A 114608-nucleotide genomic window follows, 5' to 3' on the forward strand; every position below is an offset into this window, starting at 1 on the left:
CGGTCGTACAGGATGTGCGCGAAAACAACCGCAGCTTCCTGGATGCTGTCGTCGCGGGCGCGTTCACCGTGCCTGGCGATGGTTGCATTGATTTTCAAGCCGTGGCGAATGCGTTGAAATCTATGGGTTATAGCGGCTGGATCGTGGTCGAGGCCGAACAGGACCCCGCCAAGGCCCCACCCCAAGAGTATTCCAAGATGGGCTACGACCACATTGTCGATGTCTGCGCTCAGGCAAGATTGGAGATCACCAACTAACAAACCGCCCCAAGGGGCAACACCAAGGCCATGAAGAAGGAGAAAATCATGGTAAGTCAAAGAATTGGATATGTCGGGTATTTTGACCGGGAATCCTGTGATCTGGACGAATTCAAGGTGTTGACCTCTCGGAAACTGACCTCGGACATGGTTCCGCAGGCCGCGATGATCGAAAAGAACGTCCCCGTCTATGACATGAATGCCCTGCGTCCCGCGCTGGAAGATACAGGGCAACGGCGCGCTTTGATGGCGGAATGGGGCCATGTGCTGAACCAATCCGCCGGGGTGATCGCGCTGAAAGGGGCCTATCAGGATCTGTCGGTGATCGACCGGGCGACCGAGGTTTTTCGGCAGATCATCGACGAGGAACGCCAAAGCGGCGAAGGCGAGGGTGATCATTTTGCCGCCTCGGGTGCGAATGACCGGATCTGGAATGCGCTGCAAAAGCACTGCCTGCGCGATCCGGAAGGTTTCTCAAAATACTTCGGCAACGCTGCTGTTGCCACCGCCTGCGAGGCATGGCTGGGGCCGAACTATCAGGTCACGGCTCAGGTCAATCAGGTCCGCCCCGGCGGCAAGGCACAGCAGGCGCATAGGGACTACCATCTGGGCTTTCAGACCGCTGAAAGCGCTGCCCGGTACCCGGTGCATGCACATCTGCTGACGGCGGCGCTGACCTTGCAGGGGGCAGTGGCACATTGTGACATGCCGGTGGAAAGCGGGCCCACCAAACTGTTGCCGTTTTCACAGCTATATCCAGCCGGATATATTGGCTTTCACGACCCCGCGCACAGGGACCACTTTGAGAAGAGCTATGTTCAGGTGCCGTTGAACAAAGGCGACGCGGTGTTCTTCAACCCCGCACTGTTCCACTCGGCCGGCGAGAACCGCAGCACGGATATCGACCGCATGGCGAACTTGTTGCAGATCTCATCCGCTTTTGGTCGTGCGATGGAGGCCATCGACCGCCGGTCCATGGCGCAGGCCGTGCTGCCGTCACTGGTGGCCCTGAAGCAAAGCGGCGAGCTGACTGGGTCCGAGCTGGACGCGGCCATCGCGGCGACGGCCGAAGGCTATCCGTTTCCGACAAATCTGGACACAGATCCCCCGATTGGTGGTAATGCGCCGGAAAGCCAGGCGGATATCTTGCGGCGTGCGGTCGCCGAAGAATGGACGCCAGAGCAACTGACCTCGGCACTTTCGGCGTTGAAAACCCGACAATCCGCCTGACGTTACGAACCGGGCCGGCGCGCCCAGAAAGGAGGCCCCATGGCCAACCTGCTCAGGAAACCACGCGGCCCCCATGGCAAGGTGCATGACATCACCCCTGCCTCTGCGGGATGGCGCTATGTCGGGTTCGGTCTTTACCACCTACGCGCAGGCGACAGGGCGGCCGAAGAAACCGGTGACAATGAGGTCATCCTGGTCATGGTCGAGGGCAAGGCGCATATCACCGGGGCCGGGCAGGATTGGGGTGTGCTGGGTGACCGCATGGATGTCTTTGAAAAGACGCCGCCGCATTGTCTGTACCTGCCCAACGGCACCGAATGGCAGGCCGTGGCGGAAACCGATTGCGTTGTGGCCGTGTGTTTGGCCCCCGGCAACGGCGGCCATCCGGCGCGTCGGATCGGGCCGGATGGCATCACGCTGACCGAGCGTGGAAAGGGTGTGAATACGCGCTATATCAACAATATCGCTATGGAGGCCGAAGACGTCGCCGACAGCCTGCTGGTGACCGAGGTCTTCACGCCCAACGGCCATTGGTCCTCCTACCCCAGCCACCGCCATGATGAGGATGACTATCCCCGCATTACCTATCTGGAAGAGACCTATTATCACCGTCTGAACCCCTCGAACGGGTTTGGCATCCAACGGGTCTATACCGATGATGGTGATCTGGACGAGGCTATGGCCGTGTCGGATGGTGATGTCGTGCTTGTGCCTCGGGGGCATCATCCCTGTGGCGCACCATATGGGTTTGAAATGTACTACCTGAACGTCATGGCCGGCCCGTTGCGGAAATGGCGCTTTGTAGCCGCCCCCGAAGTAGAATGGATCATGGAGCGCGACGCATGAGCACGAATTTCGCCAATTACCCGGGTCTTGCGGGAAAAACAGTTTTTATCACCGGTGGGGCCGGGGGGATCGGCGCCGAAACGGTTCGCGCCTTCGCCGCCCAGGGGGCCAGGGTCGGGTATGTGGATCTGAACGCAGACGCGGGCCAAGCGCTATTAGCGGAACTGGACGGGCAGCATGCCTTTGCCCAATGCGATCTGCGCGACATTGAGGCACTGCAGACCGCGTTCGAGCGGCTGGTCGCCACGCTGGGCGAGGCGGATGTTCTGGTCAACAACGCTGCCCATGACGAACGCCACGACTGGCGCGAGGTAACGCCGGAGTATTGGGATGACCGAATGGCTACCAATATCCGCCATATGTTCTTTGCCATCCAGTCGGTGGCCCCGGGCATGATCGCTAAGGGCAAGGGGGCCATCGTCAACCTAGGCTCGAATTCCTGGTGGGAATGCGGGGCAGGATTCCCGGCCTATGCCACCGCCAAATCAGCCGTTCACGGCCTGACCCGCACCATGGCACGCGAGTTGGGCGGCCATCGCATCAGGGTGAACACGGTAGTTCCGGGCTGGATCATGACGGAGAGGCAAAAAGTGTTATGGGTGACACCCGAGGCGCTGGCCAAGCAGGTGGATCGTCAATGTCTCCCGGACCCGATTGAGCCGGTCTATGTGGCGCGCATGGTCCTGTTTCTGGCCTCGGACGACGCGGCCATGTGCAGCGCGGGGAATTTCATGGTCGAAGGCGGCTCGATCTGAGGGGATGCCGCTTGGCGATGCGCTCCCAGTCGACTGGGAGCATGACGACCTAGCGCTGCGGCGGGGCGCCAAAGGCACGGATCACGGTGCGGGCAGCGGCCTCAACCGGGTCGTGCGTTTCCTTCAGGATCGTGACGCGGTCAAACCGTTCAGGATCACGATTGACGGCTTCACGCATGGCATTTCCGAATGCCATACGCAGCTCGGTTCCTATGTTGAACTTGCAGATCGAGGTCTCGCGCGCCAGCTTCATACGCTGCTCTACCGGCACACCGGACCCGCCATGAATGACCAAAGGCACTTCGGTCACGGCATCGATTTCGGCGATACGCGCCTCATCCAGGCCACCTTCTTTGTTTTGCTGCAAGTGAACATTGCCAACTGAAATCGCCATCGCGTCGACGCCGCTTTCGCGTGCAAACTTCGCGGCTTCCTCGGGGTCGGTGCCATTTGAGCCTTCGCCACCGGAATACCCCACAAAGCCGATCTCCCCCTCGCATGAAATCCCTGCCGCATGGGCCATTTCGGCAATGGCCGCGGTCTCATCGATGTTTTGCTGCAATGGCTTGCGCGACCCGTCGAACATCAGCGAGGTAAAGCCGCTGTCCAACGCGATTTTGCAGTCCTCGAACGTGTACCCATGGTCCAGGTGGGCGACGACGGGGACAGAGGCGTTTTCGGCCAGATAGCGGAACATCTTGCCCAGAATGGGCAGGGGTGTGTGCTCGCGACAACTGGGACCGGCCTGCAGGATCACGGGAGCGTTCTCAGCTTCGGCAGCGGCCACATAAGCGCGCATGTCTTCCCAGCCCAGGGTCACCAGACCACCGACGGCATAGCCCTGATCATAGGCAGGTTGCAGAACGTCTTTCAGTGTGGCGAGGGTCATTTGAATTTTGCAATCATGTCTTTGATGCCCGGTATGGTTTCGATCTGATAGGCATGGGTGGGCTGGAAATACTGGACCAGCGAGCGTTGGGTCAGGCCGCCGAGGATCGTGAAATAGTACATCTCATACCCCGGCAGGACGCAGCAGGGGTGATAACCCTTGTCGATACAGACGGTCGATCCGTCCATGATATGATAGGCGTCGCCCGGTTCGTTATCCTCGCGCTGCAGCATCTGCAGGCCCGAGCCCCAGTTGGGTTTGAAACGGAAATTATAGGTCTCGTCATGGCGGGTTTCATCCGGCAACCGGTTGGTATCGTGTTTGTGGCTGGGAAACCCCGACCATCCCCCCTGACCCACGGTGAACAACTCACTCACCAGCAGACGGCCCACCTTGTCATGCTGTTTCTGGCCCAGGATGTGCTTGATCTTGCGGTGGGTTTTGGTGTCGTCGCTGCCGTACTGCACCAGATCGTGCTGGCGGACATCGAACGGGTCCAGCACCTTGTCGTATCTGGCGCCCGCGATGAAGACTTCGGTGTGGTCCGAGGCGCAGACGATCTGCACCTTGGCGCCAACGGGTGCATAAACGCCCTCTGGCTCTCCATCCCAGACATCCTCTCCTCGGTTGCCCAGCTTGGCAAATTGCACGCCTTCGACATCCACATCGACCGTACCTGTGGCCGGGACGATGCAGGTCTCATACCCCGGCACTTGATATTCGAACGCCTCGCCCTGTTTCAGTTTGACGATGTTGAAATAGTTCAGGGGCACCATTGGGTCATCGGCATCCACGATGGGTTTGTTCTGGTTCTCATAGGGGGCGATATGCATTGGGATCTCCTATGCCGTGGGGCCGGGATGGGTGGCCAGAAACGTGTCTAGCTGTTCGGTAGTCGGCATAGCGGGCGCACAGCCGGGTTGAGACACGACGATCGAGGCGCAGGCCGATCCGCGCATCACCGCGTCCTTCAGCGAGTACCCCGCTGCAACCGAGGCCAGTAACCCGGCCATGAAACTGTCACCTGCGCCATTCGGCTTGACGGCAGTCACCGGATAGATGCCTGTCTGAAATTCCTGCCCGTCCATCAGCGTGATGGCGCCTTTTTCACCCATTTTATATATCACCACGCGGCCTGGTTTGGCCGCCAGTTCCTGCGCCTTGGCAAACCCTTTGTTTATCCCGCCCGCCATGAAACCGAATTCTTCGTCATTGCCTACGATCAGATCACTGGCGTCACCGGCGCGGGACAGGACCTCGGACGCGACTTCGGGTGAGGGCCAACTGTAAGGGCGATAGTCTATGTCAAATATTACGGGCACACCGGCCTTGCGGGCCGTGTCGATGGCCCGGAATGTTGCGCTGCGCGAAGGCTCGGCCGCAAAGACGGTTCCGGCCGAGATCACAGCCGAGAAGGAGCTGAATTCGACCTGGTCCATATCCTCTTCGGTGACTTGGAAATCGACTGCGCCATTGCGGTAGATGACATTCTGGAAATCTTCTGTCCGGCTTTCGTAGATTGCCAGCGACATGCGGTATTCGCCCCTTACAACCCGTATATTGGACGTATCGACGCCGTAATGCGCCAGCCGGTTCAAGCAGAACCGCGCGACCGCGTCGTCAGATACCGAGGTGATCAGCGACGCTTGACTGCCCAGCTTGACCAGACCCACACATATATTTGCCGATGAACCGCCCAGATCGGCCCGGAACGCGTCGGCATCCTCACTTTTCTCGCCGATGGGATCGGCAAACAGGTCCATGCCCGCACGACCCAAGACGCCAAAGCGGTTTCCTTTGATACCGTCCATCAAAGCGGTCACGTCATTTCCTCCGGCGAAAAGGGTCGGCAAGGTGTGTTGATCCTTGCGTTGAATCGATTCACACGATACTGATTTTGCAACCGGTTGCAAATGATATGTGCGAGGCCGCGGCAGATGCCTGAAATTGGAATTGGAATTGTTGGCGGCGGCTATATGGGCAAGGCCCACTCCGTCGCGATGTCAGCGGTAGGTGCGGTGTTCGACACCGCGCTGCGCCCGCGGCTTGAGGTGATCTGTGCCTCGACATCTGCAAGCGCGGAAGTCTATCGCGCCGCCTACGGGTTCCAGCGCGCCACCGATGACTGGCGCATGCTGGTCGAGGATCCAAAGGTCGAGGCCATTGTGATCGCCTCACCTCAATCGACACACCGTCAAATCGCTGAGGCGGCGTTTGCCCTTGGTAAACCGGTGCTGTGCGAAAAACCCTTGGGGGCGTCCTTGGACGACAGCCGCGCGATGGTGGCGGCAGCCGAGGCCACAGGTGCAATCAACATGGTCGGGTTCAACTATATCCGTACGCCCGCTAGCCAATATGCGCGTCAGCTTATTGCTGAAGGGGAAATCGGTCAGGTCACATGGTTCCGTGGCGAACATACCGAGGATTTCTATGCCGACCCCGAGGCCCCGGCAACCTGGCGCACAACGGGAATGGCCAATGGAACCATCGGCGATCTTGCTCCGCATATGGTGAATGGTGCGTTGGCGCTGATCGGGCCGATCACTCAGGTTATGGCCGATGTGGAGACGGTGCACCGGCATCGCCCCGGCGGCGAAGTTACCAATGATGATCACGCGCAGATGATGTGCCGTTTTGAAAGCGGGGTCATGGGCAACCTCTATTTCAGCCGTGTCGCAACGGGTCGCAAGATGGGCTACGCCTATGAAGTCTCGGGTACCAAAGGTGCGATCCGGTTCGATCAGGAGGACCAGAATGCCTTGTGGCTGTACCGCCGCGAAGGTCCCGAAGCTGCACGCGGTTTTACCAAGATCCTGACAGGCCCTGCGCACCCGGATTACGAACCTTTTTGCCAGGGTCCGGGGCACGGCACAGGTTATCAGGATCAGATCATTATCGAGGCCAAGGATTTCCTGCAGGCCATCCATTCCGGACAGAATACCTGGCCCACCTTCCGCGATGGGCACGAGGTGAACCGCGTTCTGGCGGCTGCATTGGCATCGTCAGACGGGCGGCAATGGACAGATATCAGCGATTTCTGAAAGCTCACCACCCAATTTCCAAAGAGAGACTAAGACCATGACAAAGCTGAAATGGGGCATGATCGGTGGCGGTGAAGGCAGCCAGATTGGCCCCGCGCACCGCCTTGGCGCACAGGCCGATGGGCTGTTTGAGTTCGCTGCCGGAGCGTTGGACCACCGCCCCGACGTGGGACGTGAATATGCACAGCGTCTGGGCGTTGCAACTGATCGCGCCTATGGCGACTGGCAAGAGATGCTAGCCGGTGAAAAAGACCGTAGCGACCGCATCGATCTGGTTACAATCGCGACACCGAACTCGACCCATTTTGAAATTGCCAAGGCCTATCTCGAGGCGGGTTTTAACGTTCTGTGCGAAAAGCCGATGACGATGACCGTGGAAGAAGGCGAAGAGATCGTGCGCATCGCCGAAGCATCGGGCAAGCTATGCGCCGTGAATTATTGCTATTCGGCTTATCCGATGGTGCGCCAGGCACGTGCAATGGTGAGAGTCGGGGATATCGGCAAGGTGCGTCTGGTCGTGACGAATTTCAGCCACGGCCACCACGGGGATGCCACTGACGCCGACAATCCACGCGTGCGCTGGCGGTATGATCCGGCGATGGCCGGTGTCTCGGGGCAGTTCGCGGATTGCGGTATACACGCGCTGCATATGGCCAGCTTCATTTGCGATGATGAGGTCACGTTGCTGTCCGCCGACATGGCCTCGACCATCTCAAGCCGCGTGCTGGAGGATGATGCCATGGTCAACTTCCGCACAGAGTGTGGCACCGTCGGGCGCTTGTGGACTTCGTCCGTTGCGATCGGACGCCAACATGGGTTCGACATTCAGGTCTTTGGTGAAACCGGCGGTCTGCGATGGACCTCGGAACAGCCCAACCAGTTGCTCTATACACCGGTCGGCGGCCGCACACAGATCATTGAAAAGGGCGAAGGTGGCTTGTACGAGGACGCCCAGCGCCTGTCGCGGGTAGCCATCGCACATCCTGAAGGGTTTCCCTTGGCTGTAGCCAACATCTATTGCGATCTGGCCGATGCCATTCGTGGCGAAACCCGCGACGGGTTGCCAGGCGCAGCGGATGGGGTACGGTCTATCGCAGCGGTCCATGCTGCCGTTGCGTCGGGCAATGAAGACGGAGCCTGGAAGGATGCGCGCCCCCCTATGTTCCGCTGACTAGGTGCGGGGGCGCAGCGTGCCCCTTTCGACTACGCGGCAGGGGAAAATGCGGGCCTCGGGATAACGCTCGGGGTCTTTCAGCATCTCTTCCACCAGATCCACAGACGAGGTGATGATTTGCTTGATCGGTTGGTGGATGGTTGTCAGATTTACGCTTTCCCAACGCGACATCTCCATGTCATTCAAGCCGATGATCCCGATATCCTTGCCCGGTTTCAGCCCGTGATCCGACAGGGCGGACAGCGCACCGACGGACAGAATGTCATCGCCGCAGAAATAGCTTTCGGCTGGTTGACCCTTTAGCAGATCCAGCATTTCCGCGCGCCCCGCCTCAAATGAATAGGCCCCAGCGAAAGAGTATGTCACCTCAAGATCGGAGTGCTTTTCCGCCTCTTCCATAAAGCCCTGATATCGATCCATGGCGGAGGTAGCATCTTTTGGCCCGCCCAGATATCCAACGCGCCGATAGCCCCGCGCCTGCAGCTCGCGGGCGGCCATGCGACCACATTCAACATTGTCGATCCCGACGACATGTACCTCTGGTGAGGTCGCAGAGCGCCCAAACGTATGCACAACCGGAACACCGGCATCGTGAAACGCCTTGGCGAAACTAGGCGGCAGGGTCGAAGAGGCCACGATCGCTGCGTCGACCGAATACTGGCGCAGCATCCGAACGGAATTGGCAGGCTCGGTCTCATCCGTCAGATTCACGATCAACGGGCGTAATCCACGTTCTTGCAAGGCACGTGTGAACTGATCGAACACTTCAAGGAAAATCGGGTTGTGAAAGTTGTTCGAGATCAACCCAATCAGTTTTGTCCGCCCCGTGGTCAGGGACGAGGCCAGGGCGTTTGGGCTGTAACCCAGTTCCGCCGCGGCCTTTTCCACCTTGCTTCGGGTTTTTGCCGAAACCGAGGCACCCTCGGTAAAGGTGCGCGACACGGCAGAGCGCGACACCCCGGCCAGAGCTGCGACGTCTTTTAGGGTGACGCTCATGTTTCGTACCTGCAGAAGAAAGGTGGGATGACAGACATTTTCATGTCGTGATACTAAGCCAGTTAGTCTGGCGGCTGCAATCGGTTGCAAATGATTGCTCGTTTGACGCGGGGCCCGGTTTATTGACCCCGAGCAGCTTCTCAACAGTCGATTCTTTCTGACGGGAGATCAGGTAAATCTGCCGCCGCGCACCGTAAATCGGTCCGCGATTTGACACATTTCCGCCCAAAATGATCGAAAATTCGCCCTAAGCGGGAATTTCTTTTCGTTTGTGGGGAGGTTTCGGCACCGCCTCATCGGTAACGATTTAGTTAACGGGGGTGTGTTCCTCGTGTCAGTGCGGGATTTCGCACTTTGGTAAAACAGTCTGGAGTTCAAGTAATGTTGAATGGAATTCGCAAAGTATTTCTGAAGCTGCGCAAAGACGAGCGTGGCGCCACCCTGGTTGAATATGGCATCGCGCTGTTTGTTGCGATTGTCGTCGGCGGGACAATTCTGACCAATTTGGCTGGCACGACCAGCAGCAACTTTAGTGATGCAAACTCGGCAGCCAAGCGGACAACAACCCCTTAAACGGCGGGCCGATTTTTCTAGCATTAAAAATCTGACTTCCCACTCGCAAGCGTGGGGCGTCAGTTTCCTACCAGACCACCTTTGATTTGCATAAGCGGTCGGTTTGGCCATTCAGGCCCAATTAAGTAATTATCCTGAGTTTTCCCGGGAATTGGAGGATACCATGCGTATTAAATCATTTTTGATGACTTTCTTGGGAATAGGTTTGGCGGGTGGCGCAGTCATTCTGGCACAGGATCAGATCCGACGGAATCAGTCAGCGGGTGAACCAACCATAGTTCGTGTTGTGGCCGTGGCCGAAGATATCGCATTCGGAACGCCGATCGAAGGGCACAAGCTGACGACCATTGATTGGCCTACTGCATCTGTGCCTGCAGGTGTTTTTACAAGCTTTGATGATGTCTTGCCTGCCGCCGGCATAGAACCTCGCCGGGCCAAGCGCGCTTTGGCGCAGGGTGAAATTCTTTTGACCTCGAAAGTTTCCGATTTTGGTGAAAAAGTGACAATCGTTCAGACGATTGGCGAGAATAACCGCGCGATGGCGATCAATGTCGACGCGCAGACAGGGGTAGGCGGATTTGTAACGCCTGGCGACTTTGTCGACATTGTTCTGACCCGCGGCACCAATGATACACTGCGTGCAGTGACGATCCTGCAGAATATCCGGGTCATCGGCGTGGACCAAACCGCGGATGAAGAGCTTGACCAACCGGGCATTGCCCGCACGGTTACGATCGAGGTCACCCCGGATGAAGGTCAGAAGTTGGCTCTGGCGCAGAAGGCTGGGCAGCTCAGCCTGTCTCTGCGGTCTCTGCAAACAGAAGAGGATAAGCCGCTGGAAGCGGTTCGCCTCAGCGACATCCTCCTTGAAAAATCACCGCTAGAAGAGGGCACGCCCAGGCCGATTGTGAAAGTTCGCCGTGGGGCAACCGACGTTCAGGAAATTCAGGTCTTTGGGAACACCAGTGCAACAACTGAGCCGGTGAACTGAGGTCAGGTTGGTCTTTCGAGGGAGGTTGATATGACTTCGCTACGCAAAATCAGGGACAAAGAAGACGGCACAATTCTGGTTTTTGTCGGCATGTTCATGGTCGTCATGATCGGAATGGCTGCACTGACTTTTGATCTGGGGCGTATCGCCTCTACCCAAACTGACCTGCAAGCCTATACCGACCACGTGGCGCTTGCCGCCGCAGGTGAGCTGGATGGCAATGCTGACGCCATTACACGTGCAACAGCTGCGGCATCCGGCATGATCGACGACGAACAGTTTTTCGCGGATGGCAGCCAAAGCCTTGGAACTTCTGCGGATTTTTCGCTTCGCTTTCTGACCGGATTGCCTACTCCGGTGGCAGACCCAGACGATAACGACTCGGTTACGCCCTTTGTGACGACAGACCCGGCGCGTGCCGTCTTGGTCGAGGTGACCGCGACACCACGGACTGTTTTCCTGCCTTTTGGCCGATCGCTGGCCAGCTTGCTGGGTGTCGCCGGCCCGTCTGGAGAGGTGAATTCAGTCTCGATCGCTGGGTATTCAGCATACGCCTGTGACGTAACGCCGTTGATGTTCTGCATCCCGTCGGGCTGGACCTCCAGCGCCAATATCGGCGCTTCCATCAAATTGCGTACTGGCGGCAACAACTCGGCCTGGGGGCCGGGGAATTTCGGATTTCTGGATCCAACGGATATCGGGATCAATCCAAACGGGCCATGCGCCGGTCTAACCGGCTCAAAGCTGTATATCTGCCTCATTGCTGCGAATGGGAACCTGACTAAATGCGTGTCTCAGCGCGGTGTCGACACCGAACCCGGTCAGCGTAACGGGATTGGCAGCGCGATCTACAATTCGCGGTTCGATATGTTCCAGGCGACCATGAACCAACTGAAGAACGATCCAGACTATGCGCCGGGTCCAAATGTGATTTCAGGCTGGGACCATTCTGGCGGGGGCTGTGTGAAAAACAACCCGGACCTGTCGACCAATACTATTCCAATGCCGCCGGATGATTGCTTTGACCCGGTGAGTGGTCTTTGTAATGGCAGCCGTTTTGGCAATGGCAACTGGACGTCAGGGCAAGCGGCTTACAATCTTATGAATTATGGAGTTGGACCGGACGGTACGCTGACACCGCATGCGCAGGGCGCACCGACAGGAAACACCCGGTATCAGGTATATCTGGACGAGGTCAGCCGGGCCGGGTCGGGCGATATCGTCACCGGACGGGACGAGACCGGCCGCGCCCAATGTTCAGGCCAACCCAGCACCGATCCCGAGCGGCGTACGTTCATCGCCGCAGCGATTGACTGCACCGCGAACCCGGTTTCCGGGCGGGCCACCGATGTGCCGGTGAAGGAATTCGTAAAAGTATTTCTGTTTCAGCCACTTGAAGAATCCACAGGCTCAGATTTCGACATCTTCGTCGAGGTGGTCAAACAGGTTGGCGGCGGAGTTGGTGGCAGTGCCGTTGATGGCATTTTCCGCGATGTCGTGAGGCTGTACCGATGAAGCCGCTGGGTCGCTTCCTCTCACGCTTTCAGCGCTGCGAGTCTGGCGCGCCGATGGTCGAGTTTGCCATGGTTCTGCCGGTTATCTTGCTGTTCTTTGTTGTGATCATCGAGGGCAGCCGGATCACCTGGATACATCAGGCGACATCTGCCGGCGTACGGGATGCGTCACGTATGATCGCTCGCATCGCACCGCTGGATCTATGCAGCGCGGGCGGCGTCGCAAGCTATGATGCAATGGCCACAGATATTGTCGCCAACCGACTGGGCGGTGGGGCGCATTTGCCGGTCGGAACAACGCTGGTGGATGTAACCCCGACCTGCATATCGCGGTCTGGCAGCTATCGTATTGACCCGACCTCAGTGGTCGAAGTGACCGCGAAAATCCAGATTGATTTTATCCTGGGCAATGTTCTGGGCCTGTTCGGCGGGGCTGTTAGCACGCTTGACACGGTGATTTCGGATCAGAGCCGGGTGTTCGGCGTATGACCCGGTTGTCGCATATCCTGCGGACCTTCCGGCGTCAGGAGCGTGGCGCCGCCCTGGTCGAATTGGGGATGGTCATTCCACTGTTCCTGTTGCTGATGTTCGGCATTGTGGATTATGGCCGGTTGTTCTGGTCGACTACCATGGCGCAGAAGGCGATGCAAAAAGCATCCAGGCTGGCAACTCTTGGGCCTCCGCTTTGCGGTGCGTTGCCGACCGAGCACACGCTGGCAAGCGGCGCTCCTACAAGTACGAAATTTGGGGTGCTCTGCCGCAGTGGCAATGTCTGTGCCGTGCCTGCCCTGCCTGCGCCTTGCCCTTTGAATACCGCGACGGATTACGGCGCACGTGTCTGGAATGATATCCGCATGTTGCTGCCACCGGGAACGACTGCCGCCAACGTACAGATCGGATATTCGCATGACGCGCGCCTTGGATTTTTAGGGGGGCCATATACGCCGGTCGTTACCGCCGAACTTGTTAACGTAAACTTTAACTTCATGATGCCAATCGCCGGTCTGGCCGCTCTTGCCTCGAACGGCACAACACCTGCGTCAAATACCCCCAACAGTATTTCTCTTCCCGCGATGAGCACATCGGTTCCCGCCGAAGATCTGGCGGCCGGGGCGAGTGAGTAAGGAGAAACATAATGAGTGCCAAGCAGATTTCAGTATTGTTGATTTCACCGGACGAGCAGATTTACTCGGCCATAGAAGGCTCGTTACGGGGGCAGGCGAACTGCCGGTTCACCGGTCGTCAGGACACCGTTGCGGGGGTAAACGGCTCTGCGATCTCGCTGACTGCAGAGCATGATGTTGTTCTGTTCGATGTGGATGAGAATTCCGGGGACCTACTGCAAACCGCACGGAAAATCTGTGATGCCCGTATGCCAAATGCGATCATCATTGCGTTGGCCCACGAGGATTTGCCCTTGGAAAAGGCGCGCCAGCTGAAAAAGCTTGGTGTCGATGACGTTCTTCCGAGAAAGTGGATCGACGAGGAAATTGTGCCGCAGGTGGACGCAATCCGGGCCCGCCGTCAGGCGCAGTTGCCGGCCGTGTGGGGCGGTCAGGCAACCCTGGGCAAAGTGATCGCCGTGGCCAAATCCCGTGGTGGGGTTGGATCGTCTATCGTCGCTGCCAATCTGGCCAACGAGCTACAGGCCAAGGAAGGGTTCTTCAAGAAGAAAGCCGCCAATGAGGTCGCGGTTGTCGATTTGGATTTTCAGTTCGGATCTATTGCCGCCCTGATGGATGTTGAGGAAAGTGACGCCATGTGGCGGATGGCGATGGATGAGAGCATTCCCGATGGCGCCTTTCTGGAACAGGCCATGACCAAGTCCCCCTGCGGGGTTGATGTTCTGGCTGCACCGTCGCGCTTTGGTCCTCTCAGTGCCATTAATGAAGAACAGATCTCGGCCATTTTGGACAGCCTCAAGCGCAGCCATGATTATGTGATTATTGATCTGCCGCGAGCTCTGGTCGAGTGGATCACGCCGGTGTTGTCGCAAGCCGACCGGCTGCTTTTGGTAACGGATGTCGCAGTGCCTTCGATCCGGTCAGCGCGGAAATTGATGGATTTCTATCACGCCGAAAACCCGGCCTTGGAAATCCAGCTGGTTGCGAGCCTGGAAAAGAAACCCCTGATCCCGGCCGCGCACCACCGTGCAGCAGCAAAGCTGTTGGAACAGGATTTCGCCCATTGGGTTCCCAAGGATGAGCGAACCGTTCGTGAATGCGTGGACCGGGGCGTACCTCTGCAAGAGGTCTCAAATCGGGCGCCTCTGACACGGGCCATCCGCCGCATCGCGCAGGAAACCACAGTTTCTCTGCCGCCACGCGTGGGCAAACTGTAAATCGAAGTCCGAAGATGTGAAGATCAGTTAAGTAAAAGGTAAAGCAGAATGTTTCGTGAATTTGACAGAACGGGTCGCACTACATCCCAATCCCCAAAAGTTGTGCCGTTGGACACGAAACAGCCGAACGGAAATGTTGCTGATATCGAGGTCAAGAACGCCGAACGCCGTGCCATGGAGCGCGAGCGCGAGATGGACCGTATTGACCTCAAGGCCCGGATGCACAACTCGTTGCTTGATAAGCTGAATCTGGCTGTGATCGACAAGGTCGAAGAAGACACATTGCGGGGCGAAATCGGCAAACACGCAACTGATCTGTTGCGGACCGAGGGCCGGGCCATGCGGTCTGAGGAAATCAAGCTTTTGGTCGAAGAACTGATGCACGAGGTGCTTGGGCTTGGGCCACTGGAGCCTTTGCTGGCCGACCCTTCGATCAACGATATTCTGGTGAACGGTCACAAGCAGATTTTCGTCGAACGTTCAGGTATTCTGGAAAAAACCTCGGCGCGTTTTCGGGATGAACGCCATTTGCTGCGGATCATCGACAAGATTGTCAGCCGTGTTGGCCGTCGTATCGATGAACGCCAGCCTTGGGTGGATGCGCGGCTTGAGGATGGCAGCCGTGTAAACGCGATCATTCGGCCCTGCGCGCTGGACGGGCCGGCCTTGTCGATCCGTAAATTCGCGCGCGTACCGCTGACGATGGAGCGGTTGGTTAAGAACGATGCATTGAATGACAGTGCCGCGGCGTTGTTGCGCGGTCTGGTCGAGGCAAAGATGAATGTCCTGATTTCCGGAGGAACCGGATCAGGTAAAACGACGATGCTGAATGCCTTGTCTTCCTATATCGGCGGCAACGAACGGGTCGTGACCATCGAAGACGCTGCTGAACTGCAACTGCAGCAGGAACATGTTCTCCGCATGGAGACCCGCCCAGCCGGTTTGGACGGGACCGGCGCTGTGGCCCAGCGTGATCTTGTCCGCAATGCGCTGCGGATGCGCCCTGACCGTATTGTGGTCGGCGAGGTGCGCGGATCAGAGGCCTTCGACATGCTGCAGGCGATGAATACTGGCCATGACGGTTCGATGACGACCGTTCATGCCAACAGTCCACGCGATGCGCTGTCTCGGGTCGAGCAGATGGTACAGATGGGCGGGATGGAGCTGCCGCATTCGGCGATCCGGGCCACCATCGCTTCGGCAATCCACTTTGTGCTTCAGTTGAACCGACTGTCAGACGGGACGCGCCGGGTTACTTCGATCTCGGAAGTGACTGGAATGGAAGGCGACATCATCACCATGCAGGACATCTTTGTCTTCAAGCGCGAAGGCAAGGATGAAAACGGCAAGGTTCTGGGCCGGTTCATGCCCACGGGAATTCGACCAAAATCCAGTGATGCACTGGCGGCTGCCGGGGTCGACCTGTCCACCGTCAAGTTCAACTAAGGAGGTCTGGGATGTTCGAGAAAATCAGGTCATATCTGGCCAATTTGAACATCAACAACCTGATCGGCCCGGAAATGGAAGTTGCCGGGTTCGATGTCAGGTTTGTTCTTGCGCTTGCGGTTTTCCTGGGTGCGCTGATTGCTTTTGAAGGGCTGCGTCAGTTTATGCGGCGTGGCGAAAACCGCGAAGAGGCGATCAACCGCCGAATTCAGATGCTGTCCGAGGGGAAGTCGGGTGAGGATGTCCTCAGCCTGTTGAAACCGCAGGAAGCCAAGCCACTGTTGCGGAGTTTCCCGCTGGTGGGGGATTTGCCTCTGGCGTTGAAGGTTTCGGGCCTGAACATGGTTCCCGAAATGTTTCTGGCCGGTTGTGGCGCAGCCTTTCTGATCTCGGCCATTGGTGGGTCTATGGTGGCTGATCCGTTGAAAGTGGTCCCCACCTGCGCCCTTGTTTTCCTGATTGCGCCACTGGTTGCGTTGGGGGTGACGTTGCGCAAGCGCAAGGCGGCGTTGATCAAGCAGTTGCCCGATGCGCTGGACCTGATGTCCCGTGGATTGAAGGTGGGGCACCCACTGAACACAACCTTACAAAGTGTCGCCGAAGAAATGCCTGACCCGATTGGAACCGAGTTTGGGCTGGTCGTTGATCAGGTCTCTTATGGCGAAGAACTGACAACTGCGATCAAAAGCATGGCTGACCGCATCGATGAAGAAGATATCCAATATCTAGCTGTTGCACTGATGATGCAGCACGGCACAGGTGGCGACCTGGCCGGCATCCTGCGCACGCTGGCTCGCGTGATCCGAGCGCGCATGTCATTGCGTCGCAAGGTCAAGGCCATCTCGGCCGAAGGCCGCATGACAGCATATATCCTGTCATCCATTCCCGTTGGCATTGCCGTGTTCATGACCATCATGACGCCCACATATTATGGCGATGTCGCGGACTCTCCGGCCTTTGTGCCAGTCATGAGCGTTATCGCCGTGACCATCGTCCTGAACGCGATTGTGATGTTCAAGCTTGTGAATTTCCGGATTTGAAGAGGCGTATTCGATGGAGTATTTGAGTTCGATTTTTGATAGCGAATTATCAACGCAGATCCTGGTTCTGGGTTGTGTGCTGATAGGTGCGGTCGTAGCGTTTCTTGGTATCTCGTCCTCGCTTAGCGAACGGTCCACAGCCGCAGAGCGCATGGTGTCAAGCCGACCACGTCAGGCTTTGTCACGGGCAGTTCCAGAAAAAGTCGAGGGCGAAGCGCCGACAGGTTTGAGTGCGGCCCTGATACCCAGCGATGCCAGTGTACGTTTCGAAGTTGGGCAGGTGTTGGCGCGTTCCGGATTTCGCAGCAAAAACGCAATCGTGAATTTCTATCTTATCCGTTTGGGGCTGGCGACGTTCCTGCCGCTGGCCTTCCTCTTCCTGATGTCCTGGCAACCGGCAAACAACTTGGGTGCGCGGATCGCGGAATATACGTCCAGCCTGAACGCGTTCGAGATTATCCGGAATGTCGGCGTATTGTGCGGGATCGGGTATCTCATACCGCAGTTATGGATGGGCGCCCGGATCAAAGAGCGCAAGCGTCTGATGGAAAATGCGTTTCCGAACATGCTGGATCTGCTCCAGATCGGTATCGAAGCTGGCCTCGGTTTTGATCAGGCCTTACTGAAAGTGGCGGTCGAAATGCAGCTTGTCGCGCCGGAAATGTCCGAAGAGATGCTGATTGCGCTTTCCGAGATTCAGGCAGGGCGTGACCGAGATACCGCGCTGATGCGTATGGCGCGTCGAACAGGTATCGAGGAAATGAGCTCATTCGTAAGCGTTGTGCTGCAATCGACCCGGTTTGGCGTTCCCCTGGCTGCGGCTTTGAACACCTATGCCGAAGAAATGCGTGAACTGCGCGAGGTGCGGGCACAGGAAAAGGCCAACAAGTTGCCTGTCCAAATGTCGGCGGTTATGGCCAGCTTTATGCTGCCTGCAATCGCCGGGCTGATCCTGGCCCCGATCGTGATCCGTTATATGGATGCGTTTGGCCCCTAAGACGCTGACATGGTCAGAACCAAAGCGCAGTAGCCGAGCAGATTGCTAGGATCACCCCGGATGATCCGATAGCGATTCCAAGAGGAAATTCGCGCGACTGGGCGGTCGACTTGATATGCGGGGAAGTTTGTCGGGCGAGGCGCCGAAACAGCGACATTCCGATCAGCCCCGCTGCCATGCAGCCTGCCAGTATTAGCAGATAGGTCGATACGACTGGGATCGGAATTGCGGCAAATACGATTGGCAGTATCTTGGCGTCGCCGCCGCCCAGCCAACCCGCAGCAAACAGACCGAAACAAATCGCAAAACACGCTGCGGCCACAAGAAGGCGCAGCAGCAGTTGGTTCCAATCCGGAAACGGCGCGGTCATAAGCACGACTGCACCGCCCAGCAGGCAGTACAGGTTAGGGATGCGCATTTGGGTGAAATCCGTCCAGGCGATCATTACGAACAGCGGTGTGAATACCCACAATGTCAGCCAGGACTGCCAGTCCAGTTCAGGCATCAGGCACGTGCCTGGCCAGGTTTCCCAAAAAGGGCCTCGCGCTCTTCTACCGATACCAAGCGCCGGGCCAGCATGTGGAAGGTGTCCAGCGCCGTTTTTGAATAGATATGCTTGAGATGCGTGCGAACTGTCGCTGGTCCGATCTCAAGTTCGGCACCAATGGACTGAGGCGACAGCCCGCGTGAAACAAGAACGCAAACACGCCATTCGGCACGGGTCAGGCCCGTTGGGTTCTCGGTGCTGAGAATAGGTGCTTCACTGTATGATTTTCTGAGTGCGGTGACTGATTGCCGAGACAATGATTCAGTGATCAGTCCGGCTCGGCGGGCCTGATAGGTCTCGGATAGTTGCGGAGCCACTTGTTCAATAGCTTCGCGGTAACCGGGTTCGGAACTCTGCCCGAAATGAAGTTCCAGAAAGTCGATTTCGCCGCCGTTATGGTCCAGGCATATGAACAGAATGTCATCCAGCTTGCGGTGCGACATCCAATCCAACAAAACTGCGGAGATATCACTGGGGTCTGCCCCGTCATCTCGCAGACTAAACACCGAGGCGCGTTTTGGTTTGTTCCGAAACGGGCCGAGGGCGTCGTTGGCGAAAGAATGAAACAACGGTCTTTGGAATTTTGGATTCCGTGTGTCAGCCCGTGCGGCAACACGATGGGCCCCCTTGTTCAGCCACACACGGCTGATGACAGCACAATCGGCGCCAAATGCTTTGACGATACCTTCAAGCGCGGCATCAAGAACGACGCCTGCCTGGCTCCAATGAATGAAATTAATGATGGCTCTGGCATGAAGCGCGTTTGGCAACCACGCAGCGCTCTGAGCATTCCCCCGGACCATAGATAACAACCTGTACTCGAACAAACATAAACGCGCATTTGCAATATAAGAGTGCGCAACCTCCTACCGATTCTTTACATTCCTATAGTTCTATATAGTCGTTTAAAACTCATCTAAAAAATCATTAACCTAATTATGTACGATCAATTCGTCGCCTTTCAGTAAACAAACTGCGCAAAATCCGCGGACTATTTCTTTGACCTATTCGCGGAATACGGGGCGAAGCGTAGTGGTTTATGCCTTTTTTGTAAGGTTATTGCGCTTGTTTGGTCGTCGGTTGGTCGGGCGGTTGCCTGTATTCACCGATGCAGCCGTGGAGGGATTGACCGTTTTTCAATTTGTCACAATTCTTGATTTGCACGATGCTTCGGGTTTGAAAACCCAGGTTCAAACGGCTTGATCTGCAGGGGAAGTCAGCTCATCCCGGTGACCATCTGAGCTGTATCATACGGCCCGGGCTCTCCTTTAGATTTAGCAACAACTTCTTGCTTGCCGAGCAGAGCGGCACTGCCTGTATGGCGATCACCGGCTTGTTTTCAAATAATACCTTTTAATTTCAATTCTTAAGAAGCATAAGTTGTTTGAAAATTTACAAGAATCCGCACCTAGGTGTTCATTTGTTTACATAACATAGCTGCTTTTTGAATAGGTTATTGAGAAATTTTCAGAACCCCCGCCATACTCGCGGTGCGTAAACCTGCGCAATCGTTTGCTGGAAGAGGAGCCAACAGACGTGAAACAGGGAACTGGGAGGAATGAATGACTAATAAATCTGTCACACGCCGCGGCGTGCTGAAGTCTGGTGCTGTTGCCGGTACCGGTCTGGCCCTACCTACGATTTTTACCGCATCGTCGGCTGCTGCATATACTAACGAACCTTCTGGGTCGTCTGTCACATTGGGTTTCAATGTTCCGCAGACCGGGCCTTATGCAGAAGAGGGTAATGATGAACTGCTGGCACAGCAGCTTGCAGTCGAGCATCTGAACGGTGAGGGCGATGGCGGTTGCCTGAACACCTTTACGTCCAAGGCCCTGAAAGGGAACGGGATTCTTGGTAAAAAGGTCGGGTTCGTAACCGGCGACACCCAGACCAAATCGGACGCCGCACGCGCATCGGCCAAGTCGATGATCGAAAAAGACGGTGCGATCATGATCAACGGCGGCTCGTCCTCGGGCGTGGCTGTCGCAGTTCAGGGTCTGTGTCAGGAAGCGGGCGTGATCTTCATGGCTGGCCTGACCCATGCCAACGACACGACCGGTAAGGACAAGAAGGCGAACGGTTTCCGCCATTTCTTCAATGCTTACATGTCGGGCGCTGCTCTGGCGCCGGTTCTTGCTGCCGAAATGGGCAGTGAACGCCGGGCCTATCATCTGACCGCTGACTACAACTGGGGCTGGACTCAGGAAGAGTCGATTGTGGCCTCGACCGAAGCCCTGGGATGGGAAACGGTCAACACGGTCAAAACACCGCTCGCGTCGACGGACTTCTCGTCCTATATCGCGCCGGTTCTGAACTCGGGCGCGGATGTGCTGGTTCTGAACCACTATGGCGGTAACATGGTGAACTCGCTGACCAATGCGATTCAGTTCGGTCTACTCGACAAGGTGGCCAACGGCAAAGACTTTAAGATTGTCGTGCCGCTGTATTCCGAATTGATGGCTGCTGGTGCTGGCGAGAACATCAAGGGCGTGCTGGGTTCGATGAACTGGAACTGGCAGCTGCAAGACGAAGGCACCAAGGCCTTTGTGAAATCCTTTGGTGAGAAATACGGCAAGCCGCCGTCCAATTCGGCTCAGACCTGCTATGCGCAGGTTCTGCTCTATGCGGATGCGTGTGAACGGGCGGGTACCTTCAACCCCTGTGGTGTCGCCGAAGCGCTGGAAGACTTTGAGTTCGACGGTCTGGGCAACGGACCGACATGGTATCGTGGCGCGGATCATCAGTGCTTCAAGGATGTGCTGGTGGTGCGGGGCAACGAGAACCCGACCAACGCCTATGACACGCTGGAGATCGTCGAGATCACCCCACGCGCGCAGGTCGAATACGATCCCGAGCACCCGATGTTTGCCGGTGGCGAACTGGGTAAATGCAATCCGGGCGCGTAACACAAGCGCGAGAATTTTCGACGAAAATTCTCTGACCTAGAAAACGGGCTCTCCCGCCTATGGGGGAGTCCACTGGACAGGCCAAAGGTGGGGACTATGGACGCCATTCTTCTGCAAATTCTGAACGGGTTGGACAAGGGGTCGGCTTATGCGCTGATCGCGCTTGGCCTGACGCTGATTTTCGGAACGCTTGGAGTTGTGAACTTTGCCCATGGGGCGCTGTTCATGATTGGCGCGTTCTGCGCGGTGTCTTTGCAAAAACTCTTTAACTTGAGCTACGTGACCCTTGATGAAAGTCAGAAAGATTTTCTGGGCAACCCGCTGAAGGTTGAAACCCCGTATATTGAGGCCTGGTTCGGCCCCGAGATTGGCGCGTCAATCATAGATTGGTCCGTTCCTCTGGCTGTCCTGTTCGCGATCCCGATCATGTTGTTTGTCGGCTATGTGATGGAGCGCGGGCTGATCAAACATTTTTACAAGCGCCCTCATGCGGATCAGATCCTTGTGACTTTTGGCCTGGCGATCGTGCTGCAGGAGATCATCAAATATTTCTTCGGTGCCAATCCGATCCAGACCCCGCCCCCCGATATGCTGAGTGGGTCTGTTGATCTTGGCATCATGGTTGGATTCGATCCCAACGCCATCATCTATCCGATCTGGCGGCTGGTCTATTTCGGGTTTGCCGTTGGCATTATCGGAGCGGTGTTCTCGTTCCTGCAATTCACAACCTTTGGCATGGTCGTGCGGGCTGGCATGGCAGATCGTGAAACGGTGGGCCTGCTGGGGATAAATATCGACAGGCGGTTTACCATCATGTTCGGGATTGCGGCCGCGGTCGCGGGTCTTGCCGGGGTGATGTACGGGCCGCTCAACCCCCCAAATTATCACATGGGCATGGACTTTCTGGTTCTCAGCTTTGTGGTTGTGGTTGTGGGGGGGATGGGCTCATTGCCGGGCGCGGTTCTGGCCGGGTTCCTGCTGGGCGTGCTCGAAAGCTTTGCGTCGACCACCTGGGCCACGACCACGATCCCCGGCATCAACCAGATCATCATCTACCTTGTCGCCATCATCGTGCTTTTGACCCGTCCACGCGGGTTGATGGGGCGCAAAGGCGTGATGGAGGAATAAGCCATGTTGGGACTGAACAAGAGAGATACCAGCCTGCTGATCATCGTCGCCATGCTGACCCTGTTGGCGCCCTTTATCCTGAACCCGTTCCCCGAAGGCAGCGCCATGGCGCAGTTCAACGCGGGCTATCCCGATTTGATGCAGCGGTTCGTGATCTTTGGGATCTTTGCGATCGGCTTCAACATTCTGTTTGGATTGACCGGATACCTGTCCTTTGGCCATGCGGCCTTTCTTGGGGTGGGGTCGTACTCCGCTGTGTGGATGTTCAAACTGCTCAGCTATAACGTCATTCCGGCCATCGCACTCAGCGTTCTGGTTGCTGGATTGTTTTCGCTGCTGATCGGATTTGTCAGCCTGCGTCGGTCGGGCATCTATTTCTCGATCCTGACGCTGGCTTTTGCACAGATGAGCTTTGCGCTGGCCTATTCGGTGCTTTCGAACCCAAAATTCAACCTGACAAATGGTGAGACCGGCTTGCAGGTCTATGCGGACGATCCGCAGATCCTGCAATCGGCCAGCGCGCCAAACCTACCGCATCTGTTCGGCATTCCCATGCGCGCGACCTATACGTTGGATGTGGGTGCCTGGAGCTTTGACTTTAACGCGGGCTATTACCTGTGTGCGGTGATCATGATGGCGGTGTTCTATCTCTCTATCCGCATCTTCCGCTCGCCCTTTGGCATGATGCTGCGGGCGGTGAAATCCAACCAGCAGCGGATGAATTATACCGGTCTAAATTCGAAACCCTACACTCTGGCAGCCTTTGTGATTTCAGGCATGTATGCCGGTCTGGCGGGGGGGCTGATGGCCGCAATGGACCCGCTGGCCGGGGCCGAACGGATGCAGTGGACTGCCTCGGGCGAGGTGGTACTGATGACAATTCTGGGCGGTACAGGGACCCTGATCGGGCCGGTACTGGGAGCAGGCTTTATCAAGTATTTCGAAAACATCTTCTCGAAGATCAACGACAATGTTCTGCACAGCTGGTTCGCTTTCCTGCCCGATGGGCTTGAGGACGCGGTTGTGTTCCTGATCCATCCGTTCATCGGCAAGGGTTGGCATCTGACGCTGGGTATCCTGTTCATGCTGGTGGTGATCTATCTGCCGGGTGGGCTGGTTGAAGGTGGTCAGCGGCTGATGGGTTGGTTCAAGCGTAAGAAACCAGGCGCCGATGATGCCCCGAAGGGCAAAACCGAGCCAGCGGAATAAGGGGGCACCATGGCAATTCTACGAGTCAAAGACGTCAGCAAACGCTTCGGTGGCCTCAAGGCGCTGTCGGATGTGAACCTCAACGTCGAAGAAAACTCGGTCCACGCGATCATCGGCCCGAACGGTGCGGGCAAGTCAACCTTGCTGAACTGTTTGGTGGGAAAGCTGATGCCGGATACCGGTTCTGTTTTGTTCGACAACAATTCTGTTCTGGGGTTGGAACCCTATCAGATCAACCAGATGGGTATCAGCCGTGTGTTCCAGACGCCCGAGATTTTCGGCGATTTGACTGTGATGGAGAACATGTTGATCCCGATCTTTGCGATGCGGGACGGCGCGTTTCGGATGCACGCCTATGAAACCATCTCCAGTGAAAGGGCGATTGTCGAGCAGGCCGAGGCGATGCTGTTAGAGATGAACATGGCTGACAAACGCGAGATGCACGCGGCATCGCTGTCACGCGGGGACAAGCGACGACTTGAGATCGGCATGTGCCTCAGCCAGAACCCGCGCCTGCTTTTGCTGGACGAACCCACCGCCGGGATGGCCCGGGCAGATACCAACAACACGATCGACCTGCTCAAACAGATCAAGGACGAGCGTGACATTACCATCGCCATCATTGAACATGACATGCATGTGGTGTTCAGCCTGGCCGAGCGCATCACCGTTCTGGCGCAGGGAACACCTCTGGTCGAAGATACGCCAGAAAACATCCGCGGGCATCCCAAGGTTCGCGAAGCTTATCTGGGTGAGGCCGCGTAAGGAAAAGCAATGAACGAGAAACCTGACTTTTCGAAAAACGCCAATATGGCCAGCACCGCCCCTGCGTTTTTGTCCGTATGGGACATGCATTCATACTATGGCGAAAGCTATATCGTGCAGGGCGTCAGCTTTAACGTGCACGAAGGTGAAATTCTGGCCCTGCTGGGCCGGAATGGTGCTGGCAAGACCTCGACGCTCAGATCCATCGCGCGGGTCAGTGACCCCGAGGTGCGTCATGGTGAAATCTGGCTGGATCACAAGCCGCTGCACAAAATGACCAGCTATGAGGCCGCCGCTGCAGGCCTTGGCCTTGTGCCCGAGGATCGTCGTATCATCCCCGGTCTGACGGTCGAAGAGAACCTGCAACTCGCCCAGATCGCTCCACCTGTCGGCTGGTCGCTGGAACGGCTTTATGAGCTGTTCCCAAGGCTGGGTGAGCGCCGCAAGCAAGAAGGCATTACCCTGTCGGGCGGAGAGCAGCAGATGCTGTCGATTGCGCGGGCTTTGGCACGGGACATCAAGGTGTTGCTTCTGGATGAACCCTATGAAGGGCTTGCCCCGGTGATCGTGGATGAGATCGAAAAGACTCTGCTTCACGTCAAACAGCAGGGTATGACCACGATCATTGTCGAGCAGAACGCGGTGCGCGCCCTGGAATTGGCGGACCGTGCGATCATTCTGGATACGGGCAGCATCGTGTTTGATGGAGCCGCCAGCGAGGTGTTAGAGAATCCACAGCTGCGCGAGGAATATCTGGCAATCTGAACATGCGGATTCAGCAATTGTTCTGAACCGTCGGGCGGGGTGTTCATCCCCGCCCTTTTTCGTTGTTCAGCTTTCGATTGGCGGTGTCCTGGGTCCGGGTCACCAACGGAAAATGACAATATTCAACGAATTTTTAGAATTTACGGATAATTTATTATGTAATTTCAACACCCTGTCTAGGGCTACGGGAAACCCCCTATATCTTTGATTGGAGCGATTCGTTAGCTTCAAATCATCCAAGGAGTTTCCAAGGACCTACCACTTTTCCCCCTTGAGGGGCTGGCTACTTACCCCCTCGGCCGGCCCCTCACTAGTTGGGGGACATCAACCCAATTCCCCCAAAAGCTCACTTACAAGCGCAGGCACTTCGTGCCAGTCGGCGAAGTTACGGGTATGATACAGTTCAGAAACCGGGCTTTTCCGATAACCTTCCGTGAATAGCAAAAAGGGCACCTGGGCCCGTTCAGCGGTTTCTGCATCGACCTCACTGTCACCCACGAACAGGCGCGGACCTATAGCGGCCACTGCATTAAAACTTGCCTCAAGATGGGCTGGGTCTGGTTTGCGCGTGGCCAGGCTGTCACCACCCAAGGTGGCATCGAAATGATGGGTCAGGCCCATCGACTTCAGAACATGGTCAGCCGGTGCTTTGGGTTTGTTTGTACAAACACCCAGAACACAACCCATCTGGCGCAGCTGTTCAAGCGCTTCGGCCACGCCAGGGTAAACGACGGTTTTGTCGCTGGAGGCTGCGTTGTAGTGGGTCAGCGTCAGTTCCGATAGCTCGGCATGGCGATCCATAGGCAGGTCGCAATGAAACATCATACGTTCTACCAATTTCGGGAGGCCATTGCCGACGAATTGTTTGATCGTGTCCTGGGGCAGGGGCGGGACACCAGTGTCCCGCAGCATTGCATTCGCAGCGGCGGTGATGTCCGGAAGGCTGTCGACCAGTGTTCCGTCCAAATCGAACATAATTGTAGCGCTCATTGAAATCCTTGCCTCTGAAGCTGCACCGCAAGTCCTAACTGGTGTGTTCAGGCAGTGCAATTCAACCCGGTTGCGAGAGTGGGATATTGAGGCTTGACATACCTGACTAAAATAATCAGATTATATTTTAAGCCGTCAGCAACCCCGGAATCGGGCCAGCCAGATACCCGAAAAGTAAACCGATAAGGCGCATTGCCCGAAACCCTCCGGAGTGATCCTGATGAATGTTCAGAACCCGAATCCCAGCCAGTCTTTTGCCGTATCAATGCTGCCTGCACATAAGGCTGAAGATCTGACCAAAGGGGGCAATCTGGCCCATATCGAGCTGGGCGATCAGCTGTACACCCTGCGCATCACGCGCGCGGGTAAACTGATCCTGACGAAATGAGCGCGCCTGCAGCCCGGGGTGGCGCGACCGTTGGTCGTCTGTCCGACCTAAGCCCTGTCGAGGCCGGTGCGGTCATGTACCTGCGCCTCTGGGGGGACGGAATGCAAACGCGTATGGATGCGGCGCAGGACTTTCAGATCGCCCTGGGCACGGATCAGGGTCGGGCAGCGATGTTGACGCTGGACCGGCTGTGCTCGCTTTGTGCCCATCACGGGCGACGCCCGCTGATCCGGCATGGGTTGGGCTGTGCCTGCCTTGGCGCGGATGAAAACTGTTTCGCCCAGATGATTGCGGCGGCATCAGAAGGCGCGCGCGAAGACGCTATGATGATGGCGTCCCTGATCGTCCGTCCCGATTTTGCCCCCGCATTGGCCGCTTTGTCTGAGGATTTAGGGCTGGCTTTGCGACGCATGACGGTCTCGATCCCGATGCCAACCTCAAGACATCAGAACCCCACTGCCACGCTGCACTAAGCAGCAGGGCAGGTGCAGAACCCCGGCGAATGCGTGCCGGGGTTCCGTGCATTCAGCAGCAGCCACACCCAGCGTGGTGATGGTCATGATCACACGAAGGTGGCGGGCTGAAATCGCCAACCTCAGCCAGTACCTCCCGCAATGCCCATAGGATCATGTCCACATCTTCCGCCTCGATCGTCAGCGGCGGGCGAATTTTCAGGATGTTGTCCTTTGGTCCTTCGCTGCCAATCAGAATGCGGTGGTCGCGCATCCGGTTTTTGACATATTGGCAGATCTCACGGCCTTCAGAGCCATCGGGATTGATCAGTTCGACTCCAACGAACAGGCCCATGCCGCGCACATCACCGACAGATCCGAAATCGGTCTCGATCTGACGCAGGCCTGTCATCAACCTGTCGCCCATCAGGCGGGCATTGTCCTGCAAGCCTTCATCATCGACGATATCCAGAACTTCTTTGCCGATGCGGCAGGACAGGGTCGACCCGCCAAAGGTCGAAAAGAACTCGATCCCGTTGTCAAAGCTGCGGGCGATCTCTTTGGTGGTAACCAGAACGCCCAATGGATGACCGTTGCCAATGGGTTTGCCCATGACCACGATATCCGGCAGCGCGCCTTGATGCTCAAAGCCGAAATAATATTTGCCCAGACGCCCCAGACCTGTCTGCACCTCGTCGGCGATGCAGACACCACCAGCGGCGCGGATTTTCTCATAAACTGCGGGCAGATAGCCTTTGGGTGGTATGATCTGCCCGCCAACTGAAGGGAAGGTCTCGGCAATGAAACCGGCAACGTCCTGACCTTTGTCCTGTAGGGCTGCAATCGCTGGGTCCACTAGATCTGCAAACTTCTGGGCGCGATCGGGGTCGTCGCGCCGGAAAGACCCTCGGTAGTCATCCGCGACCTCAACCAGTTCCACCCAATCCGCCTGACCAACTCCGCCCGGTTTGTTGAACTTATAGGCCGAAATTGCCACCGCGGCGTTGGTATTGCCGTGATACCCATGATCGGGCGTCACGATCCCTTTGGCGCCGGTATGGGCGCGGGCCAGCCGCAGGGCGAGTTCATTGGCTTCGGTGCCGGAATTCACAAAGAAGCAGACCTCGAGGTGATCGGGCAGCTTGGACAGAACCTTATCGGCAAAAGCCGTCTGGGCCGGATGCAGATACCGAGTGTTGGAATTCATCCGCTTGAGCTGATCTGCTCCGACAGCCTGAATGCGCGGGTGGGCGTGGCCCACATGGGGTACATTGTTATACGCATCCAGATAAGGGCGACCCCATTCGTCAAACAGGTGATGCTTCCAACCGCGTACCAGCATGACTGGATCGTCATAGGTCAGGGACAGGTTGCCTCCGAAGTGGTCCTGCCGTCCCTGCAGGATCGCCTGTTTATCGGTCGGCCGATAGAACACCTTGTCATCGGGAAGGTTCAGCAGAGCCGCCGGATTCGGGCAGACGGCGTGCCACAGTTCAAGCTCGTCAGGGTCGCCAACACCCGGCCAGTTGGCCTGCATCCCGTTGGTAGTCAGGGCCAGCTGGAAATGTACATGTGGGGCCCAGCCCCCGTTCTGTGTGACATCCCCAAGCCGTGCAAACGCCGCTCCCTGTGCGACTGGATCGCCCGGGTTCAGCCTGTCGCAGACCTCGGGATCCAAATGTCCGTAGAGTGTATAGAACGGATCGCCTTGGGGTGTTTCGTGATGCAGGATCACCACCCCGCCATAGTCAAGGTGACTGTCGCGGTTCTCGACCGCCTCGACCCGGCCACTGATCGGGGCATTCAGGACAGTGCCGGCAGGCGCGAACACATCCACCGCCAGATGCACGGTGCGTCGGTCCGAAGCTTTCCATGGCCCTTTGCGGAACCCCGGCTCTGCGTAAATCAGGCGGGGTTCATTGTAATATCCCAACCAGAAGTCTGTGATATTTTCCTCGCCAACACGTGCCGCCTCGGCCAGGGGCATGTGGAATGGGTTTCGCGGCCACACGGAGTTTTCGACCGATAGCGAGCCAATGGGCACATCTTTTAGACCCTGTCCAAACATCTCGGCGAATTGACCACGATGCGCGGACAGATAGGCATGGATGCGTTCGGCCCCATCGGTGACCGGCAGACTACAGGCGACGCGCAGGCGCGCTGGCATCAATCCGCCATTGACGCTGTGGTCCTCAAGAAACCGCCAGGCCGGCGCCTGACTGATGGTGACATAAGGATCATCCGGGTTTTCAAGGGCCATCAGGGTCGAGTTCACAACCGACACAGCCAGTCGCATCCGCAAGAGAGGCCAGATCAGATCGACTTCGTCCGCGCGCAGGGGGTTTGCCGCCTGATAGCCGCGCACCAGTGCCGCCAATGCGCGTTCGGGTTGCGGATGATCCAATACGATATAGGCCCCGGCAATCGCCAGATCGCAAACGCGTGGCGCGGCACACATATCGCCAAGGTCAATCAAGCCCGACACCCCCGGGCGCTGGCCAAGCTCTGCTTCGACCAGAACGTTATAGTCATTGGCGTCATTATGAATCGCCTGACTGGGCAAGCCTGCCAACTTGTCTGATATCGCATTGAATTCGGAACATATCTCGGCCAGCACTGCCTGTCGCGCGGGGCTACTAACGGTGTCCAGATGCTGTTCGATCCACCCTGCCCGCGTCAGATTCCATTTGAAATCGCCCCGGGCCAAACCCTCATGCGTGAACCGCTCTAATGCGCGGTCTGTAGCACCCAGAACGCGACCCAGCTTTAGGATCAACTCTTCGGATTTGGGTGCCGATTTCGCATAGCATTGCCCAGGCAGGCATTCCAGCAACCAAACAAGGCGCGGTACCCCCTCGTGATCTTCGATTCGGGGCAGATAGCCCCCCTGCAAATCGGGAAACACTGTAGGAAATGGCAGCCCTGGTGCTTCTGAGGCGATATGTTCTAAGGCTTTGACCTGCAGGTCCACAAGCTCTGCTTCGCATCCGGGGCGCATGACTTTCAGAACATAATCCTGTCCGTTGGTTGCCCGGACCAGAAAATTAAGATCGTATTCGCCGTCCAATCGGGTCAGCCGCGCGTCCAGCCCCCAATTTTGCCGCAAAGCATCAGCCCAAAATGCGATGATGTCGTTCATTTGAAACCCTGTCCCAGTAAACCGGGGTCCTTTTCATCTGGCTAAAAATATCTTCGGGAGTGAATTGGCCCTGCGGGCCAAGAGGGGGGCAGACAGCCCCCTTTTCCCGTTACCCCAATGCGCGCAACCGTTTAATAAGCGAGGACGTATCCCACCGATTCCCGCCCATTTTCTGCACATCCTTATAGAACTGATCAACCAAAGCCGTCACCGGCAGGGATGCCCCTGTTTCATCTGCGGTATCCAAGCAAATTCCCAGATCCTTGCGCATCCAGTCCACCGCGAAACCGTGCTCGAAATGATCGTCCAACATGGTTTCATAGCGGTTCGCCATCTGCCAACTGCCTGCGGCCCCCTGACTGATCACTTCCACAACCGCCCGGCCATCCAGCCCGGCTTTTTCGGCAAAATGCAGCGCCTCGCTGAGGCCCTGAACCAGTCCGGCAATGGCGATCTGGTTGCACATCTTGGTCATCTGACCGGCGCCACTGTCCCCAATGCGGCGGCAGATTTTGGAATAGACCTGCATAATGGGCTCGGCCGCGTCATAGGCAGCCTGATCCCCCCCGCACATGATCGACAGAACGCCGTTTTCGGCACCGGCCTGTCCGCCCGAGATCGGCGCATCTACAAAAGCGATTCCTGCAGTTTTCCCGGCACCATAAAGCTCTCGGGTTACCTTTGCGGAGACGGTCGTATGGTCGACGAAAACCGCGCCGCTGGACATTGCGCCGAAGGCGCCATCGTCGCCGGTGCAGACCATGCGAAGGTCATCATCATTGCCCACACAAGCCATGACAAACTCGGCTCGCTCAGCCGCCTCGCGCGGGGTAGCGGCCATTGAGCCGCCATATTGGGCGACCCAAGCCTCGGCCTTAGCGGTGGTTCGGTTGAAAACCGTGACCTCATGACCTGCAGTCTGCAGGTGGCCGGCCATTGGATATCCCATGACACCCAAACCAAGGAACGCAACTTTTGCCATTTGGTGAACCTCTCTGCTGTCCGGGTCCGGTCAGACGCCGCAAGCCGGATTGTTTGGCAGAGACAAAGCAAAGCTGAAGACAAAGGGCAACCCCGTGTCAGGGTTGTCCGCCCAAATCCTTCAGGATCGGACAATCAGGCCTGTCGTCGCCGGCGCAGGCGTCAATTAAATGACCCAACGTATCGCGCATCGCATTAAGGTCGGCAATCTTCGCTTCGATCTGGACCATATGCGCGCGGGCAACCTTCTTCACATCTGCACTTGCGCGGGATTCATCCTCATACAAGGCCATCAGGGTCCGGCAATCTTCGATCGTAAATCCCAATGCGCGGGCCCGGCCCAAAAAGTTCAGTTTGTGCACATCCTGACTGCGGAACCGGCGATAGCCATTATCATCGCGCAGGGGTTTGATCAGTCCGATATCTTCGTAATAGCGGATGGTCTTGGTAGGGAGACCGGTTTGGTTGGAAACGTCGCCGATATTCATGACGTCACCATTTGTGGAGCCGCCGTATGTGATCCCTCGGGCAGGCTGGCGCGAACCCTGCGAAGACGCAGCGCGTTTGTGACGACAAAGACGCTGGACAAAGCCATGGCTCCGGCCGCCAGAACCGGGGAAAGAAGCGGGCCGCCAAAAGGATACAGCAGCCCGGCGGCGACAGGGATCAGCAAAACATTATATCCAAACGCCCAGCCCAGATTCTGTTGGATATTGCTCATGGTCCGGCGACTGATTTCAACTGCATTGGCAACCGCGCGCAGATCGCCCGACATCAGCACCACATCCGCCGTTTCAATCGCCACATCCGTGCCAGTTCCAATAGCAATGCCGACATCCGCCGCAGCCAATGCCGGGGCGTCGTTGATCCCGTCACCGACAAAGGCCAGCTCTCCGAACTGGTCGCGCAGGGCGTTGATTGTGGCGAGCTTTCCGTCCGGCAGGACCTCGGCTGTGACATGATCGATGCCCAGCTTGTCTGCCAAAGCAAGCGCTGTCAGGGCGTTGTCCCCGGTGACCATCGCCAATGTCAGGCCCATCGTGTGCAGCCTGCGCAATGCCTCGACCGTGCCGGGTTTGACCGGGTCTGAGACCGCAAGAAGTGTTGCGGCCTGACCGTCAATCGCGACGAATACGGGGGTCGCCCCTTCGGCGGCATGCTGGTCGGCCTGTCGGCTCAGCGCTGACAGATCAATTCCGTTCTGCGTCATCAATCTGGGTGAGCCGATCAGCAGATCATGCCCATCGACAGACGCGCGGGCGCCCAGCCCAGTCAGCGATTCAAAGCCGGAGATAGGGGGCAGGTCCGCCGGTCCGGCCCGCGTGATCGCCGTGGCAATCGGATGCTCGGACCGCGCCTCAACCGCAGCGGCCAGCCGCAGAACAGTATCGCGCTCAAACCCGTTCGTGGTCGTGACATTCGCCAGTTCGGGGCGCCCCATTGTCAGCGTCCCGGTCTTGTCCAGCGCGATGATTTTGACCTGTTGCAGTTGCTGTAACGCATCGCCTTTGCGGAACAGCACGCCCAGTTCAGCCGCGCGCCCCGTGCCCACCATGATCGACGTCGGAGTCGCCAGCCCCATGGCGCAGGGGCAGGCAATGATCAAAACCGAAACCCCTGCGACCAGCGCCATCGGCAAGGCAGGCGCAGGGCCAAAGATCAGCCAGATCGCAATGGTCAGTAGGGCAACGCCGATCACAACGGGAACAAACCACGCCGTGATCCGGTCGACTAGCCCCTGTATCGGCAACTTGGCACCCTGAGCTTGCTGAACCATCTGGATCACCTGCGCCAGCACCGTTTCGGACCCAACCCGCGTGGCGCGCACGCGCAGCGCGCCCGTGCCGTTGACCGTGCCCCCTATCACCTGATCTTCGGCCGATTTCCCTATAGGAACGGGTTCGCCGGTGATCATGCTTTCATCCACGTATGAGGTGCCGTCCAACACTTGAGCATCCACTGGGACGCGCTCTCCGGGTCGGATCTGCAGCACATCGCCAACCAGGATTTCGGATATGGGCCGATCGACCGTGCCCCCGTCCTGTTCTAGCCGGGCTGTTTTCGGTTGAAGCCCGACCAGTTTGCGAATAGCGGCCCCGGTCCGGCCTTTTGCCCGCGCCTCCATCGCGCGACCCAGCAGGATAAGGACCACGATGACCGAGGCGGCCTCGTAATACACATTTGCACTGCCTTGCGGCAGAACCTGAGGCGCAAAGGTGGCCAGGACGGAATACAGATAGGCGGCACCGGTTCCCATCGCGACCAGCGCATTCATATCAGGTGTCCCGCGCAGCAAGGCCGGGATACCCTTGGCATAGAACACCCTTCCGGGGCCGATCAGCAGAACTGACGTCAGGACAAACTGGATGATATGGCTGGTCTGAATCCCGATTATCGCCTGAACCCAGTGATGAAAGGCTGGGATCATGTGCCCGCCCATCTCGAGTATAAACACGGGCATAGCCAGCGCCGCAGCGATCAGGGTGGTGCGGATCAGCGCAGAGGCTTCGCCCGGTTTGTCATCGTTGCTTTCGGCCATCCTGGAAGGGTGCGCCGGATAGCCCGCTTTAGTGCTTAGCTGCGCCAGCTTCACAGGATCAGTTGCCCCGTCGGCAAAACGAATGGTCGCGGTTTCAGTGGCCAGGTTGACCCGAGCACTTATGACGGCCGGATCTGCGCAGAGTGCTCGTTCAATCCTTGCGACGCAAGAAGCACAACTCATTCCGTCAATCTGCAGAACAGCTTCTGCCACTGACACTGGATAACCAGCTTTGTCCAGCGCGCCGGTCAGGTCGCTGATCGGCCCGTCATAAGTGACCTGTGCAGTCTCGGTTGGGAAGTTGACCGAAGCCTCGGTAACCCCGGGAACATTGCGCAACGCAGATTCCACGCGGCCTACGCAGGATGCGCAGCTCATTCCGGTGACTTTCAGTCTGATAGCATGTGGGGTGGCCAATCGACTCATCCTGTCCTGTTTCCAACCCTAGATGGGGGTTCCAGTCACAGGAAGGTCAAGGGCAGAGATCATGATTCAGGCACAATCTCTTGTTTCGAGGGCCGTACGGTTCTTAGTCTTGGGCCAGTTTTTCCAGCAGCAGCGAATTATAAAGCGCGGGCGGGGATGTCCGAACAGCTTCGGGGGATGCGAAAAATCCCAGCATAAGAAAGGCAATCGACAGAGCGAAACCAAACAGGACTATGAAGGCTCGGTGTAGCGTTAACGTTATCATGGTGTCAGTCCTTGAATCACAAGTTGGGGAATGCTTGGCACTGGGGCTTATTTCTTATTTTCCAGTTCCCGTTTCAGCCGGTCATTTTCCGCCTGAAGTTGGGCCATCTGCTGGCCCAATTCGTTCAGGTGGGGGCGCAGCTCGGCCTCGGTGAATCGTGGGGTAATGTGACTTGGGCAATTCCAGTCCAGACCTTCGACCTTGATAATGACTGCGCGCTCGGCCGGGGTCTGGGTGCCTTCGGGGGAGAGGCTGGCAGCCGCCGCAGCGCCTTCGGCAATTTCGACACGCCCAAGTATTTTCAGGCGTCGCTGGTTGGCATAATCCATCAGGATCAGCGCAACCCGGTCATTGCCATCCAAATTCCCGCGCGAGATATACTGTTTGTTGCCCGAAAGATCAGCATACCCAATGGTCTGCGCATCAAGTACTCGTAAAAACCCTGCGGGTCCGCCACGATGCTGCACATATGGCCAGCCGGTCTCGGACACGGTTGATTGGTAGAACCCGTCGCGGGCCTCGATGAACACTTTTTCGGCGGCTCTGATTTCGTGGCCCTGCACAGGGCCGCTTTCCAGGAATTTCGCATAGGTTTTCGCCGATCCCATCCTTTCTTGATGGGTGAGAACGGCAGACGTGAAGGTTAGTTTGGAAAAAGCACGTGGCATAATAGGTCCTTTCTACAGGCCCAGATCAGACAGGCCGGGATGGTCGTCAGGGCGCGGACCAAGAGGCCAAAGGAAAACCCTATCCTGTTGCCTGATCGAAAGGTCGTTCAGCGAGGCATGACGTTTAGCCATCCGACCATCCCTATCGAATTCCCAGTTCTCGTTACCATATGAGCGGAACCACTGGCCGCTGTCGTTCCGCCATTCATACGCATAGCGCACGGCAATACGGTTTTCCGAATAGGCCCAGAGTTCTTTGATCAGCCGGTACTCCTGCTCATTTCTCCACTTGCGGGTCAAAAGCGCGTGAATTTCAGCATGGCCCGCGACAAACTCGGCCCGATTCCGCCATTGGCTGTCCTCGGTATAGGCGGGCGTCACGATATCCGGATCGCGGCTGTTCCAAGCATTTTCAGCCATGCGGACCTTTTGTGTAGCGGTCTCAGCAGTGAATGGCGGCAGAGGGGGGCGGCTCATGTCATGATCCTTCAGGTCAGCGATGCAGCGAGCAGCGCGAGGGTCAACAGAAATGGGATGTACTGGCGGTTGAAGGGGCTGGTACGGCGTTTCATGACGGCTCCATAGTTAACTGATCGGTACATCGTGTCGTTAAGGTGTACTGATCGGTACCTCTTTGCAAGGGGCGCCTGTAAAATATCTAAAATTTTTCTCTATCCAGGTGGAAAATAAAGAGAATTTCCTGAACATTGGTGGCCCTTGCGGATTATGGAGGGTACAATTATGTACAGATCGGTACGTATAGGAGGCGAATCATGCGCCCAAACAAAAGGGATGAGCTGGTCCGCAAGGCCCTGAAGGTCTTTTATCGTGACGGTTTTCATGCGACCGGCATGGACAAGCTGGTGGCTGAGACGGGTGTGTCGAAGACTTCGATGTACAAACATTTCCGCACCAAGGAAGATCTGATTCTGGCGGCTTTGCGTCTGCGGGACGAGAATTTCCGCAACTGGTTCATGCGTCGTGTCGAGGAATTGGCCCACACCCCTGCGGACCAGTTGATTTCAAGCTTTGATGCACTGGGCGAGTGGTTCGCCGAAGACGGGTTTCGCGGCTGCATGTTCATCAAGGCTGGCGCCGAGTTCCAGGAGAAAGAGCACCCGATCCACGTGCAGGCGGCGGAACACAAGCGGTTGTTGTTGGAATATTTCACGGATCTGGCCCGCAAAGCCGGTGCCTGCGACCCTGAAAGCCTGGGATGTCAGATTCTTCTGCTGAAAGAAGGGGCAATCGTGACGGCGGTTCTGTTGAAAAGCTGTGATCCCGCGCAAGATGCCAAAGCTGCAGCGCGGGTCTTGCTGGAAAACGCGTTGGCCGCACCGATCCCGTGACCCGGCGAAATCTTCCAAAAGACGTTGCGTAGCGTTTCATCCAACGCATTGGATTACTTGGCGGTCCAAATTACGCTGGCAGCAAGTTGATCTTGGAGGATGCGCAATGTCTCTTATTACCCCTACATCCAGCTGGGTGTCAGAAGAGCACCAGATGTTTGCCGAAATGGCGGACCGTTTCATGCAGGACGAACTGGTGCCCAATATCGAGCGCTGGACCGAAAACGGGGTTGTTGATCGTGCGTTCTGGCGCAAGGCCGGTGACATGGGACTGATGGCTGGCGCGATCACCGAAGAACACGGCGGTGTCGGTGGTGGCATGGTATTTGATGCTCTGACCATGTACGCCCAGACCTCGCACGGAGATTCCGGTTGGGGCTATGCGATCCAGTCGATTGTCATCCACTATATCACTGCTTATGGCAGCGAAGATCAAAAGTTGAATTGGCTGCCGAAACTCGCCTCGGGCGAGATGGTCGGCGCGCTGGCCATGACAGAGCCCGGAACCGGTTCGGATGTGCAGTCGATCCGCACAACTGCGGAAAAGAACGGTAACTCATACTGTCTGAACGGGTCCAAGATCTTTATCACCAATGGGCAATCTGCGGACTTGATCCTTGTGGCCGCAAAGACCGACAAGACCCAAGGGTCGAAAGGGGTATCGTTGGTCGCGGTCGAAACGCAGGGCGCAGATGGGTTCCGCAAGGGGCGGAACCTCAAGAAACTGGGCATGAAGTCCAATGACACGGCCGAGCTGTTCTTTGAGGACGTCAAGGTCCCGATGACAAACCTGATTGGTGCGGAAGAGGGGCAGGGTTTTTACCAGATGATGCGGCAACTTCCCTGGGAACGCCTGACGATTGCAATCGGTGCCCTAGGTGCGATTGATTTCGCGATTGCCGAAACAGTGAAATACACGCAGGAGCGCAAAGCCTTCGGTCAGCGCGTGATGGATTTCCAGAATACCCGCTTCAAGCTTGCCGAGTGTAAAACCAAGGCCGAAGTGCTGCGCAGTTTTGTCAACGACTGTATTGCCCGGCTTGAGGCTGGAACTTTGGATGCATCGACCGCGTCGATGGCCAAATACTGGGGGTCTGAGGTGCAGAATGAGATCATGCACGAATGTCTGCAGCTGTTTGGTGGCTATGGGTTCATGATGGAATATCCGATTGCTCGGCTTTACGCGGATGCGCGGGTTCAGATGATCTATGGCGGGACAAATGAGATCATGAAGGAACTCATTGCTCGGTCGTTGGACACATAATCCTGTTCGGAACGCTCACTCCCCGCAGTTTTCTAGGGTGGTCGGAATGGCCCGGTCACGAGATTTGGTCGACTTGGCCTTGCAGCCAAGAACAGAACGACTTCAGCGGCTCGGATGCCACCCGGGATTGCGGCCAGACCAGAAAGAAATCGCCCAGACTGACGCCTGGGCCTTTCCAGGCGGGAACGAGTCGCCCGGTTTTCAGGTCGTCTTCGACCAGATAGCTGGGCAGCAGCGCCACCCCAAGCCCATGAATTGTGGCTTGTCCCATAGTCGAGAATTGGTCGAACAACATGCCGCCAAGCCCTGATGCCACAAGCCCTTGTGCGGCAAACCATTGCTCCCAGGCATCAGGGCGCGTTTCCAGGTGCAGCAGCGGGGCATTCATTAGCCAGTCAATCTGTTCGGGGTTTTTTGGCAGAATTTCCGGAGCGCAGACCGGTACAACGTTTTCACGCATGATCGGCAGGTAGTTGACGCCGTGCCAATCTCGACGCCCGAAATGAATCGCGGCGTCGAAATGTTCCGTTTCGAAATCGAAGGGGCGAAGCCGGGTGTTTAGATTGACGGTCACCTCGGGATGTCGGCGGGCAAAGTCCTGAAGACGCGGCGCCAGCCAATGCATCCCAAACGCCGGCAGGATCGACAGGTTCAGCGATCCTCCGGTCGGATTGGCTCTGAGTTTTAGGGAGGCCTGCGCCAGTTGGTGCAAGCTTTTGCGCGCGACCTGAACGTATTCTTTTGCCGCCGGGGTAAGCTGCAGCCGCATCTGGGTTCGCTGGATCAGTTCGATGCCCAGCTGTTCCTCCATCGACTTGAGCTGTCGGCTGATGGCGCTTTGGGTCAGCGAAAGCTCTTCCGCTGCCGCCGAAGCACTGCCAAGGCGGTCAACGGCCTCGAGTGCCAGCAGAGAGGGGATAGACGGCAGAAAACGACGGGGGGCGATCATATGATAATTCCTCATACCTTTCGGATGGAATATCACTGGCTTTTAGGGCCCGCCAGCCCGATACCAAATGAATATTTTGGTCAAGAGAGACGTTGGCAGTGTCCAGGGAAATCGCAGCAGATAGTTTTAGGCGTGCAGACAGGCTGCGCGGGATTGAGTTGTCAGAGATTGTTCAGATCTCTGAGCAGGCTGCGCGCCTTAAGGCGCAGGGTGTCGATGTGGTCGCGCTCAGCACCGGTGAGCCTGATTTCCCGACCCCTGAACATGTGGTCGAAGCGGCCCATCAAGCGGCGCTGGCCGGGCAAACACGATACCCGGCGACGGTAGGGGCGCTGGACCTTCGGGCGGCTATCGCCGTCGGGGCCAGTGTCCAGCCGGAAAACGTGATCGTCTCGACCGGTGCTAAACAGGTTTTGTCCGGGGCGCTGATGGCCACGCTCGATCCCGGGGATGAAGTTATTACCGCGGCGCCGTTCTGGACCAGCTATGCGGATATGGTCAGGCTGTCCGGCGGTAATCCGGTTGTCCTGGACTGTCCGGTTTCTCAGGGGTTCAAGCTGACCCCAGCACAGCTTGAGGCCGCAATTACGCCGCGCACTCGCTGGCTTTTGCTGAACACGCCCTCAAACCCGACCGGCGCGGTCTATACTGAATCGGAAATGCAGGCCCTGGGTCGCGTTTTGGACAGGCATCCCAGTGTTTGGGTGATCTCGGATGAGATTTACCAACACCTGACCTATGTTCCCTTCACGCCATTTGTTCAGGCCGTGCCGCATCTGGCGGATAGAGTGCTGACCGTAAATGGAGTTTCCAAGGCCTATTCGATGACCGGGTGGCGGATCGGTTGGGGAATCGGGCCATCACCCTTGATCAAGGCGATGACCGCTGTTCAGGGGCAGATTACATCAGGCGCATGTTCCATCGCACAGGCGGCAGCATTGGCTGCGATTACCGGGCCGCAAACGCTATTGGGCGAACGCCTGCAGGCGATGCGGGCGCGCCGTGATCTTGTGGTTACTGGGTTGAATGCCGCGGGTCTGGAGTGTGCCGTTCCGGATGGCGCGTTCTATGTCTTTCCCAAAACACCGGCTGAAATGCCGGTCGATCACGAATTCTGCCGGTATCTGCTGGACGAAGTCGGGGTGGCACTGGTGCCGGGGCGTGCCTTTGGTTTGCCGGGCCACCTGCGGCTTTCTTTTGCTTACGCCACCGAAAGCCTGCAAGAAGGGTTGCGGCGCATTTCTGTTGCGACCGCCAGATTGAAGTAGAGGGGCCGCCATGGATCGCGCTCAGATCGTTCATGAGAATTTCCTGACACGCGTGGCGCAGCACCACCTGCCTGACGGCGCCGCACCGCGACCGGGATTAAGCAACGCCGATGCGGTGTCGCTGTACCGGTCTCAGGTTCTCAGCCGGGCACTGGACCGTACCAGCCGCGCAATGCAGAAGGCGGGGCAGGGGTTCTACACGATCGGCTCGTCCGGCCACGAAGGCATGGCGGCTGTCGCCCACGCGCTGCGGCCCACGGATATCGCGTTTCTGCACTACCGGGATGCCGCCTTTCAGATCGCACGTTCCGAACAAGTACCGGGCCAGCAAATCGCCTGGGATATGTTGCTGAGTTTCGCCTGCTCGAAAGAGGACCCGATCTCGGGTGGTCGGCACAAGGTACTGGGCTCGAAGGCACTGATGATCCCGCCGCAGACCTCGACAATCGCCAGTCATCTGCCGAAAGCTGTGGGTGCGGCCTATTCCCTGGGTGCAGCGCGGCGGCACCCGCCCGAACATCGCGAACTGCCACAGGACGGGATCGCGATGTGTTCGTTCGGGGATGCGTCGGCCAATCATTCCACTGCGCAGGGGGCGATCAATACGGCGGGGTGGACCAGCGTACAGTCGACCCCTTTGCCCCTGTTGTTCGTCTGTGAGGATAATGGGATCGGTATCTCGGTCAGAACGCCAAAGGGATGGATTCAAGCGTCGATGCAGCACCGGCCGGGGATCAAATATTTCCAGGCCAACGGTTTGGATATTTTCGAAACCTATGCGGTTGCGAAAGAGGCGGCGGAATACGTGCGCACTCGGCGCAAGCCGGCTTTCCTGCATCTAAGAACCGTTCGGCTTTATGGCCATGCGGGGGCGGACGTCCCGACGACCTATATGGCGAAATCCGAGGTCGAAGCTGATGAGGCTAATGATCCGCTTCTGCATTCGGTGCGGCTGTTGGATCAGGCCGGGGCGCTATCGCCGGATCAGGCGCTGAAGATCTATCAAGACACTTGCGCCCGCACCGACAGGGTCGCGGCACAGGCTGTGACCCGCCCGCATCTGACCACCGCGTCCGAGGTCATGGCCAGCCTGATCCCGCCGAAACGGACCTGCAAACCCACCAATGGTCCGGGGGCCGAGGCCCGTGCAGCCGCTTTTGGCGGCGACATGCGCGCGATGGATGATCCCCAGCCGATGAGCCGTCTGATCAACTGGGCACTGACCGATCTGATGCTGGAACACGCCGAGATCGTGTGCATGGGCGAAGATGTGGGACGCAAGGGTGGCGTCTATGGCGTGACCCAAAAGCTGCAACAGCGGTTCGGCCCGGATCGGGTGATCGACACGCTGTTGGACGAACAGTCCATCCTGGGGCTGGCCATCGGTATGGGGCATAACGGCTTTGTCCCGATCCCTGAAATTCAGTTTCTGGCCTATCTCCACAATGCCGAGGACCAGATCAGGGGCGAGGCCGCGACCTTGCCCTTTTTCTCGAACGGGCAATTTACCAATCCGATGGTCCTGCGGATCGCCGGGCTGGGATATCAGAAGGGTTTCGGGGGGCATTTCCACAACGACAACTCTCTGGCCGTTCTGCGCGATATTCCGGGTGTGATCATTGCCTGCCCCTCGACCGGTTCGGACGCGGTGCAGATGCTTCGAGAATGCGTAAGGCTGGCCCGCGAAGAGCAGCGCGTCGTGGTATTCCTGGAACCCATTGCGCTTTATCCGATGCGCGACCTCCATCAGGCACAAGATGCCGGATGGATGACGACCTATCCTTCGCCGGATCGCAGCATCCGCCTGGGCGAGGTCGGGGTACAGGGGGACGGCACCGATCTGGCGATTGTGACCTATGGCAACGGCCACTACCTGTCGCAGCAAGCCTTGCCCGAACTTGAGGCCGCAGGGATCCGAACCCGGATTATCGACATGCGATGGTTGGCTCCATTACCTGCAGAAGCGTTGCGCGAGGCCACCAAAACCTGTGCGCATATTCTGGTCGTTGACGAATGCCGCCGGACCGGAAGCCAGTCAGAGGCGTTGACAACTTTCTTCGTCGAAGAAAGCCCCGACACCCCAATCGCCCGCGTTGTTGCGGAAGACAGCTTAATCGCGACCGGGCCTGCATATGCTGCGCCATTGCCGTCAAAGGTTAATATCGTCGCCGCCGCGCTCAATCTGACTGGAAACAGCTCATGACCCGTACCGCCGTTGTGATCTGCCCGGGTCGGGGCACCTATAACAAAGCCGAGCTGGGTTATTTGCACCGTCATCACGCAAGCCGGATGCAGATGTTTGGCAATTTTGACGCTATCCGTGCCAATGCGGGGCAAGAGACGGTCACGGAGCTGGACGGTGCCGATCGGTTCACGGTCAGCAAGTATTCGCGTGGAGATGTGGCCTCACCTCTGATCTACGCGGCATCTCTGGCTGATGCTCAGGTGCTGGCCGATGACATTGAAGTGGTGGCTGTCACCGGCAACTCGATGGGCTGGTACATCGCCCTCGCCGTCGGAGGCGCGGCGTCGCCCGAGAATGGTTTTCGTGTGGTGAACACAATGGGGACGCTGATGCAGGACCACCTAATTGGTGGGCAGCTCGTATACCCGTTTTCAGACGATAGCTGGGTGGCTGATCCTCAGCGTAAGGCTGAATTGCTGGCGGATGTGGCGCGGATCAACGCGCAGGACGGTCAGGTTCTGGCATTGTCGATTGATCTGGGTGGAATGCTGGTTCTGGCGGGCAACGAAGAGGGCTTGCGAGCGTTCGAGGCATCGTGGCCGAGTGTGCAAGACAGGTTCCCCATGAGGTTGGCAAATCACGCCGCATTTCACACCCACCTTCAAGCTCCGGTGGCTGCGGAAGGGCGCACGCAACTTGGTGCGGAGCTGTTCAAACAGCCTGACCGGCCTCTGATCGACGGGCGTGGCAAAATCTGGTGGCCGGGTGCGACGGACACGCAGGCACTGTGGGATTACACCCTGGGACATCAGGTGACCGCGGCCTATGACTTCACCCGCGCAATCCAGACCGCCGCGCGCGAATTCGCGCCTGACCTGTTCATCGTGACAGGCCCCGGAGCGACTTTGGGCGGTGCCGTTGCGCAATCGCTGGTTCTGGCCGGGTGGCAGGGGATGTGCGATCGGGCAGCGTTTCAGTCGCAGCAAGAGGCGCGGCCTTTCCTGATCGCGATGGGGCGTGAGGATCAAAGGGCTCTTGCGACGACCTGATCCCGCGTCCTAATGGTTTTTGACACCGCAAGGAGCCCGCATTGAGCGACTATGATCAATCCCTTTGGCTACACACCTGCCGCGAGCATGTGGAGAGCGCCCCGCTGACCAGCGATTTGTCTGTGGACCTTGCGGTGATCGGCGGCGGTTATACTGGCTGTTCCGCGGCTTTGACGGCCGCACGGGCCGGAGCCTCGGTCTGTGTGCTTGAAGCGCAAGAGATCGGGCATGGCGGGTCTGGGCGCAATGTGGGGCTGGTTAATGCCGGGCTCTGGGTACGACCTGCGGAAATCTGCGCTCATCTGGGGGATGCGGTCGGAACACGTCTGATCGAAATCCTTGCGGCGGCCCCAAGTGAAGTATTCAGCGAGATCCAGACACATGGGATCGAGTGCGAGCCGATGCGCAAGGGCACGTTGCATTGTGCGCATTCTGGCTCTGGTCTTGCTGATCTGAAAATACGCCATGCACAGTTGCGTCAGGCAGGCGCTCCGGTCGAGTTGCTGTCGTCGGACAAGACGTACCAGCGCACGGGCAGCGCCACCTTTCGTGGAGCTCTGTTCGATCCGCGCGCCGGAACGATCCAGCCGATGGCATATGTGCGCGGTCTGGCCCGTGCGGCTGCCGCTTCGGGGGCACGCGTTCACACGCAAAGCCCGGTGACGACGATGCGCCATGTCGATGGCCAGTGGCTGTTGGAAACCCCGCAGGCCACGGTGCGCTCCAAATCAGTGATCCAGGCCACCAACGCGTATCATAAAAACCTGCCCGACACGTCGCCGGCCTATGTTCCTGTCTCGTATTTTCAATTCGCCACCGCGCCTTTGTCCGATAATCTGCGCGCCAGTATTTTGCCCGGAGCCGAAGGATGTTGGGATACCGGCCTGATCATGACCTCTTTCCGAATGGATCACGAAGGGCGCTTTATCCTCGGCGCAATGGGCAATCTAGAACATGCGGGCAGCGCCGCGCATACCGGATGGATCAAGCGCAAACTGTCAGAGCTTTATCCTCAGCTTGCGGATCAACCCTTGCAGCAGGGATGGCATGGCCGCATTGCGATGACCTCGGATCACATTCCCAAGATCACTCGGATCGGACCGGATGCGGTTTCGATCCATGGCTATTCAGGCCGGGGTATCGGGCCGGGCACGGTGTTTGGCCGTATGGCGGCTGAGAGCCTTTTGGCAGGGGATCCGGCGTTGCTGCCAGTTCCCGCTGTGGCGGAACATACTGAACGCTGGACCCGCCTGCGTCACGCCTACTTTGAAACCGGTGCTGCACTGACCCATTTGATCAAGGCGCGCTGATGTCAGCTGCTATGGCTTCGATCCTTCTGCGCAGCCAACGATGCGCCGGGTCATTGGCCGACCTTTGGTGCCAGACCATGTAAAGCGGAACCGGGGTGCATTCGAAGGGCAAATGCGCACAGTCCAACCCGGCCAGAGGACCTTGTCTCATCAAGGCGGTATCGGTCGAGATCAACGAGCTGCCCCGCACAAAGGCCGGTATCGCGTTGAAATGGGGCAGGGTAACAATCGGCGCTCTGATCTGGCTTTGATCAACACCCCGCATGACGGCACGGGCGTTGCGACCATCGGAAAAGCGCACCTCGATATGGTCGCTCTCGCAGTAGGTCTGCCAACTGTTTGGCGGGGTGCAATGGCCGGCATCATAAAACATCATCAGCGGGCTTTCGAGCAGCCGTTTCTGATAAATGTCCGGCCCATCCGGCGGCAGAGGGGTGACCATCAACTGACACCGGTCGCTGCGCAACAGGTCCGGATCGGGAACGCCCGATGGGATGAACTCCAACCGTAGCCGTGCACCCTCGGCGCGTGTGTCGCGCAACAGCCTTGGGAATATCACTTCGCGTGGCATGTCATTTGTGGCGATGCGAATGTCGATCTGTTCGGATAACGGGTCAAAGGGGCGACCGTCGGTCAAGGCACGCATCCCGTCCAGCACCGTTTGAATAGGGTCCTTCAGGGACAAGGCCCGTTCGGTCGGGGTCAGGCCCTGACCTGAACGTACAAACAACGGATCGCCCAGCACCTGCCGCAGTTTGGACAGCGTGTGGCTGATTGCCGATTGCGTGACCCCCAGCCGATCGGCTGCTTTCGAGACCGAGCTTTCCTCGAGTATTGTCAGAAAGACCCGCAGGACTTTGCCGTCCAAATCAGTGAAATCATTTTTATTCATATTATTTATGATTAAGTATGAATGGTATTGGTGTCTACCGGGCATTAAGGGTCAGACGGGCAAGGGGAGGCACGCTATGGGAATCCGTTTCTTTTCAGACCGGAACAGGCCAGTTCATATGGGCGGCTACCCGCTAGAGCGGTTGGCGCGGCAGGACACAATGCCGGACCTTTCGCAGGTGACGCCTATGGGCGATCTTAGCTTTCGCCGACCCGATCAGCCCCACAGCATCGTCAATGCGATGGGTGAGTTTCAGGCGATGATGGATGTGATCCGCGACGGGTTGATGAACCCGGCAATGGGCGATATCCCGTCAGATCCGAATGCGCGCGCCAACCATCTGAAAGCCTTTGGTTATTTCAACGATGCGTCGATGATTGGGTGCGGACCACTGCCGCCCGAAGCACTGTTGCCCGAGCCGCGCCGCAACCCTGATATCGACCGGCTGGCTGATGCCCTGAGGACACGGCAAACCAAGACGTTGGCCTCGGGCATTGATGTCATCATGGCGGATTTGAAGGACAGTATCGAGGCTGCGCCAAAGCCAATCGACAGCCACCGCCATGCAATCGTGTTCCTATATGAACACAACCGTGACCCGGACCCGTCCGAGCCCGGAGCCGATTGGATCGCGGATGCGCAGGATCATCGCGCTTGTTTGTTGGCGACCGAAAATGCGGTGGTTATTGCCAACTACATCCGCCTGCTTGGCTTTGATGCGCGGGCGCATACGGCGATGTCGTCGGATGTTGATCTGGGCAAACTGGCGGTCGCTGTGGGTCTGGCCACGGTTGAAGGCGGAAAGCTTGTCGCCCCTTGGCTTGGGACTCGGTTCGGGCTGGCCGTAGTGACGACCGAGATGGAGATCGCCCATGACCGCCCGCTGTGCCCGATGGCCCAGCAACCGCGGTTTCGCACACAAGGGCCAGCATGGTGGTTGGGGGCGGGTTTTGCCAAGAATGCGCTGAACCGCGACTCCTATGCCAAACGGCGCTATGTCGACGGCGCGCATCCCTTCGAAAAGCTTAAGCGCGTCGAAACGCCGACAACTTATATTGATGAGGAAAACGTTGCACGCGTCCCCAAACGGGCTGACATGTTTGCCCGGGCGCAATTCGGCGACATGGGAAAGTCCATGCAGGACGCCGCCAAGGGAGGGCATTACGTGCGCAAGGCGGCCCCCAGTTTCGCGCAACGGCGCGCGCTGGGCGCGTTTGTTCTGCTGCAGGATGGCGACAGCGCCGAGACAGCGCCGCCGACAGATGCCGCCCGGAACGCCGCCAATATCAAGGCCGCGACCTATTTTCTGGGTGCGGATGCCGTCGGTCTCAGCCGGTGCCCTGATTGGGCGTGGTATTCACATGATGCCGCCGGAGAAGAGATCACGCCGCCGCATGATCAAGCCATCAGCATGATCATTGATCAGGGTTACGAGACCATGGAAGGGTCCAGTGGTGACGACTGGATTGCAGTGGCCCAATCCATGCGCGCCTATCTGCGGTTCTCGCTTTTGGGTGGGGTCGTTGCACAGCAGATCCGCAACCTTGGGTACAAGGCAAAGGCCCATACGGTGATGGATGGCGAGGTGCTGCAGCCTCCGCTTTTGCTGTTGTCGGGACTGGGAGAGGTCAGCCGGATTGGCGAGGTCATCCTGAACCCCTATCTGGGCCCGCGTCTGAAATCCGGTGCGGTCACAACAGATATGCCTCTAGTTCATGACAAGCCGATAGATTTCGGACTGCAGAGTTTTTGTGAAAGCTGCAACAAATGCGCGCGAGAATGCCCTTCGGGGGCGATCACCGCCGGGCCAAAACTGATGTTCAACGGCTATGAAATCTGGAAATCCGACAGCCAGAAATGCGCAACTTACCGTGTAACAACATCGGGTGGTGCGATGTGCGGGCGGTGCATGAAAACCTGCCCATGGAATCTGGAAGGCATCTTCAAGGAACGTCCCTTCCGCTGGGCCGCGATGAACTTCCCCCAAGCTGCGCCAGCGCTGGCGAAACTGGACGATGCGGTGGGCAATGGTGGCTTGAACGACACCAAGAAATGGTGGTGGGATATCGAATTGCAGCCCGACGGAGCGTATCGCCCGACCCAGCATCCGCTGAACCGGCGCAACCTGCAGACGGACCTTGCCTTGAAATATGAGGATCAGACGCTGGCGGTCTATCCCGCCTATCTGGCCCCGCATCCCTGGCCCTATCCTTTTGCCATGGACCGCGAAGCCGGGATTGCAGCTTATGAAGCGATGGTCACGGCAGAGGAGTACAAGGCACGCAAGGCCGCCGGGGACATGTCTGTTGTTCACAACTATTCGATCGCAGGTGATGCCCCTGTCATGCGGGTCGAGCTGAGCATGGTCGACCGGATGACGGATGATGTGACCAAATATGAGTTCGCGACGCTGGATGGCGCGCCGCTGCCTCAGTGGACCGCAGGCGCCCATCTGGACGTGCTGGTCGCGCCAGAGTTCCTGCGGCAATATTCAATGTCCGGCAATCCGGCGAACCCAGCGACCTATCAGATCGGTGTCTTGCGCGAGGATGAGGGGCGGGGCGGCTCGGCCCTGTTGCACCGGATTTTTACCGAAGGGCGCAAGGTTTTCATCTCGAAACCCATCAACCATTTCGAACTGGATGAGACCGCCACCAGGACATTCCTGATGGGCGGCGGGATCGGCATCACGCCGATGATCGCCTTTGCCCACCGCCTGCACAGTCTGGGCAAACCCTTTGACCTGCATTACTCGGCCAGTACCCGCGCCGGGGCGGGGTATCTGGACGATCTGGCCGCAATGCCCTGGGCCGATCACGTGCACTATCATTTCTCGGACGAAGGTACGCGCGCTGATTTACAGTCAATCCTGTCGGGATATCAGGCAGGTTGGCACGTCTATACCTGCGGCCCGGATCGGTACATGGAAGGCGTGATGCAGGCAGCGGAACGTCAGGGGTTCCCAGACGAGGCGCGGCATCTGGAGTATTTCTCGGTCCCCGAGCAGCCCGAATATGAGAACCATTCTTTCACGCTGAAACTGGCCAAATCGGGGCGAGAGCTGCAGGTTCCCGCCGACAAACACGCGGCGCAGGTGCTGAACGAAGCCGGAATTCAGGTCGATGTGAAATGTTCGGACGGAATTTGCGGCGTCTGTAAATGCGGTGTGATTTCGGGTGAAATCGAGCACAGGGATTTCGTGCTGTCGAACAAGCAGCGCGAAGGCGCAATCATCCTGTGCCAAAGCCGTGCTGCGGACCCGGACGGGGTGGTCGAGATCGACCTCTGATCCGAGGTCTGGAAACGACATTTCGGGATCGAAAAATAGGTCGTTCTTGCCATGGACGCCAGTGTGTTGCTGCACTAACGTCCCTGCGAACCCCAGTGGATCCTGACCAACAGGCGCGAGGTAAAATCATGGATTATCACAGCCCTGCCAGCTTTGCCGAGGCGTCGGCTCTGGCAGAAAATGCAAAAGGCGTTACACGGTTTCTTGCCGGTGGCACCGATGTTCTGGTGCAGTTGCGCTCGGAATTGGTGACGCCTGATACATTGATAGACATCAAGAAAATCAATGGCGTAAGCGATATCACCCGCAATGCTGACGGCAGCTGGACGCTGGGCGTGGCGGCGACGGGTGCGGAAATGAGCGAACATCCTGGGTTGGGCCTCGACTGGCCCGGCGTGGTCGAAGCGATGGATTTGATCGGATCGACTCAGGTGCAGGGGCGGGCGACGCTGACTGGCAACCTGTGCAATGGCTCGCCTGCGGCGGATTCGGTGCCAGCCATGGTGGCAGCGGGCGTGACCGTGACAGTCACCGGACCAAGTGGCACCCGTGAGGTTGCCGTCGAAGATATTCCGACCGGCCCGGGCAGAACGTCCTTGGCCAAGGGTGAACTGATCTCGGCGGTCAATATTCCTGCACGCGGCGAAAACGGAGGTGATGCCTATCTGCGGTTCATCCCAAGGACCGAGATGGATATTGCGGTGGTTGGCGTTGGTGTGAATCTCCGTCTGGACGGGGATACCATCACCGAGGCCCGAGTGTCTCTGGGTGCCGTGGCTCCGACTGTTCTGCTTGTCGAAGACTGCGCCAAGGCGATCATGGGCAGCACCCTTGACGATGCTGCATTGGACGCGCTTGCCGCTGCCGCATCTACTGCCTGTAACCCGATCGACGACAAGCGCGGCACAATCGCATTCCGTACCGAAGTGGCCGGGGTTCTGGCCAAACGCGCCGCGAAAATCGCCTATGCCCGCGCCAAGGGAGAGCAAGCATGAGCAAGTTCCACGTATCCACCACCGTCAATGGTGACACGGTCGAATACCTGTGTGACCCACGCGAGACCCTGCTGGACTGTCTGCGCGACAAGCTGAACCTGACCGGTGCGAAAGAAGGCTGCGGCACCGGCGATTGCGGTGCCTGCTCCGTAACTGTCGATGGCCGTTTGGTTTGTTCCTGCCTGATGCTTGGGATCGAAGCAGAGGGTAAACAGATCGAGACCGTCGAAGGTCTTGCAGACGGGGACGTTCTGCATCCGCTGCAGAAGAAGATGATTGAATATGCCGCTCTTCAATGCGGTATCTGTACCCCCGGTATTCTGGTCGCGGCCAAATCGTTGCTGGAAAAGAACCTGAACCCGACCGAGGAAGAGACACGGTATTGGTTGGCCGGTAACCTGTGTCGCTGTACCGGGTATGACAAGATCATTCGCGCCGTGATGGATACAGCGGCAGACCTGCGGGAGGCTTCGTAATGGCACTCGACGATCGCAAATCTGAATTCACTTTCGTTGGTACCCGACCGAACCGCCCTGACGGGCTGGACAAGGTCACGGGGCGCGCGAAATTTGGCGCTGACGCCACCGCGCCGGGCATGTTGCACGGGGCTATTCTGCGCTCGCCCCATGCCCATGCGCGGATCGTAAAGATCGATACCTCCAAGGCCCAAGCGCATAAAGACGTCAAAGCCGTTGTGACCCGTGACGATTTCGCTGAGGTGCCGTTTAAGCCCGGTCTTGAAGGTGAGTTCTGGAACGTGCTGGAAAACGTTATGGCAGGCGAGAAGGCCCTGTATGACGGCCACGCGGTGGCAGCTATTGCGGCAACTTCGGCGCTGTCGGCGCGTGACGCACTCAAACTGATTGAGGTCGAATATGAGGTGCTGCCCCATGTGACCGATGTCGACAAAGCGATGGCTCCGGACGCTCCGGTTATACGCGAGGGGGCGGCGGATTATTCCGTGCCCGAAGGGATGCACCCGAACGTCGTGCGCTATCACGAAAGCGGGCATGGCAATGTCGAAGCCGGTTTTGCCGAGGCGGATCTGGTCGTTGAAGACAGCTTCGTCACCGAGGCAACCCATCAGGGCTATATCGAACCTCATGCCTGTTTGGCGACGCTGGGAAATGACGGCAAGGGTGAGCTGTGGTGCACCACCCAAGGGCACTGGATCGCGCAGAAAACCTGTGCGGCTTTGCTGGGGATCGAAACATCGCAACTGCGGGTGACGGCGTCCGAGATTGGCGGCGGCTTTGGTGGCAAGACAACCGTATTCATCGAGCCGGTCGCGCTGGCGCTGAGCCGCAAGGCCAACCGCCCGGTCAAGCTGGTGATGACCCGATCCGAGGTATTCCGGGCCACCGGTCCGACGGCCTCCGCGTCGATGGATATCAAGATCGGGATGAAGAAAGACGGCACGATCACCGCAGCGCAAGGCGTGTTCCGCCTGCAGGGTGGGGCCTTCCCCGGCGCGCCGGGTGATATGACGGCCATGTGTGCCTTTGCTCCTTATAACCTGACTAACGTCAAGCAGGTGGGCTATGACGTCATGGCCAACCGCCCGAAACAAGCGGCCTACCGGGCGCCCGGTGCACCGATGGGAGCCTTTGCTGTTGAGTCGGTGATTGACGAGCTGTGCAAGAAACTGGGTCTGGACCCCGTGGACGTGCGTCTGAAAAACGCCGCCTATGAAGGTACGAAGGCCAGCTATGGCCCGCGCTACGAACGCATCGGTCTGGTCGAAACGCTTGAGGCCGCCAAGGCGCATCCGCACTATTCTGCGCCACTGAAACCAGGGCAGGGGCGTGGGATATCCTGTGGATTCTGGTTCAACCACGGCGGCGAGACATCGGTGTCGCTTGCCCTGTCCGAGGACGGCTCGGCCCAGCTGATGGTCGGCACGCCCGATATCGGCGGCTCGCGCGCGTCGATGGCGCTGATGGCAGCCGAGGTTCTGGGCATTCCCTACGAGAATATCCGCGTCACCATCGCGGACACGGCGACGCTGGGATACAATGACGTTAGCCACGGATCGCGCGTGACCTATGCCTCGGGGCTGGCCACGATCAAGGCGGCCCGGCACGCGGTCGAAAAGCTCAGCGAACGGGCGGCGGCCAAGTGGGGCATCCCGGTGGATGCGGTGAAATGGGAAAACGGCTGCGCGGTGCCCTCGGGCCCCAATGCAGGTGATTTCGACCCGATGCCGCTGGCTGATATCACCGCTGATATGGGCGCGACCGGCGGTCCGATCTCGGGCCATTTCGAAGCGACGCCCGAGGGCGCAGGCGTGTCGTTTGGCACCCATATCGTCGATGCCGAGGTCGATCCGGAAACCGGCAAGACCAGCATCACCCGCTATACGGTCATCCAGGACGCCGGTAAGGCGATCCACCCGACCTATGTCGAAGGCCAATATCAGGGCGGCGCGGCGCAAGGTATCGGCTGGGCGTTGAACGAGGAATATGTCTATGGTGAGGATGGCCGTCTGCAGAACTCGATCTTCCTCGACTATCGCATCCCGGTCGCCAGCGACTTGCCGATGATCGACACGGTGATCGTCGAAGTTCCCAACCCCGGCCACCCGTTTGGGGTGCGTGGTGTGGGTGAAACCGGTATCGTTCCGCCTCTGGCAGCTATCGCCAACGCGGTTTCGAACGCAGCGGGTGTGCGGATGAAACAACTGCCAATGTCACCGCCGCGCATTCTGGCGGCGCTCAAGGACAATGGTTGAGGTCCACCTGTGGTCCGGCCTCCGGTCTTTGACCGGGGGTCAACAGGTGGTCGAGGTTGAGGCCAAAACCACCGGCGAGTTGTTGCGGGCGCTCGCGCGGGTATATCCGCAACTTCAGGCGCCCATTGATGCAGGTGTATCCATCTCAATCAACGGGCGCGTGATCGCCAGCGGGCTGACCGAACCGATCCCCGAAGGCAGCGAAGTGTATCTTATGCAAAGGCTGCGCGGCGGTTAGTCTTTGGGTGACCAGGGTTCGCGTCCGACCATCCTGTCTGCTTCGGCAGTGATGTCGTTCATATGCGCTTCAAGGCTTAACCGCAGGGTCTCGAGTTCTTCTTCACTGGCCTTGCGGGGAACGTTTTCGGTCCATTCCCGGCACAAGAAGACGCCCTGATTGCGCCAAGGGCGTGGCATCAGCAGGCGGTCCCAGGTTCCGGCCTCGCTGCCGTGGCGAGCGGAAAAGGTGATCCCGAAGACCCGCTTGCCCGAGGTGCGTGCCCAAACCAGAGGCACTGTCGACAGCACCCGTTCCGGACCGCGCGGGCCGTCAGCGGCGATACCGATGGAAATGCCCCGCTTGATCTTGCCGATCACTTCGCGTGACACCGCGATGTTGTTGGCGTTTTTGCTGGTCATGGCGATGGTGTCCATGCCGAAGAGTTTCTGCACCCGACCAACCATGCTGCCAGCGCGTGCCGAGGATGTGATCGAGCAGATACGCCCCTTATCCAACGGAAAGAAATAGGGTGATTGTGCCAGTCGCTGATGCCAAAGGACAACGATGACCGGCTCGCCCTGATCGGCCAGTTGGTCCAGCTCTTCATAGCCGATGCGTTGCCATTGGGTGTTGCGGTTGACCATCCGAATATAGCTCGCGATGCGGCGGGCGGTCCAATTCAGGACGGCCTCGCTATCGGCGATTTTCTTGCGGATACTCACTAATGGTGACCCTCATATTGATCAAACCGTGTCTTATAGAACTCAACGCCATACGCAACTTGTTTGTCGTGCGCATAACTGAGGAGGAATCTGAAAAAGCCTCTTGAGTCCGCCGCGCGGCTGGCATATTTGAGGCGGACCTTAGGGGTATAGCTCAGTTGGTAGAGCGACGGTCTCCAAAACCGTAGGTCGCGGGTTCGAACCCTGCTGCCCCTGCCATTCTCTCCATTGCCAGAAGTTTGTGCCAGCTTGGGCGGAATGGGACACGAGTGACCCTTTGCGCAGCCTAGCTGTTACAACTTGGACCAGCAGAGCATTCGACCGATGCGATAAACCGCGTTCTGGTTGCTCAACAAATCACGGTCTAACCCAAAATCGGTGATATGCCACCGGCAAAAGCGGCCAAGATTGGGGCCGTCAGGGCGAAGCCGGCGCGGATGATGTCACCTGTGCCTTCTGTCAGCTTATGCGACGATCTCCAGTCATCAATGTCGAATGCCTGGTCTGTGCCGCCCTGATTTCGGGCAGCCAAAGCGAGGTTAGAAATTCTTCCGTCCAGAAGGACTGCCACGGGAAGAAAGTAGCTGAGCATTAGCAAGCAAAAATATGTGCCGGTGAACAAGGCCGATGCGTTGAGCAATGCGCTATAGGCGGCCCTTTCTGATTCAGCGATCATGGGCAAGGGCCAGTACATCCAGCTTGCGGCAAAGAACATGCCGAAGGTCAGCACCAGACTGGACAGGTAGAGCTGCTGCCGCATCTGCCGCAGGTTTTGCGCCAGCTCAGCTGCGGTTGCTTCGATGTCCTGAGATTCATGCCGACCAAGACACAATATCATTCCGACAATCAGAGACCCGATCGCAAGGCCGGCCATTGCATTCACCAGGTCCAGAATACGGTTGAACAGTGAAAGAACAGGGGCATGCCCGCATTTCCCAAACATCCAGCTATCTTCCGAACCGGAACATGCCGGCAAGGTGCCTTGCGACAATGCTGTTTCAAAAACGGCTTTGCCGATCTGGTGGTAAATCTGCGGGCTTTGGTCGGTCATATGCTTTTGAATGGTCGGCACAAGAGCCAGAAACACGATGGCGACTACAATCGCGATTGCCGCGATCCGGGTGCTTTTTTCGATCGGGCGTGACAGGGTCCGGAACAAGACTGCCACGGGCAACAAGGCCAGCGATAAAAAGAACCAGGACGCGGCAAGAAACCGAAATCGACCAACGGCTTCTTGCCAAGAGCTACCGCTCAACACAAAGTTTACTGGAACGTCCAGTTCATTGGCGATCATTTGGTTCTGGATCAGTTTATGGATTGCGAAAACACATACCGGCAGCAGGGCGATGGCAAAATAGCGCGGTTTTACTCGGCTTTTTGACACGTGATACCTTTCTTGCCGGGGCGTTGCACAGCACACAGTTTAGCACAAAACTCGTACATCGATGCCTGGAGTTTCAGGCGGGCTTTCTGATGGTGACAATCGAACGGCCGGTACGCTTGCCCATTTGCCCCAGCCAGACCGCCAGAAGTACGATACAGACACCGGCGATCTGCACAAAGGTCAGGTTTTGCCCAAGCATGACCCAACCAATAATTACGGCGGATAACGGGCTGAGAAAGCCAAGTGCCGAGACCGCAGAGGGTTCGATCCGGGCGAGGCCTCGGAACCACAGGATATAGGTCAGGGCAGCCCCGATGACGCTCAGATATCCAATTCCGAGAAGGCTGTTTGTTTCAAGCGCTGGTAAGGCGGGCTCAAATATCAGTGCAAGCGGCACCATCAACAGCCCGCCGGCGGTTAGTTGCCAAGCGGTAAATGTCAGCAGCGGCACTGGCGGTTGCCATTTGCGCGTCAGGACAGTTCCTGCCCCCATCGAAAGGGCGCCACCCAGTCCAGCGATCAGGCCAACCGTATCAAGATTGATAGCTGTTCCGAGGACAAGGCACCCGACGCCGATCACCCCCAGCAGCGCCGCGCCGACCGATCTCAGCCCAACCGGGGTGTTCAGCAGAAATGCCGACAGGAAGACTACAATAAGAGGTTGTACCGCGCCGACAGTGGCTGCGACCCCACCGGGGAGCCTGTAAGCCGCGACGAAAAGCAGGGTCCAGAACACGGTGAAATTGAGCCCGCCCAGAATGAATATGCGGCCCCACCAATGACCCCTTGGAAGTTGACGGGACAAAACTAGCAGCAGCAGTCCGGCAGGCAGCGCACGCAGCGCGGCCATCGTGATCGGATATCCGACGGGCAAAAATTCGGTCGTAACATAATAGGTGCTACCCCAGATCAAAGGGGCAACAGCAGTTAGGGCGATGTCGGATTGGTGTCTCATGGCGAATCCATTTATCTTGACGTCAAGATATATTGCAAAATCTTGACGTCAAGATAAAGTTGGGCTAGCCAGAACTCATGGATCATGTGGAGCGAATTATCGCGCAGTGGAACAGTGCCCGGCCCGACCTGGATGTGGGGCCGATGGAAACCGTTGGTCGACTGACGCGGTTGGCGGTTCAGTTGCGAAGGGCGATGGAGAATACTTGGGCTCTTCATGACATGAACGCTGCCAGCTTTGATGTCCTTGCCACGTTGCGAAGGTCTGGCAAGCCAGAGGGTCTTTCACCTGGCGAGCTTTTGGAGCTTACAATGGTGACGTCCGGCACAATGACGAATCGCGTCGATCAACTGGTTAAGGTGGGGATGGTCGAAAGAGTGCAAAACCCTGAGGATGGCCGGGGCTTCCTGATCCGTCTTACCCAAAATGGGTTCAAAGCGATCGAGGCCGCCGTTTCGGATCATGTAGAGACTCAGCAGCGCCTGGTTCAGGGTTTGTCCCTGCAACAGCGCGATCAGCTCAATCACCTGCTCAGATCGTTGTCTGAAACGCTGGACTGATCCAGGCAGGTAAGCATTCTGGACCGGGGTGCCAATTCCGATGTGGCATAAGCCGTTTTAGTGCGCACGGCTCAAATTCTATAATTCTTGGGCTATGCGGTTTCCTCGGTCAGGGGATTGGCATATTGTTCAAACGAATTTCAGGTAGCCGGATGAGGATACATGTCGCGCTTCGATGGATACTTCCTGCGGCAACTGCTGATTCTGTTCGGCTTTTTCACTCTGATTCTGGTGGGGGTTTTCTGGATCACCCGCTCGGTCAGCCTGTTTGACCGTGTCATCAGCGGTGGTCAATCGGCCATGGTGTTTCTTGAATTTACCGCTCTTACTTTGCCGACGCTGATCCGTACGGTGATGCCCATGGCCGTATTCGCAGCGGCCGTCTATGCCACCAACCGCCTGAGCCGTGAAAGCGAGCTTACGGTGATGCTGGCCACAGGTTCCAGCCCGTGGCGGCTGGCTCGCGCTGTGGTTCTGTTCGGTCTTGTTGCTGGTCTGATGATGGCCTCGATCAGTGTTTTCCTGCGCCCGGCCTCGGTCGATCTACTGGAAAAACGGCAGGCCGAAGTGGCGGGTGACGTCACAGCGCAGTTATTGAATGAAGGCGAATTCCTGCATCCTGCAAGTGACGTGACCGTCTATATTGGGGGGATTGATCTGGACGGGACTTTGCGCGAAGTCTTTGTTTCGGACCGGCGAGATAAAACCAGCCCGGTCAGCTATTCCAGCCAAACAGCTTATCTGGTCAATAACGGCTCGGGCATTCATCTGGTGATGGTTGACGGAGTTGCGCTGCGTCAGGACCGGCAGGGACGTACCCTGTCGTCTACACTGTTTCAGGACGCGTCCTATGACATCTCAGAATTGACGAGTACAGACAACGCGGCCGAGCGAAGCCTCGAGGCCATTCCCACCGCAGAGCTGTTGCGCGACCGGGCTGCGATCGCGGCAGCAGAAGGGTTCACTGAGGGCGCGTTGATCGACGAGCTGCATCAGCGATTTTCGTGGATCACCATTTGTATCGCGGTCGCAATGGCGGGCTATGCAACCCTTATGTTGGGCAGCTTTTCCAGATTTGGCCTGTGGCCACAGATTTTTGGAGCATTCATAATTCTGGTCCTTTTGGAAGGTATGCGTGGCTTTGTGTCCCCGTTGGTGATCGAAGACCCGAAATTGTGGCTATTGCTCTATTTGCCTGCCGTCATGGGCATATTGATCTCGTGCCTGTTTCTTTTGATTGCAGGTCGTCCGCTTCTGCGCGTGCGCGCAAGAAAACACTCGCGGGCATTGTCCCAAGCCTGAAGTTACGGCGCATTTCGGCGCAATGTTCTTCGGCCAAGCTAATTCGTTTTTTCGCTCAGGTTTTCTGCGTTAGGCTGCGGTTGGATGATCAGTCAAAAGGACCGGACCATGCTGGACAAAACCCACAAACCCACCTGGACCAGCTTTGAAGAGGCGACCAAGGCCGATTGGGACGCCGTCATGGAATACGAAGAGGCCTATAACGCCGCGTTGCCGGACAGGATACTGGATGCGATCCGTTCGCTGGACGAGGATTGGACGCCCTATCCCGTGAACCGCTATCAGCACAGCCTGCAGGCCGCGACGCGCGCCTATGAGGATGGGGCGGAAGAAGAGCTGGTCGTCGCAGCGCTGATCCACGACACCGGCGATATCCTGTCTCCCTATAACCATGGAGAGCTGTCAGCGGCGATGATGAAGCCCTATGTCAGCCAGAAAACCCATTGGATTCTCAAACATCACTGCGTGTTCCAGGGCTATTACTACAATCACCACCTGGGCGGAGACCGCAACGCCCGCGACAAGTACCGCGACAGTCCTTATTGGGAGGCCTGCCGCTATTTCTGCCATGAATACGACCAAAAGGCGTTCGATCCGGATTACCCGACCAAACCGTTGGAGTTCTTCGAGCCGATGCTGCGCCGTGTCCTAAGCCGCGGCGAGGGGCATATGGAGTTGAACGAAACCGCCGAAGGTTAGCAGGCGGCCATCAGACGGTAGACGATCTGTGCGGCGGTAAAGTCCCAGGCGGCATTGCCGTCCGGGGCCAGCTCGACTACATCGAACCCCACGCATTTGCGCCCCCGAAGGGCATGCTCGACCAGTTGCAGCGCCTGATAATAGCCCAAGCCGCCGGGCACGGGTGTTCCTGTGGCTGGCATTTGCGAAGGGTCCAGCCCGTCGACATCAAAGCTGACATAGACCAGTTCGGGGAAATCCTTAGGCAGATCGACCGCGTTGATGTTACCGGTGACCAGCTCCTCGGCATCAATGTGGAACACGTTGTTCTTCACCCGGCTCTGCGCCTCTTCGGTCGAAAAGGCCCGGACGCCGAATTGGGCCAGTCGGACGCCTTCTTGGGCCAGCAGGTGCATGACCGAGGCATGGCTGTGCTTTTCACCCTGATACGTGTCGCGCAGGTCCGCATGCGCATCAATCTGGACGATCCCGATCGGTTGGTTCAACGCGCGGGCCACGCCCATCACCGCACCGTAGCTCAGCGAATGCTCACCGCCCAGAGTGACTGGCACTTTACCAGCGCGAATGGCGGCTTCGGTGCGCAGGGCAAGGCGTTCCATCACTGCAGGCATAGGGCCGTCACAGTTCAAAGGTTCCTCAGTGAAAATACCCTTTGTGCAAGGCTCGGCAAGGCCGGTGATGCGCTCAAGCTCGTTGCTGGCCTCGATGATCGCCGCCGGGCCACCGGCAGTACCCGAGCCGTAGGATACCGTGCGCTCCAGCGGTACTGGGATTACACGAAACCGGGCGTTTTTGGTCCGTTCCGATGTGGTCAGTTCACTGTCGAGGAAAACGCTCATGAGAGCCTCTCTTTAAAGTCGTCATAGCCGAACTGTTTGATAATTTTCAACGCGCCGGTTTCGCTGTTCCACAGGGCGATTGTGGGCAGGGGGACACCGTTGAAGGTGTTGGTCTTGACCATCGAATAATGCGCCTGATCTAGGAAGGCAAAGCGTTGGCCGATCTCAAGCGGTTTGTCCCACGTATAGTCGCCGATCACATCCCCCGCCAGACAGGACGGGCCGCCCAGACGGTAGGTATGGCCTGCCTCGGCCTCGTCCATCAGGGCCGGGCGATAGGGGGCTTCGATCACGTCCGGCATGTGGCAGGTGGCCGAAATGTCGGTGATCGCAAGGGTCATGCCATTGGTCGGCAGGTCAAGGATTTCACCGACCAGAATCCCCGCATCCAGTGCCACAGCCTCGCCGGGTTCAAGATAGACGTCGACGTCATGGGTTTCGCGGATCTCCTTGATGAACGCGATCAACCCATCACGATCATAGTCGTCACGGGTGATATGGTGGCCACCGCCGAAGTTCAGCCATTTGAGATGACCCAGGAACGGGGCGAGTTTTGGTGCAACGGCTTCCCATGTGCGCATCAAGGGCTCGAACCCTTGTTCGCAAAGTGTATGCATATGAAGGCCGTCCACACCAACCATGATTTCATGGCTTAGTTGGCTGACCGGTGTGCCCAGACGCGAACAGGGCGCGCAGGGGTCGTATTTGGGGATTTCGCCTTCGGAATGTTCCGGATTGATGCGCAGGCCGGCTTGTACTTTGGCGGCCTGTGCCTTGGCTAGGAACCGGTCCTTTTGCGCGGGCGAGTTGAAGATGACATGGTTGGACAGCGACAGGATTTCATCCATGTCCGCTTCCTTGTAGCCCGCGCAGAAGGTGGCGACTTCGCCGCCATATTCTTCTCGGCCTAAACGCGCCTCATAGATACCGCTGGCGCAGGTACCGTCAAGATGTTGGCGGACCAGCGGAGCAAGCGAGAACATTGAGAACGCTTTGAGGGCACCGAGGACATGGGCGCCGGACCTGCTGCCGACGTCGGACAAGATCACCAGATTGCGCTCAACCGCCTTTTGGTCAACCACAAAGCAAGGCGTTGGCACGCGGTTGAGGTCGAAATTGCGGAAGGCTCCAGCATCCCCGGCTTGTGTGGTCATCATTTCTGCCATGATAATCCAGTCCCTTTCATTCTAACTGCGGCCCCTTAAAGTTCGACGCAGTTTCAGATGAGGCCCATCATCCAAAGTGGTATAATGAATGACAGGATATGAGCAGTGGTAGCGACAGGATTTTCTACTGCCACAAGAATGCTAGACTTTTCCAAGCGGAACATTTTGACCGTGTCTGTCCTGTACCGCTTCGATAAAATAAGAAGGAGCGCATAGGTTCCGAACATCGACCCGATCAGAATTGCCATTTGCTGATCTGACGACATTGCTTCTATTCGCTCCCTCTTTAATATGATGACGGTTGAGCTTTAGAATTCGACCGGACCATCCAGTTCGTGAACCTGCCATGGCAAGCCATGTGCGTTTAGCATGTCCATGAAATCATCCGGGTCGAGCTGTTCTATGTTCCACACACCCGGCTGCGTCCAGTTACCTTTGAGCACTTGTGCGGCACCGATCATTGCCGGGACACCAGTGGTGTAGCTGACGGCTTGGCTACCGACTTCGGCGTAGCATTCCTCGTGGTCACAGATGTTGTAGATGTAATAGGTCTTCTCGCCCGAGCCATCCTTGGCCTGACCTGTAGCGATGTCGCCAATGCAGGCCTTGCCCTTGGTTTCCGCACCCAGATCGCCGGGATCAGGCAGCAGGGTTTTCAAGAATTGGATCGGAATAATTTCCTTGCCGTCATGCATTACCGGGTCGATGCGGGTCATGCCGACATTTTCCAGCACTTTGGCATGGGTGATATAGGCGTCGCCGAAAGTCATCCAGAAGCGGGCGCGCTCGATCTCGGGGAAATGGGTGGAGAGGCTCTCCAGCTCCTCGTGATACATCAGGTACATGTTTTTGGGGCCGATGGCGGGGAAGTCGAACTCGACCTTATGGGTCATGGCGGGGGAGTGTTTCCATTCGCCAGCTTCCCAATGGCGCACTTCGGCCAACACTTCGCGCAGGTTGATCTCGGGGTTGAAGTTGGTGGCGAATTCCTGATCGTTGCTGCCGCCATTGGCGTCCAGAACGTCGATCTGGCGGATCGTATCCAGCTTGTGTTTTCTCAACCACGTCGCAAAGACAGACGTCACGCCCGGATCAAAGCCCGAACCGAGGATGGCGGTCAGTCCTGCCTGTTTGAACCGATCCTGATAGGCCCATTGCCAGTGATACTCGAACTTGGCTTCATCCTCGGGCTCGTAATTTGCGGTGTCGATGTAGTGGATGCCCGCCTCAAGGCACGCGTCCATCAACACGAGGTCCTGATAGGGCAGGGCCAGGTTCACGAGGACCTCGGCACCGGTGTCCTTGATCAGTTTGACCGTGTCCGCGACCTTATAAGCGTCCAGCTCCGCAGTAGCGATATCAACGCCCACACGCTCTTTCACGGCCTTGGCAATGGCGTCGCATTTCGACTTGGTGCGGCTGGCCAGCGTGATTTCAGTGAAGATGTCCGAATTCATCGCCATCTTGTGCACCGCAGCGTGAGAGACGCCGCCCGCGCCGACAACCAGCGTTTTGCCACTCAAAGTTCCCATGGGGTCGTCTCCTCTCGGGGGTTATTCGTAATAGGTGTAGCCATTGATCGAGTCGCGATATGCGCTCATCAGGGTCTTGCGGTCTTTGGCCAGCAGAGTACCGGTCGAGATCGCCTCGTCCACCATTTTGCGGAAGGCGGCGACACAGTCGGCCGGATCAAACTCGACATAGGACAGGACCTGACCAATGGTATCGCCTTCTTGCTCGTGCAGCAGATCGAAACCGCCATCAGAGCGCAGGTCGATGGTAACCACATTGGTGTCGCCGAACAGGTTGTGCAGATCGCCCAGCGTTTCCTGATAAGCACCAACAAAGAAGACGCCCATGAAGTATTCGTCATTCTCGGGCAGGGAATGTACCGGCAGGCTGGGCGAGACACCCTCGGCCAGAATAAACCGGTCGATCTTGCCGTCGCTGTCGCAAGTGATATCGGACAGCACCGCGCGGCGGTCGGGCGTTTCGTTCAGACCCTGCAGCGGCACGATCGGGTGTAGCTGGTCAATGGCCCAGACGTCGGGCAGCGATTGGAACAGCGAGAAATTGCAGTGATAGATATCAGCCACTTTTTCCAACTGTTCGTCGACATCCGTGTCGAGCTCATCACTGGCAGCCAACGCCTTGAGGCGGGCCATCAATGACAGATAAATGCGTTCGGCGCGCGCCATCTGGCGCAGGTCGATATATCCGCGGCGGAACAGGGCGCGCAGCTCGTTGCGATAGAAGGTGGCATCGTTCCAGCACTCTTGCAACCGGTCGCTGGAGAGGTATCCGTGCACAGCTGCAAGGTCTGACACCAGATGATGGTCATCCGCCTCGACTTCCGGCCCATCCGGCGCGTCATAAAGCGTGCTTTCCAGCACGTTGAACACCAGCATGGATGAGGTCGCAACGATAGCGCGCCCGCTTTCGGTGACCAATGTGGGGTGCTCGACCTCGGCTTCATCCATGGCATAGGCGACGGTTTCGACCACGTTGGCGCAGTATTCTTCGACCGTGTAGTTGATCGAGTTTTCGGCGGCTTTCTTTTCGCCCGTGTAATCCACGCCCATGCCGCCACCCAAGTCCAGATGGGTCAGCGGTACGCCTTCGCGGGTCAGTTCGGTATAGTATCGGCAGGCCTCACCCACGGCGCGGCGCACGTCGTTGACGTCCTGCACCTGCGATCCAAGATGCGAGTGCTGCAGCTTCAGGCAGTGCAGCAATCCGGCGGCCTTCAGCTTGTCCACCGTGGCGACCAGTTGATCGGTGTTCATACCAAAGGCGGAACGGTCGCCCGAGCTTTCTTCCCATTTCCCGCTGATCTGGTTGGTCAGTTTAACCCGTACCCCGATCAGCGGTTCGATGCCCAGTTGGTTATAGACTTCGATAACCGTGTCGGCCTCTTTCGGGCTTTCCAGCACGATCACCGTATTGAACCCGATTTTACGGCTGAGGATGGCCAGCTGGATAAACTCGGCATCCTTGACGCCGTTGCAGACGATCAGCGCCTCATTGGCCAGACGATGGGCAAGCGCGACCACAAGTTCCGGTTTCGAGCCAGCCTCAAGGCCATAATTGTACTTCTTCCCAAACTCGACGATCCGGTCGACCACCTGAGCCTGTTGGTTGACCTTGATCGGAAAGACACCGCGATAGCTGCTTTTGTACCCAACCCGGGCAATCGCCTCTGCAAAGCTTTCGTTAATATGGGCAATCTCGTGCTCCAGATAGGAGCTGACGCGCAGGATCATCGGAGCCTTGATGCCGCGATCGTCCAGATCACGCAGAATGCCGGGCAGGCTGATTGCAGCAGTCTCTGGTGCAAGGGGATTGCGCAGGCCGATTTCGCCGTCTTCCGTCACCTCGATGAGGTCTTTGCCCCATTTCTCAACCCCGTAGATGGAATGCGGTGCGTCGGGCGTCTGTTTCAATCAAGTCTGTCCTTAACCTAGGGTGCCTGCTTCGCGCCCGCCAATACGGCAGCAATTCGATTCGTCCAAGTGTAATCTATGTGACGGGTTTTTCCGAATTTATACAGGCAGACCAACGGGAACCAGATGGTTATCCCACTGACAATCCGGACGGGCGGAAATGCGGGCCTTGGCAGAAAGCGCTCCGACCAGCCCGGTGCCTGTGGTGAAGACAAAACCGGAAGGCCCGGCACCCAGGCCGCAAACATCTTCAAGCGGGGTCGTGTCGTTAAGTTGACCGGTCAAGCTGTCGAACCGGAGCAAACTGTTGCCGCGAGGGCAGGTGATGGCGATGGTTTTGCCGTCCCCTGCAAAAGCAATGCTGCCAGCGTAACCCTGCAAGGCACTTTGCACCGATTCCGGGGCTGCAAGCAGGCGCGGAGCCTCGCCTCTTTTGTGCAGTCCCAGCAAAGGCGGGTGGTTTGACTTGTTGCCCTGCCATTGCATTGCAAACCCGACCAGACCGTCGGATCGAACGGCAAGGTGTCGGATCGAATTTTTTTGCAGTGTCCGGGGCAGCTCTATCTGTTCCAGGACCGAGCCTGACAGACTCAGATAGGCTAGGCGCGGTTGCATGATGGGCAGATTCAGCTTGGTTCGGCCCATTTCAGGATGTGTTTCAATGCCGCCATTTGCGATGATCAGAGTTTCCCCATCCGGCATGAGCCGCATATCATGCGGCCCGACCCCGCCTGAAGAAAACTCGCCCAACCGCGTGTAGTCCTCCGAGTCCCAGACGCCAATCACACCCTCACCGGCCTCATAGTCGTTTTCGGTGGTGAACAGATGGGTTCCATCCCGGGAAAACGCGCCATGGCCATAGAAATGGCGGCCTTTGGGAGCATCCATCCGTGCGGTTTGGGTTCCGCTCTTGCAATCGATCACCACGCCAAAGGTGCCAGGGCGGCGGGCGAAAGCCACGGCTTGCGCGCGTAAGGGATGCGCCGCAGCGGCATGGCCGCGCGCCGGCAGGGGGAGAGAGAATAAGATACCGCCTTCAGAACTCAGGCCCGCCAGCCGATAGGTGCCGTCCGGAAACAGCGCCGCCGCCAGGAAATCTGGCGCGCCGACAGTCGGCCAACCTTGTGTTGGGGCAAGGCTAGCTGCAGCCAGGCCCGCAAGGAATTGACGGCGGCTTGTCATGGCTTAGTCCCCGTCCAGCGAATTGAACCCGGCGCTGATACCCAAGGTCGGGCCCAGCTTGGTTGCTGCAATCGTGCGGATGTCGTTGATCATCTGCTGCAAAGCCTCTACCCGGATTCGACCGGATGGCGTTGAGACTCCGGCCAGTGTAGGGTCGTCTAACTCACGCATGCGGATGATAGCCTTGTCGAACGCATTATCCAAATCAGCGGCAATCTGCGGATGATCTGCGGACAGCCGGGTGGCCAGATCGCGCAGCGTGATCAATGACAGTTCGACCTGGCGTAGTGACCGTTCAGACCTGCGCGCTTCGGCCCGATTGGGGTGGGGGTGCTCTAGGGTGCCCATGGGGCGTCCAAGGCGTGTTTCGGCGGTGAATTCCAATCCGGTGATCAGAGCTTTGTAAAGTTCCTGCATGGCCTCATCAGCAGACCGGTAAGGACTGTCTCCGCCGGGCATGGTCAGGTTGGCAGAGAAAGGTTGCCAGTCGTGATCCATCGCCTTGGCATTGCGGTTTATATCTGCAGCAATCGCCCGGATCAAAGCGCATCGATAGGCCCTGTCGCCCTGATCCGCGAGGGCTGGGTCGAATAGCATCATTTCAAGCGCAAGAAACCCGCGTCCCGCGATCGAAGCCTCGGCATAGGCCTCGGGGGTGTCAACCACCGCGTCTTGGGTGGCAATCAGGCCCGATAGGGATTTGGGTGTAAACCCTTTTGTGTCTGGCCAGAATGCCATTGCAAATGCGCGGTCATCGACCTCGGAGGGGCCAAAGCGCAAGTGGCTTACCGTGACCCAGCGGTCGAATGCCAGGTGATAGGCTGCACGAAGGTTCGGTGAAGCGGCTGTGCAATCCGCCTGCGCGGCCGCATCCAGCGCAGCTGTTGCGTCAGATAGCTGTGCGTATCCGGGAAGAATGTGCCTTTCAACAACATCTGTCAGGATCTGGCTGGGATTTTGCGCCAAGGCTGACAGGGGCAGAATAAGGGCAATGGCCAGGCCGAGGGCACGCATCAGAGGCTCTCCAGAAAGCGGATCAAAGCGTCGCGGTCGGGTTTTGGCATAGACACAACGGTGTCGCGCGCCGGTTGTGCCTCTCCGCCGTGCCACAAAATAGCTTCCAACAGCGACTGCGCCCGCCCGTCATGCAGAAATTGTGTGTGGCCAGAGACCTGCCCCGTCAGGCCGACCCCCCAAAGCGGGGGTGTGCGCCATTCCCGGCCTGTTGCGCGTGCTTCGGGTCGGTTGTCGGCCAGACCATCGCCCATGTCATGCAGCAGAAGATCCGTATAGGGCCAGATCAGCTGAAAACTGTGCTCGGGCCGGTCGTCCATCCGGTGGGTGACATAGGATGGCGTGTGGCACGAGGCGCAGCCGGTATCGAAGAACACCTGCTTGCCGTGAAGGACCTGCGGGTCACCGATATCGCGCCGCGCGGGTACGCCCAGATTGCGGCTGTAAAACGCAACGAGGTCCATGCCCAGTTGGTCGATTTCAAACACGCGGTCATCGTTGTCCCCATGGGGCGCGCCAACGCAATCCACCTGCAATTCCGTACACTCCCCATGGCCAGCAGGGTAAAGCGGGCTTGAGATGCCGATATCCCCTGCGAAAGCTGCAGCAGACTGCTCCATTATCGTAGGCATCCCGGCTTTGTGGCCGAACCGGCCCATCATCGGTTCACCGTATTCGGTTGACCAAACGATGTTGGGGCGGCCGGAAATACCATCGCCATCCGCGTCATCCGGGTCGGCTTGGGCCAGCAGGTCCTGCACGGGAATTGCCTCAAGCAATCCCAGACCGATCATCTGCGGAGCCACGCGCGGGCTCAGCATCGCCTCCGGGTGCAGCGGGCCATATCCAAGATCCGCCGCGGTATAGGTCGGGCTGCGGAGAATGACCGTTTCGCCGTCTGATAGCGCGACAGGAAGGTCTTCATAGGTGATGTCCAGCCGGTACTCGGCGGGGTGGCCCGCAAGGGCCAGATCCTGCATCTGCCCGCCGTAATTGGGTTCGGGCTGAGTGGCGATGTAGTCCGCGATTTCATCGATTGCGCCGCCACCGGGGATTGAGACCCGAAGGAACATCGAAACAGCCCCGTCATCGGGCCCATTTGGTGTGTGGCCGCGCCCGTCCTTGATGTGACATCGTTGGCAAGAGCGCGCGTTGTACAATGGCCCCAAACCGTCCGAGGCCAGGGTCGAGGAAGGCGAAGACACCCAGATTTTCTTGAACAGCCCGTTGCCGACCTTGAAATCCAGTTCCTGTTCGAATTTCAGATTGCCCGAAGGTTGCGAAAATGCATCTGCGTCCTGACGTGCCCTTACGGTTGCGGCACCGGCGGGCAGGTCCTCGAACCGTTGCGCGGCGTCGAAATCCGTGGGCGCGGCGATCACATCCGCGATCCGGGCCTTTTCATCTTCGGTTCTGGGTTGGAAGTTGAGATGCAGATCCTGCAGTTCAGCCGACAGGATCGGGGTGGCTGCAATCGCAGCCACCGCCACAAGCGAGAGCTTACTCGCCTTCGTCCATTTTCGATGCGTTAAGTTGCGCATAATTGGCTTCGCCAATCCTTTCGTACAAATCAAGCTGTGTTTCGAGGAAGTCGATGTGGCCTTCTTCGTCACTGATCAGGTTCTCGAACAGAGACATAGTGACGTAGTCGCCCGCCTCTCGACAATATTCACGGGCCTCAACGTACAGGGCACGCGCATCATTCTCGGCAGCCAAATCACATTCCAGAGTTTCCTTCGGGGTCTGTCCAATCCGAAGCGGGTCCAGTTTCTGCAGGTTGGGGTGACCTTCCAGAAAGATTATGCGCTCGATCAGCTTGTCGGCATGGCCCATCTCTTCGATGCTTTCCTCACGGCTTTTCTTTGCCATGTGGGTCAGGCCCCAATCCTCTTGCAGACGGTAATGCAGCCAATACTGGCTGACTGCCGTCAGTTCATGCCGCAGAGATTTGTTGAGGTATTCTATGACTTTGGGATCGCCCTTCATCTACACTCTCCTGTGATGCCTTGGTGCGTAATGCACAAAGCTGCATGGGGACTTCCAGATTATCGCTGGAGCGCATGGTGTCTAGGAAAAGCGGCATGCATCCGCCACAATCCGCTGATTTTCCAAGGGCATGATAGATCTTGCCAGGGGTTATGACTGCCCTAGGGTCGGAAACGCGCATCCAGTCGATGGCGGCATGAATCTCGGTGTCTGTGATCTTGGTGCAATGGCAGACGATCATGGAGGTGGCGCTCTGGTTTGTATTCTGACTATATTAGTCAGTTATTAAGTGCATGTCCTGCGGCATACTGTCAGTTAGCCGAAAATGAGTTGGGGGCGGGATAATCCTCCGCCCCCGAACCGCTAGGTTTACTGGAAAACAGCCGTCGGGTTGTCCAGGCTTTCAGAACCTTCGAACTCAATCTGATCGACGTCCAGAATGGTGACGATCCGCTCGATTGTCTTGGTCTGGTCCACCAGCCCGTTCACACCGCCCATGATCAAAACTTCGCCACCTTCGTTGCCGCGTTCCAGCATCTGGTCATAGGCGAACCCGGCCTCGGCTGTGGATTTGATCCGACCCAGCGCCTGCATTGTGTTGGCCAGCTTCAGCTTCATCTCGGCGTCCAGAGATGGGTCGGAGGCAATCACCAAGTCCGAAAGCGATGCGCCGCTGACAGGAGTTCCGTCGATGCGGGTATAGCTGCCTAAATAGACGTTCTGAATGCCAAGACCATCATAGTAGTGGCTGTTATGCGTGTTGTCCGAGAAGCAGTCATGCTCTTCCTCGGGATCGTTCAACATCAAGCCAAGACGCATCCGCTCACCGGCCTGCTCACCATAGGACAGCGAGCCCATTCCGGTGAGGATCGCGCTTATTCCTGCGCTCTCATTTTCGGTCAGGGCAGTTCGGGCCGCACCTCCGTCCTGCCATTGGGTCGCCATCCATTCCAAATCGGTGACCAGCAGTTCAGTCACGGCCTCAAGGTACTGGGCGCGGCGGTCACAGTTACCGCCGGTGCAGGCATCACCTTGGGCATAGTCCGTCCATGGACGGCTACCCGCGCCTTCACCGTGGCCGTTCAGGTCCTGGCCCCACAACAGGAACTCAATCGCGTGGTAACCAGTGGCGACGTTGGCCTCGATCCCGTCTGCCTCGTGCAAAGTGCCCGACAGCAGTTCCGGGGTGATGTCGTTGGCATCGATTGGTTCGCCTGAAAGTTCAAAGCTTGGGTTGGCGATGACGTTCAATGCGGCGAACTCATTCTCGTCGCTCGGGCCGCCGTAGGTGGTGTCTACATAGTCGATCAAGCCCTCATCCAAGGGCCATGCGTTCACTTTACCTTCCCAATCATCAACGATCGCATTTCCGAACCGATAAACCTCGGTCTGCTGATAAGGGACGCGGGCCGCAATCCAAGCGGATCGGGCGGCATTCAGTGTTGCGTCGTTTGGCGCGGAAATCAGCGCGGTCACGGCGCGCTGCAGCGATTTGGCTGCAATCAGGCTGTCATCGTACTTCGCCTCGGCGATATTGGCGTAAGTATTCAGAACATCTGCTTTCGAGGGGGTCTCGGTTGCAAAAGCAGAGGTGGCGGTCATCAGAGCCATGGCGCTTGTCAGGATCAGGGGGGTATTCATTGGGGGGTAGTCTTTCTTGTCAGATAACAATGGGTTCGCGCGATGCGACGTTCGGCCAATTAACTGATAGAAATAGTCAACTAAGTCAATCTGAGTTTTATAGTCAGGTAAATTGTGAGCGAAAATAGCTCATTCCTACCCAAATCTAGTGGGCTTTGGTGTATTGTGACGCGATTGCGCGAATGTTTTTTCAGTTTAGAGTCGCTTAGTTGATTCTTTTCAGATGGTTCCATGGTCATGAAGTTCTTAGTGTTTGTTTTAACGCTTTTCCCGGTAAACGCGTTGCCTCAGTCCCAGGTTGCAAATCAGCACGAGCATGGGCAGGGACGATTGGCGGTTTCCTTTTCGGAAGCCGGGATTTCAATTTCCCTTGTGGTTCCCGGTCTTGACGTCCTGGGGTTCGAAGGTCCAGCGGAAACCGAAGGCGATCAGGCCTCGGTCGCCGGAGCCATTTCCGAATTGTCTAACCCGCTTGATCTGTTCAGTTTGCCTGAAGAGGCGGGGTGTTTCACTGTCTCGGCCAATGTCACCCTGTCTGGTGAAGGGTTGGGACCGGTCGTAGACAACGGATCAAATGTGCATACCGAATTCAGGGCAGACTATCAGATGCAATGCCAGGACATGACGCATCTGGACCACGTCACCTTTCCTTATTTTGACCGCTTTCAACGTGCTGAATCTCTGATTGTTCAGATCGACAAATCCGGGAAGGTTGATCGTCACACCGTGACGCGCGACGCGCCTGATTTAGACCTCAACACAGGCCTGTAATTCGGCAAAGAATGCAAAGGCTTTGCTGCCGGAATAGGTAGAGCTTTCTTGCGTTCTTCAGCACCAGTTCCCAGTGCAAAGGCCATCGCATGTCTGAAGCCAGAGAACCCCGCATCCAACGTTAGTCTTCTTGCACCCACCGGCAAGGCATTCCTGCATTGCCCCACAATCATTGTGCCACCACATACAGGATCTCGAAGACGAACATGTGCAGGTAGGCGGCGCGCCTTTGGCAATTTCGATAATCGAGCTATCGCAAGCATTGTCGCCGAGTTGCTGCGTATATTTATGAAACACCGAGTGATCTGGAAAAACCTTCTCGATCACAGGCGACAACTCCTCAAGACGAGAAGTGGCCGTATGGTTCGCTTTGTCTTCCGAGTAGCAGTCAGGATTGAGTAACTCCTGAAGCTCGGAAAGTAATCGGCACTGAGACTTGTCAGACAGTGCCGCAATGCCTTCACTAAGCCGGTCTTGCCACACTGCCGCCTGAACAGCGGCGGGAAGGCAGTCAAAAATTGACTTCTGTTCGGCGATGTTCAATGCCGACAAGCCGATCCGAAATTTTGAGATAGATGATACGGGATTGTACATAGTAGCCCCCTTTTCTAAGGGGCCATCATAACACATTTTTCGTTTGCGCGTTTGTCCCGACCTTCTGAGGGCGCAGAGAACAGGCTGAAGCAAGGGCTCGATAAGCCTTGGTATGTCCTTAGAAGCTAGATCGAGGACGAAGTCGGAAAGAGAGCGTTTTGGCTTGCTTTTGTGATGGCAGAGTCGCCAGCACCATCACAAATTAACTGGGTTTCTTTAGGTCTTGGTACAGCGTATCAGCTGCACCGGTGCAAACCCGGATTCCCGCTGATTTGAACTGTGAACTCAACGCTCAGTTATGAAGGACAATCCAGACACGAGCTGTCTCAATCCAATTGCGGCACCTGCAAAGATTGCAGCGAATGTTACGGGCGCGCTGTAGGCCAAAATTGAGAATGCAGATATGCCTTGCCCGACGCTGCAACCAACCGCGATGATCGCACCTGGACCCATAATCGCAGCGCCCAGCATTTGCCGCTTGAGTTCACGTGGATCTTCGCATGCTTCCCATCGGAAATGGCCCTTAGACCACGACCCCAGAAACGCGCCAATGAGAACACCGGAGACTGATCCGACCGCAAAGGACAAAGTGTTTCCGGACGCAGTCATAAGGTAGAATATAGTGTCACCCAGGGGTGCCGCGAAGGTATGGGTTTGCACCGGCTCACCATCGAAACCATGTGTCGCAACCCAATTCGTGCCAAGCCAGCCCGAAACGATTGCCAGTCCAACTACAGACCCCCAAAACACCTGTGCCGGAGTGCGGCGGAAGCGATGGCTTGCCAAAGCATAAAACACCAAAGTAACACCGATAACAGAGCCAATGAGCCAAGCTGGAATAGAGGTCAACCGTTCGGCAAGAAAGCTAATGCTCTGGGGGCCATTGAGATCCATTTCCTCTGGAAATATCCATACCCGCAGATAGGCGAGGGGTCCGGACATTACGACGTAAGCGGAAAGACCCATGATCAAAACAATAACGAATGATCGAAGGTCACCACCTCCCAGCCTTGCCAGCGCGCCATAGCCGCAGTTACCGCAGATGGCCATTCCGTACCCGAACATGAGGCCCCCCACGATCGAACCGAGTGGGTTCCAGGTCTGCGCAAGATACCTTGTTCCGACAGGGTCAAGTCCCCCCAATGCCATAGCTGTGTGGCTGCCGACAATCGCAACACCGATTGCCATTGCCCACATGCGAAGCCGCCGGTCATCATCCGCGTAAAGGTAGTCTTCGATTGCACCCAACGTGCAAAAACGGCCGATGCGTGCGGCCAATCCCAATACGATGCCACCAATCAAACCGATCAGAGCAACGGTATTTGTGTCTCCCAATGCTTCGAGCATTGCCAGTCTCCTCCCAAAGCTGGCGGCTTTCTGACCGGCTTCTACTTCTCCCTGCAGAAAAGGTCGTAAACGACTTCCAGGATTTGGGTCGAACGATCATCAGCCAATCTGTAGTAGATCGTTTTCCCCTCGCGTCGTGTCTTCACCAAGCCCTCGAAGCGTAAGCGGGAGAGTTGTTGAGATACCGCGGCTTGACGCGCTGAGAGCATTTCCTCCATCTGCGTGACCGATTTTTCCCCTGACGACAGATAACACAAAATCATCAGGCGCCCCTCATGGCTGATTGCCTTGAGGAAATTTGACGCGGTCTGAGCATTCTCCATCATTCTGTCCATGTCTTCGGCGCACATGTCCTTGGAGAACACAGGCAGGTTCGAAGATTTGTCCAACAAGATCGCCTCGCTTTCATGGCTTCACGCATTCAAAACAGTTTATGTAATATACCGCAGTTTATCCAGAGGTCTCAATTAGTATCCCAGCGTCGCGCAGTAAAACGCCCAACAAACCCCAGAAAAAATCTTCACCGGGATAGCCTTCGATTCGTCCGACCTCTCGGCCATTGTCCAACAGAACAAAGGTTGGTGTGTAGTAGAGAGGCCGTTCCAATGTGATGTCGTCAGGCATGGCTGCGCGGATATCGACACGCCGAAGCGGTGCTGCATTTCCTTCGGGTGTCTTAGGGTAGATTTCTGAAATTTCGGAGTCCCAGCGGGCGCACCACATGCACCCATCTTCTTCTGCCATCAGAAGTGTCATTTCGGCCCGTAAAGCCACGGGAAAAACAAGCAACGTGATCGCAAGCAAACGTAGGATTAGGTGGCGCATCCAAAGCTCCGATTGACCGCAGTGACATATCTTTATAATTTTGAATGTGTGAATAATAGCGCGTCAGGACAGGTTTGACCATGCTCGACATTACTTTTGCAGGAGCTTTGGTCGCCGGACTTTTGTCCTTTCTGTCGCCTTGCATCCTGCCAATTGTGCCGTTTTACCTTAGTTATCTGGCTGGTGTCGGGATGGAGCAGATTTCTGCGACATCCGCTATTTCCGGCGAGGTTCGCCGCCGGGCAACGCTTGCTGCAATCGCATTTGCGGCAGGAATCATAACCATCTTTATGGCTCTCGGGGCCACGGCTTCGATATTTGGTCAGCTGGTACGAGAATACTTCGATATTCTGCGTTGGATTGCTGCAGCCATCATCATAGCGATGGGCCTGCATTTCCTGGGGTTAATTCGCATCGGGTTCCTGTATCGGCAGTTACGTGCAGATATTGGCGAGACATCAAACGTGAGCCTCGCTGGGGCATATGTACTTGGATTGGCATTTGCTTTTGGCTGGACGCCCTGTGTTGGGCCGGTGCTCGCTGCAATCCTGTTTACAGCGGCCGGAACTGAAACGGCTTGGCGGGGCGCGGGGCTTCTGTTCGTTTACGGGGTTGGAATGACTGCACCGTTTGTTCTGGCGGCCTTTTTGGTTCGCCCCTTCATGCAATGGATGGTGCGGTTCAGGAAGCACTTGCCGCAGATCGAAATGGCAATGGGGGGGCTGTTGATCCTGTTCGGGGTCCTGATCGCAACCAACTCGATCAATCACATAGCACAATGGATGCTGGACTATATGCCCTGGATTGCGGCCATTGGTTAATCCGGGAGGAAGACATGAAACGCACTTTGTCAGTTTTGATCGCATGCATGATAGGGGCTGCAGTCTCTGCTGCTGATCTGGGCGACGATGGATTGCATAAAACACCGTGGATGCGTGATACGTTCAAAGATCTTCGCGAGGATCTTGAAGAGGCGTCAGGTGAAGGTAAGCGGTTGGTTTTGTTCATTGAACAACGGGGCTGCATCTACTGTAAAAAGATGCACGAAGAGGTTTTCCCACAGCCCGACCTGGCGGCGTTTATCGAAGAGAACTTTTTTGTCGTCCAGCTGGATTTGCATGGAAGCACCACTGCCACTGATTTTGACGGAGAAGAGAGTGAGCAAAGAGCGCTGATGCGCAAATGGGGGATTCTGTTTACCCCAACGCTTGTTTTTCTGCCGGAAGAGGTGCCCGAGGCTGCCTCAGCCATCGATGCTGCCGTTGCTGTAATGCCGGGAGCATTCTCCAAGGGAACAACCTTAGACCTTTTCACCTGGGTCGATCAGAAGCGATATGAACTTGATAATGGCGAAGATTTCCAAAGGTATCACGCGCGGCGCATTCAGGAGCGAAACAATATTTCGCAGGAGTGAGATTGGACGTTACAGATAAAAAAATTCATTATGATGAATTTGATGTTGCGATGAACCATGTTCGTCGACTACGGTGCACAAAGTCTTTGGGTCGCAAAGCGCCACAGGCGCGGTAGCAAATGGGAGGGATCATGAAGCTGAGACTCTTAACACTGGCATCCGCTATGATGGGCGTTGCCGCATTTGCCGAAGAGACAAGTCCGAAAGACGTACCCTATGACGACTATGGTGCAATCGAGGTCTCTCTGACCGATGTTAATGGTGACGCGGCAAACGGTGCACTCATCGTTGGCGACAAGTCCAAAGGCAATTGCGTGGCATGCCACGCGGTCTCAGCTTTGGCGGACATTCCGTTCCATGGTGAGGTTGGCCCGATGCTGGATGGCGCCGGTGATCGTTGGACCGAAGCAGAGCTTCGCGGTTTAGTCGCAAACGCAAAAATGACGTTCGAAGGCACGGTAATGCCGGCGTTCTACAAGGATGACGGTTATATCCGGCCAGGCGATGCCTATACGGGCAAAGCGCCAACGGCGCCTCTAACGACGATCCTGACTGCACAGGAAATTGAGGACGTGGTCGCGTTTCTAGCGACACTGAAAGAGGAATAATCTCGCCTTCTGGCGTGGCTTTTCGAAGATTCAAAGGAGATTGAAAATGGAACTCTCTCGCCGCGAGACTCTGGCCCTTGGGCTGGGCGCCGCGTTCCTGACAATTATGCCGCTACGAGCGAATGCAGCTGCTGAAGATGCGATCTCCGCATTTTCAGGCGGGGCAGATGTGGCTGATGGCGGTGTTACACTGACGGCACCGGAAATCGCGGAAAACGGAAACACCGTACCAATCGAAGTCAGTGCTCCGGGCGCAGCTGCAATTCTGATCGTGGCCGCAGGCAACCCCGAACCGGGCGTGGCAACGTTCAATTTCGGCCCGCTGGCTGCTGAACAAGCCGCTTCAACCCGCATCCGTCTTGCCGGAACGCAGGATGTCATTGCTGTGGCGAAGATGGCAGATGGCAGTTTTGCCAAAGCGTCCGCGACCGTAAAAGTGACAATCGGCGGTTGCGGCGGTTAATCGCCACGCGCCCTGAAGAACAGGAGATTAACCAATGGCATCCGGTGTAAAGCCCCGCGTCAAGGTTCCAAAGACAGCCGCTGCTGGCGAAGCTGTTACGATCAAGACTCTGATCAGCCACAAGATGGAAAGCGGCCAGCGCAAGGATAAAGAAGGCAACGTCATCCCGCGCTCGATCATCAACCGTTTCACCTGCGAGTTTAACGGTGAAATGGTGATTGATGTGACTATGGAGCCTGCGATTTCGACAAATCCGTACTTCCAGTTCGAAGCAACCGTGCCCGAGGCCGGTGAGTTTGTCTTCACCTGGTACGATGATGATGGCTCAGTTTACGACGAGAAGAAAACGATCGAGATCGCCTGACGGCTCGACCACTAAGGAAGGCTAGCGCTGGTTGTGATTTCTGGCGCTGGCCCACCAAGGGAGGAACGTAATGAATACCAAGGCACTTACGGCGATCGCGGCTGTTCTGGCTTTCCCAATGGCAGCAATGGCTGGACCGGACGAAGATAATCTTGTGATCAATGACGAGCTGAATATGACCTCGGTCACCGAGGCCTCGGCGCATCTGGAGAATTTGGACACGATCTATTCGGGTTGGCATTTCCGCACAGATGAAACTCAGGCACTGCAGATTGATGATTTTGACAATCCGGCAATGATCTTCGTCGATCAGGCAGCCGACCTCTATGAGGCAGTTGATGGTGCTGCAGGTGAAAGTTGTGCCTCGTGCCATGATGGAGTGGAAAGCTTCAAAGGATTGCAGGCGTCCATGCCCAAGGTCGATGCTGAAAGCGGCGAGCTGGTGGTTATGGAAGATCTGATCAACAAGTGCCGTACCGATCGCATGGAGGCCGATGCCTGGAAATGGTCTGGTGGTGACATGCAGGGTATGGTCGCATTGATCGGTCTGCAGTCACGCGGGATGCCCATGAACGTTGCTATTGATGGTGATGCCGCGCCATTCTGGGAAGAGGGCAAGGAAATCTATTATACCCGCTACGGTCAGTTGGAACTGAGCTGCGCCAACTGTCATGAAGAAAACTGGGGCAATATGATCCGAGCGGATCACCTGAGCCAGGGTATGATAAATGGATTCCCTACCTATCGTTTGAAGCAGGCCAAACTGATCTCGCGCCACAATCGGTTCCGCGGTTGTATTCGCGATACGCGTGCGGAAACCTTTGCCGAAGGGTCGGACGAGTTCCGGGCACTGGAGCTCTATGTCGCTTCGCGTGGCAACGGGCTTTCAGTCGAAACCCCAGCTGTACGTCAATAACGAATGACCCGCCTGGGCAATGCCCGGAGCGGGTTTTTCACTTATATAACATTCACACATTTATATGTGTAATAGGAAAGCTGATAGATGATTTCTCGACGTGACTTCTTGCAGGTTTCAATGGCGGCCTCGGCTCTGTTCGGGGCGTCCGGGTTTGGCAACTGGGCCAGGCTTGCTGCGCAGCAAAGTCTAACGCAGGATCAACTGCTAGAGTTCGAGACCTTTGGCAATATCAGCCTGATTCATGTCACCGACATTCACGCGCAACTCAAACCAATTTATTTCCGTGAACCCGAAGTCAATCTTGGTATTGGCAATGCAAGAGGACAGATGCCGCATGTTACTGGCGCCGCGTTCCGCAAGGCATACGGGATAGAAGATGGAAGCCCGTCGGCCTATGCGCTGACCTATACTGATTTTGCGTCACTGGCCAAGACCTATGGTCGGGTGGGTGGCTTGGATCGGGTCTCAACTGTCATCAACGCCATTCGAGCGGACCGTCCTGATGCGTTGCTTCTTGACGGGGGTGATACTTGGCACGGTTCTTACACCTGCTATCAGACGGCCGGTCAGGACATGGTTAACGTCATGAATGCGCTGAAATCCGATGCGATGACTTTCCATTGGGAGTTTACGTTGGGCAGTGATCGGGTCAATGAGATTGTCGAAGGTTTGCCTTTTGCAGCCTTGGGGCAGAACATCTTTGATGCGGAATGGGATGAACCCGCAGAGATGTTCAAACCCTACAAGTTCTTTGACCGGGGCGGTTCCAAGATTGCGGTGATCGGACAGGCCTTCCCTTACATGCCGATTGCAAATCCGGGATGGATGTTCCCCGAATACTCGTTTGGGATCCGGGATGAGAACATGCAGGCAATGGTGGACGAAGTTCGCGATGCCGGCGCCGATGTCGTTGTCGTCCTAAGCCATAACGGCTTTGATGTGGACAAGAAGATGGCGGGTCGCGTTCAGGGGATAGACGTTATCCTCAGTGGCCACACCCATGACGCGCTGCCCGAGCCGGTTCTGGTGGGTAAAACGCATATCATCGCCTCTGGATCGAACGGCAAATTCGTCAGCCGTGTGGATCTCGACGTGCGCGATGGGCAGATGATGGGGCTAAAGCACAAACTTATCCCGATTTTCTCTGATGTTATTGCACCAGATCCTGCGATCACTGCTCTGATAAATGATCAGCGCGCGCCTTATGAGGCGGCGCTGAGCGAGGTGATCGGCAAAACAGACTCGTTGCTGTACCGCCGCGGCAACTTCAACGGCACTTGGGATGACCTGATCTGCGATGCTCTGATCAATGAGCGTGAGGCAGATATCGCAATGTCGCCCGGCGTCCGTTGGGGGCCGTCAATCCTTCCGGGACAGGAAATAACGCGCGAGGATATTTGGAACGTCACTTCAATGTCCTATCCGAACGCCTATCGCACAGAAATGACCGGGGAGTTCATCCATGTCATCCTGGAAGATGTCGGCGACAATCTGTTCAATCCCGACCCCTATTACCAGCAGGGTGGCGACATGGTCCGCGTTGGCGGGCTGGGCTATCGGATCGACGTAACCAAGCCGCAGGGGCAGAGGATCAGCGACATGACGCTGTTGAAAACCGGTGAGGCGATCGACCCGGCCAAGTCCTATGTCGTGGCCGGTTGGGCCAGCGTCAACGAAGGCACCGAGGGCCCGCCGATTTGGGATGTCGTCGAAAACCATGTTCGCAACCTTGGCACCGTAACGGTGCAAGAGAACACCAGTGTCGAAGTAATCGGCGCTTAAGAAACCGATGGAGACCTAAGAGATATGGATGACGCGTTCAAACCGTCCCGCCGGGCCTTCCTGAAAGGCAGTGCCGCGGTCGCCGCAGGATCCGTTGCAGGTGCGGCAGCGGCAGAAACACCCGACCCACTGATAACAGAGCTTCAGGATTGGGCATCTTATACGGGGGCAGGTGTTGATGAGACTCCTTATGGCATGCCGATCAGCTTTGAATCCCATGTCGTGCGCCGCAATGTGGAATGGCTGACCGCCTCTCCGATTTCGTCGATCAACTTCACGCCGATCCACGCGCTCGATGGCACGATCACTCCGCAGGGATGCGCCTTTGAGCGTCACCATTCAGGTGCGATTGAGCTGCGCAAGGAGGACTACCGCCTGATGATCAACGGGCTGGTTGATCGCCCGCTTGTCTTTACATACGAAGACATTGAGCGGTTCCCGCGCGAAAACCACGTGTATTTCTGCGAATGTGCGGCGAACACGGGTATGGAGTGGGCTGGTGCGCAACTCAACGGCGTCCAATTTACTCATGGCATGATTCACAACATGGAATACACCGGTGTTCCGCTGCGCACGCTGTTGCAGGAAGCAGGTGCCGACATCTCACCTGACAAATGGGTCTATGTTGAGGGCGCAGATGCGTCGTCCAATGGCCGCTCTATCCCGATGGAAAAAGCGCTGGATGACGTGTTGGTTGCATTCAAGGCGAATGGCGAAGCGCTGCGGATGGAGCATGGGTACCCTGTGCGTCTCGTGGTGCCGGGTTGGGAAGGCAACATGTGGGTCAAGTGGCTGCGCCGGATCGAGGTTGTCGATATGGCGGTCGAAAGCCGCGAAGAAACATCAAAATACACCGATGTTTACGTCGATGGCACGGCCCAGAAATGGACTTGGGTGATGGATGCTAAGTCTGTCATCACCTCACCCAGCCCGCAAATGCCGATCAAACACGGACCGGGTCCGCTGGTCATTTCCGGGCTTGCCTGGTCAGGCCACGGACAAATTACACGGGTCGATGTGTCAAAGGACGGTGGGATCACATGGGAGACAGCGCGTCTTGGTAAGCAGGGCGACACCAAGGCTCTTACACGTTTCTATCTCGATACGAACTGGGACGGGGCGCCAATGCTCTTGCAGGCCCGGGCAATAGACGAGACCGGTTATGTGCAACCAACCAAAGACCAGTTGCGTGAAAAACGCGGAGAAAACTCGGTCTACCACAACAACTGTATCCAGACTTGGTACGTGAGCGCAGAAGGGATCGCCGAGAATGTTGAAGTCTCTTAGTCATGTTTTCCTGCCCGTATTTGGCGGTACGGCGTTGGTGCTTGCGGTAGCTGTGTCTTTCGCGAACCGGAACTACGGCCACTCGAAGATTGAGACATTGGAGACCCGGATAGGGCAGGTTGAGGCGCATGCAGCAGTTGCCCAGGAGAATGCGGAAGCAGAATCCAAACGAGCAGCCGAACTGGAGATCAAAGTCGAAGAAATCCAGGCAGCGGCGGCAGAACGGGTCGCCAATGGTGCGAACTTGACCGCATCCGCGCCCATCCGTGAGAGTAGCCTTGGGCTTGGGCGGTCGGCACTGAAGGAAGAGATCGCGGCCTGGGACGTTGATGTCTTGCCTGATGGGCGTGGCCTACCCGTAGGTTCAGGCGACGTCTGGACCGGAGAAGAGGTGTTTGTGGCCCGCTGTGCGTCGTGCCACGGTGAATTTGCCGAAGGTGCCGATAACTGGCCTGTTCTGGCCGGTGGGTTTGACACGCTTGCAGACGAAGATCCTGTAAAAACCGTTGGGTCATATTGGCCACATTTGTCGACTGCCTGGGATTACATTTCCCGCTCAATGCCCTTTGGTGAAGCGGGCACGCTGACAGCGGATGAGACCTACGCAATTGTCGCATACATCCTCTACTCCAATGATTTGGTGGATGACGATTTCGAGCTAAACAACGAAAACTTCGCCGAGTTCAAAATGTACAATATCGACGGTTTCGTTGTCGATGTACGACCCGAGACCGAATACACTGAATGGCGCAAAGAGCCTTGCATGGAGAACTGCAAGGCAGAGGCCGCCGTCACGATGCGTTCTGTTTTTCTGGTTGAGACTCCCGCGGAGGGTGGTTCGAACTCGGTCATGAATAATGCCAGCCCGGATGAGTTGCCGACGTTTTCGGCAGAAGGCCCCTCGTTCATTCCAACTGCAGCGCCAAAGCCTGATGAAGAGGCCGCAGCCATACCGGCCGCTCAAGAAACCGAAGTGACAGACGAGGTTACAGAACTGGCTGCTGCCGGAGAGAAAGTCTTTAAGAAGTGTAAATCCTGCCATCAAATTGGTGAAGGTGCAAAGCACAGCACTGGGCCTGCTCTGAACGGGGTAATCGGAGCTAATGCTGGATCGGTCGAGGGCTTCAAATACTCCAAAGCGATGCAGGCGTCTGCGGAGGCAGGACTAGTCTGGACCGATGAAGAAATGACTGCCTTTCTTACGAAGCCCAAGGAATACATGAAAGGCACAAGGATGTCTTTTGCAGGTCTCAGAAAACAGGACGATATCGAAGCTTTGATCATCTATCTTAAGACGTTCGGAAGTTGACGATGCGTTGGTCGAACGCGCTTGTCTGTGCCGCGTTCTTTGGGGCTACTGCTTCATCGACCTACGCTGCAGAAGACCTTGGCGATGCTGAGGCAGGGAAAGCCGTGTTCGCCAAATGCAAAGGCTGTCATCAGGTTGGAAAGGGGGCCGAAAACAAAATCGGTCCGCATCTGAATGGGATTTTTGGGCGCAGGGCAGCTGGTCTGGATGGCTTTAGCTATTCCAAAAGCCTTGCGCGCGCGGGTAGCTCGGGTCTGGAGTGGCACGCTGACACACTGTCTGCGTACATCGAAAACCCACGTGCATTCGCGTCAGGCACCAGGATGAGTTTTGGTGGCCTGAAAGACCCGGAAGACCGCGCCAACGTGATCGCCTATTTGCGGGATTTTTCCGACAATCCTCAGGGCATCCCAGAAGCGGACCCGACGGCGAAGGGCACGGATCATTCTATCGACCCCGCGATCTTGGCGATTCAAGGAGATCCTGAGTACGGCGCATATCTCAGCAGCGAATGTACAACGTGCCATCAGATCGACGGAGGCGATGAGGGCATTCCCTCGATCGTGTACTGGCCTGACGAAGACTTCGTGGTCGCCATGCACGCTTATAAAGACAAAAAGCGGCCACATCCGGTCATGCGAATGATTGCCGGACGGCTGAGCAATGACGAGATCGCGGCATTGGCTGCCTACTTCAATAATCCATAGTGACTGTGTCCAAGAGGAGGAAACGCGATGACGCTAAATAGACGAGTATTTCTTGGAGCCGCCGGGGTGGTAGCAGCCGGGTTTTCGGCACCGATGGTGTTGGCGCAAGGCAAACCACGCGTGGTAATTGTCGGCGGCGGTGCGGGCGGTGCAACTGCTGCGCGCTACATCGCAAAAGACAGCAGGGGTGAGATCGACGTAACGTTGATCGAGCCGTCGCGGACCTATTACACCTGTTTCTTTTCAAACCTGTATCTGGGAGGGTTTCAGGAGCTTTCGGACATTGCCCACAGCTATGGCACGCTTGCCGCGAACTACGGCATCAACGTGGTGCATGATTGGGCCACGGGGGTGGATCGCGATGCCAAGACGGTGTCCTTGGCAGGTGGCGGATCGGTTCCATATGACAAGCTGATCCTGAGCCCGGGTATCGACTTTGTTGATGGTACGGTCGAGGGCTGGGACGTCTCGGCGCAAAATAAAATGCCGCATGCGTACAAGGCTGGATCTCAGACCGAGCTTCTCAAGGCGCAGATCATGGCAATGCCCGAAGGCGGTACATTTGCAATGGTCGCGCCACCGAATCCGTACCGTTGCCCGCCCGGACCGTATGAGCGGGTTTCAATGGTTGCGCATGTTCTGAAGGCGAACAACCCGACAGCAAAGATCATCGTTGCTGACCCGAAACCGAAGTTTTCCAAGATGTCATTGTTCCAAGAGGGTTGGGCCAACCACTACGAAGGAATGGTTGACTGGATCGGCGAAGATTTCGGCGGCGGCAATGTCGCCGTAAACCCGGATGCAATGACCGTTACTATCGACGGCGAAGATACCAAGGTCGATGTCTGCAACGTGATCCCAGCGATGAAAGCCGGACGCATTGCGGAAATGGCAGGGGTGACCGATGGCAACTGGGCACCCGTGAACGCCGCGGATATGTCCTCCAAAGCCGACCTGGATATCTACGTTCTTGGTGACGCCAGCCAACAGGGTGACATGCCCAAATCCGGCTTCTCGGCCAACAGTCAGGCGAAAGTCTGTGCGAATGCCGTGCGAGGTGCGTTGACCGGGTCCAAAGTTTTTCCGGCCAAGTTCTCCAACACGTGCTGGTCGCTCATCGACACCGATGATGGCGTCAAGGTTGGCGCAACTTACGAAGCGACTCCCGAAAAGATTGCCAAAGTGGACGGCTTTATCAGCCAGACCGGCGAAGATGCGGATTTGAGGAAAGCAACTTATGAAGAGTCGCTGGGTTGGTACGCTGGTATCACTTCAGACATGTTCGGTTAAGGTATTCAGGGGTTTTGACTGGTGTCAAAGACCCTGATGAGCAATCTGAGAAGATGCGGCTCAAGAGGAGGATTAAAATCATGAAACACTTTATCGCTGTAGCCGCGTTTTCCACTGTTCTGGTGAGCCATGCGTTTGCGGAAGAGATCATCACTGCCCCATTTGACGGCAGTTTTGATGATGCAACCTTCGCCGTCGAGTCCGCGATTGTCGGACAGGGACTGGTCATCGACCATGTAAGCCACGTAAGCGACATGTTGAATCGCACGGGCGCTGATGTCGGCAGTGACAAGCAGATATTTGCGGCCGCAGATATCTTCATTTTCTGCTCGGCAAAAATCTCGCGCGAGGTGATGGAAGCCGACCCTATGAATATCGGATTCTGCCCCTACGGGATTTTTGTAGCCGAGGACAACAGTGGCGTGATGGTGGGATATCGAGGCTACCCTGACGGGCCAATGCAAAAGGTTCAGACCCTGTTATCCGAGATCGTCGAAGAGGCCGTAGGGAATTGAAATGAACTATCAGCAGTTTTTTCGTGATCAACTGGACCAGCTTCGAGAGGAAGGGAACTATAGGGTCTTTGCGGATCTCGGAAGGCAGTGCGGTGCATTCCCGACCGCTCGCAATTACGCAGAAGACGGTCCCGAAAAAGTCACTGTCTGGTGCTCAAATGATTATTTTGGCATGGGTCAACACCCCTGCATTCTTGCAGCAATGCACCAAGCGATTGATGAGTGTGGTGCCGGGGCGGGTGGTACGCGGAATATCTCTGGAACCACTCACGAGCACGTTTTGCTGGAACAGGAACTAGCCGACTTGCACTGCAAAGAGGCGGCATTGCTATTTACGTCCGGCTACGTTTCAAACTGGGCGGCTTTGGGAACTTTGGCCTCCCGCATTCCTGGCATCATTGTACTGTCAGACGAGTTGAACCATGCCTCGATGATTGAGGGAATTCGCCACAGCCGTTGTCAAAAGCGGATCTGGAAGCACAATGATATTGCAGACCTTGAAAGGCAGCTTGCTGACATACCAGCCAACGCACCAAAGCTCATTGCGTTCGAAAGCGTCTATTCTATGGATGGTGATATAGCGCCAGTTGCCGAGATCTGTGATCTGGCGGATCGCTATGGCGCGATGACCTATTTGGATGAGGTTCACGCCGTAGGGCTTTATGGACCGCGCGGCGGTGGCATCGCCGAACGTGAAGGCCTGATGGATCGCCTAACCGTTATCGAGGGGACATTAGGCAAAGCCTTCGGTGTCGTCGGTGGATACATCGCGGCGTCGAAAGAGCTTGTGGACTTCGTCCGGTCCTTTGCCAGCGGGTTTATCTTTACCACTGCATTGCCTCCGGCCGTAGCCGCAGGTGCGGCAGCCTCGGTTCGGCACCTGAAGCAAAGCAATGCGGAACGATATCTGCACCAGCAGCGAGTGCGCGAAGTTCGAGACAGGCTGGACGAACTGAGTATTCCCCATACTCCGAACCCAAGTCACATCATTCCGGTCATGGTCGGCGATCCGGTTAAGTGTCGCTTCATCTCTGATGTACTGATGCGTGACTATGGAATTTACATCCAGCCGATCAACTATCCAACCGTTCCCAAGGGAACGGAGCGTCTACGGATTACACCGTCGCCGGTGCATTCTACTGAAGACGTGGATCGACTGGTATCTGCATTGGGTGAGTTGTGGACGCAATGCCAGTTGGCGCGCAGGCCAATGGTCGCACAATGACAACTTGACCGAAGACAAGGATGCACACGCTACGAAGTGAGAGTTTCTGCTGATGGAGAGACTCATCGATCTGTTGGGAGACTCTGGTGCCTTGGCATTTGCCGGAGTGCTCGTCGGTATCTTGTTCGGCGTGACGGCTCAGAAGTCTCACTTTTGTTTAAGAGCGTCGGCAGTCGAAGTCGCCGAAGGCGAGCTAGGTCCCCGCTTGGCGGTTTGGCTGATCGCCTTCACCACTGCGCTCGCCTTGGTACAGGCGCTTATCGCGTTTGAGTGGCTAGACCTTTCCGAGACACGTGCAATCGCGTCGACAGGTAGCCTGAGCGGCGCGGTAATCGGTGGAGCGATGTTCGGCGCAGGCATGGTTCTGGCGCGTGGATGTGCATCTCGCCTTTTGGTATTAGCCTCCTGCGGTAATCTGCGCGCCCTGGTTACGGGATTGGTTTTGACCTTAGTGGCTCAAGCCGCCTACACAGGTGTTCTTAGTCCCGCCCGCGAGTTGCTGTCTGGTATCTGGGCTGTCCCAGGAGGCGCGCGGCGTGATCTTTCAGAAATACTTGGGTTCTCGCCAACGGTTTATACAGCCGTTGCAGCGTTGGGATTGGTGTCGGCCATTGTCTTTGCGTCCCACCGGAAAGTCGCGCCTATAAGGATCATAGCGGCCGCAGGAGTTGGCCTGGCTGTGGCGCTCGGCTGGTTGATAACATTTGCCATCGCGCAAGCATCTTTTGAAGTCGTGCCTGTGTCTTCAGTCACGTTTACCGGACCGGCCACGGACACACTAATGGCGTTGGTTGCAAGTCGAAACGTTGTGTTGTCCTTCGGTATCGGCCTTGTCCCAGGCGTAGTAATTGGCGCGGCAGGCACAGCCTTGACTGCAGGGGAGTGGAGGATCGAACGATTTGGCTCGGATACTCCGATGGAACGCTACCTCGTAGGGGCTGTTCTCATGGGGTTTGGGGCCATGCTGGCGGGAGGTTGCGCGGTGGGTGCCGGGCTTTCAGGAGGGTCCGCTCTGTCATTGACCGCATGGGTTGCCGTATTTTTCATGTGGGTCGGGGCGATCAGCACGCATAGACTATTGATGCTAATCCCTGTTCCGCAACATTCCTGAGCTACTCGAATTCCATCTGTTCGAAAACGCGCCCTGCATTTTTCGTGGCCAGTTCTTCAAACGTGTCCAGGTTGGCATAAGGTGACTGATCGACGTAGTAAGCCTCAGCCAGATCACCTCCTGCATCCATATGCTCTTGAATTTTGCCGCGCAGATATACCAGATAGTCGCGTGTATAGCGGCGCACCTGACCCATGTTCGTAGGATGGCCGTGTCCCGGTATAACATAAGTGGCATCTAAAGCCTCGAATTCGGTGTCCCAAGTTTCAAGCCAATCCGCTGTATAGGTGTCTTGAAAGATTGGCAGCATGCGTTCGTGAAACGCCATGTCGCCCGCAATGACAAGGCTTTGGTTCGGCAACCAGATCGAGATATCGCCGGGACTATGGGCAGGGCCGAGGTACTTTGCCTCAATCCGGAATTCACCCATCTCAACCACGTACTCATCATCGAATGTCTCGGTTGGGCCAGCCAGGAATGTTCCGTCTGCCTTGTCCTGATTATACCGCTGCATTCCCTGCAGTATTTGCGGGCCATATTCCTCGAATTCGGCCGCTGCTTCTGAATGTGCGATGATCGGAATGCCGAGTTCTGACCAGTAAGCGTTGCCAAGCATCGCGTGCCCCTGGCCATTCTCGTTGAAGACAAGTCTGACCGGCTGATCCGTGATGGCCTGAATTTCCTTGTGAAGCGCTTCGGCAAGGACATAGGCTGCACCGCCGTTTATGACGACCACACCTTCACCGGTTACAATGAAGCTGAGGTTGTTGTTGTGACCAGAGTTCTCGTAGGTCGGTGGGGCGGTTGCGCCAATGGCGGAATAGACGCCAGGGAAATACTCGACCGGTTTGGAATACAGCACGCTTTGCGGATATTGGTCTGCAATTTCCTCGCTTGCCCAAGCTGGTGCGGCCAAGGCCAAGGCAATCGCAAGCGTTCGTATCATGTTGGTTCTCCAATGAACTTATACGCAGAGCCAGTTTTTTCGACCCGGCCGATTCCACCATTCGGCAGGTGGAAGCCAATTATCTTCATTTGCTCGCGAGAAATCTGATCTAGCAGCAAACTACGAGTTGCTGCAGCTGTCTGTGGATCCTGATCCGTGCCACTCTGCCAATCAGGCCGTTCAAAAGCCACGTGTGGATTTCCCAACGCGTCGCCGACAACCATCACGGATTCACTGCCGCTGCGAATTTCAAACGCCATGTGGCCGGGTGTGTGCCCAAAGCTTGCACGGGCGGCAATGCCTGGAAGGATCTCTTGTCCGTCGTCAAAGAACGCCACCTGATCCTCAATTTCTGCCATCCGGCGCTTCGCGCCTACAGCGAACGCAGCGCGATCTTCTCCTATTGAATCTACCGTTGAAGGGTTCCACCAATAATCCCACTCTTTACGGCCAAAGTGATGCGTCGCGTTGGGGAAAAGCAGGTCGTCGAAGTCATCCAAAATGCCCCAGATGTGATCCGGGTGCGCATGGGTGAAAATCACGTGCGAAACGTCTTCGGGCGACAGGCCGATTGTTTCAACAGTTTCCATAAGTTTGCCAGACGTGGGCATGAAATCCGGCCCAGCTCCGACATCGAATAGCACCGTGTTTATACCATCACGATAGAGCGCCACGTTGCACTCTGGCTCGTACTTGGTCGCGTCCACTCGATTGCGATTCAGAAGCTGCTCGAGTTCTTCTTTCGGCATGGACCCAAAGATCATTTCCGGTGGCAATGACAGGTACCCGTCTGATACGGTTGAAATCCGAGCTGAAGAGCCGAGTTGCAACTCGGCCCTCACGATCCTGGATTGAGTACCAAGCATCCCAAGGCAAGCGGCGCTGTACAAGAAAGTGCGGCGAGAAAATGTATTTCCATCCATACACAATCAATAAAATGAATGTTATTATTTGTAAATGGAGAAAGAAAGGCTGTGTGTGCAAAACTGCTTTCGTCTTGATCACTAAGAAGTCTACTCAACTTCTTCGGTACCGGCGGGTAAGTTAGCGATTACACCGGTGCCCCTGAGAGCCTGCATCTCAACTCTTGGAGCGTAATGGGACTGGTTGCGGTGTGTGGCGTTTCCCGCTTTTTCGTGACGATTCCCAGTTATTTTTGAACACAAATTTCGTCTGCTGTTACCCAAAATGCCACCCAAACCATGTTTGCGGTACGAGAGAGCAACGCTGAGTTCACGTTTCTAACTGATATGTTATGGGAATTTGGTAGCGGAGGAGGGACTTGAACCCCCGACACGCGGATTATGATTCCGCTGCTCTAACCAACTGAGCTACTCCGCCATGAGTGAATGGCGATTTAAGGGAGGGGTTGGGGAGGGTCAAGAGGGAAATGGCGCCTTTGTTGGGAATATTTTAGCTGGGACTAATCCGAATTTGGCACAACCGTCGCCCTGAGTTCTGTATTTTGTACCACGCCGCGAATGAAGTTGTTGCAGATGTCCGGGACTGTCAGGGGGATCATATGGCCCAGCCCGTCGATCTGTTCAAAACTCAGACCAAACGCCTGCATTGATTCACCGTGTTGCTTGGCTGACAAGAGCGCATCCTGTGCTCCAAACAATATGGCGCCAGGCACTTTCAGGTCGCCATAACGGGCGACCTGCGTCGGCATGCTCTGTTCAATCCCGATCACATCCTGCGAGGCGCTGATAAACGCGGATGGACGCATCCCCAAAGCGCCGCCGGCGCGGTCCAGAAAGTCTTGGGGCGCGGGTTCTGGCGCAAAAACCGCGCTAAGGGTGTGCGGTGCGGTTTTTGCAGCCAGCGGGACGGCAATCGTGTTACCGATCAGACTGCGCATCCATTCTGTTCGGATTTCAAGCGGTTTGAACACGGCGGGAGGCCCGGGCATCGCCTGTGTGAGCGGAGCCAGCAGGGCCAGAGCCTTGATCTTGTCCGGGTAATCCAGCGCCATCGCCAGAGAAACCGCGCCACCCAGCGAATGGCCGACCAGAATTGGGTTGCTGACCCCCTTTGCCTCTAGAAATTCATGTATCATGCGGCCCTGTTCGGGCAACCGCCCAAGCTCTGCCGTCTCACGAGTTGAGTATCCGCAACCGGGGCGATCCACGGCAATGACGTGAAAATCCTCGGCCAGTTTATCCATCAAGGCGTAGGTGAAATGTTGCAACTGCCCGGCCAGCCCATGAATGAGCACAACCGTCTGATTGGAAGGGTCGCCCTTTTCCACATAGTGTATATCGCCGCCGCGCACGGGAATGATCTCCCCCGGTTGCGGAACACGCATCCGGCCGTCACGGGTCAGCTTGCGTGTCCAAAGGTTCATCGCAACAAGAAACAGTGCAATGAACAGCGCAATAGTCAGGAAGATTGTCATCAGCCTATCCTCTGGATGGAGCAGATCAGATTACTGGCCGGATAGCGCCACAACCCGAAGGCAATGTCCACAGCTCGCTTTAAGGATCTAATGCGGACTGGGTTAGCCGCGCAAGATCGTCCCAGTTGGATCAAAGGGCGGTTCTTTCAGGATCGTTGCCCTATGCGGGCGCCCTAATACCATGACCTCGACCCTGTCGCCTGCCTCGGCACCCGAAACATAGCCCAAGGCCAGCGACATACCCACGGAATAGCCATAAGCGCCCGATGTCACCCGACCAATTCCGCGCCCGTCCATGAAAATGGGTTCGCCTCCGGTCGCGTCAGCGTTCGAAGCTGCGGTGTCGGCTTCGTCCAGATGCAGCAGGACAAGCTGCTCTCTGGCCGGAGAGGTCATGGCAGTATTTGCGGCATCTTTGTTCAGGAACGATTTGTCGAATTTGCACAACCGGTCCAACCCGACCTCGTGTGGCCAGTATTCGGGGCTGTATTCGCGCCCCCAAGACCCATAGCCCTTTTCGATCCTCAGCGACATCAGTGCGCGGCTGCCAACTGGGCCTGCGCCGAACTCTTTTCCGGTCTCGATCAGCGCCTCATACAGGCGGAGCTGATCTTTCGCGGCGCAATGCACCTCCCAGCCCAGATCGCCGGTGAAGGAGACACGCAGCGCCAGGACCGCAATTCCGGCGATCTCGATCTGTTGCGAGCGCATGAAGGGGAAATCCTCGGGGCTGAGCGAGGTATTCGTAAGCCGTTGCAGGATTTCCCGCGATTTCGGTCCAGCCACGTTAAAGCCGCAAGTCTCTTCGGTGCGGCTTTCGAAACGGGTGCCGTCGGGCAGAGGAACCTGTTTGAAGAACCGTTTGTGATAGCGTTCGGCCATGCCCGAGCCGATGATCCAGAATTCGTCGTCGGCCAAGCGCGTCACGGTGAAATCGCCAGCAATACCACCACGTTTTGAGATCAGCGGGGTCAGGCAGGATCGACCAACCGATCTCGGCATGGAATTTGCGAATACGGCATTAAGCCAACCCTCGGCTCCCGGACCTTTGCAAACATATTTGGCAAAGTTTGAGATGTCGATGATCCCGGCCCGATCGCGCAGCATCCGGCATTCCGCGCCCACCGGTTCCCACCAGTTCTGGCGGGTGAATCCGTTGGTGTCCGTGGCGCCGGGCGCTTCTGCGAACCACAGCGGGTGTTCCCATCCGACATTCAGGCCAAAGACGGCACCCATGTCCTTTTGCCTGTCATAAATCGGGCGGGTCCGGGCAGGGCGTCCTGCGCTGCGTTCTTCATTTGGGAAGTGGATTGCAAAGCGGTGTGCGTATTGGTCCTGCACGCGGGCTTTGGTGAAATCTTTCGTAGCCCATGTGTCGAACCGCGCCACGTCCCAGGCGAACATGTCGTATTGGGTTTCGCCTTCGATGATCCACTGCGCCGCCATCAGGCCCATGCCACCCGATTGCGAGAATCCCGGGATGATGCCGTTGCAGCAGAAATAGCCGTCGACCTCGGGCACTGGTCCCATCAGAACGTTGGCATCGGGTGACCAGATCATCGGTCCGTTGATGACCCGTTTGATCCCGGCGTCGCCCACGGCAGGTACGCGTTCGATGGCGTTCATCATATTCTCTTCGATCCGCTCCAGATCGTCGGGAAACAGATCATGGGCAAAATCCAGGGGTGTGCCGTCCTCGGCCCAGAATTTCATATCCTTTTCATAAGCCCCCACCAAAAGGCCCTGACCTTCCTGCCGCAAATAGTACTCGCCATCGCGGTCACTGACCGAGGGCAGGCGGGTATCATGCGCCGCGACGTCAGCCATGGTTTCGGTGACAAAATACTGATGCTCGGTCGGTTGCAGGGGTAGCTCGATCCCGGCCAACATGGCAACTTCGCGGCCCCACAGACCGGCGGCATTCACAACCCACGGCGTTTGGATGTCCCCCTTAGGGGTGCCCACGATCCAGGTGCCATCTTCTTGCTGATCTGTCGCAGTGACCGGCGTAAAGCGGTGGATTTCGGCCCCACGCTGGCGCGCACCGACAGCGTAGGCGTTGGTGACCCCTGAGGGATCAACATTACCGCCATCAGGTTCGTACATGACACATCGGATGCCATCGTAATTGACCAGCGGGTTCAGACGCTGCGCCTCTTCGATGCTGATCTCATAGAAATTCATCCCGTACAGCTTGGCCTTGGCGGCCTGTATCCTCAGCTGGTGTTCGCGCTCTTCGGTTTGGGCTAGATATAACGAGCCGGGCTGGAACACGCCGCAGCTTTGGCCGGTTTCAGCCTCAAGCTCTTTGTACAGCGTCATCGTATAGTGTTGGATGCGGCTGATATTGGTGCTGTCATGCAGTCCGTGGATGTTCGCCGCCGCGTGCCAGGTCGAGCCGGATGTCAGTTCATCCCGTTCCAACAGCACCACGTCTGACCACCCCGATTTGGTCAGGTGATACAGGATCGAGCACCCAATCACACCCCCGCCGATTACCACTGCCTGTGCATTTGTCTTCATGAGTCTGTCATCCAAAATTTTGGTCTTGTCGTCATGTGTTACCAGTACTGAACCCAAGACAACGGGTTTAAATTTCACGTGGGATTGAACAGATATAACCCAAGGCTAGTCTCCGATGTCCACCACTATGCACGTCCATACGCGACCAGTCTGTGGTTCAATTCATCTGTTTCAGAGGCCCCGGCTTCCAGGGCGAATACAAAGGCGTGGGTCAGGTAAAAACAGGCCGCGTCGATATCTTGCACCGCTTCGCATTCATCTGCTGCAATAGTGTAATAGCGGACCAACGCGGCAGGATCATCATGATCATGCGCCTCAAGTAGCAAGCGATCCAATTCTGTTCTGTCCATCGGGTCTCCGTCGCGTCTGGCCAGTCGTGCGTGGCCAGACAGCTGGTTCAGTCGGCGCGACCGCTTTCAATCTGCGTCGCAACCCAGTGATGGAAATTATGGGTCGGACCATCCATCACCGGAGAGAACCGACCGCCGTCGAACAACATTCCGTGCCGACCCTTTTGCATCCCTTCAACAACGAACACATCCTCTTCAAACACAGTTTTCCATTGCTGGGCGTTTGCCGCCCTCAGGCCATCATGTTCAGGTGTGTCTTCGATGCTTTTGGCATAATAAAGCTCGATATGCTCAACGGTATTTTCGTGATCAACCGGTTCCAGGAGAATGGCAAAGGCATGGTCACGCTGCACACCCAAAAGAACATTCGGATACACGGCCACATACTCTGCGCCCTCATTCCATTGATCGCTGAGCCCGTCGAAATCGGCGAATGTGGTGCCGTCATGGTCAGTGAGTTGTCGATAGACCAGCGTGCCTTGACCGGAATAGTGCCCGCGCACTTCGATGTTATAGTGATCCTCAAGTCGCGAATAGCTGTTCAGGCCGGGATGCACCCAGGGCAGGTGATAGCTTTCGCAATAGTTCTCAACCGCCAGCTTCCAGTTGGTCTTGACCTCCAACTTGAACGAAGAGGCCTCACCGCCGTGATGTACTGGTTGATCAAACTCTTTCCAGCGTTCCAATAAGGCGGCGTGCGCCTCTTCGAATTCGGGTGCATTGCCGTCCACATTCACAAAGACCACGTCCCGCCAGACATAAGAGCGAATACGGATCAGGCCCAGAGATTTGCGATCCACGTCCTCATGGGTGTTGTGACCGGCGCCGCCAACATGTGGCGTCGCACGCAGCTCTCCCTTCAGGCTGTAGCACCAGCTGTGATAGGGGCAACGGATCGCGCCACTTATCTTGCGAGGGGTATCGACAAGGATCATCCCGCGGTGACGGCAGGTATTTTGAAATACGCCAACCTCACCATCTCGATCCCGCACGATTAGTAAAGGCATGCCTAGGAAATCGACCGGCATGGCATCGCCTTCCTCGGGCACGTCTTTGCCAAAGCCGATCCCGGACCAGTTGGCGTACAAAACCGATCTACGCTCTTCGGCGAAAAGTGCCGGGTCGATATAGTGTTCGTTTGGCAGGCCGTTTGCGACATTCACATCGACCAGAACGGAAGACAGCGCAGTATGCTTGTTCATCGGGCTCTCCTGCAGGTGTTGCTTGGTCTCTATTGGCGGATACGCTGGCATCCACTCAATATCAGAAAACCTCATCACAGGGTGATTTCACCTAAACCGAACCGTCCTGAACCTCTTGAATGATCCAATCTTTCAGCGCCCGGGCACTTTCGGACAAGTCTTCATCCGAGCGGCCAACCAGATAAAACTGGTTTGGAGCGATCTGGAGGTGGGGCCCGATTGCCACCAGCTTTCCCGATTGCAGCATGGGGTGGATCAAGCGTTGCCATCCAAGAACCAGCCCGGCCCCCTTACGCGCCCGCTGGAGGGCTACCGAATAGCTGTTCACACGAGAATCGATCGGAATGGTTCCCGTGTACCCGAGTTGTTGAAACCATTCGGGCCAAGTGGTCCAGCTGCGGTCTTCAGAGTCCAGATGTATCAGTCGTTCAGCTGCGAGATCTTCGAGGCTTGCACCGGCCAACCGATCCGCCACCTCTGGGCAGGCGACGGGGACCAGGCAATCCCGAAACAGAGGGGTGTGCGACAGGTCACCGTTGCCGTCCCGGCCGTAGCGAATAAAGAAATCGATATCCGGCCGATCCCGAAATGGTCGATCCTGTGAAAGCTGGTCAACATTTACTTCAGGCATTTCGCGCCAGAACCGGATTACCGATGGCGACAACCAAAGAGCAGCCACTGCAGTGGTTGATCCTACGGTTACCTTTTCGACGGTGGCACGGTCGCGGATTGTTGCCAGTGTTTTTGAGATGCGGGTAAACGAAGAAGCCAGCGCGTCATACAGCGCTTTGCCGTCTTCCGTCAGTTCGACCCCCCGGTGTTTGCGCTGGAACAAGGCAGTGCCAAGATCACCTTCCAACGCTTTGATCTGATGACTGACCGCGCCCGGCGTTACCGACAGTTCTTCAGCCGCATTCTTAAAGCTTAGATGGCGCGCAGCGGCTTCGAAGGCCGACAGCGTGGTGAGTGGCGGCAGATTATAGTGGCGTCTGGACATGACAGGTGTAGCCGTTGGTGGTCTTCAGGTTAATTATTCTCACTCAAATATTGGATTTTTTAGGGTTGCGCGCCAGAAGAAATTTTCCAAAACGATGATGTCGAGTGCCGTGTTTCCGATGCGTGCCGTCAAAATCAGGTAATGTTTCTGTGACGACCGGGTTTGGTGTCAGCCAGTTCATTGACGGTTCTTATGCAATCACCGGCATGGAGTGGATCATAGATATGGGCGGAGATGATCCCGAGCCAAGCAAGGTTGAACTGATAGCAGGTCTAGTCGTCATCATGGGTCTGTAGATCATTTCGGCGGTTTCGGGTGTGGGTCGCTTCCTGCAAACATGTATCGCAATTAGTGAGGCTTGCTTTGACCAAATACCGCAATCTATTGGGGAGGATTGGAGGATCGCCTTGTGAATATGCGTACCATGACCCGAACCGGTGGCCGCGCGGCCCGGCGCGCGCTGCGCTCTGCTCCGAATTTCGAGATGTTGCCCGGCCTGACCCGAGGCATCCCCCTATGCGAGGTGATGGATGGCAGCCAGATCGACCGGATCGACAGCGCCTCAATGGATATTCTCGAGAATGTCGGTGTTCAGTTTCGCGATGCAATCGCACTGGAGGATTGGAAAAAAGCTGGTGCAAAGGTCGAGGGCGAACTGGTCTATCTGGACCGGGGCCTGGTCCGAGAGCTGATCGCCACCATTCCCAGCACCTTCACTTATCATGCACGCGATCCGAACAAGAACGTGCGACTGGGCGGACGGCACTCGATCTTTGTGCCGATGACCGGCGCGCCCTTTCTGCGCGATCTCGATGACGTGAGGCGCAATCCGACGCTCGATGATCTGGCAATGTTCCACAAACTAAGCCACATGCTGCCGGCGATGCATTCCTCGGCGCATCACATTGTCGAACCTTACGACCACCCGATCAGTCAGCGACATTTGCGCATTACCTATTCGTCGATGAAACATTCGGACAAGACGTTCATGGGTATGACCACCTCGCCGAGAAACGCCGAAGACGTCATTGAGATGTGTGCGATCCTGTTCGGGGAAGATTTCATTGAAGATCATCCGGTCACCACGGGCAACTGCAACGGAAACTCTCCGCTGGTCTGGGACGAAACGATGCTGGGCGCGATGCGGGCCTTTTCTCGCCGCAATCAGCCTGTCTTGTGCTCGCCCTTTGTGCTGGGCGGGGCCAATACGCCCGCATCGGTTCCCGCCACAGTGGCGCAGTTGAACGCCGAAGCACTGAGCGCGCTGGCCTATACCCAAGTCATTCGCAAAGGTGCTCCGGCGATTTACGGGCACTACCTGTCGACGGTGTCGATGAAATCAGGTGCCCCGATGGCCGGCACGCCCGAGATCAGCCTGATGAACTTTATGATCGGGCAGATGGCCCGGTTCTACGACGTTCCATGGCGCACCTCGAATACGCTGGGTGGGGCCAAGACATTTGATGCGCAGGCCGGGTACGAATCCGCCACGACGCTACAGGCCGTTCTTCATTCCGGTGCGAACTATATTTGGCATTCGGCCGGCTGGAATGAGGCCGGGATGCATTGTTCCACCGCCAAGTTCATTGTCGATGCTGAACAATGTGCGATGGCTTATCGCATGGCAGAAGGCCCGCAATGGGATGATTTCGACCAAGCTCTTGCCGCCATTCCAGAGGTCGGTCCAGGCGGGCACTATCTGGGTCATCCGCACACGCAGGACAATTTTCAAACGGCGTTTTTCATGCCCGAGATGTTCGACAATAACTCGATTGAGCAATGGGTGGCAGAAGGCGGGGTTGAGATCACTGAGCGCGCGTTGAAGCACGCGCGCAAGCTGCTGGCCGAATACCAGGAACCGACACTGGACGTGGCCAAAAACGAGGCCCTGCTGGACTATATCGCCCGGCGGGAACGGGAAATTCCCGCCGCTGACGAGCTGAACCAAACCTATTAAAGATTTCGCCTTGGACCTATCCCGACTGCATTGTCGGGTGGGTTTCCATTTAGCACTCGGAGGGAAAATGGAGCTGACGGGCAAAACAGCGCTCATCACAGGGGCTGCGGGCGGCATCGGATCTGCTATTGCACAGCGGATGCGGCAGGCAGGGGCACGGGTTGCGGTTGCGGACGTTTCGGTTGAGGGTATCGAGGCCGACGCCCATTTGCCCGGCGATTTGCGCGAGAGCGCTTATGCAGATGCATTGCCGCAACATGCGGCGGATGCGCTGGGCGGGCTGGATATCGTCGTCAACAATGCGGGGGTCATCACCCGCGGAGCGGTGACCGAGACTTCGGATACCGAATGGGCATTGTCGCTGGGCGTAAATGTCGAGGCGCCCTTTCGCATCTGTCGCGCCGCAATCCCGATCATGGCGGCGCGTGGTGGTGGCGCGATCGTGAACACCGCGTCATGCTGGGGGCTGCGCCCTGGGCCGAACCACGCGGTCTATTGCATGACCAAGGCAGCTATTGCGTCGTTGACACAATGCATGGGTATGGACCACGCGCATCAGGGCATCCGCATTAACGCCGTCTGCCCGAATGAAGTAAACACGCCGATGCTGCGGTCGGGGTTTGAAAAACGCGGCTTCGATCCGGATACTGCCGTGGCAGAGCTGGGCCGGACGGTGCCCTTGGGGCGTATCGCCGAGCCCGAAGATATTGCTGATGTGGTGATGTTTCTTGCCTCGGACGCCGCGCGCTATGTGTGTGGGGCATTGCTGGAAGTGAACGGAGGAAAACCGGTTTCATGACGCGATTTACCGGCAAAACCGCACTGGTCACGGGCGGGCGCAGCGGTATCGGACGCGCCATCGCGGAACGTTTGCAACACGAAGGTGCACGGGTCTTTACCGCGCAACGTGGGAGCGATCCGGAATTCGAAGGGTTCGAGGCCGATTTCAGAGATCCCCACAGCCCGCAAACGGTGGTCAATCAGGTCGTTGATTTGTCCGGGCGATTGGACATTCTGGTCAATAATGCAGGCATGATGCAGGAAGCCGGCGTCGAGCAGATGAGCCTTGCAGACTGGCAGCGCACGCTGACAGTCAACCTCACGGCCCCGTTCCTGCTGATCAAGGCGGCGCTGCCCCATCTACGGCGGGCGGGCGGGGCGATTGTCAATATCGGCTCGATTGAGGGGCTGGGCAGCAATCCCGGCCATGCTGCCTATTGCGCATCCAAAGCCGGGTTGCATGGCCTGACACGAGCGGTGGCCGTGGATCATGGGGCAGAGGGTATTCGTTGCAACGCCGTGGCCCCTGGCTGGATCGACACCGAGTTGAACGTGGATTTCATCGCCTCAATGCCGGACCCGGAGACATTTCACGAGGATATCAAGCGCATACACCCCGTTGCCCGAACCGGAAGCCCGCAAGAGGTTGCGGCGCTGGTCGCCTTCCTGGCGTCGGATGATGCCAGCTTTATCACCGGGCAGGTCTACACAGTCGACGGAGGCCGCATGGCCAAGCTGAGCCTGCCCTGATCACTCGTCCCGCGCGCGCCATTCTTTCCAGCGCAGCACTGCATTGGCACCGATCTCTCGAAATGGCTTTGGGGGCAGGCGTTTGGGTTGATCCTGGGCGTCGAAATACCGGGTGATATTCGAGCTGTGGCCGCAGGTGCGTTCTGCTGCCGCGATACCGGTCAGGGTGCCGCGCGCCGTGCCTAGCCCATTCTGGACGCAGCCGGAAATCACGCCCTGTTCGACCTCTCGCGCGACGGAAACGCCGTTCAGGCTGAGGCAGAGATGACCGGCCCAGTGATATTGCATGTCCAGCCCCGCCAACTGCGGAAATCGCTGGTCGAATTTGCGCTGCATCACCCGCGAGGCGCGCGCCAGATCACCAGCAGTTGAGGTCATGCCCGGGCGCAGGGCCGCGCAGGTACGGGTTATGATCCGATTGCCGCCCTGCGCCGTATCAATGCGCCGCATCGTTGTACCCAACGGATCAGATGGTGTGACACTCCAGCGGGGTTGCCCCCCAAGCCGCGACAGCACTTCGGCGTCCAGCTCCGGGGTCATTGCCGCAAAAAGGAACAGTTGCATCAGTCGGTCGCGCTCGATCCCAAAGCTTTCCAGATGCCCGTTCACCGTCAGGATGACTGCACCAGAGCTGACGGTACCGCGCGCGGTTTTTACCAGCCACGCACCGCCTTGCTTCTCAAATCCGGACACGCCAGAGCTCTCGTACAATGCAATGCCATCCTTGATCAGTCCCGCAGCCAGACCGCGAATATAGCCTGCTGGTTGCAACATAACCGTGCCGGGTGTGTATAGCCCCGACCGATAGTGGCGCGACCCTGTCAGGGCGTGCATCTGCTGTTGGTCGAGCATTTCACTGGTCTCACCCAAAGTGCTGAGATGATGCGCATAGCTGATATTATGTGCATGTCCCGCCGCGCTCACCGCTCCGTTAACCTTGCCAGCCGGATCAAAGAAATTCGGGTCGATCTGATATTGCTCGACCGCCGATCGGGCAAAATCAATTGCAAGTCGGTTTAATGTGATCATGGTGCGATCATCCCCCGGCCCGGAATAATTGTCCGAGGCCAGGTCATGTGGCAGATCGATCATAAAACCCGTATTGCGCCCCGCAGCCCCTTCGGCCACGCGGCCAGCCTCAAGCACGACAATCTTTGCGTCGCTTTGCAGCTGCCTCAAACGCTGTGCCGCTGACAACCCTGCGAAACCGGCACCAACAATCACGACATCCGCCGTCAGATCACCATCCAGTTCTTGGGCCGGGAGTGGATCGCCTAATATGACGCTCCAGGCCGCAGGTCCGCGATGGACTGGCAGGGTTCGGGCGGCATAGCTGCTCAATCCACGGCCTCATCCGCATCGTCGGACAGGTCGAACCAGATGGTTTTTAGCTGGGTATACTGGTCATGCGCATGGATCGAGTTGTCGCGCCCACCAAAGCCAGACTGTTTATAGCCGCCAAAGGGCGTGGTGATATCGCCCTCACCAAAACTGTTCACAGTCACCGTTCCCGCCCGGATCATCCGCGCCCCGCGAATGGCGCGTTTCGCATTGGCTGTGAAGATCGACGCACACAAACCATACTCGGTATCGTTGGCGATCTTGATGGCCTCATCAAAGCTGGAAACCGTGATCACCGAAAGAATGGGACCAAAGATTTCGTCACGTGCCAGGATGGCGTCATTGCCAGGGAGTTCGACTACGGTGGCCTCGACAAAGCCATTGTCCGCTTTGCCTCCGATCACCACGTTTTCGGCCTGATCCAGATATCCGCAGACCTTATCGAAATGAGCTTCGCTGACCATTGCGCCCAATCGTGTTTCCGGGTTCAGAGGCTCGCCGACATTCCATTGCTTTACATGATGGGCGATGCGGTCGAGCAACTCGGCCTTTATGTCCTTGTGGACAATCAGGCGGGACGTGGCCGAGCAGTTCTCACCCATATTCCAGAACGCACCATTGACGATATGTGCCGCCACGCGGTCCAGATTTTCTGCATCTTCCATCACAATGGCCGGATTCTTGCCGCCCATTTCAAGCACCACCTCTTTGGCGTTGCTTTCCGCCGAATAGCTCAGAAACCGTTTGCCAGTCACGGTTGAACCGGTGAAGGACACCATATCGATATCCATGTGCCGTCCGATAGGTTCGCCCACCTCGGCACCTGCGCCGGGGACGATGTTTAGGACGCCGCGTGGCAAACCGGCCTCCATCGCCAGTTCGGCCAGCCGCAATGCCGTCAGTGAAGTCTCCTCGGCCGGCTTCACCACCACCGAGCAGCCCGCAGCCAGAGCGGGCCCGATCTTCCATGCCAGCATCAGCAATGGGAAATTCCAGGGCAGGACTAACCCGACAACGCCAATCGGCTCGCGCACGACCAAAGCGATGTGGTCGTCACTGGCGGGCGAGACTTGATCATAGATCTTGTCGATCGCCTCGGCGTGCCATTTCAGGCAATGAATGGTCTCGGGCAGGTCGACGGTCTCGCAGTCAAAGATGGTCTTGCCACTGTCGAGACTTTCCATCACCGCCAGTTCACGTGCATTGCGTGTGATCAGTTTGGTCAACCGGATCAGTACATTTTTGCGCTCGGATGGGTGCAGCCTCGACCAGCGGCCATCTTCGAACGCTTCGCGCGCCTTCTCGACGGCAAAATCTACGTCCGCTACGCCGCAGGCGGCAATGTTGGCCAATTTCTTGTTGGTCGCCGGGTTAACCGTGGTGAAGGACTGCCCGGAAATCGCCGGGCGGTACGCGCCATCAATAAAGGCGCCGGTTGGCAAGGTCAGACCCGCGGCGATGGAGTCGTATTCGTCCTGCGTCAGCAATGTCATACCTTACCCCTCTGCCATGATGTCAGCGATTTTCTGTTTCAGCACGCGCGTCACTTGCTCTAGCGCGCGTTTGTCATCTTTGTTCAAAGATTTCAGCGGCGGTCGAACGGTGCCCGCGTCAATCCCATTCATTGTGACACCATGCTTGATGGTCTGGATGAATTTGCCACCCTGTTCTAATACCCGCATCAAGGGCATCAGCGCCGACATGATCCGGCGGCCTTTGGCAAAATCACCCTCGATTACACAGGCCTGGTATAGCGCCACATGCTCGGCAGGCAGAAAGTTCGAGCCGCCACAGACCCAGAACGGCGCGCCCCAGGCAAAGAATTCCAGCGCCTGATCGTCCATACCGCATCCCAGTTGGATATGCGGGTAGTCCCGCGCCAGAAGATGCACCCGGTTGATATCGCCCGAGCTTTCCTTGATGCCGCAGAAATTCCTGCTGCGCCCGACGCGGTCCAGGAATTCTTCGCCCATCATCGTGCCTGTGCGGTGAGGATAATTGTACAGCATTACCGGCAGGTCGGCGGCCTTGTCGATGGCCAGCGCATTCAGCGCATTTTCGCGGTCGGTGGGCACCGAATAGGGCGGGCTGGCCAACAGGATCGCATCCGCCCCGATTTCCTTTGCACCCGACGCCAGCGCAACCGAGTCCGACGTCAACATCGCGCCCGTGCCAACAACCAGAGGCAAACGGCCTTTCAGACGCACATGGGTGAACCGCGCCAATTCGAGCCGTTCCTCCACGGTCTGCGCATAATTCTCACCAGTCGACCCGCCCGAGATCAGACCATGCACGCCATTCTTGATCAGAAGCTCGATCACCTGCGCCAGCGCGTCCCAGTTCACGCTGTCGTCGGCCTGATAGGGCGTGACCACCGGGGTATAGACCCCCTCAAATCGGAAAATTGGGTTCATTCCGTCCTCATGCAGGTTTCGAAAGCGGTGGAAGGCCCATTGGGACATCCAGCGCATCGGGCATCACGAACAGTTCGATCTGATCGCGTGACAGGTTCCAGTGATCTTCGGCCATCTGCGCAGCAGCCGTTTCATCGCGTGCCTCTATGGCGTCGATGATGGCGTCGTGTTGCTGGCTTGCCTCGGACAGGTTTTCGACCATCCTGCCCGACTGTGGCCGGTAGAAGGTCATGCCGATACGGGCATGGTCAATCAGCAAACGGTTGAAAGAGGGCAATAGATAGACATTGCCCGACATTTCGCCGGTCACTTCGTGAAAGCGGTTATTGGCCAGGGCGCGCTCTTCGGCTGCCCCATCCCGCAGCGCGGCCTTGAATGCCTGCTGTGCGGTTTTCAGGGCTTCAATCTGCACAGGCTTTGCATTCGCCGCTGCCAGTCGCAGGATTGCTCCATAAATCATCGGCGCGGCCAGAAAGAAATCGCGCAAGGTGGTATACGACATTTCGGACACGCGCGCGCTGCGGTTTGTTCGCAGGTCCAGATACCCTTCTCCGGCGAGTTGTCGGAACACTTCGCGTAAAGGCGTTCTCGACAGGCCAAACGCATCGGACAGATGCACCTCGTCCAGATCGGTGCCAGGTTGCAGGCGCAAAGTCAGGATCGAGACCTTCAAGTGCTCGGCCAGCTGCGTTTTGCGGGTTTTTGCGACGTCCTTCATCCGGATCCTCCAGCCCAGCCAGCAAGAATCGATTGGGTTCGATTGCCTCCTTTTTGTATCCGAATAAAATACATATTGTATACATAGAAATTTCGTGCAGCATAATCCAACGACAAAGACTCAGCCAATCCGGCCGAACAAAGTGGAATACCCTATGCCTCAGATGCGGCACATCACCATTGTTCTGATCGAGGAGTTCTCGCATCTCGCCTTTTCATGTGCCGTCGAACCACTGCGGATCGCCAATCTGGTCAGTGAGAAAACGCTATATGATTGGACGCTGATATCGGAGGACGCAGAGCGTGCAGTGTGTTCCAATAAGGTGGTGACACTTGTGCATGGCGGGTTGGGCGATATTCCAAAGACTGATCAGCTGTTTGTCTTGTCGGGCATCCACATGCGCAACCATGTCTCACGCGACCTTCTGGCGACGTTGCGACGCGAACGTGCGCGGGGCACGCCGATCGGGGCATTGTGTTCTGGTGCTTGGCTTCTAGCAGAGGCCGGATTTCTGGATGGCTCTCAGGCTGCGATCCATTGGGAATATCACGATGCGTTTATGGAAGCGTTCCCAGAGGTGAACCTTGTGCGCAGTGTCTTCGTGGCAGACGCGAAACACATCACGGCATCGGGTGGGACGGCAACTGCCGATCTTATGTTGCATCTGATCGGACGCGACCACGGTGAGGAGCTGGCGATCGCGGTTGCAGATCAGATGGTGTATAATGCTGCCCGCAACGCAACGGCCAAACAAAGGGTATCATTGCAATCGCGCAACGGGATGCGTAACGCACATCTGGCTCGGGCTATCCATACCATGCGCGAATGCCTTGAAGCACCGGTTTCTCCGTCAAAGATCGCGGATGATCTTGGCATATCCACGCGCCAGTTAGAGCGGTTATTTGGTAAGTATCTCAACACTTCGCCCAAAAAGTACTTTATGGAATTACGCCTGGAACGCGCGCAAAAGCTTTTGCTTCAGACCGAAGCATCCGTCACTGAGGTCGCCTTGGCTTGTGGCTTTGAAAATCCCGGTCATTTCTCGCGGGTTTATCGATCCAGTTTTGGTGTCACACCGCATTCGCAAAAAAGCAAAATCGACTGACGGAAGGCGGCGGGGGGAGCTGCTCTGCCCTAGGGCGAGCCCGGCCCGGCAGGTGCTCACCCCCTAGTCCCGCTTGTACCCCCTCGTTAAATTCAAACTCGTAAACTGATCAGCAGGATTGACTGTTTGTATTTGGTAAAAAGGGCACAAATTCTGCAAGATCGTGTCAGATGTAAGGGGGTTTAGGGCGATATAAAGGCCCAGATTTCTGCAAAAATGCGGCTCAAATCCCACACAATTAATAGCTCAAATAGCCAAGTTTGTCCTTGAGTTTGCGTTACATATGAAAAATGGCTTTTAAGTTTAGCCAAAATACCGGGTATACTTACAAACTATGGCAGAGATTCACATCGGGATGCATTTTCGAACCCCCATGTTCCCTTCAGCAACCAAAGCCGGAGGCCATGCATGAATTTCGAAACTTACCAGCCGGTCGTGACACCTGTCCCGCCAGTCATACCCGTAGACGTGCGCGAGGATCAGATTATTCAGGCCTCACAGGCGGCCAGTTCAGCATTTGAAAAGATATCCGCCACGGCAATATTTGAGGTGGATACAGTCACTGATACTCAGAAGCGCATACTTGCGATCTTTCGCTGGTATTTTCTGGCGGCCTATTGCACGCGGATGTTGTCTGGGGCAACGCATCGGCTGGATCATTTGACGATGCAAGTAGGCATGGATGTATACAGTGCGGTTGGTATGATTTTGTCCCGCGATGAGATCGAGTATTCGAGAAACCTGATTGAAAAAATGCCGGATTCTGCGGCTGATGCCCGGATGAAGGCGATTGGTGCGCGGGGGCACAAGGCAGGTTGGATCGCGGCCAATCAATATAAACAGGGCAGAGGCATGCCCTCAGAGATCAAGGTCGCTCTGTCGGGTGCTTTGGCGGCTGTGGATCGTTTGAATTGAACAGCGGTCCCAATTTGACATGAATTTACAAGTGTAGGTGAATTTGCCTCGCATCAGGCAGGTGCGCGCCTTTCGTTGAAGCTCAGGTCGAAGGGTAGGAATGCTGCCCATTCACAGTAGGGGATTGAAAACCGTACCAAATCACTACATTCACCCCTGATAGATCCAACAGGTTAATGCTACATGCCCCTTTCAAGAAGATTGCTAGCCTATGGCTCGGTTCCCGTGGTTGCGATTGTATGCTTTGCCGTTTGGTATACCAGTATCGGTTCCAAACCAGGTCCTGAGTTTGTCCGGCTGGATGGTGGAGAATTCCTGATGGGTTCGCAAAACTTTCAAGCGGAAGAGACTCCGGTCCATCCAGTGAATGTCGGGTCCTTTGACATTACGCGGACAGAAATTACCAACGACCAATTTGCGAAATTTGTCGAAGAAACCGGGTATCAGACAACGGCAGAGCGTGGCTTGTCGGCGGAGGATTTCCCGGGTCTGCCTGCAGATTTGCTTGAGCCTGGATCGATGGTCTTCGCCCAGCCTAAGGAAGCGGTGTCGCTGAATAATCCCAACGCATGGTGGCGCTATGTCAAAGGTGCAAGCTGGCAACACCCGGCAGGACCGGGCAGTTCGATTGCGGAACTGGGCGACCATCCGGTGGTGCATGTGTCACCCGAGGATGCCGCAGAATTTGCAGAGTGGATCGGAGGTCGTCTGCCGACCGAGGCCGAATGGGAATTTGCAGCTCGCGGTGGGATCGAAGGCGCCGACTACACCTGGGGTGACAGCTATGATCCCAGCAATGGGTGGAAAGCAAACACCTGGCAAGGACAGTTCCCAAGCGAAAACCTGGCTGACGATGGCCATGTCGGAACCGCACCCGTAGCTTCATATGTGGCCAATGGCTACGGCCTTTATGACATGGCGGGCAATGTCTGGGAGCACGTGGCCGACTGGTGGGTGCCGGGGCACATTCCTGGCGACCAAATAGATCCTACCGGCCCGGAAAAGGCCTTTGCCGCCCAGTTCGGTAGCGCATCGATGGGTGCAATGCGGTTGGTCAAAGGGGGCTCATGGCTTTGCGCGCCGAATTTCTGTCTGCGTTACCGACCTGCAGCGCGGCAGCCGGTTGAGATGTCGTTGGGCAGCAATCATGTCGGATTTCGCGTTGTCCGCGATGTAGACTAACCGCCGGGTATTCCGGTCATGCGGCGGGCTTATTCCGCTCCGTACCGGTGGCACAATCGATTCCAGAACATATCAAGCGCGGCAAATTTGACGCCCTTGCGACGGGCAGCGCATATGTTCCAGGTCAGAGGTTGCGTGGTTCGTATCTCTTTCAACATCCCCAATTTCAGGTGCTGATCAAAATCTTCCTTCATTCCTCCGGCAATCAGGTCTGCTCTGCAGGCCATATCGGCAACTAAAGAGAAATCGTCACTTTCGATCTGGGGCAATCGGTCAACAATATGCCAGGCTTTCTCGTCATTCCCCAGAGTGGCGGCAATGGCAGAGCGCCAGTGGCGATGCATATGCGCGGTTATAAACGGATGCCGAAACACCTCCGCGATTGAGACCGGAGTTGCCTGATGAATGGGATGGTCGGGGCGAGCGCAGAAGAAAACGGGTTCCTTTCGAACGACCTGAATGTCCAGATCGCTTAGGTTGGGCGTGTGCGTAAGATCGCAAACCGCCACGTCCAGACGCCCTATCCGCAATGCTTCGAGGGGTTCCATGGTGGCCCGCACATCAACGCGGACGCGAAGATCTGGCCAGTTATCAAGCAGCTCTGCCAGAAGCGGCGTGATGATCGTCCGGGTCGTCAGGGGGCCGCAACCGATATTCAGCACCTCCGGGCCGACCGAACGCAGCCGTTTGACTCCTGCTTCAAACTGGCTGGTCGCATTGTGCAGCGCGTCCAGAAGTTGCAGAAAGCGTTTCCCCGCCGGTCTGATGGTTGCGCCGCGGCCTGTCCGTTCGAATAGCGTCTGACCGGCATAAGCTTCTGCCTGGCCGATATAGCGTGAGAAACTTGCCGGAGAGGTTCCGATTGCATCCGCTGCCACGCGAAAGTTGCCGTGTCTGGCCAATGAGCGCACCGCATCTATGGCTTTGGAATCAATCATTTACACCCTCGTTCCAATATTCAGAACGCTCATACCAAATGATGGAATGGTCGTCTCTTTCTGTAGCCGGAATTGTCGTTTCCTGCGACATTATTGTCGACCGTGGCACGACGCCCCGGACTTCCCACATAACGGAGGATTCAATGGTTCCTTTAAGGAATATATTAGCTGTGCTTGGCGCTTCGGCGTTATCAACGACTGCAGCACTTGCCGAATCTGAGGATACACGCCCAAACGTTCTTATTCTAATCGCAGATGACATGGGGTTTTCCGATGTTGGTGCATTTGGCAGTGAAATCGAAACGCCCTCGATCGACCAACTGGCAGATGACGGTATGCTGTTCACCAATTTCCACGTCGGAGCGTCTTGCTCGCCAACTCGGACTATGCTGATCAGCGGTGTCGACAACCATCTCGCAGGCCTCGGCAATATGTTAGAGATTCAGGCCGATAACCAATTCGGCAAGCCTGGCTATGAAGGTCATTTGAACGACAAGGTTGTTGCGTTGCCGCGTCTGTTGCGCGACGCAGGATACCACACCTATATGACCGGCAAATGGCACCTGGGTCATGAGCCTGGCACGATCGCTTATGACCGTGGATTTGAGAAATCCTTTATGCTTGGCGAAAGCGGTGCGGATAACTGGGTCGAGCAGCCCTATGCCCCGTTCTATACGCGGGTGCACTATTACGAGGACGACAAGCTTGTCAGCCTGCCAACGGACGACTACTTCTCATCCGATTTTTATACCCAAACGATGATCGATTACATCGACAGCAACCTGGATGACGGTAAACCATTTTTGGCCTGGGTCGGGTATCAGGCCGTCCATTACCCTCATCAGGCGCCAAAAGAATTCATCGACAAATATGACGGCGTTTATGACGAAGGGTTCGAGGCCCTGCGGGTTTCGCGTCTGGAAAAGCAGAAGGAACTTGGGCTGATCTCTTCGGATGTGGAATTGGACCCGGAGTTTGCGAAAACCTCTTATGAACCGTGGCAGATGCCGGATTGGGAAAAGCTTAACGACGAAGAAAAAGCATTCAACGCGCGACGGATGCAGACCTATGCCGGAATGCTGGACAATATGGATGTCAATATCGGCAGGATCCTGAGCTATCTGGATGAAAAAGGTATTGCGGACAACACGATCGTCATTTTCCTTGCGGATAACGGCCCGGATCCGAACCAGTTGCCTCTGTCTGAAGCCTATCGTGATTGGTACAAAGCCCATTACGACAAGGTCTATATCGAGGATTTTGACGGCGATTATTCGGATATGGGGCAGCAGGGTGTCTATGCTGATTACGGCCCTGGCTGGGCGGCAGCCGCAGCGGTTCCGGGCAGCTACTTTAAGACATTCTCGACCGAGGGTGGTTTGCGTGTCCCTTTGATCGTGAAATTCCCGGGTGTTGTCGAGCCCGGATCGCAAGTCGATAAATTTGCCTTTGTTCGCGATATCGTTCCAACACTTCTTGACGTTGCCGGCGTAGACGTTCCCGGACCGGTCTATGACGGTCGCGAAATTTATACGCCAGACGGTATCAGTATGATGCCGGTCCTGAAGGGTGAGACGGAAACCGTGCGCGACGATAACAACCCGGTCGGATATGAGCTTGCAGGGTCCTCGGCAGTATTCCAGGGCAAATTTAAACTGATGCAGAATCTGGCGCCTAAAGGCACAGGCGAATGGGAGCTGTTTGATATCGAAGCTGATCCGTCGGAATTACACGATCTGGCGAACCAGATGCCCGAGCGTGTCGCGGCGATGCAGGCATATTTTGAGGACTATGCAAAAAGGGTAAATCTTGTGCCTGTTCCCGAAGGCTATAACCCCCTGGAGCAGACGGTCGTCAACGCCAAGCGCAGTGGCGCGCATTAACTGAAATGTCATCGCGCCGTTTCGGGACGGAAGCGGCGCGATGCGTATATTTGAGAAAGGCACAGTGCTGGTTGGTCCGCCGATAGATATGTGGCGCTACTGCGGGTGCAGCCACTGTTTGCCGCAAGCACACGCCCATGGAACAGGCCGGTGCATTGTTAGGAGGAGATGCGGGTTATTGCCCTGTGATTTCCGTGCAAGTTCCTTTGCCCCAACCGGTTCTACTACCAGAGGCAGAGAAATCGAACGTGCCTTTCTGGGGGTGGACGTTATAACTCAACGTGTGATCCTCGCCGATATACAGGTAGGTCAAGGTATCGAGCCCCGGGAAAACATCGACCTCTTTGTCGATGTCACCGATCTTGATACGACCTTTGTTTTGATCTTCGTATTTGATCAGTTTCGCAGCCATTTCGGGATGCTGTTCGTCTGGTGACTGACATTCAAACACCCGCTCTTCTGCAAGCGCCGTGAAGGGCATAAATATAAGAAGAATGGCCAACTTTTTCATTTGATCTCACCTAGAGCAGATTCGTTTCGAACGCCGCAGCTAGGTGTGATTTCTGTCATAAATTTGCTGAAATTTTGGCCAGACTGTGCCTTGGGCACAACCAAAGAAAATATAGGTGTTGGACCGTCTGCAAAATCAAAATTCTAGTGTCTCGGCAAGAAGCCTGTGGCAAAGATTGCATCCCAGAACAGAATGCAGGTCGGCTCCGCTGAGCATTGCATTCACTACCAATCAAATCTCTCATAAGTATCTGTTTCAATACAAGTAATATTTGCATCTCCGAAGGTTGAGATCGGCTCGTCCAGAACTTCCACCTCTGGGGCATTGTCGGTCGGATGGATAGCATCCCAAGGCAGGGTTCCAGGAGTGCTCGAGTACAGCGCTTCGTAAGCCAGTTCTTCGTCCAAAGAGTTCCCTGTGCTGTCAGGGTCGTCACCGACGGTCAGGGCAAATGGGTTTTCCGAAGTGATGAGAGTGCCGGCGCTGTCTATGTCTGACACAACGATCTGACCATGAATTATGCCCTCGAAACCTACTGGCGGTGAAAGCTCCAGATGGTTCAGATTACAACCCGACAAATCCACCGGATCACCATTGGTGATCACCGAATGCTCACCGCTGATTATCAGGGTATTTGCTGGCAACCCCTCCAGTGTAACATTCGCCTGATCAGACGCATCCGACACTTGGATGCCAACCTGGATCGCGTCGTCCTTGGGAACCGACAAACCGGGATCGGCCTGCATCACCTCACGGCCATCGGTATCCGGACCGTCCCATTCCAGCTTCAGCCCCGCATGGCCGTGGTTCTCGACATATCGGACTTCGATGCCATAAGTCCCAGGCTCAAGATTGACCTCTTCTGAATACGTGCGAAACCCATTTGGCTTATCGTACTCGATGATCTTTGTTCCATCGATGAAAACAGCAATCCCATCATCTGCTCCGGCAAAGAAAGTATAGCTGCCCCCTTCCTCGACAGTGAAGGACCCTTCCAGCCTGGCACCGAATGTGTCCGAGGATCCGCCTGCCCAGAATGAGTCTTTTCCAAGTTCGTAGTCGATTTCGGAAACAACTTCCTGATGGGCCGGGGCTGAGTTCCAGTCGATTTGATCCATTCGGGTCAGTCTGTGGTCCACATCGTAGTAACTTGCATGAAAACCAGTTTGCATCTCGGCGCTTGGGGCAGGGGGCTGTTCTCCGCTCTCATATGGTGCCGAAGGTTGGTTTTGATCAGCAGGCGATTCAGGCTGAACCGGACCGAGACCATCTGGCTGAAACTCTGCCTTTTCCGAAATGGGGTCTTGGGCATCACTCCCATCAGAGAGTTTTGCATCTAGTTCAGGCTCGTCAGGCTCGCTCTCGGTGACTTGGGGCTGGTCCCCATCTGTGCCGGCGGAAATGCGGGGATCGACCATGTCCGCGACAATGACGGTAAAGCTTTCGGTCAGAGTAAGACCGCCCTCGTCAATGACAGTTACATCCACCGTTACAGATGAGGCCTCTTCGTGATCAAGCGCCACATCAGGTTTTAGCCGCAACTGGTTGTCGACAACCTCGAACCGGTCATCAGAGACTTCAAACCGATGCGAGTCGCCAAGGTCAGGGTCGTCAAAGGAGATTTTTCCAACAACGGCACCTTCAACATTCTCGGCCACCGTTAGCTCGGCCGCAGTCAGAGTAATGTTGTCGACAAGCGCGCCATAGCTGTCATTTTGGTTTTCAGCTTCCCTCAGCTCCAGGTTGTCCTGACCGGTTCCAACCACCTGAAGGTCGAATGTCTGCCATTCGGCGGATTGAGGATCAAGCTCCGCGACCAAATTGCCATTCCAGTAGACCTCAACCGTGTCCGTTCCACCTGCAAGGCGTTCGCGCAGGTCGATGCCAAGATCATAAAGCTGGCCTGCCTCGGTTTCGACGACCTGAGAGATGCTGTCCACGCCGCGCGCATGGTCCATTTCCATCAGTTGGTCCCCTTCAGAGGCCTGAGTGCCGCCAAGACGGTCCCAGATTTCGATTCCATTTGCGTCGGTCCAGGCGCCGCTATCGTCGCCGTCAAATCCCCGCCAGAGACCTTCATCAAGGTCAAACTCTTCGAAACTACCGTTGCGGATCAGGTTTGCGGTGTCATTGCCAAGGCTAAGATCTGTGGGTCCTTCGTTGATGCCTTTGATGTTGATGACAAAAGACTCGGTCACGCTCAGCCCTTCAGAATCGGTGGCGGTGACCTGCAGGTCGATCTGAGCGGTCTCTTCGTGATCAAACTGCATCTCGGGTTTCACGCGAAGCTCTCCATTGAAGAGCTCGAACCGGTCATCTGACACTTCGAATACGTGGGCATCTTCCGCGTCCGGGTCGATCGCCTCGATTCGGCCAACAATCGCACCGGCGACGTTTTCCGATATTGTGGTATCGTCCAGCGCGATACCTACTGGGCCTTCATTCACGTCGAGAACATCAACCGTGAATCTTTCCGTCAGGCTCAGCCCGCCGGCATCGGTGACTGTGACATCCACCTCGACCTGCGCCGCCTCCTCATGATCCAGCGAGAGGCCGGGTTTTAGCTGTAGCTGACCGTCGACAATTTCGAAGCGGGCATCCGAGACTTCGAATGTATGTGTGTCGCTGTCATCCGTGTCAGTGATTGTGATGTGGCCGACGACCGTGCCCGTCGAGTTCTCGGAAATGGTATTGCCTTCCAAGGTGATTTTTTCTGGGCCTTCATTCACGTCGAGAACATCAACCGCGAATCTTTCCGTCAGGCTCAACCCGCCGGCATCGGTGACTGTGACATCTACCTCGACCTGCGCCGCTTCCTCATGATCCAGCGAGAGGCCGGGTTTTAGTTGTAGCTGACCGTCGACAACTTCGAACCGGTCGTCCGATATTTCGAATGTATGTGTGTCCCCGTCATTCGGGTCCACAACCGAAAGGGTTCCGACCACGCCGCCCACTGCATTTTCAGCTATAGTTGTGCCGTCCAACAAGATTTCTTCGGGGGCGTTGTTCACGTCCGGCTCCGAAAAATCTGGAGACTGTCCGGCAGTTTTCTGGAATGAAATCGGCTGACTTGCTTCCGCCGCTTGCAGAGCCAGTGGGTCAATTTCAATGGCCTGTTGCAGCTCGAACGGAGTTTGGGCGGGCATGTTCCCTTCGAGAGGCGGGGTATCCACCGCAGGTGTGCCCGCTGTGTCCTCAGACTGCAAAGGCTGCGCGGCACCTGAGGATCCAGTTTCGCTGAAATTGGATAGGCTCTGGTCGGTTGGTGCCTCGAAACTTTCAACCGCGGTTGGCGCGGTTACGTTCAGCGTTTCAATCGACTCTTCAAAGCGCGCGCGGTCTTCCAGCGCGCCGGATTGTTGCTCGCCGGTATGCAATGTACTGCGGCTGGGATCGTCAGAGGTGTTGATGGTATTGCGCGATAGATGAGCGGCGATTTCATGCGTTTCGTCGTGTTCGGCCTGCAGTGTTTTCGCCCGAAACTCCGGATCGTCTTTCATATCGCTCATCGCGTGACACCTCAGGAAATTTGTTGATTCACGTCACCTTTTACCATGCAGGTGTTCAGCGAAGGTCAATTAAACCTTTAAATTTTAAGAGAAAATATCCACTCTCACGGCGCTCAGATTTACTGTTCTTCAATTTTACGTCCCCAAAGCTGAAGGCCAACCAACTGGGTGAAGAGAACGATGAAACCGCGTGGGTTATCCGGGCGAAGGACGGCAGGACAAAGCGATATCCCTGTCTGGGCCGCATCCATTTCGCTGAATGTGCTTTCGTTGCTGATGCCAATTTCGATTCTGCTGATCTTTGATCGGATCATTCCGTTTCAGTCGGTCGACACCCTGCGGGTCCTGACAGTTGTGTTATTGGTCAGCGCAGTGTTGGAGCTGATTTTGCGTCAATGCCGTGCAATTTTGCTCTCGGCTGCAGCTGAGGATGCCGCTGTATCGAATTTCCAGCGGTTTATGACCACGGTGATCACAGCGAATACGCTGAGCTTTTCCAAGGTTCCGGCAAGCACTTACGCGGAACGTTTCGGGGCGATCGGCCAATTAAGAGATCACCAGGCCGGGCAGGGGCAAACTCTTTTGATTGATCTGCCATTCACCCTGTTGTTTGCGGTGCTGATCGGGTTGATCGGGGGTTGGCTTGTTTTGGTCCCGCTTGGAGCATTTTGTACGGTCACCATTTTCGCGGCCATCATGAAGCGTGCGCAATGGCATTTGTTCCGCCGTCGCAAATCAATCGACACGCGCCGCTATGCGTTTCTATCCGAGATTTTGACCAGCATGCAGACGGTCAAGGCCAACCGGATGGAGCCGCAAATGACCCGCCGTTTCGAGATGCTTGAAAGCCAGACAGTGGATATGAGCCGGAAGTTGATTCATTTTTCCGGTCTGGCCCAAAACTTCGGAGCGATCTTTTCGCAAATGACCGTGGCGGCCATGGGTCTGCTTGGAGCCTATCTGGTAATCAGCAATCTGATTGGCATCGCTGAAATGGCTGCCTGCATGTTGCTGAACGGCCGGATTGTGCAGCCGTTGACCAAGCTGATGGCGCTTTGGGTCCAGTCCGAGAATGTCGCGATCTCGCGCAGCAGGCTCGGCGAAATGGACAGTCTGCAGACGGTTTCCAGTGCGGTCTCTGATCAGCCAGCCTTGACCGGCAGGATCGAGATCAATGATGTCTCGATGAAGCGGTTGAATGGCTCTGGGCATAGTTTCGGCCCTATCAGATTTCGGGGCGCGCCTTCTGCTGGGGTTTTGATCGAAGCTGAGAAAAGCTGGATGGTAGATGAGCTTTTCGATGCCTTGTCCGGGCAACGAATGCCCGATCAAGGAGAAGTTTGGATCGACGAACGACCCGCAGTCCAACGTGCGGCACAGCGTGGGCAGGACGCCATGGTCATGCTCGAGGCTCAGCCAGCGATCCTGTCCGGCACGCTGTTGCAAAACCTCAGTGCTTTTGGTGATGCCGCGATGGTCGAGCGAGCAAAAACAGTAGCTGCAACATTAGGGCTGGAGAAACGCATTCATCGTCTTCCTCTGGGCTATAACACTCCGCTGAACACCGGGACAGCATTTGAAAAAGACCCGGTGAACAGGCAGATGATCGCCCTGACACGGGCTCTGGCCTTGCAGCCGCGCATCCTGCTTATGAATGAGCCAACGGCAGTTTTGGACACCGCCGAAAGGCAAGCGCTGGCTGACTATCTGATGTCTGTTTCGCCGCGACTGACCCTGATTATTGCCAGCCCCGATCCCCGAATGAAGAATCTCACACAAGAGACAGTTCGCCTCAGGTCCTCTGCCGAGGGTGTGTATGCGGAATGGGAACTCGACACGACTTTAGAGCAAACAGCGGCAAAGCTGATCAGAAGGGGGGCGGCATGATTGCTTTGAACGCGCAAATTGCAGGGCAGTTGTTACAGCAGCTTCTGGTTCAGGGCGGATGGCGAAACCGTCCGGATGCGATCATCGAAGCTACGCCACACTTGTCCGAATGGTTT

The 114608-nt window shown here is 56.7% G+C and carries 107 protein-coding genes, 2 tRNA genes and 1 pseudogene (2 of these 110 cut by a window edge); 62 read left to right on the forward strand and 48 right to left on the reverse strand.

Annotation, left to right across the window (positions count from 1 at the left end):
• The 4 genes in view from iolE to AC2FIP_RS08915 are tightly spaced (at most 48 nt apart) and all read left to right on the forward strand, a layout consistent with a single transcriptional unit that may run on beyond the window.
• Nucleotides 1-257: the end of a myo-inosose-2 dehydratase gene (gene iolE, locus AC2FIP_RS08900; protein WP_496786025.1), read on the forward strand. Its footprint begins 643 nt before the window's first position; only the last 257 of its 900 coding nucleotides appear in the window; its start codon lies beyond the left edge, outside the window; it ends in the stop codon at nt 255-257.
• 48 nt (nt 258-305) lie between these two features.
• Nucleotides 306-1487: a phytanoyl-CoA dioxygenase family protein gene (locus tag AC2FIP_RS08905; protein WP_281995350.1), complete on the forward strand. Its 1182-nt coding sequence runs from the start codon at nt 306-308 to the stop codon at nt 1485-1487.
• A gap of 39 nt (nt 1488-1526) precedes the next feature.
• On the forward strand, nt 1527-2333 hold the full coding sequence (iolB, locus tag AC2FIP_RS08910; RefSeq protein ID WP_496786027.1) for a 5-deoxy-glucuronate isomerase: 807 nt from the start codon (nt 1527-1529) through the stop codon (nt 2331-2333).
• Nucleotides 2330-3088 (forward strand): SDR family NAD(P)-dependent oxidoreductase, encoded by a 759-nt coding sequence (locus AC2FIP_RS08915; RefSeq protein WP_496786028.1) that lies wholly within the window; start codon nt 2330-2332, stop codon nt 3086-3088. The genes iolB and AC2FIP_RS08915 overlap by 4 nt, the downstream gene beginning before the upstream one ends.
• A 49-nt stretch (nt 3089-3137) precedes the next feature.
• Here AC2FIP_RS08915 and AC2FIP_RS08920 read toward each other — a convergent pair whose 3' ends face one another.
• From AC2FIP_RS08920 to iolC, 3 genes are read right to left on the reverse strand one after another with little or no spacing between them, the layout of a single operon-like run.
• Nucleotides 3138-3977: a class II fructose-bisphosphate aldolase gene (locus AC2FIP_RS08920; RefSeq protein WP_281995348.1), complete on the reverse strand. Its 840-nt coding sequence runs from the start codon at nt 3975-3977 to the stop codon at nt 3138-3140.
• Nucleotides 3974-4810 carry a 5-deoxy-glucuronate isomerase gene (locus tag AC2FIP_RS08925; RefSeq protein WP_496701653.1) on the reverse strand — a complete coding sequence of 279 codons (837 nt, stop codon included), beginning with the start codon at nt 4808-4810 and terminating at the stop codon, nt 3974-3976. Before AC2FIP_RS08925 ends, AC2FIP_RS08920 begins: the two co-directional genes overlap by 4 nt.
• 9 nt (nt 4811-4819) lie before the next feature.
• On the reverse strand, nt 4820-5788 hold the full coding sequence (gene iolC, locus AC2FIP_RS08930) for a 5-dehydro-2-deoxygluconokinase (RefSeq protein ID WP_496786141.1): 969 nt from the start codon (nt 5786-5788) through the stop codon (nt 4820-4822).
• Nucleotides 5789-5914: 126 nt separating this feature from the next.
• Here iolC and AC2FIP_RS08935 point away from each other — a divergent pair, with 126 nt between their 5' ends.
• Entirely contained in the window at nt 5915-7018 is a 1104-nt protein-coding gene (locus tag AC2FIP_RS08935; protein ID WP_496786030.1) for a Gfo/Idh/MocA family protein, read from the forward strand.
• A gap of 37 nt (nt 7019-7055) precedes the next feature.
• Nucleotides 7056-8189 (forward strand): Gfo/Idh/MocA family protein, encoded by a 1134-nt coding sequence (locus AC2FIP_RS08940; protein ID WP_496786032.1) that lies wholly within the window; start codon nt 7056-7058, stop codon nt 8187-8189.
• Here the strand turns inward: AC2FIP_RS08940 and AC2FIP_RS08945 are convergent, their stop codons facing one another.
• Entirely contained in the window at nt 8190-9188 is a 999-nt protein-coding gene (locus tag AC2FIP_RS08945) for a LacI family DNA-binding transcriptional regulator (protein ID WP_496786034.1), read from the reverse strand. It lies immediately after the preceding gene.
• 381 nt (nt 9189-9569) lie between these two features.
• Here AC2FIP_RS08945 and AC2FIP_RS08950 point away from each other — a divergent pair, with 381 nt between their 5' ends.
• The 9 genes from AC2FIP_RS08950 (at nt 9570) to AC2FIP_RS08990 (ending at nt 18090) form a co-directional block, all read left to right on the forward strand.
• Nucleotides 9570-9761, forward strand: coding sequence for a Flp family type IVb pilin (locus tag AC2FIP_RS08950; RefSeq protein WP_496676410.1), 192 nt, complete (start codon nt 9570-9572; stop codon nt 9759-9761).
• 163 nt (nt 9762-9924) lie between these two features.
• Nucleotides 9925-10752 carry a Flp pilus assembly protein CpaB gene (gene cpaB / locus AC2FIP_RS08955; protein ID WP_142635731.1) on the forward strand — a complete coding sequence of 276 codons (828 nt, stop codon included), beginning with the start codon at nt 9925-9927 and terminating at the stop codon, nt 10750-10752.
• 30 nt (nt 10753-10782) lie between these two features.
• Nucleotides 10783-12267, forward strand: a complete 1485-nt coding sequence (locus AC2FIP_RS08960; RefSeq protein WP_496786036.1) for a pilus assembly protein TadG-related protein — start codon at nt 10783-10785, stop codon at nt 12265-12267.
• Complete coding sequence (locus AC2FIP_RS08965; RefSeq protein ID WP_271948250.1) at nt 12264-12755, forward strand: TadE/TadG family type IV pilus assembly protein; 492 nt, start codon at nt 12264-12266, stop codon at nt 12753-12755. The genes AC2FIP_RS08960 and AC2FIP_RS08965 overlap by 4 nt, the downstream gene beginning before the upstream one ends.
• On the forward strand, nt 12752-13390 hold the full coding sequence (locus tag AC2FIP_RS08970; protein ID WP_496696259.1) for a TadE/TadG family type IV pilus assembly protein: 639 nt from the start codon (nt 12752-12754) through the stop codon (nt 13388-13390). Before AC2FIP_RS08965 ends, AC2FIP_RS08970 begins: the two co-directional genes overlap by 4 nt.
• A gap of 11 nt (nt 13391-13401) precedes the next feature.
• A complete protein-coding gene (locus AC2FIP_RS08975; protein WP_496786038.1) occupies nt 13402-14607 on the forward strand; it encodes a CpaE/TadZ family protein in 1206 nt (401 codons plus the stop codon).
• Between the two features lie 48 nt (nt 14608-14655).
• Complete coding sequence (locus tag AC2FIP_RS08980) at nt 14656-16053, forward strand: TadA family conjugal transfer-associated ATPase (protein WP_496750077.1); 1398 nt, start codon at nt 14656-14658, stop codon at nt 16051-16053.
• Between the two features lie 11 nt (nt 16054-16064).
• A complete protein-coding gene (locus AC2FIP_RS08985) occupies nt 16065-17093 on the forward strand; it encodes a type II secretion system F family protein (protein WP_142635743.1) in 1029 nt (342 codons plus the stop codon).
• Nucleotides 17094-17106: 13 nt separating this feature from the next.
• Entirely contained in the window at nt 17107-18090 is a 984-nt protein-coding gene (locus AC2FIP_RS08990) for a type II secretion system F family protein (protein WP_142635745.1), read from the forward strand.
• 13 nt (nt 18091-18103) lie between these two features.
• Here AC2FIP_RS08990 and AC2FIP_RS08995 read toward each other — a convergent pair whose 3' ends face one another.
• Both AC2FIP_RS08995 and AC2FIP_RS09000 read right to left on the reverse strand, forming a co-directional pair.
• Nucleotides 18104-18595, reverse strand: coding sequence for an A24 family peptidase (locus tag AC2FIP_RS08995; protein ID WP_496786040.1), 492 nt, complete (start codon nt 18593-18595; stop codon nt 18104-18106).
• The gene (locus AC2FIP_RS09000) at nt 18595-19440 is read right to left on the reverse strand and encodes a helix-turn-helix transcriptional regulator (RefSeq protein WP_496786042.1); all 846 of its coding nucleotides are present in this window, start codon (nt 19438-19440) and stop codon (nt 18595-18597) included. Before AC2FIP_RS09000 ends, AC2FIP_RS08995 begins: the two co-directional genes overlap by 1 nt.
• A gap of 759 nt (nt 19441-20199) precedes the next feature.
• Here AC2FIP_RS09000 and AC2FIP_RS09005 point away from each other — a divergent pair.
• The 5 genes from AC2FIP_RS09005 (at nt 20200) to AC2FIP_RS09025 (ending at nt 25413) form a co-directional block, all read left to right on the forward strand.
• Nucleotides 20200-21546: a substrate-binding protein gene (locus AC2FIP_RS09005; protein WP_142635750.1), complete on the forward strand. Its 1347-nt coding sequence runs from the start codon at nt 20200-20202 to the stop codon at nt 21544-21546.
• A 96-nt stretch (nt 21547-21642) separates the two neighbouring features.
• Entirely contained in the window at nt 21643-22674 is a 1032-nt protein-coding gene (locus tag AC2FIP_RS09010; protein WP_142635752.1) for a branched-chain amino acid ABC transporter permease, read from the forward strand.
• A 3-nt stretch (nt 22675-22677) separates the two neighbouring features.
• Nucleotides 22678-23883, forward strand: coding sequence for a branched-chain amino acid ABC transporter permease (locus tag AC2FIP_RS09015; protein ID WP_496786043.1), 1206 nt, complete (start codon nt 22678-22680; stop codon nt 23881-23883).
• 9 nt (nt 23884-23892) lie between these two features.
• Entirely contained in the window at nt 23893-24648 is a 756-nt protein-coding gene (locus AC2FIP_RS09020) for an ABC transporter ATP-binding protein (RefSeq protein WP_496700765.1), read from the forward strand.
• A 9-nt stretch (nt 24649-24657) separates the two neighbouring features.
• Entirely contained in the window at nt 24658-25413 is a 756-nt protein-coding gene (locus tag AC2FIP_RS09025; RefSeq protein ID WP_142635758.1) for an ABC transporter ATP-binding protein, read from the forward strand.
• A gap of 324 nt (nt 25414-25737) precedes the next feature.
• Here AC2FIP_RS09025 and gph read toward each other — a convergent pair whose 3' ends face one another.
• A complete protein-coding gene (gene gph, locus AC2FIP_RS09030) occupies nt 25738-26403 on the reverse strand; it encodes a phosphoglycolate phosphatase (RefSeq protein WP_496786044.1) in 666 nt (221 codons plus the stop codon).
• A 220-nt stretch (nt 26404-26623) separates the two neighbouring features.
• Between gph and hemP the strand changes: the two genes are divergently transcribed.
• Nucleotides 26624-26791, forward strand: coding sequence for a hemin uptake protein HemP (hemP, locus tag AC2FIP_RS09035; protein ID WP_142635762.1), 168 nt, complete (start codon nt 26624-26626; stop codon nt 26789-26791).
• A complete protein-coding gene (locus tag AC2FIP_RS09040; protein ID WP_496786045.1) occupies nt 26788-27264 on the forward strand; it encodes a hypothetical protein in 477 nt (158 codons plus the stop codon). Before hemP ends, AC2FIP_RS09040 begins: the two co-directional genes overlap by 4 nt.
• A gap of 52 nt (nt 27265-27316) precedes the next feature.
• Here the strand turns inward: AC2FIP_RS09040 and AC2FIP_RS09045 are convergent, their stop codons facing one another.
• From AC2FIP_RS09045 to AC2FIP_RS09075, 7 genes are all read right to left on the reverse strand, one after another.
• Complete coding sequence (locus tag AC2FIP_RS09045) at nt 27317-30382, reverse strand: aminotransferase class III-fold pyridoxal phosphate-dependent enzyme (RefSeq protein WP_496786047.1); 3066 nt, start codon at nt 30380-30382, stop codon at nt 27317-27319.
• A gap of 109 nt (nt 30383-30491) precedes the next feature.
• Complete coding sequence (locus AC2FIP_RS09050; RefSeq protein WP_496786048.1) at nt 30492-31364, reverse strand: NAD(P)-dependent oxidoreductase; 873 nt, start codon at nt 31362-31364, stop codon at nt 30492-30494.
• 97 nt (nt 31365-31461) lie between these two features.
• On the reverse strand, nt 31462-31851 hold the full coding sequence (cueR, locus tag AC2FIP_RS09055; RefSeq protein ID WP_496700755.1) for a Cu(I)-responsive transcriptional regulator: 390 nt from the start codon (nt 31849-31851) through the stop codon (nt 31462-31464).
• Nucleotides 31848-34319, reverse strand: coding sequence for a heavy metal translocating P-type ATPase (locus AC2FIP_RS09060; RefSeq protein ID WP_496786050.1), 2472 nt, complete (start codon nt 34317-34319; stop codon nt 31848-31850). Before AC2FIP_RS09060 ends, cueR begins: the two co-directional genes overlap by 4 nt.
• A gap of 112 nt (nt 34320-34431) precedes the next feature.
• Nucleotides 34432-34593: a hypothetical protein gene (locus tag AC2FIP_RS09065; RefSeq protein ID WP_185956647.1), complete on the reverse strand. Its 162-nt coding sequence runs from the start codon at nt 34591-34593 to the stop codon at nt 34432-34434.
• 47 nt (nt 34594-34640) lie between these two features.
• Nucleotides 34641-35261, reverse strand: a complete 621-nt coding sequence (locus tag AC2FIP_RS09070) for a pyridoxamine 5'-phosphate oxidase family protein (RefSeq protein ID WP_496786051.1) — start codon at nt 35259-35261, stop codon at nt 34641-34643.
• Between the two features lie 12 nt (nt 35262-35273).
• A complete protein-coding gene (locus AC2FIP_RS09075; protein ID WP_496786052.1) occupies nt 35274-35738 on the reverse strand; it encodes a nuclear transport factor 2 family protein in 465 nt (154 codons plus the stop codon).
• Nucleotides 35739-36034: 296 nt separating this feature from the next.
• Here AC2FIP_RS09075 and AC2FIP_RS09080 point away from each other — a divergent pair, with 296 nt between their 5' ends.
• Entirely contained in the window at nt 36035-36610 is a 576-nt protein-coding gene (locus AC2FIP_RS09080) for a TetR/AcrR family transcriptional regulator (protein WP_496709140.1), read from the forward strand.
• A gap of 106 nt (nt 36611-36716) precedes the next feature.
• The gene (locus AC2FIP_RS09085) at nt 36717-37874 is read left to right on the forward strand and encodes an acyl-CoA dehydrogenase family protein (protein ID WP_496786053.1); all 1158 of its coding nucleotides are present in this window, start codon (nt 36717-36719) and stop codon (nt 37872-37874) included.
• Between the two features lie 55 nt (nt 37875-37929).
• Here AC2FIP_RS09085 and AC2FIP_RS09090 read toward each other — a convergent pair whose 3' ends face one another.
• Nucleotides 37930-38823, reverse strand: coding sequence for a LysR substrate-binding domain-containing protein (locus AC2FIP_RS09090; RefSeq protein ID WP_142635780.1), 894 nt, complete (start codon nt 38821-38823; stop codon nt 37930-37932).
• A gap of 98 nt (nt 38824-38921) precedes the next feature.
• On the opposite strand from AC2FIP_RS09090, the gene AC2FIP_RS09095 reads away from it, so the two are divergent.
• The 4 genes from AC2FIP_RS09095 to AC2FIP_RS09110 are packed head-to-tail and all read left to right on the forward strand — an operon-like array spanning nt 38922 to nt 44635.
• Nucleotides 38922-40091: a pyridoxal phosphate-dependent aminotransferase gene (locus AC2FIP_RS09095; RefSeq protein ID WP_496786055.1), complete on the forward strand. Its 1170-nt coding sequence runs from the start codon at nt 38922-38924 to the stop codon at nt 40089-40091.
• A gap of 10 nt (nt 40092-40101) precedes the next feature.
• The gene (locus AC2FIP_RS09100) at nt 40102-42294 is read left to right on the forward strand and encodes a dehydrogenase E1 component subunit alpha/beta (protein WP_496786056.1); all 2193 of its coding nucleotides are present in this window, start codon (nt 40102-40104) and stop codon (nt 42292-42294) included.
• Nucleotides 42291-43325: an ACP S-malonyltransferase gene (locus tag AC2FIP_RS09105; protein ID WP_496696224.1), complete on the forward strand. Its 1035-nt coding sequence runs from the start codon at nt 42291-42293 to the stop codon at nt 43323-43325. Before AC2FIP_RS09100 ends, AC2FIP_RS09105 begins: the two co-directional genes overlap by 4 nt.
• 41 nt (nt 43326-43366) lie before the next feature.
• A complete protein-coding gene (locus AC2FIP_RS09110) occupies nt 43367-44635 on the forward strand; it encodes an NAD(P)/FAD-dependent oxidoreductase (protein WP_496786057.1) in 1269 nt (422 codons plus the stop codon).
• Here AC2FIP_RS09110 and AC2FIP_RS09115 read toward each other — a convergent pair.
• Nucleotides 44622-45527: a LysR family transcriptional regulator gene (locus AC2FIP_RS09115; protein WP_281972455.1), complete on the reverse strand. Its 906-nt coding sequence runs from the start codon at nt 45525-45527 to the stop codon at nt 44622-44624. The two genes, AC2FIP_RS09110 and AC2FIP_RS09115, sit on opposite strands and share 14 nt — an antisense overlap.
• 76 nt (nt 45528-45603) lie before the next feature.
• Between AC2FIP_RS09115 and AC2FIP_RS09120 the strand changes: the two genes are divergently transcribed.
• The 5 genes from AC2FIP_RS09120 to AC2FIP_RS09140 all read left to right on the forward strand — a co-directional run bounded on the left by AC2FIP_RS09120 (nt 45604) and on the right by AC2FIP_RS09140 (nt 52780).
• The gene (locus AC2FIP_RS09120) at nt 45604-48816 is read left to right on the forward strand and encodes a reductive dehalogenase (protein ID WP_496786059.1); all 3213 of its coding nucleotides are present in this window, start codon (nt 45604-45606) and stop codon (nt 48814-48816) included.
• Nucleotides 48817-48944: 128 nt separating this feature from the next.
• A complete protein-coding gene (locus tag AC2FIP_RS09125; protein ID WP_496786060.1) occupies nt 48945-49811 on the forward strand; it encodes an FAD binding domain-containing protein in 867 nt (288 codons plus the stop codon).
• A complete protein-coding gene (locus AC2FIP_RS09130; RefSeq protein ID WP_496786062.1) occupies nt 49808-50287 on the forward strand; it encodes a (2Fe-2S)-binding protein in 480 nt (159 codons plus the stop codon). The genes AC2FIP_RS09125 and AC2FIP_RS09130 overlap by 4 nt, the downstream gene beginning before the upstream one ends.
• A complete protein-coding gene (locus AC2FIP_RS09135) occupies nt 50287-52542 on the forward strand; it encodes a xanthine dehydrogenase family protein molybdopterin-binding subunit (protein ID WP_496696213.1) in 2256 nt (751 codons plus the stop codon). The genes AC2FIP_RS09130 and AC2FIP_RS09135 overlap by 1 nt, the downstream gene beginning before the upstream one ends.
• Nucleotides 52535-52780, forward strand: a complete 246-nt coding sequence (locus tag AC2FIP_RS09140) for a MoaD/ThiS family protein (RefSeq protein WP_496786064.1) — start codon at nt 52535-52537, stop codon at nt 52778-52780. Before AC2FIP_RS09135 ends, AC2FIP_RS09140 begins: the two co-directional genes overlap by 8 nt.
• Here AC2FIP_RS09140 and AC2FIP_RS09145 read toward each other — a convergent pair.
• Entirely contained in the window at nt 52777-53484 is a 708-nt protein-coding gene (locus AC2FIP_RS09145) for a lysophospholipid acyltransferase family protein (RefSeq protein WP_496786066.1), read from the reverse strand. The two genes, AC2FIP_RS09140 and AC2FIP_RS09145, sit on opposite strands and share 4 nt — an antisense overlap.
• Nucleotides 53485-53627: 143 nt before the next feature.
• Here AC2FIP_RS09145 and AC2FIP_RS09150 point away from each other — a divergent pair.
• Nucleotides 53628-53703, forward strand: a tRNA-Trp gene (locus tag AC2FIP_RS09150).
• Nucleotides 53704-53848: 145 nt separating this feature from the next.
• Here the strand turns inward: AC2FIP_RS09150 and AC2FIP_RS09155 are convergent.
• Complete coding sequence (locus AC2FIP_RS09155) at nt 53849-54868, reverse strand: hypothetical protein (protein ID WP_496786068.1); 1020 nt, start codon at nt 54866-54868, stop codon at nt 53849-53851.
• 73 nt (nt 54869-54941) lie between these two features.
• Entirely contained in the window at nt 54942-55823 is an 882-nt protein-coding gene (locus tag AC2FIP_RS09160) for an EamA family transporter (protein WP_496786070.1), read from the reverse strand.
• A gap of 77 nt (nt 55824-55900) precedes the next feature.
• Here AC2FIP_RS09160 and AC2FIP_RS09165 point away from each other — a divergent pair, with 77 nt between their 5' ends.
• From AC2FIP_RS09165 to AC2FIP_RS09175, 3 genes are all read left to right on the forward strand, one after another.
• Nucleotides 55901-56383, forward strand: coding sequence for a MarR family winged helix-turn-helix transcriptional regulator (locus AC2FIP_RS09165; RefSeq protein WP_271948203.1), 483 nt, complete (start codon nt 55901-55903; stop codon nt 56381-56383).
• A 162-nt stretch (nt 56384-56545) separates the two neighbouring features.
• Complete coding sequence (lptF, locus tag AC2FIP_RS09170; RefSeq protein ID WP_142635808.1) at nt 56546-57685, forward strand: LPS export ABC transporter permease LptF; 1140 nt, start codon at nt 56546-56548, stop codon at nt 57683-57685.
• 108 nt (nt 57686-57793) lie between these two features.
• Complete coding sequence (locus tag AC2FIP_RS09175; protein WP_496786072.1) at nt 57794-58384, forward strand: HD domain-containing protein; 591 nt, start codon at nt 57794-57796, stop codon at nt 58382-58384.
• Here AC2FIP_RS09175 and speB read toward each other — a convergent pair.
• The 10 genes from speB to AC2FIP_RS09225 all read right to left on the reverse strand — a co-directional run bounded on the left by speB (nt 58381) and on the right by AC2FIP_RS09225 (nt 69655).
• A complete protein-coding gene (gene speB / locus AC2FIP_RS09180) occupies nt 58381-59223 on the reverse strand; it encodes an agmatinase (protein ID WP_496786074.1) in 843 nt (280 codons plus the stop codon). The genes AC2FIP_RS09175 and speB overlap by 4 nt on opposite strands.
• Nucleotides 59220-60389, reverse strand: coding sequence for a carboxynorspermidine decarboxylase (gene nspC, locus AC2FIP_RS09185; protein WP_496786076.1), 1170 nt, complete (start codon nt 60387-60389; stop codon nt 59220-59222). Before nspC ends, speB begins: the two co-directional genes overlap by 4 nt.
• 308 nt (nt 60390-60697) lie before the next feature.
• On the reverse strand, nt 60698-61921 hold the full coding sequence (locus AC2FIP_RS09190) for a saccharopine dehydrogenase family protein (RefSeq protein WP_496786077.1): 1224 nt from the start codon (nt 61919-61921) through the stop codon (nt 60698-60700).
• 21 nt (nt 61922-61942) lie between these two features.
• Nucleotides 61943-63832, reverse strand: a complete 1890-nt coding sequence (speA, locus tag AC2FIP_RS09195; RefSeq protein WP_496786078.1) for a biosynthetic arginine decarboxylase — start codon at nt 63830-63832, stop codon at nt 61943-61945.
• Nucleotides 63833-63931: 99 nt separating this feature from the next.
• Nucleotides 63932-65014, reverse strand: coding sequence for a DUF1513 domain-containing protein (locus tag AC2FIP_RS09200; protein ID WP_496786080.1), 1083 nt, complete (start codon nt 65012-65014; stop codon nt 63932-63934).
• Nucleotides 65015-65017: 3 nt separating this feature from the next.
• Nucleotides 65018-66028, reverse strand: coding sequence for an imelysin family protein (locus AC2FIP_RS09205; RefSeq protein ID WP_496786081.1), 1011 nt, complete (start codon nt 66026-66028; stop codon nt 65018-65020).
• Entirely contained in the window at nt 66028-67569 is a 1542-nt protein-coding gene (locus AC2FIP_RS09210) for a di-heme oxidoreductase family protein (protein ID WP_496786082.1), read from the reverse strand. Before AC2FIP_RS09210 ends, AC2FIP_RS09205 begins: the two co-directional genes overlap by 1 nt.
• On the reverse strand, nt 67529-68014 hold the full coding sequence (bfr, locus tag AC2FIP_RS09215) for a bacterioferritin (protein ID WP_142635826.1): 486 nt from the start codon (nt 68012-68014) through the stop codon (nt 67529-67531). Before bfr ends, AC2FIP_RS09210 begins: the two co-directional genes overlap by 41 nt.
• A complete protein-coding gene (locus AC2FIP_RS09220) occupies nt 67962-68255 on the reverse strand; it encodes a (2Fe-2S)-binding protein (protein ID WP_496700718.1) in 294 nt (97 codons plus the stop codon). The genes bfr and AC2FIP_RS09220 overlap by 53 nt, the downstream gene beginning before the upstream one ends.
• Nucleotides 68256-68383: 128 nt before the next feature.
• Nucleotides 68384-69655, reverse strand: coding sequence for an imelysin family protein (locus AC2FIP_RS09225; RefSeq protein ID WP_496696193.1), 1272 nt, complete (start codon nt 69653-69655; stop codon nt 68384-68386).
• Between the two features lie 249 nt (nt 69656-69904).
• Here AC2FIP_RS09225 and AC2FIP_RS09230 point away from each other — a divergent pair, with 249 nt between their 5' ends.
• Complete coding sequence (locus AC2FIP_RS09230) at nt 69905-70426, forward strand: ZrgA family zinc uptake protein (protein WP_496706352.1); 522 nt, start codon at nt 69905-69907, stop codon at nt 70424-70426.
• A 57-nt stretch (nt 70427-70483) separates the two neighbouring features.
• On the opposite strand, the gene AC2FIP_RS09235 is transcribed toward AC2FIP_RS09230, so the two are convergent.
• From AC2FIP_RS09235 to AC2FIP_RS09250, 4 genes are all read right to left on the reverse strand, one after another.
• Entirely contained in the window at nt 70484-71020 is a 537-nt protein-coding gene (locus AC2FIP_RS09235) for a bacteriocin fulvocin C-related protein (protein WP_496696190.1), read from the reverse strand.
• A 285-nt stretch (nt 71021-71305) separates the two neighbouring features.
• Nucleotides 71306-72367, reverse strand: a complete 1062-nt coding sequence (locus tag AC2FIP_RS09240) for a YeeE/YedE family protein (protein ID WP_496786084.1) — start codon at nt 72365-72367, stop codon at nt 71306-71308.
• 41 nt (nt 72368-72408) lie between these two features.
• Entirely contained in the window at nt 72409-72717 is a 309-nt protein-coding gene (locus tag AC2FIP_RS09245; protein WP_142635976.1) for an ArsR/SmtB family transcription factor, read from the reverse strand.
• Nucleotides 72718-72817: 100 nt separating this feature from the next.
• Nucleotides 72818-73192 (reverse strand): hypothetical protein, encoded by a 375-nt coding sequence (locus tag AC2FIP_RS09250; RefSeq protein ID WP_496786086.1) that lies wholly within the window; start codon nt 73190-73192, stop codon nt 72818-72820.
• Between the two features lie 80 nt (nt 73193-73272).
• Here AC2FIP_RS09250 and AC2FIP_RS09255 point away from each other — a divergent pair, with 80 nt between their 5' ends.
• The 14 genes from AC2FIP_RS09255 (at nt 73273) to AC2FIP_RS09320 (ending at nt 86186) form a co-directional block, all read left to right on the forward strand.
• On the forward strand, nt 73273-74013 hold the full coding sequence (locus AC2FIP_RS09255) for a cytochrome c biogenesis CcdA family protein (RefSeq protein WP_496786088.1): 741 nt from the start codon (nt 73273-73275) through the stop codon (nt 74011-74013).
• A gap of 14 nt (nt 74014-74027) precedes the next feature.
• Nucleotides 74028-74606 (forward strand): thioredoxin family protein, encoded by a 579-nt coding sequence (locus AC2FIP_RS09260; protein WP_496688793.1) that lies wholly within the window; start codon nt 74028-74030, stop codon nt 74604-74606.
• 131 nt (nt 74607-74737) lie between these two features.
• Complete coding sequence (soxX, locus tag AC2FIP_RS09265) at nt 74738-75214, forward strand: sulfur oxidation c-type cytochrome SoxX (protein WP_142635844.1); 477 nt, start codon at nt 74738-74740, stop codon at nt 75212-75214.
• Nucleotides 75215-75260: 46 nt separating this feature from the next.
• Nucleotides 75261-75677 carry a thiosulfate oxidation carrier protein SoxY gene (gene soxY, locus AC2FIP_RS09270; RefSeq protein WP_142635846.1) on the forward strand — a complete coding sequence of 139 codons (417 nt, stop codon included), beginning with the start codon at nt 75261-75263 and terminating at the stop codon, nt 75675-75677.
• Between the two features lie 34 nt (nt 75678-75711).
• Entirely contained in the window at nt 75712-76041 is a 330-nt protein-coding gene (soxZ, locus tag AC2FIP_RS09275; protein ID WP_142635848.1) for a thiosulfate oxidation carrier complex protein SoxZ, read from the forward strand.
• Between the two features lie 70 nt (nt 76042-76111).
• Complete coding sequence (soxA, locus tag AC2FIP_RS09280; protein WP_496706353.1) at nt 76112-76957, forward strand: sulfur oxidation c-type cytochrome SoxA; 846 nt, start codon at nt 76112-76114, stop codon at nt 76955-76957.
• Between the two features lie 87 nt (nt 76958-77044).
• Entirely contained in the window at nt 77045-78742 is a 1698-nt protein-coding gene (soxB, locus tag AC2FIP_RS09285; protein WP_496786090.1) for a thiosulfohydrolase SoxB, read from the forward strand.
• 24 nt (nt 78743-78766) lie between these two features.
• Nucleotides 78767-80029, forward strand: coding sequence for a sulfite dehydrogenase (gene soxC / locus AC2FIP_RS09290; RefSeq protein ID WP_496676312.1), 1263 nt, complete (start codon nt 78767-78769; stop codon nt 80027-80029).
• Nucleotides 80013-81338, forward strand: a complete 1326-nt coding sequence (locus tag AC2FIP_RS09295) for a c-type cytochrome (RefSeq protein ID WP_496786092.1) — start codon at nt 80013-80015, stop codon at nt 81336-81338. Before soxC ends, AC2FIP_RS09295 begins: the two co-directional genes overlap by 17 nt.
• A 2-nt stretch (nt 81339-81340) precedes the next feature.
• Nucleotides 81341-82045: a c-type cytochrome gene (locus AC2FIP_RS09300; RefSeq protein ID WP_496786093.1), complete on the forward strand. Its 705-nt coding sequence runs from the start codon at nt 81341-81343 to the stop codon at nt 82043-82045.
• Between the two features lie 27 nt (nt 82046-82072).
• Complete coding sequence (locus tag AC2FIP_RS09305) at nt 82073-83335, forward strand: FCSD flavin-binding domain-containing protein (RefSeq protein WP_496786095.1); 1263 nt, start codon at nt 82073-82075, stop codon at nt 83333-83335.
• A gap of 80 nt (nt 83336-83415) precedes the next feature.
• Nucleotides 83416-83850, forward strand: coding sequence for a DUF302 domain-containing protein (locus AC2FIP_RS09310; protein ID WP_496786097.1), 435 nt, complete (start codon nt 83416-83418; stop codon nt 83848-83850).
• A 1-nt stretch (nt 83851) separates the two neighbouring features.
• Entirely contained in the window at nt 83852-85075 is a 1224-nt protein-coding gene (gene hemA, locus AC2FIP_RS09315; RefSeq protein WP_496786099.1) for a 5-aminolevulinate synthase, read from the forward strand.
• A 52-nt stretch (nt 85076-85127) separates the two neighbouring features.
• Nucleotides 85128-86186: a YeeE/YedE family protein gene (locus AC2FIP_RS09320; RefSeq protein WP_496786101.1), complete on the forward strand. Its 1059-nt coding sequence runs from the start codon at nt 85128-85130 to the stop codon at nt 86184-86186.
• Between the two features lies 1 nt (nt 86187).
• Here the strand turns inward: AC2FIP_RS09320 and AC2FIP_RS09325 are convergent, their stop codons facing one another.
• The 8 genes from AC2FIP_RS09325 to AC2FIP_RS09360 form a co-directional block, all read right to left on the reverse strand.
• On the reverse strand, nt 86188-87132 hold the full coding sequence (locus tag AC2FIP_RS09325; RefSeq protein WP_496750104.1) for an MBL fold metallo-hydrolase: 945 nt from the start codon (nt 87130-87132) through the stop codon (nt 86188-86190).
• Entirely contained in the window at nt 87129-87962 is an 834-nt protein-coding gene (locus AC2FIP_RS09330) for an MBL fold metallo-hydrolase (RefSeq protein WP_496786103.1), read from the reverse strand. The genes AC2FIP_RS09325 and AC2FIP_RS09330 overlap by 4 nt, the downstream gene beginning before the upstream one ends.
• Before the next feature lie 434 nt (nt 87963-88396).
• Nucleotides 88397-88473 (reverse strand) — tRNA-Met (locus AC2FIP_RS09335).
• Between the two features lie 82 nt (nt 88474-88555).
• Nucleotides 88556-89530, reverse strand: coding sequence for an alpha/beta fold hydrolase (locus AC2FIP_RS09340; RefSeq protein WP_496786105.1), 975 nt, complete (start codon nt 89528-89530; stop codon nt 88556-88558).
• A 102-nt stretch (nt 89531-89632) separates the two neighbouring features.
• Nucleotides 89633-92053 (reverse strand): GcvT family protein, encoded by a 2421-nt coding sequence (locus AC2FIP_RS09345; protein ID WP_496786106.1) that lies wholly within the window; start codon nt 92051-92053, stop codon nt 89633-89635.
• Nucleotides 92054-92178: 125 nt separating this feature from the next.
• On the reverse strand, nt 92179-92403 hold the full coding sequence (locus AC2FIP_RS09350) for a hypothetical protein (protein ID WP_496691672.1): 225 nt from the start codon (nt 92401-92403) through the stop codon (nt 92179-92181).
• Nucleotides 92404-92450: 47 nt separating this feature from the next.
• Complete coding sequence (locus AC2FIP_RS09355; protein WP_496786108.1) at nt 92451-93605, reverse strand: aromatic ring-hydroxylating oxygenase subunit alpha; 1155 nt, start codon at nt 93603-93605, stop codon at nt 92451-92453.
• Nucleotides 93606-93696: 91 nt separating this feature from the next.
• Nucleotides 93697-94602: a LysR substrate-binding domain-containing protein gene (locus AC2FIP_RS09360; protein WP_496786109.1), complete on the reverse strand. Its 906-nt coding sequence runs from the start codon at nt 94600-94602 to the stop codon at nt 93697-93699.
• A 143-nt stretch (nt 94603-94745) separates the two neighbouring features.
• Here AC2FIP_RS09360 and AC2FIP_RS09365 point away from each other — a divergent pair.
• From AC2FIP_RS09365 to AC2FIP_RS09380, 4 genes and pseudogenes are all read left to right on the forward strand, one after another.
• A pseudogene (locus AC2FIP_RS09365) lies at nt 94746-94895 on the forward strand (BCCT family transporter); the annotation flags it as partial.
• Between the two features lie 122 nt (nt 94896-95017).
• Nucleotides 95018-96559, forward strand: coding sequence for a trimethylamine methyltransferase family protein (locus AC2FIP_RS09370; protein WP_142635980.1), 1542 nt, complete (start codon nt 95018-95020; stop codon nt 96557-96559).
• Between the two features lie 67 nt (nt 96560-96626).
• Complete coding sequence (locus tag AC2FIP_RS09375) at nt 96627-97358, forward strand: SDR family NAD(P)-dependent oxidoreductase (protein WP_496786110.1); 732 nt, start codon at nt 96627-96629, stop codon at nt 97356-97358.
• Complete coding sequence (locus tag AC2FIP_RS09380) at nt 97355-98089, forward strand: SDR family NAD(P)-dependent oxidoreductase (RefSeq protein ID WP_496700687.1); 735 nt, start codon at nt 97355-97357, stop codon at nt 98087-98089. Before AC2FIP_RS09375 ends, AC2FIP_RS09380 begins: the two co-directional genes overlap by 4 nt.
• Here the strand turns inward: AC2FIP_RS09380 and AC2FIP_RS09385 are convergent, their stop codons facing one another.
• From AC2FIP_RS09385 to AC2FIP_RS09400, 4 genes are read right to left on the reverse strand one after another with little or no spacing between them, the layout of a single operon-like run.
• Nucleotides 98090-99430, reverse strand: a complete 1341-nt coding sequence (locus AC2FIP_RS09385) for an NAD(P)/FAD-dependent oxidoreductase (protein ID WP_496750110.1) — start codon at nt 99428-99430, stop codon at nt 98090-98092. It abuts the gene before it with no gap.
• Nucleotides 99427-100923: an aldehyde dehydrogenase gene (locus AC2FIP_RS09390; protein WP_496786111.1), complete on the reverse strand. Its 1497-nt coding sequence runs from the start codon at nt 100921-100923 to the stop codon at nt 99427-99429. Before AC2FIP_RS09390 ends, AC2FIP_RS09385 begins: the two co-directional genes overlap by 4 nt.
• 3 nt (nt 100924-100926) lie before the next feature.
• On the reverse strand, nt 100927-101844 hold the full coding sequence (locus AC2FIP_RS09395; protein WP_496786113.1) for a dihydrodipicolinate synthase family protein: 918 nt from the start codon (nt 101842-101844) through the stop codon (nt 100927-100929).
• Nucleotides 101845-101851: 7 nt separating this feature from the next.
• Nucleotides 101852-102562 carry a GntR family transcriptional regulator gene (locus tag AC2FIP_RS09400; RefSeq protein ID WP_496786114.1) on the reverse strand — a complete coding sequence of 237 codons (711 nt, stop codon included), beginning with the start codon at nt 102560-102562 and terminating at the stop codon, nt 101852-101854.
• Nucleotides 102563-102716: 154 nt separating this feature from the next.
• Between AC2FIP_RS09400 and AC2FIP_RS09405 the strand changes: the two genes are divergently transcribed.
• The 3 genes from AC2FIP_RS09405 to AC2FIP_RS09415 all read left to right on the forward strand — a co-directional run bounded on the left by AC2FIP_RS09405 (nt 102717) and on the right by AC2FIP_RS09415 (nt 105764).
• The gene (locus tag AC2FIP_RS09405) at nt 102717-103667 is read left to right on the forward strand and encodes a GlxA family transcriptional regulator (RefSeq protein ID WP_142635891.1); all 951 of its coding nucleotides are present in this window, start codon (nt 102717-102719) and stop codon (nt 103665-103667) included.
• A 408-nt stretch (nt 103668-104075) separates the two neighbouring features.
• Complete coding sequence (locus AC2FIP_RS09410) at nt 104076-104582, forward strand: hypothetical protein (RefSeq protein WP_496786116.1); 507 nt, start codon at nt 104076-104078, stop codon at nt 104580-104582.
• A gap of 183 nt (nt 104583-104765) precedes the next feature.
• The gene (locus AC2FIP_RS09415) at nt 104766-105764 is read left to right on the forward strand and encodes a formylglycine-generating enzyme family protein (protein ID WP_496786117.1); all 999 of its coding nucleotides are present in this window, start codon (nt 104766-104768) and stop codon (nt 105762-105764) included.
• Between the two features lie 29 nt (nt 105765-105793).
• Here AC2FIP_RS09415 and AC2FIP_RS09420 read toward each other — a convergent pair whose 3' ends face one another.
• A complete protein-coding gene (locus AC2FIP_RS09420) occupies nt 105794-106702 on the reverse strand; it encodes a LysR family transcriptional regulator (RefSeq protein WP_496786118.1) in 909 nt (302 codons plus the stop codon).
• A gap of 143 nt (nt 106703-106845) precedes the next feature.
• Between AC2FIP_RS09420 and AC2FIP_RS09425 the strand changes: the two genes are divergently transcribed.
• Nucleotides 106846-108585 (forward strand): arylsulfatase, encoded by a 1740-nt coding sequence (locus AC2FIP_RS09425; RefSeq protein WP_496786120.1) that lies wholly within the window; start codon nt 106846-106848, stop codon nt 108583-108585.
• A gap of 175 nt (nt 108586-108760) precedes the next feature.
• Here the strand turns inward: AC2FIP_RS09425 and AC2FIP_RS09430 are convergent, their stop codons facing one another.
• Both AC2FIP_RS09430 and AC2FIP_RS09435 read right to left on the reverse strand, forming a co-directional pair.
• A complete protein-coding gene (locus AC2FIP_RS09430) occupies nt 108761-109096 on the reverse strand; it encodes a hypothetical protein (protein WP_142635900.1) in 336 nt (111 codons plus the stop codon).
• Nucleotides 109097-109320: 224 nt separating this feature from the next.
• A complete protein-coding gene (locus AC2FIP_RS09435) occupies nt 109321-112605 on the reverse strand; it encodes a PA14 domain-containing protein (RefSeq protein ID WP_496786121.1) in 3285 nt (1094 codons plus the stop codon).
• Between the two features lie 180 nt (nt 112606-112785).
• On the opposite strand from AC2FIP_RS09435, the gene AC2FIP_RS09440 reads away from it, so the two are divergent.
• Both AC2FIP_RS09440 and AC2FIP_RS09445 read left to right on the forward strand, forming a co-directional pair.
• Nucleotides 112786-114492 carry an ABC transporter transmembrane domain-containing protein gene (locus tag AC2FIP_RS09440; RefSeq protein WP_496786123.1) on the forward strand — a complete coding sequence of 569 codons (1707 nt, stop codon included), beginning with the start codon at nt 112786-112788 and terminating at the stop codon, nt 114490-114492.
• Nucleotides 114489-114608: the start of an ABC transporter transmembrane domain-containing protein gene (locus tag AC2FIP_RS09445; protein WP_496786126.1), read on the forward strand. Its footprint extends 1971 nt past the window's final position; only the first 120 of its 2091 coding nucleotides appear in the window; it begins with the start codon at nt 114489-114491; the stop codon falls past the right edge of the window. Before AC2FIP_RS09440 ends, AC2FIP_RS09445 begins: the two co-directional genes overlap by 4 nt.

The sequence above is a fragment of the Ruegeria sp. CDSB114 genome (assembly GCF_059611025.1).

Coding starts and splice junctions, on each gene's coding strand:
- AC2FIP_RS09040 (WP_496786045.1), top strand. CDS start 26,788: ATGAGCGCGCCTGCAGCCCGGGGTGGCGCGACCGTTGGTCGTCTGTCC.
- soxY (WP_142635846.1), top strand. CDS start 75,261: ATGGAACTCTCTCGCCGCGAGACTCTGGCCCTTGGGCTGGGCGCCGCG.
- AC2FIP_RS09400 (WP_496786114.1), bottom strand. CDS start 102,562: ATGAAGGACGTCGCAAAAACCCGCAAAACGCAGCTGGCCGAGCACTTG.
- hemP (WP_142635762.1), top strand. CDS start 26,624: ATGAATGTTCAGAACCCGAATCCCAGCCAGTCTTTTGCCGTATCAATG.
- AC2FIP_RS09085 (WP_496786053.1), top strand. CDS start 36,717: ATGTCTCTTATTACCCCTACATCCAGCTGGGTGTCAGAAGAGCACCAG.
- AC2FIP_RS09405 (WP_142635891.1), top strand. CDS start 102,717: ATGCCTCAGATGCGGCACATCACCATTGTTCTGATCGAGGAGTTCTCG.
- AC2FIP_RS08925 (WP_496701653.1), bottom strand. CDS start 4,810: ATGCATATCGCCCCCTATGAGAACCAGAACAAACCCATCGTGGATGCC.
- AC2FIP_RS09130 (WP_496786062.1), top strand. CDS start 49,808: ATGAGCAAGTTCCACGTATCCACCACCGTCAATGGTGACACGGTCGAA.
- AC2FIP_RS09070 (WP_496786051.1), bottom strand. CDS start 35,261: ATGCCACGTGCTTTTTCCAAACTAACCTTCACGTCTGCCGTTCTCACC.
- AC2FIP_RS08990 (WP_142635745.1), top strand. CDS start 17,107: ATGGAGTATTTGAGTTCGATTTTTGATAGCGAATTATCAACGCAGATC.
- AC2FIP_RS09220 (WP_496700718.1), bottom strand. CDS start 68,255: ATGATCGTCTGCCATTGCACCAAGATCACAGACACCGAGATTCATGCC.
- cpaB (WP_142635731.1), top strand. CDS start 9,925: ATGCGTATTAAATCATTTTTGATGACTTTCTTGGGAATAGGTTTGGCG.
- AC2FIP_RS08935 (WP_496786030.1), top strand. CDS start 5,915: ATGCCTGAAATTGGAATTGGAATTGTTGGCGGCGGCTATATGGGCAAG.
- nspC (WP_496786076.1), bottom strand. CDS start 60,389: ATGGCAGAAATGATGACCACACAAGCCGGGGATGCTGGAGCCTTCCGC.
- soxB (WP_496786090.1), top strand. CDS start 77,045: ATGATTTCTCGACGTGACTTCTTGCAGGTTTCAATGGCGGCCTCGGCT.
- AC2FIP_RS08980 (WP_496750077.1), top strand. CDS start 14,656: ATGTTTCGTGAATTTGACAGAACGGGTCGCACTACATCCCAATCCCCA.
- AC2FIP_RS09200 (WP_496786080.1), bottom strand. CDS start 65,014: ATGACAAGCCGCCGTCAATTCCTTGCGGGCCTGGCTGCAGCTAGCCTT.
- AC2FIP_RS08945 (WP_496786034.1), bottom strand. CDS start 9,188: ATGAGCGTCACCCTAAAAGACGTCGCAGCTCTGGCCGGGGTGTCGCGC.
- AC2FIP_RS09425 (WP_496786120.1), top strand. CDS start 106,846: ATGGTTCCTTTAAGGAATATATTAGCTGTGCTTGGCGCTTCGGCGTTA.
- AC2FIP_RS09115 (WP_281972455.1), bottom strand. CDS start 45,527: ATGAATAAAAATGATTTCACTGATTTGGACGGCAAAGTCCTGCGGGTC.
- AC2FIP_RS09205 (WP_496786081.1), bottom strand. CDS start 66,028: ATGCGTGCCCTCGGCCTGGCCATTGCCCTTATTCTGCCCCTGTCAGCC.
- AC2FIP_RS08905 (WP_281995350.1), top strand. CDS start 306: ATGGTAAGTCAAAGAATTGGATATGTCGGGTATTTTGACCGGGAATCC.
- AC2FIP_RS09260 (WP_496688793.1), top strand. CDS start 74,028: ATGAAACGCACTTTGTCAGTTTTGATCGCATGCATGATAGGGGCTGCA.
- lptF (WP_142635808.1), top strand. CDS start 56,546: ATGTCGCGCTTCGATGGATACTTCCTGCGGCAACTGCTGATTCTGTTC.
- AC2FIP_RS09235 (WP_496696190.1), bottom strand. CDS start 71,020: ATGTACAATCCCGTATCATCTATCTCAAAATTTCGGATCGGCTTGTCG.
- AC2FIP_RS08965 (WP_271948250.1), top strand. CDS start 12,264: ATGAAGCCGCTGGGTCGCTTCCTCTCACGCTTTCAGCGCTGCGAGTCT.
- AC2FIP_RS08960 (WP_496786036.1), top strand. CDS start 10,783: ATGACTTCGCTACGCAAAATCAGGGACAAAGAAGACGGCACAATTCTG.
- AC2FIP_RS09000 (WP_496786042.1), bottom strand. CDS start 19,440: ATGGTCCGGGGGAATGCTCAGAGCGCTGCGTGGTTGCCAAACGCGCTT.
- AC2FIP_RS09380 (WP_496700687.1), top strand. CDS start 97,355: ATGACGCGATTTACCGGCAAAACCGCACTGGTCACGGGCGGGCGCAGC.
- AC2FIP_RS09395 (WP_496786113.1), bottom strand. CDS start 101,844: ATGAACCCAATTTTCCGATTTGAGGGGGTCTATACCCCGGTGGTCACG.
- soxZ (WP_142635848.1), top strand. CDS start 75,712: ATGGCATCCGGTGTAAAGCCCCGCGTCAAGGTTCCAAAGACAGCCGCT.
- AC2FIP_RS09075 (WP_496786052.1), bottom strand. CDS start 35,738: ATGAGCCGCCCCCCTCTGCCGCCATTCACTGCTGAGACCGCTACACAA.
- AC2FIP_RS09435 (WP_496786121.1), bottom strand. CDS start 112,605: ATGAGCGATATGAAAGACGATCCGGAGTTTCGGGCGAAAACACTGCAG.
- AC2FIP_RS09160 (WP_496786070.1), bottom strand. CDS start 55,823: ATGAGACACCAATCCGACATCGCCCTAACTGCTGTTGCCCCTTTGATC.
- speB (WP_496786074.1), bottom strand. CDS start 59,223: ATGAGCGTTTTCCTCGACAGTGAACTGACCACATCGGAACGGACCAAA.
- AC2FIP_RS09430 (WP_142635900.1), bottom strand. CDS start 109,096: ATGAAAAAGTTGGCCATTCTTCTTATATTTATGCCCTTCACGGCGCTT.
- AC2FIP_RS09120 (WP_496786059.1), top strand. CDS start 45,604: ATGGGAATCCGTTTCTTTTCAGACCGGAACAGGCCAGTTCATATGGGC.
- AC2FIP_RS09415 (WP_496786117.1), top strand. CDS start 104,766: ATGCCCCTTTCAAGAAGATTGCTAGCCTATGGCTCGGTTCCCGTGGTT.
- AC2FIP_RS09250 (WP_496786086.1), bottom strand. CDS start 73,192: ATGCGCCACCTAATCCTACGTTTGCTTGCGATCACGTTGCTTGTTTTT.
- AC2FIP_RS09165 (WP_271948203.1), top strand. CDS start 55,901: ATGGATCATGTGGAGCGAATTATCGCGCAGTGGAACAGTGCCCGGCCC.
- soxC (WP_496676312.1), top strand. CDS start 78,767: ATGGATGACGCGTTCAAACCGTCCCGCCGGGCCTTCCTGAAAGGCAGT.
- AC2FIP_RS09175 (WP_496786072.1), top strand. CDS start 57,794: ATGCTGGACAAAACCCACAAACCCACCTGGACCAGCTTTGAAGAGGCG.
- AC2FIP_RS08920 (WP_281995348.1), bottom strand. CDS start 3,977: ATGACCCTCGCCACACTGAAAGACGTTCTGCAACCTGCCTATGATCAG.
- iolB (WP_496786027.1), top strand. CDS start 1,527: ATGGCCAACCTGCTCAGGAAACCACGCGGCCCCCATGGCAAGGTGCAT.
- AC2FIP_RS09255 (WP_496786088.1), top strand. CDS start 73,273: ATGCTCGACATTACTTTTGCAGGAGCTTTGGTCGCCGGACTTTTGTCC.
- AC2FIP_RS09140 (WP_496786064.1), top strand. CDS start 52,535: ATGGTTGAGGTCCACCTGTGGTCCGGCCTCCGGTCTTTGACCGGGGGT.
- AC2FIP_RS09190 (WP_496786077.1), bottom strand. CDS start 61,921: ATGGGAACTTTGAGTGGCAAAACGCTGGTTGTCGGCGCGGGCGGCGTC.
- gph (WP_496786044.1), bottom strand. CDS start 26,403: ATGAGCGCTACAATTATGTTCGATTTGGACGGAACACTGGTCGACAGC.
- AC2FIP_RS09240 (WP_496786084.1), bottom strand. CDS start 72,367: ATGCTCGAAGCATTGGGAGACACAAATACCGTTGCTCTGATCGGTTTG.
- AC2FIP_RS09225 (WP_496696193.1), bottom strand. CDS start 69,655: ATGAATACCCCCCTGATCCTGACAAGCGCCATGGCTCTGATGACCGCC.
- AC2FIP_RS09360 (WP_496786109.1), bottom strand. CDS start 94,602: ATGTCCAGACGCCACTATAATCTGCCGCCACTCACCACGCTGTCGGCC.
- AC2FIP_RS09020 (WP_496700765.1), top strand. CDS start 23,893: ATGGCAATTCTACGAGTCAAAGACGTCAGCAAACGCTTCGGTGGCCTC.
- soxX (WP_142635844.1), top strand. CDS start 74,738: ATGAAGCTGAGACTCTTAACACTGGCATCCGCTATGATGGGCGTTGCC.
- AC2FIP_RS09100 (WP_496786056.1), top strand. CDS start 40,102: ATGGATCGCGCTCAGATCGTTCATGAGAATTTCCTGACACGCGTGGCG.
- AC2FIP_RS09295 (WP_496786092.1), top strand. CDS start 80,013: ATGTTGAAGTCTCTTAGTCATGTTTTCCTGCCCGTATTTGGCGGTACG.
- AC2FIP_RS09375 (WP_496786110.1), top strand. CDS start 96,627: ATGGAGCTGACGGGCAAAACAGCGCTCATCACAGGGGCTGCGGGCGGC.
- AC2FIP_RS09355 (WP_496786108.1), bottom strand. CDS start 93,605: ATGAACAAGCATACTGCGCTGTCTTCCGTTCTGGTCGATGTGAATGTC.
- AC2FIP_RS08940 (WP_496786032.1), top strand. CDS start 7,056: ATGACAAAGCTGAAATGGGGCATGATCGGTGGCGGTGAAGGCAGCCAG.
- AC2FIP_RS09305 (WP_496786095.1), top strand. CDS start 82,073: ATGACGCTAAATAGACGAGTATTTCTTGGAGCCGCCGGGGTGGTAGCA.
- AC2FIP_RS09105 (WP_496696224.1), top strand. CDS start 42,291: ATGACCCGTACCGCCGTTGTGATCTGCCCGGGTCGGGGCACCTATAAC.
- AC2FIP_RS09310 (WP_496786097.1), top strand. CDS start 83,416: ATGAAACACTTTATCGCTGTAGCCGCGTTTTCCACTGTTCTGGTGAGC.
- AC2FIP_RS09350 (WP_496691672.1), bottom strand. CDS start 92,403: ATGGACAGAACAGAATTGGATCGCTTGCTACTTGAGGCGCATGATCAT.
- AC2FIP_RS09370 (WP_142635980.1), top strand. CDS start 95,018: ATGCGTACCATGACCCGAACCGGTGGCCGCGCGGCCCGGCGCGCGCTG.
- AC2FIP_RS09045 (WP_496786047.1), bottom strand. CDS start 30,382: ATGAACGACATCATCGCATTTTGGGCTGATGCTTTGCGGCAAAATTGG.
- AC2FIP_RS09125 (WP_496786060.1), top strand. CDS start 48,945: ATGGATTATCACAGCCCTGCCAGCTTTGCCGAGGCGTCGGCTCTGGCA.
- AC2FIP_RS09025 (WP_142635758.1), top strand. CDS start 24,658: ATGAACGAGAAACCTGACTTTTCGAAAAACGCCAATATGGCCAGCACC.
- hemA (WP_496786099.1), top strand. CDS start 83,852: ATGAACTATCAGCAGTTTTTTCGTGATCAACTGGACCAGCTTCGAGAG.
- AC2FIP_RS09440 (WP_496786123.1), top strand. CDS start 112,786: ATGAAACCGCGTGGGTTATCCGGGCGAAGGACGGCAGGACAAAGCGAT.
- iolC (WP_496786141.1), bottom strand. CDS start 5,788: ATGGACGGTATCAAAGGAAACCGCTTTGGCGTCTTGGGTCGTGCGGGC.
- AC2FIP_RS09325 (WP_496750104.1), bottom strand. CDS start 87,132: ATGATACGAACGCTTGCGATTGCCTTGGCCTTGGCCGCACCAGCTTGG.
- AC2FIP_RS09090 (WP_142635780.1), bottom strand. CDS start 38,823: ATGATCGCCCCCCGTCGTTTTCTGCCGTCTATCCCCTCTCTGCTGGCA.
- AC2FIP_RS08995 (WP_496786040.1), bottom strand. CDS start 18,595: ATGCCTGAACTGGACTGGCAGTCCTGGCTGACATTGTGGGTATTCACA.
- AC2FIP_RS09245 (WP_142635976.1), bottom strand. CDS start 72,717: ATGTGCGCCGAAGACATGGACAGAATGATGGAGAATGCTCAGACCGCG.
- AC2FIP_RS09010 (WP_142635752.1), top strand. CDS start 21,643: ATGGACGCCATTCTTCTGCAAATTCTGAACGGGTTGGACAAGGGGTCG.
- AC2FIP_RS08985 (WP_142635743.1), top strand. CDS start 16,065: ATGTTCGAGAAAATCAGGTCATATCTGGCCAATTTGAACATCAACAAC.
- AC2FIP_RS09300 (WP_496786093.1), top strand. CDS start 81,341: ATGCGTTGGTCGAACGCGCTTGTCTGTGCCGCGTTCTTTGGGGCTACT.
- AC2FIP_RS09135 (WP_496696213.1), top strand. CDS start 50,287: ATGGCACTCGACGATCGCAAATCTGAATTCACTTTCGTTGGTACCCGA.
- AC2FIP_RS09340 (WP_496786105.1), bottom strand. CDS start 89,530: ATGACAATCTTCCTGACTATTGCGCTGTTCATTGCACTGTTTCTTGTT.
- AC2FIP_RS08975 (WP_496786038.1), top strand. CDS start 13,402: ATGAGTGCCAAGCAGATTTCAGTATTGTTGATTTCACCGGACGAGCAG.
- soxA (WP_496706353.1), top strand. CDS start 76,112: ATGAATACCAAGGCACTTACGGCGATCGCGGCTGTTCTGGCTTTCCCA.
- AC2FIP_RS08915 (WP_496786028.1), top strand. CDS start 2,330: ATGAGCACGAATTTCGCCAATTACCCGGGTCTTGCGGGAAAAACAGTT.
- AC2FIP_RS09410 (WP_496786116.1), top strand. CDS start 104,076: ATGAATTTCGAAACTTACCAGCCGGTCGTGACACCTGTCCCGCCAGTC.
- AC2FIP_RS09050 (WP_496786048.1), bottom strand. CDS start 31,364: ATGGCAAAAGTTGCGTTCCTTGGTTTGGGTGTCATGGGATATCCAATG.
- cueR (WP_496700755.1), bottom strand. CDS start 31,851: ATGAATATCGGCGACGTTTCCAACCAAACCGGTCTCCCTACCAAGACC.
- AC2FIP_RS09210 (WP_496786082.1), bottom strand. CDS start 67,569: ATGCGCAACTTAACGCATCGAAAATGGACGAAGGCGAGTAAGCTCTCG.
- bfr (WP_142635826.1), bottom strand. CDS start 68,014: ATGAAGGGCGATCCCAAAGTCATAGAATACCTCAACAAATCTCTGCGG.
- AC2FIP_RS09065 (WP_185956647.1), bottom strand. CDS start 34,593: ATGATAACGTTAACGCTACACCGAGCCTTCATAGTCCTGTTTGGTTTC.
- AC2FIP_RS09080 (WP_496709140.1), top strand. CDS start 36,035: ATGCGCCCAAACAAAAGGGATGAGCTGGTCCGCAAGGCCCTGAAGGTC.
- AC2FIP_RS09420 (WP_496786118.1), bottom strand. CDS start 106,702: ATGATTGATTCCAAAGCCATAGATGCGGTGCGCTCATTGGCCAGACAC.
- AC2FIP_RS09345 (WP_496786106.1), bottom strand. CDS start 92,053: ATGAAGACAAATGCACAGGCAGTGGTAATCGGCGGGGGTGTGATTGGG.
- AC2FIP_RS08950 (WP_496676410.1), top strand. CDS start 9,570: ATGTTGAATGGAATTCGCAAAGTATTTCTGAAGCTGCGCAAAGACGAG.
- AC2FIP_RS09015 (WP_496786043.1), top strand. CDS start 22,678: ATGTTGGGACTGAACAAGAGAGATACCAGCCTGCTGATCATCGTCGCC.
- AC2FIP_RS09320 (WP_496786101.1), top strand. CDS start 85,128: ATGGAGAGACTCATCGATCTGTTGGGAGACTCTGGTGCCTTGGCATTT.
- AC2FIP_RS09390 (WP_496786111.1), bottom strand. CDS start 100,923: ATGACATTGCTGACGCAGGACGAATACGACTCCATCGCCGCGGGTCTG.
- AC2FIP_RS09005 (WP_142635750.1), top strand. CDS start 20,200: ATGACTAATAAATCTGTCACACGCCGCGGCGTGCTGAAGTCTGGTGCT.
- AC2FIP_RS08970 (WP_496696259.1), top strand. CDS start 12,752: ATGACCCGGTTGTCGCATATCCTGCGGACCTTCCGGCGTCAGGAGCGT.